This window comes from Geodermatophilus sp. SYSU D00815 (assembly GCF_054050035.1).
Genome location: NZ_JBJGYO010000007.1, coordinates 113,029 through 223,970 on the forward strand (window position 1 = coordinate 113,029; position 110,942 = coordinate 223,970).

Annotated in this window: 113 protein-coding genes, 4 tRNA genes and 2 pseudogenes (2 of these 119 only partly in view); 20 read left to right on the forward strand and 99 right to left on the reverse strand. The window is 73.6% G+C overall.

The window, feature by feature from the left end:
* From ACI78S_RS10625 to ACI78S_RS10655, 7 genes are all read right to left on the reverse strand, one after another.
* Nucleotides 1-1,031, reverse strand: partial view of an NAD(P)H-hydrate dehydratase gene (locus ACI78S_RS10625; protein WP_456972977.1) — the 5' portion only. 424 nt of this gene lie to the left of the window's left edge; 1,031 of the gene's 1,455 nt are visible here — the first part of the coding sequence; it begins with the start codon at nucleotides 1,029-1,031; its stop codon lies off the left edge, out of view.
* Entirely contained in the window at nucleotides 1,028-1,411 is a 384-nt protein-coding gene (locus ACI78S_RS10630) for a holo-ACP synthase (RefSeq protein ID WP_456972979.1), read from the reverse strand. The genes ACI78S_RS10625 and ACI78S_RS10630 overlap by 4 nt, the downstream gene beginning before the upstream one ends.
* A gap of 132 nt (nucleotides 1,412-1,543) precedes the next feature.
* A complete protein-coding gene (gene glmS / locus ACI78S_RS10635; RefSeq protein ID WP_456972981.1) occupies nucleotides 1,544-3,403 on the reverse strand; it encodes a glutamine--fructose-6-phosphate transaminase (isomerizing) in 1,860 nt (619 codons plus the stop codon).
* Between the two features lie 76 nt (nucleotides 3,404-3,479).
* The gene (gene glmM, locus ACI78S_RS10640) at nucleotides 3,480-4,844 is read right to left on the reverse strand and encodes a phosphoglucosamine mutase (RefSeq protein ID WP_456972983.1); all 1,365 of its coding nucleotides are present in this window, start codon (nucleotides 4,842-4,844) and stop codon (nucleotides 3,480-3,482) included.
* Nucleotides 4,845-4,851: 7 nt separating this feature from the next.
* On the reverse strand, nucleotides 4,852-5,271 hold the full coding sequence (gene rpsI / locus ACI78S_RS10645; protein WP_456972985.1) for a 30S ribosomal protein S9: 420 nt from the start codon (nucleotides 5,269-5,271) through the stop codon (nucleotides 4,852-4,854).
* Nucleotides 5,268-5,711 (reverse strand): 50S ribosomal protein L13, encoded by a 444-nt coding sequence (rplM, locus tag ACI78S_RS10650; RefSeq protein WP_456972987.1) that lies wholly within the window; start codon nucleotides 5,709-5,711, stop codon nucleotides 5,268-5,270. The genes rpsI and rplM overlap by 4 nt, the downstream gene beginning before the upstream one ends.
* A gap of 172 nt (nucleotides 5,712-5,883) precedes the next feature.
* Nucleotides 5,884-6,369, reverse strand: a complete 486-nt coding sequence (locus tag ACI78S_RS10655; RefSeq protein ID WP_456972989.1) for a beta-class carbonic anhydrase — start codon at nucleotides 6,367-6,369, stop codon at nucleotides 5,884-5,886.
* Between the two features lie 150 nt (nucleotides 6,370-6,519).
* On the opposite strand from ACI78S_RS10655, the gene moeA reads away from it, so the two are divergent.
* The 3 genes from moeA to ACI78S_RS10670 are packed head-to-tail and all read left to right on the forward strand — an operon-like array spanning nucleotide 6,520 to nucleotide 8,671.
* Nucleotides 6,520-7,713: a molybdopterin molybdotransferase MoeA gene (gene moeA / locus ACI78S_RS10660; protein WP_456972991.1), complete on the forward strand. Its 1,194-nt coding sequence runs from the start codon at nucleotides 6,520-6,522 to the stop codon at nucleotides 7,711-7,713.
* Nucleotides 7,710-8,183 (forward strand): cyclic pyranopterin monophosphate synthase MoaC, encoded by a 474-nt coding sequence (moaC, locus tag ACI78S_RS10665; RefSeq protein WP_456972993.1) that lies wholly within the window; start codon nucleotides 7,710-7,712, stop codon nucleotides 8,181-8,183. The genes moeA and moaC overlap by 4 nt, the downstream gene beginning before the upstream one ends.
* The gene (locus ACI78S_RS10670; RefSeq protein WP_456972995.1) at nucleotides 8,180-8,671 is read left to right on the forward strand and encodes a MogA/MoaB family molybdenum cofactor biosynthesis protein; all 492 of its coding nucleotides are present in this window, start codon (nucleotides 8,180-8,182) and stop codon (nucleotides 8,669-8,671) included. The genes moaC and ACI78S_RS10670 overlap by 4 nt, the downstream gene beginning before the upstream one ends.
* Nucleotides 8,672-8,706: 35 nt before the next feature.
* Here ACI78S_RS10670 and fdhD read toward each other — a convergent pair whose 3' ends face one another.
* On the reverse strand, nucleotides 8,707-9,540 hold the full coding sequence (gene fdhD, locus ACI78S_RS10675) for a formate dehydrogenase accessory sulfurtransferase FdhD (protein ID WP_456972997.1): 834 nt from the start codon (nucleotides 9,538-9,540) through the stop codon (nucleotides 8,707-8,709).
* 43 nt (nucleotides 9,541-9,583) lie between these two features.
* Here fdhD and mobA point away from each other — a divergent pair, with 43 nt between their 5' ends.
* Together mobA and ACI78S_RS10685 are read left to right on the forward strand one after the other, a co-directional pair.
* Nucleotides 9,584-10,189, forward strand: a complete 606-nt coding sequence (mobA, locus tag ACI78S_RS10680) for a molybdenum cofactor guanylyltransferase (RefSeq protein ID WP_456972999.1) — start codon at nucleotides 9,584-9,586, stop codon at nucleotides 10,187-10,189.
* Between the two features lie 9 nt (nucleotides 10,190-10,198).
* Complete coding sequence (locus ACI78S_RS10685) at nucleotides 10,199-10,861, forward strand: SDR family oxidoreductase (protein WP_456973001.1); 663 nt, start codon at nucleotides 10,199-10,201, stop codon at nucleotides 10,859-10,861.
* Here ACI78S_RS10685 and truA read toward each other — a convergent pair.
* The 36 genes from truA to rpsL form a co-directional block, all read right to left on the reverse strand.
* Nucleotides 10,858-11,652, reverse strand: coding sequence for a tRNA pseudouridine(38-40) synthase TruA (gene truA / locus ACI78S_RS10690; protein WP_456973003.1), 795 nt, complete (start codon nucleotides 11,650-11,652; stop codon nucleotides 10,858-10,860). The genes ACI78S_RS10685 and truA overlap by 4 nt on opposite strands.
* Before the next feature lie 121 nt (nucleotides 11,653-11,773).
* Nucleotides 11,774-12,595: a 50S ribosomal protein L17 gene (gene rplQ / locus ACI78S_RS10695; protein ID WP_456973005.1), complete on the reverse strand. Its 822-nt coding sequence runs from the start codon at nucleotides 12,593-12,595 to the stop codon at nucleotides 11,774-11,776.
* A 138-nt stretch (nucleotides 12,596-12,733) separates the two neighbouring features.
* On the reverse strand, nucleotides 12,734-13,810 hold the full coding sequence (locus ACI78S_RS10700; RefSeq protein ID WP_456973007.1) for a DNA-directed RNA polymerase subunit alpha: 1,077 nt from the start codon (nucleotides 13,808-13,810) through the stop codon (nucleotides 12,734-12,736).
* Nucleotides 13,811-13,950: 140 nt separating this feature from the next.
* A complete protein-coding gene (rpsD, locus tag ACI78S_RS10705) occupies nucleotides 13,951-14,577 on the reverse strand; it encodes a 30S ribosomal protein S4 (RefSeq protein ID WP_456973009.1) in 627 nt (208 codons plus the stop codon).
* A 37-nt stretch (nucleotides 14,578-14,614) separates the two neighbouring features.
* Nucleotides 14,615-15,022 carry a 30S ribosomal protein S11 gene (rpsK, locus tag ACI78S_RS10710; protein ID WP_014377968.1) on the reverse strand — a complete coding sequence of 136 codons (408 nt, stop codon included), beginning with the start codon at nucleotides 15,020-15,022 and terminating at the stop codon, nucleotides 14,615-14,617.
* A 98-nt stretch (nucleotides 15,023-15,120) separates the two neighbouring features.
* A complete protein-coding gene (gene rpsM / locus ACI78S_RS10715; protein ID WP_179715462.1) occupies nucleotides 15,121-15,501 on the reverse strand; it encodes a 30S ribosomal protein S13 in 381 nt (126 codons plus the stop codon).
* Nucleotides 15,502-15,516: 15 nt separating this feature from the next.
* Nucleotides 15,517-15,630: a 50S ribosomal protein L36 gene (gene rpmJ, locus ACI78S_RS10720; RefSeq protein ID WP_012950458.1), complete on the reverse strand. Its 114-nt coding sequence runs from the start codon at nucleotides 15,628-15,630 to the stop codon at nucleotides 15,517-15,519.
* A gap of 74 nt (nucleotides 15,631-15,704) precedes the next feature.
* Nucleotides 15,705-15,926: a translation initiation factor IF-1 gene (gene infA, locus ACI78S_RS10725; protein WP_012950459.1), complete on the reverse strand. Its 222-nt coding sequence runs from the start codon at nucleotides 15,924-15,926 to the stop codon at nucleotides 15,705-15,707.
* Nucleotides 15,927-16,171: 245 nt separating this feature from the next.
* On the reverse strand, nucleotides 16,172-16,975 hold the full coding sequence (gene map, locus ACI78S_RS10730) for a type I methionyl aminopeptidase (protein ID WP_456973012.1): 804 nt from the start codon (nucleotides 16,973-16,975) through the stop codon (nucleotides 16,172-16,174).
* Between the two features lie 67 nt (nucleotides 16,976-17,042).
* The gene (locus tag ACI78S_RS10735) at nucleotides 17,043-17,648 is read right to left on the reverse strand and encodes an adenylate kinase (protein ID WP_456973014.1); all 606 of its coding nucleotides are present in this window, start codon (nucleotides 17,646-17,648) and stop codon (nucleotides 17,043-17,045) included.
* Nucleotides 17,648-18,958: a preprotein translocase subunit SecY gene (gene secY / locus ACI78S_RS10740; RefSeq protein ID WP_456973016.1), complete on the reverse strand. Its 1,311-nt coding sequence runs from the start codon at nucleotides 18,956-18,958 to the stop codon at nucleotides 17,648-17,650. The genes ACI78S_RS10735 and secY overlap by 1 nt, the downstream gene beginning before the upstream one ends.
* A gap of 156 nt (nucleotides 18,959-19,114) precedes the next feature.
* Nucleotides 19,115-19,558 carry a 50S ribosomal protein L15 gene (gene rplO / locus ACI78S_RS10745; protein WP_456973018.1) on the reverse strand — a complete coding sequence of 148 codons (444 nt, stop codon included), beginning with the start codon at nucleotides 19,556-19,558 and terminating at the stop codon, nucleotides 19,115-19,117.
* A gap of 13 nt (nucleotides 19,559-19,571) precedes the next feature.
* Complete coding sequence (gene rpmD / locus ACI78S_RS10750; protein WP_456973020.1) at nucleotides 19,572-19,754, reverse strand: 50S ribosomal protein L30; 183 nt, start codon at nucleotides 19,752-19,754, stop codon at nucleotides 19,572-19,574.
* A 1-nt stretch (nucleotide 19,755) separates the two neighbouring features.
* A complete protein-coding gene (gene rpsE, locus ACI78S_RS10755; RefSeq protein WP_456973022.1) occupies nucleotides 19,756-20,370 on the reverse strand; it encodes a 30S ribosomal protein S5 in 615 nt (204 codons plus the stop codon).
* A 34-nt stretch (nucleotides 20,371-20,404) separates the two neighbouring features.
* On the reverse strand, nucleotides 20,405-20,812 hold the full coding sequence (rplR, locus tag ACI78S_RS10760) for a 50S ribosomal protein L18 (RefSeq protein ID WP_456973024.1): 408 nt from the start codon (nucleotides 20,810-20,812) through the stop codon (nucleotides 20,405-20,407).
* Nucleotides 20,812-21,351 carry a 50S ribosomal protein L6 gene (gene rplF / locus ACI78S_RS10765; RefSeq protein ID WP_456973026.1) on the reverse strand — a complete coding sequence of 180 codons (540 nt, stop codon included), beginning with the start codon at nucleotides 21,349-21,351 and terminating at the stop codon, nucleotides 20,812-20,814. Before rplF ends, rplR begins: the two co-directional genes overlap by 1 nt.
* Before the next feature lie 15 nt (nucleotides 21,352-21,366).
* Nucleotides 21,367-21,771, reverse strand: coding sequence for a 30S ribosomal protein S8 (rpsH, locus tag ACI78S_RS10770; RefSeq protein WP_456973028.1), 405 nt, complete (start codon nucleotides 21,769-21,771; stop codon nucleotides 21,367-21,369).
* A 129-nt stretch (nucleotides 21,772-21,900) separates the two neighbouring features.
* Nucleotides 21,901-22,086, reverse strand: coding sequence for a type Z 30S ribosomal protein S14 (locus ACI78S_RS10775; protein WP_113838243.1), 186 nt, complete (start codon nucleotides 22,084-22,086; stop codon nucleotides 21,901-21,903).
* Nucleotides 22,087-22,105: 19 nt separating this feature from the next.
* Nucleotides 22,106-22,690 carry a 50S ribosomal protein L5 gene (gene rplE / locus ACI78S_RS10780; protein ID WP_456973030.1) on the reverse strand — a complete coding sequence of 195 codons (585 nt, stop codon included), beginning with the start codon at nucleotides 22,688-22,690 and terminating at the stop codon, nucleotides 22,106-22,108.
* A 5-nt stretch (nucleotides 22,691-22,695) separates the two neighbouring features.
* On the reverse strand, nucleotides 22,696-23,064 hold the full coding sequence (rplX, locus tag ACI78S_RS10785) for a 50S ribosomal protein L24 (protein ID WP_456973032.1): 369 nt from the start codon (nucleotides 23,062-23,064) through the stop codon (nucleotides 22,696-22,698).
* A 2-nt stretch (nucleotides 23,065-23,066) separates the two neighbouring features.
* Entirely contained in the window at nucleotides 23,067-23,435 is a 369-nt protein-coding gene (gene rplN / locus ACI78S_RS10790) for a 50S ribosomal protein L14 (RefSeq protein ID WP_012950472.1), read from the reverse strand.
* 156 nt (nucleotides 23,436-23,591) lie between these two features.
* On the reverse strand, nucleotides 23,592-23,888 hold the full coding sequence (rpsQ, locus tag ACI78S_RS10795; protein ID WP_456973035.1) for a 30S ribosomal protein S17: 297 nt from the start codon (nucleotides 23,886-23,888) through the stop codon (nucleotides 23,592-23,594).
* Nucleotides 23,885-24,118, reverse strand: a complete 234-nt coding sequence (gene rpmC / locus ACI78S_RS10800; protein WP_325104557.1) for a 50S ribosomal protein L29 — start codon at nucleotides 24,116-24,118, stop codon at nucleotides 23,885-23,887. Before rpmC ends, rpsQ begins: the two co-directional genes overlap by 4 nt.
* Nucleotides 24,118-24,534 carry a 50S ribosomal protein L16 gene (rplP, locus tag ACI78S_RS10805; RefSeq protein ID WP_456973037.1) on the reverse strand — a complete coding sequence of 139 codons (417 nt, stop codon included), beginning with the start codon at nucleotides 24,532-24,534 and terminating at the stop codon, nucleotides 24,118-24,120. The genes rpmC and rplP overlap by 1 nt, the downstream gene beginning before the upstream one ends.
* A gap of 4 nt (nucleotides 24,535-24,538) precedes the next feature.
* Nucleotides 24,539-25,462 carry a 30S ribosomal protein S3 gene (gene rpsC, locus ACI78S_RS10810; RefSeq protein WP_456973040.1) on the reverse strand — a complete coding sequence of 308 codons (924 nt, stop codon included), beginning with the start codon at nucleotides 25,460-25,462 and terminating at the stop codon, nucleotides 24,539-24,541.
* A complete protein-coding gene (gene rplV, locus ACI78S_RS10815) occupies nucleotides 25,462-25,935 on the reverse strand; it encodes a 50S ribosomal protein L22 (protein ID WP_456973042.1) in 474 nt (157 codons plus the stop codon). Before rplV ends, rpsC begins: the two co-directional genes overlap by 1 nt.
* 17 nt (nucleotides 25,936-25,952) lie before the next feature.
* Nucleotides 25,953-26,234: a 30S ribosomal protein S19 gene (gene rpsS, locus ACI78S_RS10820; protein ID WP_089402109.1), complete on the reverse strand. Its 282-nt coding sequence runs from the start codon at nucleotides 26,232-26,234 to the stop codon at nucleotides 25,953-25,955.
* 23 nt (nucleotides 26,235-26,257) lie between these two features.
* A complete protein-coding gene (gene rplB / locus ACI78S_RS10825) occupies nucleotides 26,258-27,091 on the reverse strand; it encodes a 50S ribosomal protein L2 (RefSeq protein ID WP_456973044.1) in 834 nt (277 codons plus the stop codon).
* Between the two features lie 42 nt (nucleotides 27,092-27,133).
* Nucleotides 27,134-27,436 (reverse strand): 50S ribosomal protein L23, encoded by a 303-nt coding sequence (rplW, locus tag ACI78S_RS10830; RefSeq protein WP_456973046.1) that lies wholly within the window; start codon nucleotides 27,434-27,436, stop codon nucleotides 27,134-27,136.
* Entirely contained in the window at nucleotides 27,433-28,407 is a 975-nt protein-coding gene (gene rplD, locus ACI78S_RS10835; protein ID WP_456973048.1) for a 50S ribosomal protein L4, read from the reverse strand. The genes rplW and rplD overlap by 4 nt, the downstream gene beginning before the upstream one ends.
* Nucleotides 28,404-29,066 carry a 50S ribosomal protein L3 gene (rplC, locus tag ACI78S_RS10840; RefSeq protein WP_456973050.1) on the reverse strand — a complete coding sequence of 221 codons (663 nt, stop codon included), beginning with the start codon at nucleotides 29,064-29,066 and terminating at the stop codon, nucleotides 28,404-28,406. Before rplC ends, rplD begins: the two co-directional genes overlap by 4 nt.
* Before the next feature lie 15 nt (nucleotides 29,067-29,081).
* Nucleotides 29,082-29,387: a 30S ribosomal protein S10 gene (gene rpsJ / locus ACI78S_RS10845; protein WP_014742859.1), complete on the reverse strand. Its 306-nt coding sequence runs from the start codon at nucleotides 29,385-29,387 to the stop codon at nucleotides 29,082-29,084.
* 124 nt (nucleotides 29,388-29,511) lie between these two features.
* A complete protein-coding gene (tuf, locus tag ACI78S_RS10850; RefSeq protein ID WP_456973052.1) occupies nucleotides 29,512-30,705 on the reverse strand; it encodes an elongation factor Tu in 1,194 nt (397 codons plus the stop codon).
* A gap of 89 nt (nucleotides 30,706-30,794) precedes the next feature.
* Entirely contained in the window at nucleotides 30,795-32,894 is a 2,100-nt protein-coding gene (gene fusA / locus ACI78S_RS10855; RefSeq protein ID WP_456973054.1) for an elongation factor G, read from the reverse strand.
* Nucleotides 32,895-32,996: 102 nt separating this feature from the next.
* Complete coding sequence (gene rpsG, locus ACI78S_RS10860) at nucleotides 32,997-33,467, reverse strand: 30S ribosomal protein S7 (RefSeq protein WP_456540938.1); 471 nt, start codon at nucleotides 33,465-33,467, stop codon at nucleotides 32,997-32,999.
* Between the two features lies 1 nt (nucleotide 33,468).
* Nucleotides 33,469-33,843: a 30S ribosomal protein S12 gene (gene rpsL, locus ACI78S_RS10865; RefSeq protein ID WP_153359811.1), complete on the reverse strand. Its 375-nt coding sequence runs from the start codon at nucleotides 33,841-33,843 to the stop codon at nucleotides 33,469-33,471.
* Nucleotides 33,844-34,450: 607 nt separating this feature from the next.
* Here rpsL and ACI78S_RS10870 point away from each other — a divergent pair.
* The 4 genes from ACI78S_RS10870 (at nucleotide 34,451) to ACI78S_RS10885 (ending at nucleotide 37,434) form a co-directional block, all read left to right on the forward strand.
* Nucleotides 34,451-35,404, forward strand: coding sequence for a hypothetical protein (locus ACI78S_RS10870; protein ID WP_456973057.1), 954 nt, complete (start codon nucleotides 34,451-34,453; stop codon nucleotides 35,402-35,404).
* A gap of 24 nt (nucleotides 35,405-35,428) precedes the next feature.
* Complete coding sequence (locus ACI78S_RS10875) at nucleotides 35,429-35,647, forward strand: hypothetical protein (protein ID WP_456973059.1); 219 nt, start codon at nucleotides 35,429-35,431, stop codon at nucleotides 35,645-35,647.
* A 78-nt stretch (nucleotides 35,648-35,725) separates the two neighbouring features.
* Complete coding sequence (locus ACI78S_RS10880; RefSeq protein ID WP_456973061.1) at nucleotides 35,726-36,766, forward strand: LLM class F420-dependent oxidoreductase; 1,041 nt, start codon at nucleotides 35,726-35,728, stop codon at nucleotides 36,764-36,766.
* Nucleotides 36,767-36,768: 2 nt separating this feature from the next.
* Nucleotides 36,769-37,434, forward strand: coding sequence for an SIMPL domain-containing protein (locus ACI78S_RS10885; RefSeq protein ID WP_456973063.1), 666 nt, complete (start codon nucleotides 36,769-36,771; stop codon nucleotides 37,432-37,434).
* Nucleotides 37,435-37,639: 205 nt separating this feature from the next.
* Here ACI78S_RS10885 and ACI78S_RS10890 read toward each other — a convergent pair whose 3' ends face one another.
* From ACI78S_RS10890 to ACI78S_RS10990, 21 genes and pseudogenes are all read right to left on the reverse strand, one after another.
* Complete coding sequence (locus ACI78S_RS10890) at nucleotides 37,640-41,542, reverse strand: DNA-directed RNA polymerase subunit beta' (protein WP_456973065.1); 3,903 nt, start codon at nucleotides 41,540-41,542, stop codon at nucleotides 37,640-37,642.
* Between the two features lie 92 nt (nucleotides 41,543-41,634).
* Entirely contained in the window at nucleotides 41,635-45,144 is a 3,510-nt protein-coding gene (gene rpoB, locus ACI78S_RS10895) for a DNA-directed RNA polymerase subunit beta (protein WP_456973067.1), read from the reverse strand.
* Between the two features lie 443 nt (nucleotides 45,145-45,587).
* Complete coding sequence (locus ACI78S_RS10900; protein ID WP_456973069.1) at nucleotides 45,588-46,415, reverse strand: hypothetical protein; 828 nt, start codon at nucleotides 46,413-46,415, stop codon at nucleotides 45,588-45,590.
* A gap of 5 nt (nucleotides 46,416-46,420) precedes the next feature.
* Nucleotides 46,421-47,113: a hypothetical protein gene (locus ACI78S_RS10905; RefSeq protein ID WP_456973071.1), complete on the reverse strand. Its 693-nt coding sequence runs from the start codon at nucleotides 47,111-47,113 to the stop codon at nucleotides 46,421-46,423.
* Between the two features lie 52 nt (nucleotides 47,114-47,165).
* On the reverse strand, nucleotides 47,166-48,437 hold the full coding sequence (locus ACI78S_RS10910) for an MlaD family protein (protein ID WP_456973073.1): 1,272 nt from the start codon (nucleotides 48,435-48,437) through the stop codon (nucleotides 47,166-47,168).
* Nucleotides 48,434-49,681 (reverse strand): MCE family protein, encoded by a 1,248-nt coding sequence (locus tag ACI78S_RS10915; protein ID WP_456973075.1) that lies wholly within the window; start codon nucleotides 49,679-49,681, stop codon nucleotides 48,434-48,436. Before ACI78S_RS10915 ends, ACI78S_RS10910 begins: the two co-directional genes overlap by 4 nt.
* Nucleotides 49,678-50,913: an MCE family protein gene (locus ACI78S_RS10920; RefSeq protein WP_456973236.1), complete on the reverse strand. Its 1,236-nt coding sequence runs from the start codon at nucleotides 50,911-50,913 to the stop codon at nucleotides 49,678-49,680. The genes ACI78S_RS10915 and ACI78S_RS10920 overlap by 4 nt, the downstream gene beginning before the upstream one ends.
* Nucleotides 50,910-51,575 (reverse strand): annotated as a pseudogene (locus ACI78S_RS10925) (MCE family protein); the annotation flags it as partial. The gene ACI78S_RS10920 and the pseudogene ACI78S_RS10925, both read right to left, overlap by 4 nt.
* 202 nt (nucleotides 51,576-51,777) lie before the next feature.
* Nucleotides 51,778-52,059: pseudogene (locus ACI78S_RS10930) on the reverse strand (MlaD family protein); the annotation flags it as partial.
* Entirely contained in the window at nucleotides 52,059-53,111 is a 1,053-nt protein-coding gene (locus ACI78S_RS10935; protein ID WP_456973077.1) for an MCE family protein, read from the reverse strand. The gene ACI78S_RS10935 and the pseudogene ACI78S_RS10930, both read right to left, overlap by 1 nt.
* Complete coding sequence (locus tag ACI78S_RS10940) at nucleotides 53,108-54,487, reverse strand: MCE family protein (RefSeq protein WP_456973079.1); 1,380 nt, start codon at nucleotides 54,485-54,487, stop codon at nucleotides 53,108-53,110. Before ACI78S_RS10940 ends, ACI78S_RS10935 begins: the two co-directional genes overlap by 4 nt.
* A gap of 4 nt (nucleotides 54,488-54,491) precedes the next feature.
* Entirely contained in the window at nucleotides 54,492-55,358 is an 867-nt protein-coding gene (locus ACI78S_RS10945; protein ID WP_456973081.1) for an MlaE family ABC transporter permease, read from the reverse strand.
* A 1-nt stretch (nucleotide 55,359) separates the two neighbouring features.
* Entirely contained in the window at nucleotides 55,360-56,175 is an 816-nt protein-coding gene (locus ACI78S_RS10950; protein WP_456973083.1) for an MlaE family ABC transporter permease, read from the reverse strand.
* Nucleotides 56,172-57,335, reverse strand: coding sequence for an ATP-binding cassette domain-containing protein (locus ACI78S_RS10955; RefSeq protein ID WP_456973085.1), 1,164 nt, complete (start codon nucleotides 57,333-57,335; stop codon nucleotides 56,172-56,174). The genes ACI78S_RS10950 and ACI78S_RS10955 overlap by 4 nt, the downstream gene beginning before the upstream one ends.
* 278 nt (nucleotides 57,336-57,613) lie before the next feature.
* On the reverse strand, nucleotides 57,614-58,012 hold the full coding sequence (rplL, locus tag ACI78S_RS10960) for a 50S ribosomal protein L7/L12 (RefSeq protein WP_456973087.1): 399 nt from the start codon (nucleotides 58,010-58,012) through the stop codon (nucleotides 57,614-57,616).
* Between the two features lie 20 nt (nucleotides 58,013-58,032).
* Nucleotides 58,033-58,656: a 50S ribosomal protein L10 gene (rplJ, locus tag ACI78S_RS10965; protein ID WP_456973089.1), complete on the reverse strand. Its 624-nt coding sequence runs from the start codon at nucleotides 58,654-58,656 to the stop codon at nucleotides 58,033-58,035.
* A gap of 365 nt (nucleotides 58,657-59,021) precedes the next feature.
* Entirely contained in the window at nucleotides 59,022-59,741 is a 720-nt protein-coding gene (gene rplA, locus ACI78S_RS10970; protein WP_456973091.1) for a 50S ribosomal protein L1, read from the reverse strand.
* Between the two features lie 122 nt (nucleotides 59,742-59,863).
* Nucleotides 59,864-60,295, reverse strand: a complete 432-nt coding sequence (rplK, locus tag ACI78S_RS10975; protein ID WP_376870709.1) for a 50S ribosomal protein L11 — start codon at nucleotides 60,293-60,295, stop codon at nucleotides 59,864-59,866.
* Between the two features lie 105 nt (nucleotides 60,296-60,400).
* Entirely contained in the window at nucleotides 60,401-61,297 is an 897-nt protein-coding gene (gene nusG, locus ACI78S_RS10980; RefSeq protein ID WP_456973094.1) for a transcription termination/antitermination protein NusG, read from the reverse strand.
* 45 nt (nucleotides 61,298-61,342) lie between these two features.
* On the reverse strand, nucleotides 61,343-61,879 hold the full coding sequence (gene secE, locus ACI78S_RS10985) for a preprotein translocase subunit SecE (RefSeq protein ID WP_456973096.1): 537 nt from the start codon (nucleotides 61,877-61,879) through the stop codon (nucleotides 61,343-61,345).
* Between the two features lie 64 nt (nucleotides 61,880-61,943).
* A tRNA-Trp gene (locus ACI78S_RS10990) sits at nucleotides 61,944-62,019 on the reverse strand.
* Between the two features lie 205 nt (nucleotides 62,020-62,224).
* Here ACI78S_RS10990 and ACI78S_RS10995 point away from each other — a divergent pair.
* Nucleotides 62,225-63,475 (forward strand): pyridoxal phosphate-dependent aminotransferase, encoded by a 1,251-nt coding sequence (locus tag ACI78S_RS10995; RefSeq protein ID WP_456973098.1) that lies wholly within the window; start codon nucleotides 62,225-62,227, stop codon nucleotides 63,473-63,475.
* Between the two features lie 43 nt (nucleotides 63,476-63,518).
* Here ACI78S_RS10995 and ACI78S_RS11000 read toward each other — a convergent pair whose 3' ends face one another.
* The 8 genes from ACI78S_RS11000 to ACI78S_RS11035 all read right to left on the reverse strand — a co-directional run bounded on the left by ACI78S_RS11000 (nucleotide 63,519) and on the right by ACI78S_RS11035 (nucleotide 69,928).
* On the reverse strand, nucleotides 63,519-64,946 hold the full coding sequence (locus ACI78S_RS11000; protein ID WP_456973100.1) for a peptidase M1: 1,428 nt from the start codon (nucleotides 64,944-64,946) through the stop codon (nucleotides 63,519-63,521).
* Nucleotides 64,943-65,350 carry a MaoC family dehydratase gene (locus tag ACI78S_RS11005; RefSeq protein WP_456973102.1) on the reverse strand — a complete coding sequence of 136 codons (408 nt, stop codon included), beginning with the start codon at nucleotides 65,348-65,350 and terminating at the stop codon, nucleotides 64,943-64,945. Before ACI78S_RS11005 ends, ACI78S_RS11000 begins: the two co-directional genes overlap by 4 nt.
* The gene (locus ACI78S_RS11010; RefSeq protein WP_456973104.1) at nucleotides 65,350-65,793 is read right to left on the reverse strand and encodes an FAS1-like dehydratase domain-containing protein; all 444 of its coding nucleotides are present in this window, start codon (nucleotides 65,791-65,793) and stop codon (nucleotides 65,350-65,352) included. The genes ACI78S_RS11005 and ACI78S_RS11010 overlap by 1 nt, the downstream gene beginning before the upstream one ends.
* A 35-nt stretch (nucleotides 65,794-65,828) precedes the next feature.
* On the reverse strand, nucleotides 65,829-65,993 hold the full coding sequence (gene rpmG / locus ACI78S_RS11015; RefSeq protein ID WP_448626809.1) for a 50S ribosomal protein L33: 165 nt from the start codon (nucleotides 65,991-65,993) through the stop codon (nucleotides 65,829-65,831).
* Between the two features lie 102 nt (nucleotides 65,994-66,095).
* Nucleotides 66,096-66,169: transfer RNA gene (locus ACI78S_RS11020), tRNA-Met, on the reverse strand.
* Between the two features lie 59 nt (nucleotides 66,170-66,228).
* Nucleotides 66,229-66,301, reverse strand: a tRNA-Thr gene (locus tag ACI78S_RS11025).
* Between the two features lie 136 nt (nucleotides 66,302-66,437).
* Nucleotides 66,438-68,984 (reverse strand): putative bifunctional diguanylate cyclase/phosphodiesterase, encoded by a 2,547-nt coding sequence (locus tag ACI78S_RS11030; RefSeq protein WP_456973107.1) that lies wholly within the window; start codon nucleotides 68,982-68,984, stop codon nucleotides 66,438-66,440.
* Between the two features lie 659 nt (nucleotides 68,985-69,643).
* On the reverse strand, nucleotides 69,644-69,928 hold the full coding sequence (locus ACI78S_RS11035) for a hypothetical protein (RefSeq protein WP_456973109.1): 285 nt from the start codon (nucleotides 69,926-69,928) through the stop codon (nucleotides 69,644-69,646).
* Between the two features lie 153 nt (nucleotides 69,929-70,081).
* Between ACI78S_RS11035 and ACI78S_RS11040 the strand changes: the two genes are divergently transcribed.
* Nucleotides 70,082-70,525 carry a pilus assembly protein TadG-related protein gene (locus ACI78S_RS11040; RefSeq protein ID WP_456973111.1) on the forward strand — a complete coding sequence of 148 codons (444 nt, stop codon included), beginning with the start codon at nucleotides 70,082-70,084 and terminating at the stop codon, nucleotides 70,523-70,525.
* A gap of 84 nt (nucleotides 70,526-70,609) precedes the next feature.
* On the opposite strand, the gene ACI78S_RS11045 is transcribed toward ACI78S_RS11040, so the two are convergent.
* Nucleotides 70,610-70,691 (reverse strand) — tRNA-Tyr (locus ACI78S_RS11045).
* Nucleotides 70,692-70,777: 86 nt separating this feature from the next.
* Between ACI78S_RS11045 and ACI78S_RS11050 the strand changes: the two genes are divergently transcribed.
* Nucleotides 70,778-71,269, forward strand: coding sequence for a YajQ family cyclic di-GMP-binding protein (locus ACI78S_RS11050; protein WP_456973113.1), 492 nt, complete (start codon nucleotides 70,778-70,780; stop codon nucleotides 71,267-71,269).
* A gap of 6 nt (nucleotides 71,270-71,275) precedes the next feature.
* Here the strand turns inward: ACI78S_RS11050 and ACI78S_RS11055 are convergent, their stop codons facing one another.
* Both ACI78S_RS11055 and htpX read right to left on the reverse strand, forming a co-directional pair.
* A complete protein-coding gene (locus ACI78S_RS11055; RefSeq protein WP_456973115.1) occupies nucleotides 71,276-71,725 on the reverse strand; it encodes a dihydrofolate reductase family protein in 450 nt (149 codons plus the stop codon).
* Nucleotides 71,726-71,985: 260 nt separating this feature from the next.
* Nucleotides 71,986-72,861, reverse strand: a complete 876-nt coding sequence (gene htpX / locus ACI78S_RS11060) for a zinc metalloprotease HtpX (RefSeq protein ID WP_456973117.1) — start codon at nucleotides 72,859-72,861, stop codon at nucleotides 71,986-71,988.
* A gap of 186 nt (nucleotides 72,862-73,047) precedes the next feature.
* Here htpX and ACI78S_RS11065 point away from each other — a divergent pair, with 186 nt between their 5' ends.
* Together ACI78S_RS11065 and ACI78S_RS11070 are read left to right on the forward strand one after the other, a co-directional pair.
* Nucleotides 73,048-75,072: a 2-oxoacid:acceptor oxidoreductase subunit alpha gene (locus ACI78S_RS11065; protein ID WP_456973119.1), complete on the forward strand. Its 2,025-nt coding sequence runs from the start codon at nucleotides 73,048-73,050 to the stop codon at nucleotides 75,070-75,072.
* On the forward strand, nucleotides 75,069-76,145 hold the full coding sequence (locus tag ACI78S_RS11070; protein ID WP_456973121.1) for a 2-oxoacid:ferredoxin oxidoreductase subunit beta: 1,077 nt from the start codon (nucleotides 75,069-75,071) through the stop codon (nucleotides 76,143-76,145). Before ACI78S_RS11065 ends, ACI78S_RS11070 begins: the two co-directional genes overlap by 4 nt.
* Before the next feature lie 59 nt (nucleotides 76,146-76,204).
* Here ACI78S_RS11070 and ACI78S_RS11075 read toward each other — a convergent pair whose 3' ends face one another.
* On the reverse strand, nucleotides 76,205-77,581 hold the full coding sequence (locus ACI78S_RS11075) for an aminotransferase-like domain-containing protein (RefSeq protein WP_456973123.1): 1,377 nt from the start codon (nucleotides 77,579-77,581) through the stop codon (nucleotides 76,205-76,207).
* A gap of 83 nt (nucleotides 77,582-77,664) precedes the next feature.
* Between ACI78S_RS11075 and ACI78S_RS11080 the strand changes: the two genes are divergently transcribed.
* The gene (locus ACI78S_RS11080; RefSeq protein WP_456973125.1) at nucleotides 77,665-78,342 is read left to right on the forward strand and encodes a pyridoxamine 5'-phosphate oxidase family protein; all 678 of its coding nucleotides are present in this window, start codon (nucleotides 77,665-77,667) and stop codon (nucleotides 78,340-78,342) included.
* A 76-nt stretch (nucleotides 78,343-78,418) separates the two neighbouring features.
* Here the strand turns inward: ACI78S_RS11080 and ACI78S_RS11085 are convergent, their stop codons facing one another.
* The 20 genes from ACI78S_RS11085 to ACI78S_RS11180 form a co-directional block, all read right to left on the reverse strand.
* On the reverse strand, nucleotides 78,419-79,630 hold the full coding sequence (locus tag ACI78S_RS11085; protein WP_456973127.1) for a PQQ-dependent sugar dehydrogenase: 1,212 nt from the start codon (nucleotides 79,628-79,630) through the stop codon (nucleotides 78,419-78,421).
* A 10-nt stretch (nucleotides 79,631-79,640) separates the two neighbouring features.
* Nucleotides 79,641-80,696 (reverse strand): polyprenyl synthetase family protein, encoded by a 1,056-nt coding sequence (locus tag ACI78S_RS11090; protein WP_456973129.1) that lies wholly within the window; start codon nucleotides 80,694-80,696, stop codon nucleotides 79,641-79,643.
* Entirely contained in the window at nucleotides 80,696-82,240 is a 1,545-nt protein-coding gene (gene nuoN / locus ACI78S_RS11095) for an NADH-quinone oxidoreductase subunit NuoN (RefSeq protein WP_456973131.1), read from the reverse strand. The genes ACI78S_RS11090 and nuoN overlap by 1 nt, the downstream gene beginning before the upstream one ends.
* Nucleotides 82,240-83,892 (reverse strand): NADH-quinone oxidoreductase subunit M, encoded by a 1,653-nt coding sequence (locus tag ACI78S_RS11100; protein WP_456973133.1) that lies wholly within the window; start codon nucleotides 83,890-83,892, stop codon nucleotides 82,240-82,242. The genes nuoN and ACI78S_RS11100 overlap by 1 nt, the downstream gene beginning before the upstream one ends.
* A 108-nt stretch (nucleotides 83,893-84,000) precedes the next feature.
* On the reverse strand, nucleotides 84,001-85,905 hold the full coding sequence (gene nuoL / locus ACI78S_RS11105) for an NADH-quinone oxidoreductase subunit L (RefSeq protein ID WP_456973135.1): 1,905 nt from the start codon (nucleotides 85,903-85,905) through the stop codon (nucleotides 84,001-84,003).
* Nucleotides 85,906-85,923: 18 nt separating this feature from the next.
* Nucleotides 85,924-86,223, reverse strand: a complete 300-nt coding sequence (nuoK, locus tag ACI78S_RS11110; protein WP_456973137.1) for an NADH-quinone oxidoreductase subunit NuoK — start codon at nucleotides 86,221-86,223, stop codon at nucleotides 85,924-85,926.
* Entirely contained in the window at nucleotides 86,220-87,089 is an 870-nt protein-coding gene (locus ACI78S_RS11115; RefSeq protein WP_456973139.1) for an NADH-quinone oxidoreductase subunit J, read from the reverse strand. The genes nuoK and ACI78S_RS11115 overlap by 4 nt, the downstream gene beginning before the upstream one ends.
* Nucleotides 87,086-87,706 (reverse strand): NADH-quinone oxidoreductase subunit NuoI, encoded by a 621-nt coding sequence (nuoI, locus tag ACI78S_RS11120; RefSeq protein WP_456973141.1) that lies wholly within the window; start codon nucleotides 87,704-87,706, stop codon nucleotides 87,086-87,088. Before nuoI ends, ACI78S_RS11115 begins: the two co-directional genes overlap by 4 nt.
* A complete protein-coding gene (gene nuoH, locus ACI78S_RS11125) occupies nucleotides 87,699-89,183 on the reverse strand; it encodes an NADH-quinone oxidoreductase subunit NuoH (RefSeq protein WP_456973143.1) in 1,485 nt (494 codons plus the stop codon). The genes nuoI and nuoH overlap by 8 nt, the downstream gene beginning before the upstream one ends.
* The gene (locus ACI78S_RS11130) at nucleotides 89,180-91,651 is read right to left on the reverse strand and encodes an NADH-quinone oxidoreductase subunit G (protein ID WP_456973145.1); all 2,472 of its coding nucleotides are present in this window, start codon (nucleotides 91,649-91,651) and stop codon (nucleotides 89,180-89,182) included. Before ACI78S_RS11130 ends, nuoH begins: the two co-directional genes overlap by 4 nt.
* The gene (gene nuoF, locus ACI78S_RS11135; protein ID WP_456973147.1) at nucleotides 91,651-92,982 is read right to left on the reverse strand and encodes an NADH-quinone oxidoreductase subunit NuoF; all 1,332 of its coding nucleotides are present in this window, start codon (nucleotides 92,980-92,982) and stop codon (nucleotides 91,651-91,653) included. The genes ACI78S_RS11130 and nuoF overlap by 1 nt, the downstream gene beginning before the upstream one ends.
* Nucleotides 92,983-92,986: 4 nt before the next feature.
* Entirely contained in the window at nucleotides 92,987-94,018 is a 1,032-nt protein-coding gene (nuoE, locus tag ACI78S_RS11140; protein WP_456973149.1) for an NADH-quinone oxidoreductase subunit NuoE, read from the reverse strand.
* Between the two features lie 52 nt (nucleotides 94,019-94,070).
* Entirely contained in the window at nucleotides 94,071-95,393 is a 1,323-nt protein-coding gene (locus ACI78S_RS11145) for an NADH-quinone oxidoreductase subunit D (RefSeq protein ID WP_456973151.1), read from the reverse strand.
* 10 nt (nucleotides 95,394-95,403) lie between these two features.
* A complete protein-coding gene (locus ACI78S_RS11150; RefSeq protein WP_456973153.1) occupies nucleotides 95,404-96,144 on the reverse strand; it encodes an NADH-quinone oxidoreductase subunit C in 741 nt (246 codons plus the stop codon).
* Nucleotides 96,141-96,833: a NuoB/complex I 20 kDa subunit family protein gene (locus tag ACI78S_RS11155; protein WP_456973155.1), complete on the reverse strand. Its 693-nt coding sequence runs from the start codon at nucleotides 96,831-96,833 to the stop codon at nucleotides 96,141-96,143. The genes ACI78S_RS11150 and ACI78S_RS11155 overlap by 4 nt, the downstream gene beginning before the upstream one ends.
* A gap of 24 nt (nucleotides 96,834-96,857) precedes the next feature.
* The gene (locus ACI78S_RS11160) at nucleotides 96,858-97,220 is read right to left on the reverse strand and encodes an NADH-quinone oxidoreductase subunit A (RefSeq protein ID WP_456538640.1); all 363 of its coding nucleotides are present in this window, start codon (nucleotides 97,218-97,220) and stop codon (nucleotides 96,858-96,860) included.
* Nucleotides 97,221-97,316: 96 nt separating this feature from the next.
* Complete coding sequence (locus tag ACI78S_RS11165) at nucleotides 97,317-98,576, reverse strand: geranylgeranyl reductase family protein (protein ID WP_456973158.1); 1,260 nt, start codon at nucleotides 98,574-98,576, stop codon at nucleotides 97,317-97,319.
* A gap of 249 nt (nucleotides 98,577-98,825) precedes the next feature.
* Nucleotides 98,826-99,503: a phosphoribosyltransferase gene (locus ACI78S_RS11170; protein WP_456973160.1), complete on the reverse strand. Its 678-nt coding sequence runs from the start codon at nucleotides 99,501-99,503 to the stop codon at nucleotides 98,826-98,828.
* 9 nt (nucleotides 99,504-99,512) lie between these two features.
* Nucleotides 99,513-99,662: a hypothetical protein gene (locus ACI78S_RS11175; protein WP_456973162.1), complete on the reverse strand. Its 150-nt coding sequence runs from the start codon at nucleotides 99,660-99,662 to the stop codon at nucleotides 99,513-99,515.
* 76 nt (nucleotides 99,663-99,738) lie between these two features.
* The gene (locus ACI78S_RS11180) at nucleotides 99,739-100,458 is read right to left on the reverse strand and encodes a demethylmenaquinone methyltransferase (RefSeq protein WP_456973164.1); all 720 of its coding nucleotides are present in this window, start codon (nucleotides 100,456-100,458) and stop codon (nucleotides 99,739-99,741) included.
* Between the two features lie 35 nt (nucleotides 100,459-100,493).
* On the opposite strand from ACI78S_RS11180, the gene ACI78S_RS11185 reads away from it, so the two are divergent.
* Together ACI78S_RS11185 and ACI78S_RS11190 are read left to right on the forward strand one after the other, a co-directional pair.
* On the forward strand, nucleotides 100,494-101,762 hold the full coding sequence (locus ACI78S_RS11185) for an isochorismate synthase (RefSeq protein WP_456973166.1): 1,269 nt from the start codon (nucleotides 100,494-100,496) through the stop codon (nucleotides 101,760-101,762).
* 96 nt (nucleotides 101,763-101,858) lie between these two features.
* Nucleotides 101,859-104,522 carry a putative bifunctional diguanylate cyclase/phosphodiesterase gene (locus ACI78S_RS11190; protein ID WP_456973168.1) on the forward strand — a complete coding sequence of 888 codons (2,664 nt, stop codon included), beginning with the start codon at nucleotides 101,859-101,861 and terminating at the stop codon, nucleotides 104,520-104,522.
* Here the strand turns inward: ACI78S_RS11190 and menD are convergent.
* Both menD and ACI78S_RS11200 read right to left on the reverse strand, forming a co-directional pair.
* Nucleotides 104,519-106,216 carry a 2-succinyl-5-enolpyruvyl-6-hydroxy-3-cyclohexene-1-carboxylic-acid synthase gene (gene menD / locus ACI78S_RS11195; protein ID WP_456973170.1) on the reverse strand — a complete coding sequence of 566 codons (1,698 nt, stop codon included), beginning with the start codon at nucleotides 106,214-106,216 and terminating at the stop codon, nucleotides 104,519-104,521. The genes ACI78S_RS11190 and menD overlap by 4 nt on opposite strands.
* A complete protein-coding gene (locus ACI78S_RS11200; RefSeq protein WP_456973172.1) occupies nucleotides 106,213-107,178 on the reverse strand; it encodes an o-succinylbenzoate synthase in 966 nt (321 codons plus the stop codon). The genes menD and ACI78S_RS11200 overlap by 4 nt, the downstream gene beginning before the upstream one ends.
* Before the next feature lie 61 nt (nucleotides 107,179-107,239).
* Between ACI78S_RS11200 and menE the strand changes: the two genes are divergently transcribed.
* From menE to ACI78S_RS11215, 3 genes are all read left to right on the forward strand, one after another.
* Complete coding sequence (gene menE, locus ACI78S_RS11205; RefSeq protein WP_456973174.1) at nucleotides 107,240-108,373, forward strand: o-succinylbenzoate--CoA ligase; 1,134 nt, start codon at nucleotides 107,240-107,242, stop codon at nucleotides 108,371-108,373.
* Nucleotides 108,373-109,245 carry a 1,4-dihydroxy-2-naphthoate polyprenyltransferase gene (locus ACI78S_RS11210; RefSeq protein ID WP_456973176.1) on the forward strand — a complete coding sequence of 291 codons (873 nt, stop codon included), beginning with the start codon at nucleotides 108,373-108,375 and terminating at the stop codon, nucleotides 109,243-109,245. Before menE ends, ACI78S_RS11210 begins: the two co-directional genes overlap by 1 nt.
* An 83-nt stretch (nucleotides 109,246-109,328) precedes the next feature.
* On the forward strand, nucleotides 109,329-110,942 hold the 5' portion of the coding sequence (locus ACI78S_RS11215; RefSeq protein WP_456973178.1) for an aminotransferase class I/II-fold pyridoxal phosphate-dependent enzyme. It continues 867 nt past the right edge of the window; the window shows 1,614 of its 2,481 coding nt (coding positions 1-1,614); it begins with the start codon at nucleotides 109,329-109,331; its stop codon lies off the right edge, out of view.

The following is a 110,942-nucleotide window of genomic DNA, read 5'->3' on the forward strand; positions in this document are numbered from 1 at the left end:
CTCCGCCCGCGGACCAGCTCGGGCTCCCGCGCGGCCAGGGTGAGCCCGTCGGCGTCCACCAGCACGGGCAGGTCGGTGGCCAGGACCTCGGCGAGCACGCTGCGGGCGGCGTCGTCGGTGCCCGTGCCGGGGCCGACCACCCAGGCCTGCACGCGGCCGGCCTCGGCGGGCCGGCCGGAGGTCACGATCGCCTCCGGCCAGGCGGCGCGGACGCCGTCGGCCGCCGTCCCGGCGTAGCGGACCAGGCCCGGCCGGGTGCGCAGCGCCGCCCCCGTGCACAGCACCCCGGCGCCCGGGTAGGTGCTGGACCCGGCGACGACGCCGACGACGCCCTGCGAGTACTTGTCGTCGTCCGGGGCGGGCGAGCGCAGCCGGGCGGCGACGTCGGCGTCGGTGAGCTGGTGGGCGCGGGCCGGCGGCAGGTCGAGGCCGATGTCGACGAGGTGGACGGCGCCGGCGTACCCGCGACCCGCGCCGACGACCAGGCCGGTCTTCACCGCGCCGAACGTGACCGTGTGCTGGGCGGGGAACGTCGCGCCGGGCACCGCGCCGGTGTCGGCGTCGACGCCGCTGGGGACGTCGACGGCGACCATCAGCCCGGGGCCGGTGGCGGCCCGCTCGACCAGGGCGGCGGCGGCCGGGCGCAGGCCCCCCGTCCCGCCGATGCCGACGATGCCGTCGAGGACGAGGTCGGCGCGGTCGAGGCCGGCGCCGCCGCCGGTGACCACGCGCCCGCCGGCCCGGCGCAGCGCGGCCAGCCCGGCGGGGTGCGCCCTGTCCGGCGCGAGCAGGACGGCGGTGACGCGGGCGCCGCGGCCGGCGAGCGCGGCGCCGGCTAAGAGGGCGTCCCCGCCGTTGTCGCCGGCGCCCACGAGGGCGCTCACGCGGACGCCGTAGGCGCGGCCGAGCAGCCGCAGGCACACCGTGGCCAGGCCGGTCGCCGCGCGCTGCATGAGCGCGCCCTCGGGGGTGGCGGCGAGCACCGGCTCCTCCGCCGCGCGCACCTCCGCGACCGTGTGCAGGCCGATCACGCGCGGCCGCCCAGGCCTTCGGCGACGACCACCGCCGAGGCGATGCCGCCGTCGTGGCTGAGCGAGACGTGCCAGGAGGTGACGCCGAGCTGCGCGGCGCGGCCGGCGACCGTGCCGCGGATCTCGAGGTGCGGCCGGCCGTGCTCGCCGACGGTCACCTCGGCGTCGTGCCAGTGCAGGTCGCCGGGCGCGCCGAGCGCCTTGGCGACCGCCTCCTTGGCGGCGAACCGGGCGGCCAGGGACTCGCCGGTGCGCGGCGTGCCCGAGGGCGTGCGCTGCTCGGCGTCGGTGAACAGCCGGTCGCGCAGCCCCGGCGTGCGGGTGAGGGACTCCGCGAAGCGCTGCACGGGCACGACGTCGATGCCCACCCCGATGATCACGCGCCCAGTCTGCCGCGACCGTGCGGCGGCCGCTCCACCGTCCTCCCGCACCGCAGCGGCTCCTCCCTCGTGCCGCAGCGTGAGGGAGGAGCCGCCGGGATCAGGTGAGCTGATCGTGGCCGCGAGGCCGCGTCACTCGACGGTGACCGACTTGGCCAGGTTGCGGGGCTGGTCGACGTCGAAGCCGCGGGTGTCGGCGATCTCGCAGGCCAGGATCTGCAGCGGCACGGTGGTCACCACGGGGGCGAGCAGGGTCGGCGTCCGCGGCACCCGGATGACGTGGTCGGCGTAGGGGACGACGTCCTCGTCGCCCTGCTCGGCGATCACGATGGTGCGCGCCCCGCGGGCCCGGACCTCCTGGATGTTGCTGACGGTCTTGCCGTGCAGCGGGCTCAGCGGCGAGGGGACGACGACGAAGACCGGGGTGCCCTGGTCGATGACGGCGATCGGCCCGTGCTTGAGCTCGCCGGCGGCGAAGCCCTCGGCGTGGATGTAGGCCAGCTCCTTGAGCTTGAGCGCGCCCTCCAGGGCCACGGGGAAGCTGACGTGCCGGCCGAGGAAGAGGATCGTGCCGCACTCGGCGAGCGAGCGGGCCAGCTCGCGCACCGGCTCCATGCCCTCGAGCACCTCGGCGACGGCGTCGGGCAGCCGGCGCAGCTGCTCCACGACCGAGCCGACCTCGTCGGCGTACTTGGTGCCGCGCACCTGGGCCAGGAACAGCCCCACCAGGTAGCAGGCGACGAGCTGGGTGAGGAAGCCCTTGGTCGAGGCGACCGCCACCTCCGGCCCGGCGTGGGTGTAGAGGACGGCGTCGGACTCGCGCGGGATGGTGGACCCGTTGGCGTTGCAGATCGCCAGCACGCGGGCCTTCTGGTCCTTGGCGTGCCGCAGCGCCATCAGGGTGTCCATGGTCTCGCCGGACTGGCTGATGACCACCACCAGGGTGGAGCGGTCGAGCACCGGGTCGCGGTAGCGGAACTCGCTGGCCAGCTCGACCTCGACCGGCAGGCGGGTCCAGTGCTCGATGGCGTACTTGGCGATCATGCCGGCGTGGTAGGCCGTGCCGCAGGCGACGACGAAGACCTTGTCGACGTCGCGGAGGTCCTGGTCGGTCAGGCGGACCTCGTCGAGCACCAGCTCGCCGTGCTCGCCGAGCCGGCCGAGCAGGGTGTCGGCGATCGCCCGCGGCTGCTCGGCGATCTCCTTGAGCATGAACCAGTCGTAGCCGCCCTTCTCGGCGGCCGCGGCGTCCCAGTCGACCGTGTAGGCCGTGGGCTCGACCGGGTTGCCGGCGAAGTCGGTGACCGTGGCCCCCCGGGTGCGGTGGATCTCCACGACCTGGTCCTGGCCGAGCTCGAGGGCGTCGCGGGTGTGCGCGATGAACGCGGCGACGTCGGAGCCGAGGAAGTACTCGTCCTCGCCGATGCCGACCACCAGCGGGCTGTTGCGCCGGGACGCGACCAGGGTGTCGGGCTCGTCGGCGTGCGTGGCGACCAGCGTGAAGGCACCCTCCAGCCGGCGGCTCACGACCCGCATCGCCTCGACGAGCCGGCCGGGCCCCTCGGGGAGGTCCCGGTACGCGGCGGCCAGCAGGTGGGCGACCACCTCGGTGTCGGTCTCGGAGGCGAACTCCACCCCGGCGGCCTCGCACTCGGCGCGCAGCACGGCGAAGTTCTCGATGATCCCGTTGTGGATCACCGCGACCGCGCCGTCGGCGGACCGGTGGGGGTGTGCGTTGCGGTCGGTCGGCCCGCCGTGCGTCGCCCACCGGGTGTGGCCGATGCCGATGGTCGCCTTCGGCAGCGGGTGCTCGGCGAGCACCTTCTCCAGGTTGGCCAGCTTGCCGGCCTTCTTGGCCGACGCCAGCTCACCGTCCCCGGTCCGGACGGCGACGCCCGCCGAGTCGTACCCCCGGTACTCCAGCCGGCGCAGGCCCTCCAGGACGACGTCCAGGGCGTCCTGCGGGCCGACGTAACCCACGATCCCGCACATTTCACCGAGGGTACCGGCGTCGGCAGCCAGGGCCGGCTATCCGGCGGAGTGGTCTCCCCCGCAGGGGGTGCTGCCGTCAGTCCACGGAGGCGACGACGTCGGCCAGCCGGCGGGCGACCGCGTCGGCCACCTCCTGGGTCGGCGCCTCGACCATCACGCGGACGAGCTGCTCGGTGCCCGACGGGCGCAGCAGGACCCGGCCGTCGTCGCCCAGCTCCGCCTCCGCCGCGTTCACCGCGCCGGCGACGGCGTCGCTCTCGGCGACGGCGAGCCGGTCGCGCACGGGGACGTTGATCAGCACCTGCGGCAGCCGCTGCACGACCGCGGCCAGCTCGGCCAGGGACGTGCCGGTCGCCGCCACCCGCGACATCAGCGACAGCGCGGTGAGCAGCCCGTCGCCGGTGGTGGCGTGGTCGAGGAAGACGAGGTGGCCGCTCTGCTCCCCGCCGAGGGAGAGGTCACCGGCGCGGAGGGCCTCGAGCACGTACCGGTCGCCGACGGCGGTCGTGCGCACGGCGATGCCGGCGTCGCGCATGGTGTGGTGGAAGCCGAGGTTGCTCATCACGGTGGCGACGACGGTGTCCTGCTTGAGCGTGCCGCGCTCCTTGAGCGCCAGCGCGCACACGGCGAGGATGGCGTCGCCGTCGACCACGTCGCCGGAGGCGGTGACGGCCAGGCAGCGGTCGGCGTCGCCGTCGTGGGCGATGCCCAGGTCGGCGCCGTGGGCGCGGACCGCCTCGGTCAGCGGCCCGAGGTGGGTCGAGCCGATGCCGTCGTTGATGTTCCAGCCGTCGGGCTCGCAGCCGATGGTGTGCACGGTCGCGCCGGCGCGGCGGTACACCTCCGGCGCGATCGCGGCAGCGGCGCCGTGCGCGCCGTCGACGACCAGCCGCAGCCCGGCGAGCGGCTGCTCCAGGGTCGACAGCAGGTGCTCGGCGTAGTCCTCGCCCGCGCGCGGCAGCGGCCGCACCCGCCCGATCGCCGCGCCGGTGGGGCGCCGCCCGTCCTCGGACAGGTCGGCCGCCCGGCGCCGCGGCGTGGTGATCACGCGCTCGATCTCGGCCTCGACGTCGTCGGGCAGCTTGTGCCCGCCGCGGCTGAACAGCTTGATGCCGTTGTCCGGCATGGGGTTGTGGCTGGCGGAGATCATCACGCCGAGGTCGGCGTCGTGCCGGCCGGTGAGGAACGCCAGCGCCGGGGTGGGCACGACGCCGGCCAGCCGCACGTCGGCGCCGGCGCTGGTCAGCCCCGCGACGACGGCGGCCTCGAGCATCTCCCCGCTCGCCCGCGGGTCACGGCCGACGACCGCGACGGGACGTGACGTCCCGTCGCGGTCGGCCAGCACACCCGCGGCCGCGCGGGCCACCGAGAGGGCCAGTTCCGGGGTGAGGTCGGCGTTGGCCAGACCGCGCACCCCGTCGGTCCCGAAGAGGCGACCCACGAAGCGGTCAGCGCTTCGAGTACTGAGGCGCCTTGCGGGCCTTCTTCAGGCCGTACTTCTTGCGCTCCTTGACCCGGGCGTCGCGGGTCAGGAAGCCGGCCTTCTTGAGGGCCGGGCGGTCCTCGGCCTCGATCTCGATGAGGGCCCGGGCGATCGCCAGGCGCAGCGCGCCGGCCTGGCCGGTCACGCCGCCGCCCTTGAGGATGCCGACGACGTCGTACTGCTCGGCCTTCTCCAGGGTGACGAACGGCTCACGGATGAGCTGCTGGTGCACCTTGTTCGGGAAGTACTCCTCGAGCGTGCGGCCGTTGAGGGTGAACTTGCCGGTGCCCGGCAGCAGCCGCACGCGGACGACCGCCTCCTTGCGCCGCCCGACGGTCTGGACGGGACGCCCCTCGGCGTCGGTCAGGGTCAGGGCGCTGGTCACTGGGCCACCTGCTTGATCTCGTAGGGCTGGGGCTGCTGGGCGGCGTGCGGGTGCTCGGGCCCGGCGTACACCTTCAGCTTCTTGATCATCTGCCGGCCGAGGCTGTTGTGCGGCAGCATCCCCTTGACGGCGCGCTCGATGACGCGGTCGGGGTGCGTGCGCAGCTGGTCGCCCACGTTGATGGTCTTCAGACCGCCCGGGTGGCCGGAGTGCCGGTAGGCGTTCTTGGTCTCCCGCTTCGTGCCGGTGAGGGCGACCTTGCCGGCGTTGACGATGACGACGAAGTCGCCGACGTCCACGTGCGGGGCGTACTGGGGCTTGTGCTTGCCGCGCAGCAGCTGCGCGGTCTGGCTGGCCAGTCGACCGAGCACCACGTCGGTGGCGTCGATGACGTGCCAGGCCCGGCCGACCTCGCCGGGCTTGGGGGTGTACGTGCGCACGGGCTCGTCACCTTTCGTCTGTCTTGTGGGAGGCCGGTGGGTTCGCCTCGCCGAGCACGGGAGACGGTGCCGCGCGCGCGGGCACCAGCCGACCCGCACGCCGATCGGCCACGATACCAGCCCGGCGGTCACCGCCGCCGGGCCCGCGGGGAGCCCAGGACCGACCGGGCGCTCAGCCGACCTCGGCCAGCTTGCCCGTGTCGACGTCGTAGACGGTCCCCCGGACCTCGCGGGAGACCAGGTACGGGCTCTCCCGGATCAGCCGCATCGACTCGCGGACGTCCTCGACGGGGTCGCGGAACGCGCGCACCGCCCACGGCGGCCGGCGGCCGGTGGCCTGCTCCACCTGGTCGGCGAAGGAGGTGTCGTCGGTGGCCTGCAGGCCGCACCGGGTGTGGTGGACGAGCAGGATCTCGCGGGTGCCCAGCACGTGCTGGGACACCGTCAGGGAGCGGATGACGTCCTCGGTGATCACCCCGCCGGCGTTGCGGATGACGTGCGCGTCGCCGACCTCCAGCCCCAGCATCTGGAACAGCGGCATGCGGGAGTCCATGCAGGCCACCACCGCGACCCTGCGGGCCGGCCGGACGTCCTTGGAGCCCGGGAACCGCTGGGCCCACTGGTCGTTGGCCGCCAGCATCCGGTCGATCTCCGACATCGGCACCTCCGTCGCTCGTCCTGGCCGCACCCTAGCCAGGGGCCCCGGGCGCCGCGGAACCGGCGGACCGCCCGCCGCGGCACCGCCGGGTGGGAGCTCCGCCCTCACCCGGCGGCAGGCGGAGCCGCCGGTCTCGGCCAGGATGGGCGGGTGCGCACGGTCGAGGAACACCAGGCGGTGGTGGCCGCCCTGCTGACGCCGCTGCCGGAGGAGGACGTCGACCTCGCGGCGGCGCACGGCCGGGTGCTCGCCCGCGACGTGCCCGCCGCCGTCGGCCTGCCGGGCTTCGACAACTCGGCGATGGACGGCTACGCCGCCCGCTCCGCCGAGCTCCGGGAGCTCCCCGCCCGCCTGCCGGTGGCCGACGACATCCCCGCCGGCCGCACCGACGTCCGCCCGCTCGCACCGGGCACCGTGCAGCGGATCATGACCGGCGCCCCGCTGCCGGCCGGCGCCGACGTCGTCGTCCCCGTCGAGCTCACCGACCGCGGCACCGACGTCGTGGAGATCCGCGAGGCGCCGGCCCGCGGCACGCACCTGCGCACCGCCGGGGAGGACATCGCGGCGGGCGCCGTCGCCCTGGCCGCGGGCACCCCGCTGGGCGCGGCCCAGCTCGGCCTGGCCGCCGCGGTGGGGGTCACGACCCTGCCGGTGCGGCGCCGTCCGCGGGTGCTCGTGCTCTCCACCGGCAGCGAGCTGGTCGAGCCGGGGCGACCGCTGCTGCCCGGGCAGATCTACGAGTCCAACTCGCGGCTGCTGGTGGCCGCGGTCGAGGACGCCGGCGGCGCGGCCCGGCGGCTGCACTTCGTGCCCGACGACGTCGACCAGTTCCTCGCCGCGCTGCGGGCCGAGCTCGACGGGGCCGACCTGCTGCTCACCAGCGGCGGGGTGAGCGCGGGCGCCTACGAGGTGGTCAAGGACGCGCTGGCGGGCCTGGGCACGGTGGAGTTCGTCAAGGTCGCGATGCAGCCGGGCGGCCCGCAGGGCGCCGGCACGGTCGACGGCGTCCCGATCGTCACCCTGCCGGGCAACCCGGTGAGCTCGTTCGTGTCGTTCGAGGTGTTCGTCCGGCCGGCGCTGCGCCGGGCGCTCGGGCACGCGCTGCCCGACCGGCTGCGCGCGCCCGCCCGGCTCACCGCCCCGCTGCGTTCCCCCGAGGGCAAGCGCCAGTTCCTCCGCGGCCGCTACGACGCCGGCCGCGTCTCGCAGGTGGGCGGTCCCGGCTCGCACCTGGTCGCGCACCTGGCCCGGGCCAACTGCCTCGTCGTGGTCCCCGAGGACGTCACCGAGCTGCCCGAGGGCGCGGAGGTCGACGTCGTCCTGATCGAAGGAGCCCTCCAGTGAGCGATGCCCGCCTGACGCACGTCGACGAGACCGGCGCCGCCCGGATGGTCGACGTCTCGCAGAAGGCCGTCACCACCCGGGTGGCGACGGCGGCCGGCCGGGTGCTGGTCAGCCCCGAGGTGGTGGCGCTGCTGCGCGGCGAGGGCGTGCCGAAGGGGGACGCCGTGGCCGTGGCGCGGATCGCCGGCATCGCCGGGGCCAAGCGGACGCCGGACCTGGTGCCGCTGTGCCACCCCATCGCCCTGCACGGGGTCACCGTCGACCTCGAGGTCACCGACGACGGCGTGGAGATCACCGCGACCGCGCGCACCGCCGACCGCACCGGCGTGGAGATGGAGGCCCTCACCTCGGTCGCCGTCGCCGGGCTGACGATGATCGACATGGTCAAGGCGGTCGACCCGCGGGCGACGATCACCGACGTCCGGCTGCTGGCGAAGAGCGGCGGCAAGAGCGGGGAGTGGCGGCGGTGAGCGAGCTGCCGGCCGACGCGCGGGCGCTGGTGCTGACCGCGTCCAACCGGGCCTACGCCGGCGTCTACGAGGACCGCAGCGGGCAGGCGCTGGCCGCCGGGCTGCGGGAGCTCGGCTTCGACGTGGAGGGCCCGCACGTGCGCCCGGACGACGTCGGCGAGCTCGAGGCGGTGCTGCGCGCGGCGGTGGACGCCGGCTTCGACGTCGTCCTCACCACCGGGGGCACGGGGCTCTCCCCCACCGACGTCACCCCCGAGGCCACGCGCCAGGTGATCGAGCGCGAGGCGCCGGGCCTGGCCGAGGCCGTGCGGCGGTACGGGGCCGAGGAGGTGCCCACGTCGGTGCTCTCCCGCGGCATCGCCGGCACCGCCGGGCGGACGCTCGTCGTCAACCTGCCGGGTTCGACCGGCGGGGTGGCGGACGGCCTCGCCGTCCTCGGCCCGCTGCTCCCCCACGTCGTCAGCCAGCTGCGCGGCGGCGACCACTAGGCGGAGGTCGACGTCGTCCCGGACCGGCGGGCTGGTCAGCTCTCCGGCAGCACGATCCGCTCGGGCCGGCTGTAGACGTTGCAGCCGTCGCCGCGGAGGAACCCGACCAGGGTGATGCCGGCGTCGGCGGCCAGCTCCACGGCCAGCGACGACGGCGCCGACACCGCGGCCAGCACCGGGACGCCGGCCATCGCCGCCTTCTGGGTCAGCTCGAAGCTCGCCCGGCCGCTGACCATCAGCACGTGCCCGGCCAGCGGCAGCCGGCCCGCGCGGACGGCGTCCCCGACGACCTTGTCGACGGCGTTGTGCCGGCCGACGTCCTCGCGCAGCGCCACCAGCTCACCGGACGCGGTGAACAGGCCGGCGGCGTGCAGCCCGCCGGTCTTGTCGAAGACCTGCTGGGCCGCCCGCAGCCGGTCGGGCAGCGCGAGCAGCGCCTCCAGCGGCAGCCGGAGGGGGTCGGCGGTGATGTCGAACGCCGTCCTCGTCCGGATCGCGTCGATGCTGGCCTTGCCGCACACCCCGCACGAGCTGGACGTGTAGAAGTTGCGGTCCAGGGCGGTGTCGGGCGCGGTCACGCCCGGGGCGAGGTCGACGTCGACGACGTTGTAGGTGTTGCGCCCCTCCGCGTCGACCGAGTTGCAGTAGCGCAGGCCGGCGATGTCGTCGGCGGAGCGGATGACCGCCTCGGTGGCCAGGAACCCGTGGACGAGGTCGAAGTCGTCCCCCGGAGTGCGCATGGTGACCGCCAGCGGGGAGCCGCCGAGCCGGATCTCCAGCGGCTCCTCCGCGGCGACGGTGTCGGGCCGGGTGCCGTGCGTCGCCCCGCGGATCCGCAGCACCGGCGTGCGGCTGGTGACTCGTCCCACGGGGAGGAACGGTACCCACGAGCCAGGCCTTACCGTGCGGGTCATGACCGCGCCCGTCCCGCTGCCGCCGTACGCGGCGGTGGTCCTCGCGGGCGGGCGCGCGGCCCGGCTCGGCGGGCAGGCCAAGCCGCAGCTGGAGGTCGGGGGGCGGCCGATGCTCGCCACCGTGCTCGCCGCGGTCGCCGACGCCGACCCGCGGATCGTCGTCGGCCCGCCGCAGCCGGTCCCGCGGGGCGTCGTCGTGGTGCGCGAGGACCCGCCGCGCGGCGGTCCGGTGGCGGCGCTGCGCGCCGGGCTCGCCGTGGTGCCCACCGACGTCGTCGCCGTCCTCGCCGGTGACCTGCCGTTCCTCACGGCGGGGCTGGTGCGGTCCCTGCGCGAGCGGCTGACCGGCGACGGCGTGCTGGTCGTCGACGACACCGGCCAGGACCAGCTGCTGCTGGGCGTCTGGCGGACGGCGGTGCTGCGCGGCGCGGTGGCCGGGGTCTCGGGCCCGACCTCGATGCGCAAGGTGCTCGCCCCGCTCGCGGTGCGCCGGTTCCGGCCGGCGGTGGAACCGGGGGTGCCGCCGCCGTGGACCGACTGCGACACCCCGGCCGACCTGGCCCGCGCCCGCGAGGCGGTCGCCCGGCTGCGCCGCCGGGGGTAGAACCGCGGTATGCGCGTCGTCGTCGCCGGGGCCCACGGGCAGGTCGCCCGCCGCCTCGGCCGCCTCCTGTCCGCCCGCGGCGACACCGTCGTGGGGATCGTCCGCAACCCCGAGCACCGCGCCGACCTCGAGTCCGATGGCGTCGAGCCGGTCGTGCTCGACCTCGAGCGCGCCGCCGTCGACGACGTCGCCGCGGTGGTGCAGGGTGCCGACGCGGTGGTCTTCGCCGCCGGGGCGGGGCCGGGCAGCGGGGAGGCGCGCAAGCACACCGTCGACCACGCCGCGGCGGTGCTGCTGGCCGACGCCGCCGAGCGCGCCGGCGTCCGCCCCTACGTGCTCGTGTCGTCGATGGGCGTGGAGCAGGCGAGGAAGGGCACCCCGGCCGGCATGGACCCGGTGTTCGCCGTCTACCTGCAGGCCAAGCTGCGCGCGGAGGACGAGATCCTGCCGCGCCCCGGGCTGGACACGGTGATCGTGCGGCCCGGGCGGCTCACCGACGAGCCGGGCACCGGCCGGGTCACCCTGGCCCACGGCGTCGGGTACGGCGAGATCCCGCGGGACGACGTCGCCGCCGTGCTCGCCGAGGTCCTGCGCAGCGGTGCGGGCAACGACGTCGTGGAACTGGTCGGCGGGGACACCCCGATCCCCGAGGCCGTCGCCGCGCTGCCCTAGCCGCGCCGGGCGCGGGTGACCTCGGCGCGGGCCGCGAGCATGTCGTCGGGCGGGTAGTCGACCCGGACCAGGGTGAGCCCGCCGGGCGGGGCCACCGGCACCTCGTCGGCCCGCCGCCCGCGCGCCAGCAGACCGGCCGCCCACTGCACCGGGCGCCGCCCCTCCCCCACGACCAGCAGCGCGCCGACCAGGCTGCGCACCATCGAGTGGCAGAAGGCGTCGGCGGAGGCGTGCACCTGCACCACGTCGCCGTCGCGCACCACGTCGAGGGCGAGCAGGGTGCGGACGGTGGAGGCCCCCTCGCGGCGGCGGCAGAAGGCGGCGAAGTCGTGCTCGCCGAGCAGCAGGGCGGCGGCGCGGGCCATCGCGGCGTGGTCGAGCGGGCGCGGCCGGCCGACCGTGTCGGCCCGGCGCAGCGGCGGCGGCCCGCCGGGCGCGTCGGTGAGCCGGTAGGTGTAGTGCCGGGCCAGGGCCGCGAAGCGCGCGTCGAAGTCGGGGTGGGCCTCGGTCACCGCGGGGACGGCGATGTCCGGCGGCAGCAGGCCCCTCAGCCGGCGCACGAGCGTGGTCCGCTGCTCGGCCCAGGCCGCCGGGGGCACGTCGGTGGAGGCGACCTGGCCGGTGGCGTGCACGCCGGCGTCGGTGCGGCCGGCGACGGTCAGCGCGACCGGCGTGCGCAGCGCCGTGGCGAGGGCCTGCTCCAGCTCCCCCTGCACGGTCCGCCGCCCCGGCTGGCGGGCCCAGCCGTGCAGCGCCGTCCCGTCGTAGGAGATGTCGAGGCGCAGCCGCACCCGGCCGAGCCGGGTCGGGGACGGGAGCCCCTCCCCGCCGTCCTCCGGGGCACCGACGCGGACGAGCCCGCTCCCTGTACGGGGAGCGGGCTCGTCGGAGTCGTGCGAGGTGATCAGCGGATCACCGGGGGTCGGGCGCGGACTCCCCGCCCGGGGCGTGCGTGCCGGCCGTGGCGGCGTCGCCGAGCTCGGCGGCCTCCACCTCGGCCGCGGCCGCGGCGGCCACCTCGGGCGAGACGTTGTCGCTGTCGACGACGGCGAGGTTCTGCGCCGACGGCTCGGCCTCGACGTCGCCGTCGTCCTGCCGCTCGCCGTCGGGGTTGAAGACGTCGGCGACGACCTCCTGCGCCTCCTCGTCCACCTCCCCGCCGATCACGGCCGGGGACGTGTCGCCGCCGGGGCCGGTGGACGAGCCGTTGGGCTGGGCGGGAGAGGACTCGGTGTCGGTGACCGGGGCCTCGTCGGCGTCGGCGGTCTCGACCGCGTCGGCGGTGACCTCACCGGACGCGGCGGCCGCGCCGGCGCCGGAGGCGAACCGGGTGCCGCGGGCGCGCTCGGCCTCGCCGACCGCCTGCTGCGCCACGGTCAGGGCCTCGACCAGCTCGATGACCGCCATGGGCGCGTTGTCGCCCTTGCGGTTGCCCACCTTGGTGATGCGGGTGTAGCCGCCCGCGCGGTTCTCGTAGCGCGGCCCGATCTCGGCGAACAGGTGGTGGACGACGTCCTTGTCGCGGATGACGGTCATCACCTGCCGCCGGGCGTGCAGGTCCCCGCGCTTGGCGAAGGTCACCAGCTTCTCGGCGAACGGACGCAGCCGCTTCGCCTTCGCCTCGGTGGTGGTGATCCGCCCGTGCTCGAACAGCGACGTGGCCAGGTTGGCCAGCATCAGCCGCTCGTGCGAGGGGGACCCGCCGAGACGGGGGCCCTTGGTGGGGGTGGGCATGGTCGGTCTCTCCTCAGGCGGCCGGGCGGATCGGTGCCGGGCTGCGGTCCGTGGCGGTGCGTAAGTCGCTGTTCAGTGTGGCGGTCCGGGAGACCGGTCCGGGCGGCGGGGTCACCCCCGCCGCCCGGACGCGCAGCGTCAGAGCTGCTCGGTCTCCTGGTACGCGGTCTCGTCGTACTGGGCGTCACCGTAGGCGGTGCCGTAGTCGGCGGCGCCGTGGTACGCGTCGGTCTCGTAGCCCTCGTCGTAGCTCTCGACCGAGGTCGGGATGAACCCGGGCGGGCTGTCCTTGAGCGCGAGACCCATGGCCGCGAGCTTCATCTTGACCTCGTCGATGGACTTGGCCCCGAAGTTGCGGATGTCGAGCAGGTCGGCCTCGGAGCGGGTGACGAGCTCACCGACGGTGTGCACGCCCTCGCGCTTGAGGCAGTTGTAGGACCGGACGGTGAGGTCCATGTCCTCGATCGGCATCGAGAAGTTCGCGATGTCCGCCGCCTCGGCCGGGCTCGGCCCCACCTCGATGCCCTCGGCGTCGATGTTCAGCTCGCGGAGCAGGCCGAACAGCTCGACCAGCGTGGAGCCGGCGCTGGCGATCGCGTCGCGCGGGGCGATCGACGGCTTGGTCTCGACGTCGACGACCAGGCGGTCGAAGTCGGTCCGCTGCTCGACACGGGTGGCCTCGACGGCGTAGGTCACCTTCAGCACCGGCGAGTAGATCGAGTCGACGGGGATGCGGCCGATCTCCTGGCCGGGCTGCTTGTTCTGCGGCGCCGGCACGTAGCCGCGGCCCCGCTCGACGACCAGCTCGATCTCCAGGCGGCCCTTGCCGTTGAGGGTCGCGATGTGCAGGTCGGGGTTGTGCACCTCGACACCGGCGGGCGGCGCGATGTCGGCCGCGGTGACCTCGCCCGGGCCCTGCTTGCGCAGGTACATGGTCACCGGCTCGTCGGAGTCGGAGCTGACGACCAGGCCCTTGAGGTTGAGGATGATCTCGGTGACGTCCTCCTTGACGCCCGGCACGGTGGTGAACTCGTGCAGGGTGCCCTCGATGCGGATGCTCGTGACCGCGGCACCGGGGATCGAGGACAGGAGGGTGCGCCGCAGGGAGTTGCCGAGGGTGTAACCGAAGCCCGGCTCGAGCGGCTCGATGACGAACCGCGAGCGCTGCTCGGAGAGGGTCTCCTCGGTCAGCGTCGGACGCTGTGCGATGAGCATGGGGATGCTTCTCCTTCAGGTCCTCCGGCGCCCGCCATATGACGCCGTGAGGGGGTGGTGCTGGCTCCGCCGGGCATCTGTCCGCCCGCCGGAGCCGGCCTGGTGCAGGGACCGGGGTCCCTGCACCAGGCGGCGAGCTCCTACTTGGAGTAGAGCTCGACGATCAGCTGCTCCTGGACCGGGGTGTCGATGACCTGCCGGGCCGGGATGCTGTGCACGAGGACGCGCAGCTGGCTGCTGATGACCTCCAGCCACGGCGGCACCGGGCGCTCGCCGGCGCGGGCCTGGGCGATCTGGAAGGGCACCATCGCCTTGGACTTCTCGGCCACCTCGATGATGTCGTTCTCGCTCACGCGGTACGACGGGATGTCGACCTTGCGGCCGTTCACCCGGATGTGGCCGTGGCGGACCAGCTGGCGGGCCATGTCGCGGGACTCGGCGAAGCCGGCCCGGTAGACCACGTTGTCCAGCCGCGACTCGAGGATCTGCAGCAGGACCTCACCGGTCTTGCCGGTCTTGCGGTTGGCCTCTTCGTAGTAACCGCGGAACTGCTTCTCCAGCACGCCGTAGATGCGGCGGGCCTTCTGCTTCTCGCGCAGCTGCAGCAGGTACTCGCTGTCCTTGCTGCGGCCCCGCCCGTGCTCACCCGGCGGGTAGGGCCGGATCTCGATCGGGCACTTCGGGGACTCGCACTTGCTGCCCTTGAGGAACAGCTTCATCTTCTCGCGACGGCACATGCGGCAGTCGGCGCCGGCGTAACGGGCCACTTTCGATCTCTCCTCGTTCTGTCTCGTCAGTGGCCGGTCAGACCCGGCGGCGCTTCTTCGGGCGGCAGCCGTTGTGCGGCTGCGGGGTGACGTCCTGGATCTGGCCCACCTCGAGGCCGGTGGCCTGCAGCGAGCGGATCGCGGTCTCCCGACCCGAGCCCGGGCCCTTGACGAAGACGTCGACCTTGCGCATGCCGTGCTCCTGCGCCTTGCGGGCGGCGTTCTCGGCGGCCATCTGCGCGGCGAACGGCGTGGACTTGCGCGAGCCCTTGAAGCCGACGTGGCCGGCGGAGGCCCAGCTGATCACGTTCCCGTTGGGGTCGGTGATCGACACGATCGTGTTGTTGAACGTGCTCTTGATGTGCGCGGCGCCGTGGGCGACGTTCTTCTTCTCCTTGCGGCGGACCTTCTTGGCGCCGGCCGCAGCGCGAGCCCTGGGAGGCATGAGTCTTTTCCGTGTCCTTCTGACGTATGGCCAAGAACAGCACGCCGCGCGCGGTCGCTCCCGCCCTCCCGGGTCGCTGCGACCGCGCGCGCGGCGGCTTACTTCTTGCCGGCCTTCTTCTTGCCGGCGATGGTCTTGCGCGGGCCCTTGCTCGAGCGCGCGTTGGTGCGGGTGCGCTGACCGTGGACCGGCAGGCCCCGGCGGTGGCGCAGCCCCTGGTAGCAGCCGATCTCGACCTTGCGGCGGATGTCGGCGGCCACCTCGCGGCGGAGGTCACCCTCGACGCGGAAGTGCTCGTCGATGTAGTCGCGGAGCTTCAGCAGGTCCTCGTCGCCGAGGTCCTTGACGCGCAGGTCCGGGCTGACGCCGGTCGCGGCCAGGGTCTCCTTGGCGTGGGCCTTGCCGATGCCGTAGATGTAGGTGAGCGCGATCTCCATCCGCTTCTCGCGGGGCAGGTCGACGCCGGCCAGTCGTGCCATGTTTCAGGTACTCCCTCAGCCCTGGCGCTGCTTGTGCCGGGCGTTGTCGCAGATGACCATGACCCGGCCGTGCCGGCGGATCACCTTGCACTTGTCGCAGATCTTCTTCACCGACGGCTGGACCTTCACCGGTGCCGCCCCTCATTCCTCATGCTCGTTCGCCGACTCGCGCTGCTGACGGGTGCAGCCGCGCGGTGCGGCGGTTACTTGTACCGGTAGACGATGCGACCGCGGGTCAGGTCGTAGGGCGAGAGCTCCACGACCACGCGGTCCTCGGGCAGGATGCGGATGTAGTGCTGGCGCATCTTGCCGCTGATGTGGGCGAGCACCCGGTGCCCGTTCTGCAGCTCGACCCGGAACATCGCGTTGGGCAGCGGCTCGACGACGCGACCCTCGACCTCGATGGCCCCGTCCTTCTTCGCCATGCCCGACACGGCCTCCCTGACTCGGTGTGCGCCCACGCCGGAACCCGGTGCGGACGCTCGGTGGTTGCAGAACTGGTGGTGCCTGACGTCCTCGCAGAGGGCGCCCTGCGTCACGCGGCCACAGCACGACGACAGGACGGCGCGAACGCCACAGGCCACTGTACCCCGGCGTGGCGTCCCCCTCCAACCCGGGCCGGTGTGACGGACACCGGCCCCGGCCAGGGGGCTCGCTCAGCGCCGGACGCTCAATGGCGGACGGTGATGCCGAAGGGGGCGAGCCCCGCGGCGCCGCCGTCCTCGGCGGTGAGGACCCACGGGCCCTCGGGGGTGATCGCCACCGTGTGCTCGAAGTGGGCGGCGCGGGAGCCGTCCTTGGTGACGACCGTCCAGCCGTCGTCGAGCTCGGCGGTCGCCGGGTCCCCCACGGTGACCATCGGCTCGATGGCCAGCACGAGCCCCGGCACGAGCTTGGGGCCGCGGCCCGCCCGCCCGTAGTTGAGCACGTGCGGGTCCTGGTGCATCTCGGTGCCGATGCCGTGCCCGCCGTAGTGGTCGACGATGCCGTACGGGTGCGCCTCGGCGGTGATCACCTGCTCGACGGCGTGGCTGATGTCGGTGAGCCGGCCCCCGGCGACGGCCCGCGCCAGCCCCGCCCACATCGAGCGCTCCGTGACGTCGAGCAGCGCGGCGTCCTCGGCCGACGCCTCCCCCACGGTCACCGTGATGGCCGAGTCGCTGTGCCAGCCCTCGAGGATGGCGCCGCAGTCGATGGAGATGTTGTCGCCCTCGACGAGCCGGCGCTGGGGGTTCGGGATGCCGTGGACGATCTCGTCGTTGATGGACGTGCAGATCGTGCCCGTGAAGCCGTGGTAGCCGAGGAAGTTCGGCACGGCCCCGTGGGAGCGGATGTAGTCCTCGGCGACGCCGTCGAGCTCCTTGGTGCTGACGCCGGGACGGACGGCGGCCCTGACGGCCTGGAGCGCTCCGTGGGTGATCAGCCCGGAGGCACGCATGAGCTCGATCTCGTGCGGCGTCTTGATCTGGATCATGCGTCCACTCCACTTCGCCAGCCGCGGGATCCGGGCCAGGATCTGCCTACCCATTCCCGCGCTGCCCTCAGTCTGCGTGCGGCTGCTGGCCGTCCGGCCGGCCGAGCGCGGCCATCGCACGCGCGGTGACCTCCTCGATCTCGCCCATGGCGTCGATCCGGGAGAGCAGCCCTTCCGCCTCGTAGAACCCCGACAGCGGCGCCGTCTGTTCCCGGTACACCTCGAGCCGGTGGCGGACCGTCTCGGGCTTGTCGTCGTCGCGCTGCACCCACTGGCCGTCGACGAGCATGCGCCGGCCGGACAGCCGGCGGACCAGCTCCTCCTCGTCGACGACGAGCTCGAGCACGCGGTCGAGGGCCCCGCCGAGCTCCGCCAGGGAGGTGCGCAGCTGCTCGGCCTGGGGGATGGTCCGGGGGAAGCCGTCGAGCAGGAACCCGGCCTTGGCGTCGGGTTCGGCGAGCCGGTCGCTGACCATGGCCACCGTGATCTCGTCCGGGACGAGGTCGCCGGCGTCCATGAACACCTTGGCCTGCTGGCCCAGCTCGGTCCTGCCGCTGACGTTGGCGCGGAAGATGTCGCCGGTCGAGATCGCCGGGACGCCGAGCTGACCGGCGATGATCTGCGCCTGCGTGCCCTTGCCGGCCCCCGGCGGCCCGAGCAGGACGACGCGCACTACTTCAGGAACCCTTCGTAGTTGCGCTGGTTGAGTTGCGTCTCGATCTGCTTCACCGTCTCCAACCCCACTCCGACCATGATGAGCACCGCGGTCCCGCCGAACGGGAAGTTCTGGTTCTGCCCCTGCTGCGTGATGGACAGGAAGAAGTTCGGCAACACTGCCACGAGCCCGAGGTAGATCGAACCGGGGAGGGTGATCCGGGAGAGCACGTACTGCAGGTACTCGGCCGTGGGACGGCCGGGACGGATGCCGGGGATGAAGCCGCCGTAGCGCTTCATGTCGTCGGCCCGTTCCTCCGGGTTGAAGGTGATCGACACGTAGAAGTACGTGAAGAACACGATCAGCCCGAAGTACAGGGCGATGTGCACGGGGCTGCTCTGGTCGATGACGTACGTCTCGAAGAACTGCCGGACCGGGCCGGTCTCGTCGCCCTGCAGCTGCGTGATGAGCTGCGGCAGGTAGAGCAGCGACGACGCGAAGATGACCGGGATGACGCCGGCCTGGTTGACCTTCAGCGGCAGGTAGGTGGACGTGCCGCCGTACATCCGCCGGCCGACCATCCGCTTGGCGTACTGGACAGGGATGCGCCGCTGCGCCTGCTCGACGTAGACGACGGCACCGATGATCAGCAGCGCGAGCAGGCAGATCAGCGTGAAGACGAGCACGCCGCGGGTCTGCAGGATCGAGCCGCCCTCGGCCGGGATGCGCGCGGCGATCGACGTGAAGATCAGCACGGACATGCCGTTGCCGATCCCCTTCTCGGTGAGCAGCTCGCCCAGCCACATGATCACGGCGGTGCCGGCGGTCAGGGCGATCACCAGCACGACCGTCGTCCAGACCGAGTCGTCGGGGATGATCTCCTGCTGGCACTCGGGGAAGAGCTGACCGCTGCGGGCCAGCGCGATGATGCCGGTGCTCTGCAGGATCGCCAGCGCGATCGTGAGGTAGCGGGTGTACTGGGTCAGCTTCTGCTGACCCGACTGCCCTTCCTTCTTCAGCTGCTCGAACCGCGGGATCACCACCACCAGCAGCTGGATGATGATGCTCGCCGTGATGTACGGCATGATCCCGAGCGCGAACACCGACAGGCGCAGCAGCGCGCCGCCGGAGAAGAGGTTGACCAGCGAGTAGACGTCGCGCTGGGCGCCCTGGCTGGCCGCGTCGAGGCAGCTGTTGATGGCGGCGACCGAGACGCCGGGGCCGGGCACGCTGGCGCCCAGGCGGTAGACGGCGATGATCGCCAGGGAGAACAACAGCTTGCGCCGGAGGTCTGGCGTCCGGAACGCCGCGGCGAACGCCTGCAGCACGTGCCCTCCCCTGGTCGGTCGATCGAGATTAGCAATTGAAGGACCCTGCCCCCCTCACCGCTCGCGAGCTCGCGGCGAGCCTCTGGACGGGGCCGGGGGGGAGTCCGGGCAGCAGACGACCCCGGGGCGGGAGGTCCGCCCCGGGGTCATCGCGGTTCAGATGCGGGTGACGCTGCCCCCGGCAGCGGCGATCTTCTCCGCGGCGGACGAGGAGAACGCGTGCGCGTGCACGTGCACCTCGATGCCGCCCAGCTCACCGGTGCCGAGCACCTTGACCGGCTGGCCGCGGCGGACCGCGCCGGCCTCGGCCAGGCTGTCGGGGTTGATCGAGCCGCCCTGCGGGAAGAGCGCCGCAATCCGGTCGAGGTTGACGACCTGGAAGACGACCTTGTTCGGGTTCTTGAACCCGGACAGCTTCGGCAGCCGCATGTGCAGCGGCGTCTGGCCACCCTCGAAGCGGGCGGAGACGTTGCTCCGCGCGCCGGTGCCCTTCGTGCCGCGACCGGCGGTCTTGCCCTTGGAGCCCTCACCGCGACCCACACGGGTCTTCGGGGTGTGGGCGCCCGGGGCCGGACGCAGGTGGTGGACCTTGAGAGTCATGTCGGTTCCCTGCTCAGCTGATCTCTTCGACGGTGACCAGGTGGGGCACCGTGGCGACCATCCCGCGGATCTCGGGACGGTCCTCCTGCACGACCGAGTCGTTGATCCGCTTCAGGCCCAGGGACCGCAGCGTCTGCCGCTGGTTGGGCTTGGTGCCGATCGCCGACCGGATCTGGGTGACCTTGATCTGCGCCATCTCAGACCCCCTGGCCCGCCCGCGCCCGCAGCATGGCCGCCGGAGCGACGTCCTCGAGGGGCAGCCCGCGGCGGGCCGCGATCTCCTCGGGGCGCACGAGGTCCTTCAGCGCCTGCATGGTCGCGTGCACGATGTTGATCGGGTTCGACGAACCCAGGCTCTTGGAGAGCACGTCGTGGATGCCGGCGCACTCCAGGACGGCGCGCACCGGACCACCGGCGATGACCCCGGTACCGGGGCTGGCCGGCTTGAGCAGCACGACACCGGCCGCCGCCTCACCCTGCACGGGGTGCGGGATGGTGCTGGCGATCCGGGGCACCTTGTAGAAGTGCTTCTTGGCCTCCTCGACGCCCTTGGCGATGGCCGCGGGCACCTCCTTGGCCTTGCCGTAGCCGACGCCCACGGTGCCGTCGCCGTCGCCCACGACCACCAGCGCGGTGAAGCTGAACCGCCGACCGCCCTTGACGACCTTGGACACGCGGTTGATGGCCACCACGCGCTCGATGTAGTTGCTCTTCTCGGCGGGAGCGCCCCCCTGGCCCCGCCCGCCGTCACGACGGTCGCGGCGGTCGTTACCGCCGCCGGCGCCGCCGCCGCGTCGCTGTGGTCCTGGCATCAGACGTCCCTCTCGATCTGCTCGCTCGTGTTCATCAGAAGTCCAGACCGCCCTCGCGGGCACCGTCGGCCAGGGCGGCGATCCGCCCGGCGTACCGGTTGCCGCCGCGGTCGAAGACGACGGCGGTGATGCCGGCGGCCTTGGCCCGCTCGGCCACCAGCGCGCCCACCTGGCGGGCGTGGGCGGACTTGTCGCCCTCGGTGCCGCGGATGCTGGCGTCCAGCGTCGAGGCGCTGACCAGCGTGCGGCCGACGGTGTCGTCGACGACCTGCACGTGGATGTGCCGCGAGCTGCGGTTGACCACCAGGCGCGGGCGCTCCGGCGTGCCGGAGACCCGCTTGCGCAGCCGGGTGTGGCGGCGCAGCCGCGAGACGCGGCGCGCGGTGCTGACGTCGGTGCCGACGGGCTTGTGCACCCGCGCGGTCTTCTCTGCCTGAGCCATCACTTACCCGTCTTCCCGACCTTGCGCTTCACGACCTCGCCCTGGTACCGCACACCCTTGCCCTTGTAGGGGTCGGGCTTGCGGAGCTTGCGGATCTTGGCCGCGACCTCGCCGACCTGCTGCTTGTCGATGCCCTCGACCCGGAAGCGGGTGGGGGCCTCGACCGTGAAGGTGATGCCCTCGGGGGCCTTCACCGGCACCGGGTGGCTGTAGCCCAGCGCGAACTCCAGGTCCGTGCCGCGGGCCTGGACGCGGTAACCCACGCCAACGATCTCCAGGGTCTTGCTGTAGCCCTGGGTGACGCCGGTGATCATGTTGGCGATGAGCGTGCGCGACAGGCCGTGCAGAGCCCGGCTGTTCCGCTCGTCGTCCGGCCGCTTGACCAGGAGGGTGCCGTCCTCACCGCGCTCGACGGTGATCGGGGCCGCGACGGTGTGCGAGAGCGAGCCCTTGGGGCCCTTCACGCTGACCGTGCGGCCGTCGATGGCGACGTCCACACCACCGGGCACCGGAATCGGCAGTCGTCCGATCCGTGACATCTTCGCTCGCTCCTCTTACCAGACGTAGGCGAGGACTTCCCCGCCCACGCCCTTCTTGGTCGCCTGCTTGTCGGTCAGCAGCCCGCTCGAGGTGGAGATGATCGCCACCCCGAGGCCGCCCAGGACCTTGGGCAGGGAGTTCGACTTGGCGTAGACCCGCAGACCGGGCTTGGAGACCCGCCGGACGCCGGCGATGCTCCGCTCACGGTTGGGGCCGTACTTCAGGTCGACGACGAGCTCCTTGCGGACGGTGCCGTCCACCTCGACCTCGTTGACCTTCCAGCCGGCGATGTAGCCCTCCTGCTGGAGGATCTCGGCGATGTGGGTCTTCAGCTTCGACGACGGCATGGTCGCGGAGTCGTGGTACGCGGCGTTGGCGTTGCGCAGCCGCGTCAGCATGTCCGCGATCGGGTCGGTCATCGTCATGACGGTGTGGTGCCTCTCTCGCCGCGGTTCCTCTGGCGCTCGGTCACGGAGACTTGGCGCCGGGCCTCTCGGCGATCGTCGAAGGTGCTCGTCCCTCCCGGGACGAGACCATCGGGGGGTGGGTTACCAGGAACTCTTGCTGACGCCGGGGAGCTCCCCGGCGTGGGCCATCTCCCGCAGGCAGATCCGGCACAGGCCGAACTTGCGGAAGACCGCGTGCGGACGCCCGCACCGCTGGCAGCGGGTGTAGCCGCGGACCGCGAACTTGGGCTTGCGGGCCGCCTTGTTGATCAGAGCCTTCTTGGCCATCGGTATCTCCTGCCCCGGCTCAGCGGGTGGTCGTGACGACGGGCTGGCCGGCGAAGGGGAAGCCGAGCAGGCGGAGCAGCTCGCGACCCTCGTCGTCGGTCGTGGCGGTGGTGACCAGCGTGATGTCCATGCCGCGCGGCCGGTCGATCTTGTCCACGTCGATCTCGCGGAACATCGACTGCTCGGTCAGCCCGAACGTGTAGTTGCCGTGGCCGTCGAACTGCTTGGCGTTGAGGCCGCGGAAGTCGCGGATGCGCGGCAGGGCGAGCGACAGCAGGCGGTCGAGGAACTCCCACATGCGGTCGCCGCGCAGGGTGACCTTGGCGCCGATCGGCATGCCCTCGCGCAGCTTGAACTGCGCGATGGACTTGCGGGCGCGGACGACGGCCGGCTTCTGGCCGGTGATGGCGGTGAGGTCGCGGACCGCGCCGTCCATCAGCTTCGCGTCCCGGGTGGCCTCGCCGACGCCCATGTTGACGACGATCTTGGTCAGCCGCGGGATCTGCATGACGTTGGCGTAGCCGAACTCCGACTGCAGCGCCGGCACGATCTCCGCGCGGTAGCGCTCGAGCAGCCGGGGCAGCTCACGGGTGGGGGCAGTCATTGTCCTCAGAGGTCCTTACCGGTGCGCCGCGAGACCCGGACCTTGCGGCCTTCCTCGTCGATGCGGTAGCCGACCCGGGTCGGCTTGTCCTCGGAGTCGATCACCATCACGTTGCTCACGTGGATGGGCGCCTCCTGCGTGACGATCCCGCCCTGCTGGGCACCGCGCTGGCTGGTGCTGATGCGCGTGTGCTTCTTGATCCGGCCGACGCCCTCGACGAGCACCTTCTGGATCTGGGGGTAGGCGGCGATGACGCGACCCTTGGCGCCCCGGTCCTTGCCGGAGAGCACCAGGACGGTGTCGCCCTTCTTCACCTTCATGGACGGCGCCTTCGCGCGGCTGGTCGCCGCCTTCTGCTTCTTCGTGACGGCCATGGTCACAACACCTCCGGGGCGAGCGAGATGATCCGCATGAAGCGCTTGTCGCGCAGTTCGCGGCCGACCGGGCCGAAGATGCGGGTGCCGCGCGGGTCACCGCTGTCGCGGATGATCACCGCGGCGTTCTCGTCGAATCGGATGTAGGAACCGTCCGGACGACGCCGCTCCTTCACCGTGCGGACGACGACCGCCTTGACGACGTCCCCCCGCTTCACACCGGCACCGGGCAGCGCGTCCTTCACGGTGGCGACGATGACGTCGCCGATGCCCGCGTAGCGTCGCCCGGAACCGCCGAGCACCCGGATGCAGAGGATCTCCTTTGCTCCGGTGTTGTCGGCGACTCGCAGCCGCGACTCCTGCTGGATCACGTCCCTACTCCTATGTCTTCGTGCTTCTGCTGTGGCGCGGGTCGGGGTGCGACGTCACGCTCTTGTCACGCGCAGACGGCCGGGGGCGTACCGCCCGGCCGTCGGGTCCGTGGAAGGCCGGCCCGAGGTGGGCCGACCGTCCACGGTACCTGGTGCTTACTTGGCCTTCTCGAGGACCTCGACCAGCCGCCACCGCTTGGTGGCCGACAGCGGCCGGGTCTCCATGATCTGCACGCGGTCGCCGACGCCCGCCACGTTCTGCTCGTCGTGGGCCTTCAGCTTGCTCGTGCGCCGGATGACCTTGCCGTAGAGGCCGTGCTTCACGCGGTCCTCGACCTCGACGACGATGGTCTTCTCCATCTTGTCGCTGACCACGAGGCCCTCCCGGACCTTGCGGTAGCCACGGCCGGCCAGGCCGGGGCCCGTCGCGACGGACTCGTTGACCTCGCTCATGCGACACCCTCGTTCGGGGCGACCGACAGGCCCAGCTCGCGCTCGCGCATGATCGTGTAGATCCGGGCGATGTCGCGGCGGACCGTCTGCAGTCGCCGGTTGTTGTCCAGCTGGCCGGTGGCCACCTGGAAGCGCAGGTTGAACAGCTCTTCCTTCGACTCGCGCAGCTTGGTGGCCAGCTCGTCGGCCGAGAGCTCACGCAGCTCCGGAGCGGTCAGACCGGCAGCCATCACACCTCTCCTTCACGCGTGATGAAGCGGGCCTTCATCGGGAGCTTGTGGATCGCGCGGCGCATGGCCTCGCGGGCCACGGCCTCCGGCACGCCCGACAGCTCGAACATGACCCGACCGGGCTTGACGTTGGCGACCCACCACTCCGGCGAGCCCTTGCCGGAACCCATGCGGGTCTCGGCCGGCTTCTTGGTGAGCGGGCGGTCCGGGTAGATGGTGATCCAGACCTTGCCGCCACGGCGGATGTGCCGGGTCATGGCGATACGGGCGGACTCGATCTGCCGGTTCGTCACGTACGCCGGCTCCAGGGCCTGGATGGCGTACTCACCGAAGTTGATCGAGGTGCCCCCCTTCGCCGCCCCGGAGCGGCTCGGGTGGTGCTGCTTGCGGTGCTTGACCCGCCGAGGGATCAGCATGGGATCAGGCCTCCGTGTTCCCGGCACCGGCCGACTCGGCGGCAGCGGTACCCTCGGCGCCGGCGGCCTCGCCGACGCTCTGCGCGGGCGCGACGTCGCCGGACGTGGCGGCGACGGCGCTGGTGGTGTCGACCTCGGGCGCGGCCGGGGCCTCGGGAGCGGTGGACTCCGCCGCGGCGCGGCCGGCCTCGGTGCCGCCGGCGGTGGTGCCGGACGAGCCCGAACGACGCGGGCGCTGCGAGCGCTCGCGGCGCTGCTGCCGGGCGGCCAGGGCCTCGAGGGCCTCGCGCTCGGCGCGGGAGCCGCTCACGTCGCCCTTGTAGATCCAGACCTTGACGCCGATGCGGCCGAAGGTGGTCCGGGCCTCGTAGAGGCCGTAGTCGATGTTCGCGCGCAGCGTGTGCAGCGGCACACGGCCCTCGCGGTAGAACTCCGACCGGCTCATCTCCGTGCCGCCGAGGCGGCCGGAGCACTGCACCCGGATGCCCTTGACCTGCGGGCTGCGCTGCGCGGACTGCATCGCCTTGCGCATGGCGCGGCGGAAGCTGACGCGGCTGGACAGCTGCTCGGCCACGGCCTGGGCCACGAGCTGGGCGTCGGCCTCGGGGTTCTTCACCTCGAGGATGTTGAGCTGCACCTGCTTGCCGGTGAGCTTCTCCAGCTCACCGCGGATCCGGTCGGCCTCCGCGCCGCGGCGGCCGATGACGATGCCCGGCCGGGCGGTGTGGATGTCGACGCGGACGCGGTCACGGGTGCGCTCGATCTCCACCTTGGAGATGCCGGCCCGCTCCATGCCCTTGCTCATGAGCTTGCGGATGGCCACGTCTTCCTTGACGTAGTCCTTGTACAGCTTGTCGGCGTACCACCGGGACTTGTAGTCGGTGGTGATGCCGAGTCGGAACCCGTGCGGGTTGACCTTCTGACCCACTATCGGGTCCCTCCCCTCGTGTTGCTCCTACGACCGGCCTGCTGCGTGGCCGGGCCGGACTGGCCGGTGTCCCGCCGCGCCTTGCGCGACTTGGACGCCAGCTCCGGGCTCACGGTCACCTCGCTCACCTCGACGGTGATGTGGCTGGTCCGCTTGTTGATGCGGTACGCGCGGCCCTGCGCACGCGGACGGATCCGCTTCATGGTGGGGCCCTCGTCCACGTACGCCGCGCTGACCACCAGGGCCTGCGGGTCGAGCTGCAGGTTGTGCTCGGCGTTGGCCACCGCGCTGGCGACGACCTTGGCCACCGGCTCGCTGGCGGCCTGGGGCGCGAAGCGCAGCAGCGCGAGCGCCTCGTCGGCGGGCAGGTAGCGGATGAGGTCCACCACCCGGCGGGCCTTCATCGGGGTCACGCGGACGAACCGGGCCGTGGCCCGGGCGACCGGCGCGTCCTGTCCCAACTGGGAAGTCATCGTGATCTCTCTCTACCTCAGCCGCGCCGCGACCGACGGTCGTCCTTGACGTGCCCACGGAACGTGCGCGTGGGCGCGAACTCGCCGAGCTTGTGCCCGACCATCGCCTCGGTCACGAACACCGGGACGTGCTTGCGTCCGTCGTGCACGGCGATCGTGTGCCCGAGCATGTCCGGGATGATCGTCGAGCGCCGCGACCAGGTGCGGATGACGGTCTTGGTGCCCTTCTCGTTCTGCGCGTCCACCTTCTTGAGCAGGTGGTCGTCGACGAACGGGCCCTTCTTCAGGCTGCGTGGCATGTCTGTCGGACTCCTCTACCCGCTCAGCGCTTCTTGTTGGCGCGCCGGCGGCGCACGATCATGGCGTCGGAGGCCTTGCGCTTGCGCGTGCGGCCCTCCGGCTTGCCCTTCGGGTTGACCGGGTGGCGACCACCGGAGGTCTTCCCCTCACCACCGCCGTGCGGGTGGTCGACCGGGTTCATGGCCACACCGCGGACGGTCGGGCGCTTGCCCTTCCACCGCATGCGGCCGGCCTTCCCCCAGTTGATGTTCGACTGCTCGGCGTTGCCCACCTCGCCGACGGTGGCGCGGCAGCGCACGTCGACGTTGCGGATCTCACCCGACGGCATGCGCAGCTGCGCCAGCCGGCCCTCACGGGCGACGAGCTGGACGCTGGTCCCGGCCGAGCGGGCGATCTTCGCCCCGCCGCCCGGACGCAGCTCGATGGCATGAACAACGGTGCCGACGGGGATGTTCCGCAGCGGCAGGTTGTTGCCCGGCTTGATGTCGGCCGAGGGCCCGCACTCGACGACGTCGCCCTGCTTGAGCCGGGCGGGCGCCAGGATGTAGCGCTTCTCGCCGTCGGCGTAGTGCAGCAGCGCGATCCGCGAGGTGCGGTTCGGGTCGTACTCGATGTGCGCGACCTTGGCCGGCACGCCGTCCTTGTCGGCCCGGCGGAAGTCGATCACCCGGTAGGCGCGCTTGTGCCCGCCGCCCTGGTGCCGCGCGGTCACCTTGCCGTGGACGTTGCGCCCACCGCGGCCGTGCAGCGGCCGGACCAGCGACTTCTCGGGGTGGTCGCGGGTGACCTCGGCGAAGTCGGCGACGCTCGAGCCACGCCGGCCCGGCGTCGTCGGCTTGTACTTGCGGATAGCCATTACTGGATCCCTTGTGTCCTTCGTCCCTGGTCCGCTCGGGCGTCAGGCGCCCGGGCCGCCGAAGATCTCGATGCGGTCGCCCGGCGCGAGCGACACGATGGCGCGCTTGGTGTCCTTGCGCTTGCCCATCCGGTTGCCGCGGCTGCGCTTGCGCTTGCCCTGACGGTTGACCGTGTTCACGCCGAGGACCTTCACGTTGAAGACCTGCTCCACGGCGATCTTGATCTGCGTCTTGTTCGCCTCGGGGAGGACGAGGAACGTGTACTGGTTCTCGTCCAGGAGGCCGTAGCTCTTCTCGGAGATGACCGGGGCGAGCAGGACGTCCCGGTGGTCGCGGACGCTCATGCCTTCTCCTCGGTGCTCGCGTCGTCGTCGTTCTGCGCCGCCGAGGTGGTCCTGTCCTCGGTGGGGGCGGTGGCGTCGGCGCCGGCGTTGGCGGCCTCGGCCTGCTCGGCCGGAGCCGCGGCGGCCTCCTCGGCGGTGGCCGGGGCCGGGTCCGCCTTCGGCTGCGCCTTCTTCGCCGCGGCCTTCTTCGCCGGGGCCGGCTCGGCCGGCGTCTCGCCGAGGTCGAGGTCGGTGGTGCCCTCGCCCTCGATCGAGGGGATCGCGCCCGGGATGTGCGGCGTGGTCAGGTCTGGCTTGTCGACGCCGGCGCCCGTGCCCGTGGCCGGGCCCGCGACGAACTCGGCGAGGGCGGTCTCGGTGAAGACCACGTCGTCGGCGTTGAGCACGTCGTAGGTGTTCAGCTGGCCGGCCTCGAGCAGGTGCACCCGGGGCTCGTTGCGCAGGCTGACCCAGTTCAGGACGTCGTCGCGGTCGAGGACGACCAGCACCTTCCGGGCCTCGGTGACCGCGTTCAGCGTGGCGAGGGCGGCCTTGGTCTTCGGGGCGTCCCCGTCGACGAAGGTGGTCACCACGTGCACCCGGCCCTCGCGGGCCCGGTCGGAGAGGGCACCGCGCAGGGCGGCGGCCTTCATCTTCTTGGGCGTCCGCTGGCTGTAGTCGCGCGGCTGCGGGCCGTGGACGGTGCCACCACCGGCGAACTGCGGCGCGCGGATCGAGCCCTGGCGGGCGCGGCCGGTGCCCTTCTGCCGGTACGGCTTGGTGCCACCGCCGCTGACCTGGCCACGCGTCTTGGTCGCGTGGGTGCCCTGGCGGGCGGCCGCCAGCTGGGCCACGACCACCTGGTGCATCAGCGCGACGCTGGCGGTCGTGTCGAACAGGTCACCGGGCAGCGTCGCGGTGCCGGCGGTCTCCCCCGCCGGCGTGCGGACGTCGACCGTGCGGTCGGTCCGGGTCCGGGTTGCGCTGGTCACTTCTCACTCCCCACGGGGCCGCCCTTGACGGCCGAACGGACGAGCACCAGGCCGCCCTTCGGACCGGGGATGGCGCCCTTGATCAGCAGCAGACCGCGCTCGGTGTCCACCTTGTGGACGTTGAGCGACAACGTCGTGGTCCTCACCGCGCCCATGCGGCCGGCCATGCGCAGGCCCTTGAACACGCGGCCCGGGGTGGACGCGCCACCGATGGAGCCGGGCGAGCGGTGCTTGCGCTGCGTGCCGTGCGCGGCGCCGAGGCCGCGGAAGCCGTGGCGCTTCATGACACCGGCGGTTCCCTTGCCCTTGCTGGTGCCGATGACGTCGACCTTGGCCACGCCGTCGAACACCTCGGCGGTCAGCTCCTGGCCGACCTCGTAGGTGGAGGCGTCCTCGGTGCGCAGCTCAACGAGGTGCCGGCGCGGCGTGACGCCCGCCTTCGCGAAGTGCCCGCCCTCGGGCTTGTTGACCTTGCGCGGGTCGATCTCACCGAACCCGAGCTGGACGGCCGAGTAGCCGTCGCGCTCGGGGGTGCGCACCTGGGTGACCACGCACGGCCCGGCCTTGACGACGGTCACCGGCACGATGCGGTTGTTCTCGTCGAAGACCTGGGTCATGCCCAGCTTCTCCCCGAGCAGGCCGCGGAATGTGCTCGCCATGTCTGCTTGAAGCCCTTACTGGATGTTGACGTCGACCGAGGCCGGCAGGTCGATGCGCATGAGCGCGTCCACCGTCTTCGGGGTCGGGTCGAGGATGTCGATGAGCCGCTTGTGCGTGCGCATCTCGAAGTGCTCGCGCGAGTCCTTGTACTTGTGCGGCGAGCGGATGACGCAGTACACGTTCTTCTCCGTCGGCAGCGGCACCGGGCCGACGACGCGCGCACCGGTCTTGGTCACCGTGTCGACGATGCGCCGCGCCGAGGCGTCGATCGCCTCGTGGTCGTAGGCCTTCAGCCGGATGCGGATCTTCTGTCCCGCCATCGCTGTTCTTCGCTCCTGCCGATCGGTATGTGTCTAGCTGGGGTGGGTCCGGGTGGACCGGCTGGGTCCGGACGGACCCGGGAGACGGGCGGCGGCCCGGTGGCCGCCGCCCGTCTGCGGGGTGCTACTTGATGATCTTCGTGACGCGACCGGCGCCGACGGTGCGGCCACCCTCACGGATGGCGAACCGCAGGCCCTCCTCCATGGCGATCGGCTGGATGAGCTCGACCGTCATCTCGGTGTTGTCGCCCGGCATGACCATCTCGGTGCCGGCGGGGAGCGTCACGACGCCCGTCACGTCCGTGGTCCGGAAGTAGAACTGCGGACGGTAGTTGTTGAAGAACGGCGTGTGCCGGCCACCCTCGTCCTTCGAGAGGATGTAGACCGAGCCCTCGAAGTTGGTGTGCGGGGTGATCGAACCCGGCTTCACCACGACCTGGCCGCGCTCGACGTCCTCGCGCTTGATGCCGCGGAGCAGGAGGCCGACGTTGTCACCGGCCTGGCCCTGGTCGAGCAGCTTGCGGAACATCTCGACACCGGTGACGGTGGTCTTGGTCGACGACGAGCGGATGCCGACGATCTCGACCTCCTCGTTCACCTTGATGATGCCGCGCTCGACGCGACCGGTGACGACGGTGCCACGACCGGTGATCGTGAAGACGTCCTCGACGGGCATGAGGAACGGCTTGTCGATCTCGCGCTGCGGCTCCGGAATCGCCGTGTCGACGGCGTTCATGAGCTCCATGAGCTTGTCGGCCCACTCGGGGTCGCCCTCGAGGGCCTTCAGCGCCGAGACGCGGACCACGGGGACGTCGTCGCCCGGGAACTCGTACTCGGACAGCAGCTCGCGGACCTCCAGCTCGACGAGCTCGAGGATCTCCTCGTCGTCGACCATGTCGGCCTTGTTCAGCGCCACGACGATGTAGGGGACGCCGACCTGGCGGGCCAGGAGGACGTGCTCCTTGGTCTGCGGCATCGGGCCGTCGGTCGCCGCGACCACCAGGATGGCGCCGTCCATCTGCGCCGCACCGGTGATCATGTTCTTGATGTAGTCGGCGTGACCGGGGCAGTCGACGTGCGCGTAGTGCCGGTTCTCGGTCTGGTACTCGACGTGCGCGATCGAGATCGTGATGCCGCGGGCCTTCTCCTCGGGCGCCTTGTCGATCTGGTCGAAGGCCGACACGGCGTTGAGGTCGGGGTACTTGTCGTGCAGCACCTTGGTGATCGCGGCAGTCAGCGTGGTCTTGCCGTGGTCGATGTGCCCGATGGTGCCGATGTTGACGTGCGGCTTGGTCCGCTCGAACTTGGCCTTGGCCACTGGGTTCCTCTCCTCGTGGTGACGCAGGTGGTGCGTGCTCTAGGGGTGGGCGGTGCTCGGGGGCCGGCGGGGGTCCCCCGCCGGCCGGGTTACTCGCCGGTGGCCTTGGCGATGATCTCCTTGGCCACGTTCTGCGGGACCTCGGCGTACGAGTCGAACACCATGGTGTAGCTCGCCCGCCCCTGGGTGCGGCTGCGCAGGTCGCCCACGTAGCCGAACATCTCCGAGAGCGGGACCAGGGCCCGGACGACGCGGGCGCCGGAGCGCTCCTCCATCGCCTGGATGATCCCGCGCCGGGAGTTCAGGTCGCCGATGACGTCACCCATGTAGTCCTCGGGCGTGACGACCTCGACGGCCATGAGCGGCTCGAGCAGGGCCGGGTCGGCCTTGCGCGCGGCCTCCTTGAAGACCATCGAGCCAGCGATCTTGAAGGCCATCTCCGACGAGTCGACCTCGTGGTACTGGCCGTCGACCAGGGTGGCCTTGATGCCGACCACGGGGTAGCCGGCGAGGATGCCGTACTGCATGGCGTCCTGGATGCCCTGGTCGACCGAGGGGATGTACTCCTTCGGCACGCGGCCACCGGTGACGGCGTTCTCGAACTCGTAGGTCGCCGAGTCGCCGCTGATGGGCAGCGGCTCGAGGGTGACCTGCACCTTCGCGAACTGGCCGGAGCCACCGGTCTGCTTCTTGTGCGTGTAGTCGTACTTCTCGACCCGCTTGCGGATGGTCTCGCGGTAGGCCACCTGCGGCTTGCCGACGTTGGCCTCGACCTTGAACTCGCGACGCATGCGGTCGACGAGGATCTCCAGGTGGAGCTCGCCCATGCCGGAGATGACCGTCTGACCGGTCTCCTCGTCCTGGTGGACGCGGAAGGTCGGGTCCTCCTCGGCCAGCTTCTGGATGGCCGTGGACAGCTTCTCCTGGTCGGCCTTGGTCTTCGGCTCGATCGCCACGTCGATGACCGGGTTGGGGAAGGTCATCGACTCGAGGATCACCGGGTGCTGCGGGTCGGACAGCGTGTCACCGGTCGTCGTCTGCTTGAGGCCGACGACGGCGACGATCTGGCCGGCGCCCACGCCCTCGCGCTCCTCGCGCTTGTTGGCGTGCATCTGGTAGATCTTGCCGATCCGCTCCTTGCGGTCCTTGGTGCTGTTGAGCACCGGGGACCCGGAGGCGACCTTGCCCGAGTAGACGCGGACGTAGGTCAGCTTGCCGAGGTGCTGGTCGGTCTGGATCTTGAAGGCCAGCGCGGAGAACGGCTCGCTCTCGTCGGCGTGCCGCACGACCTCGGTCTCGCCGTCGAGCGCGGTGCCGACGATCGACTCGATGTCCAGCGGGCTGGGCAGGTAGTCGACCACCGCGTCGAGCAGGGGCTGGACGCCCTTGTTCTTGAACGCGGTGCCGGTGAGCACCGGGTTGACCTGGCCGGCGATAGTCGCCTTGCGGATGGCGGCCTTCAGCGTCTCGACGGAGATCTCCTCGCCGCCGAGGTAGGCCTCCATGAGGGCGTCGTCGGTGTCGGCGACGGCCTCGAGCAGCTTCTCCCGGTACTCCGCCGCCTGGTCGGCGAGCTCGGCCGGGATCTCCTCGACCGAGTAGTCCTCGCCCATCTGCGTCTCGCCGCGCCAGGTGAGGGCGCGCATCCCGACCAGGTCGACGACGCCGATGAAGTCGGCCTCGGCGCCGATCGGCAGCTGCAGCACCAGCGGGTTGGCGCCGAGCCGCTCGACCATCATGTCCACGCAGCGGAAGAAGTCGGCACCGGTGCGGTCGAGCTTGTTGACGAAGCACATCCGCGGGACGCCGTACTTCTCGGCCTGCCGCCACACCTGCTCGGTCTGCGGCTCCACGCCGGCGACGCCGTCGTACACGGCCACCGCACCGTCGAGCACCCGCAGCGACCGCTCCACCTCGACGGTGAAGTCCACGTGCCCGGGGGTGTCGATGATGTTGATGTCGTGGCCGTTCCAGGAGCACTTCGTCGCGGCCGACGTGATCGTGATGCCGCGCTCCTGCTCCTGCTCCATCCAGTCCATCGTGGCCGCGCCGTCGTGGACCTCACCGATCTTGTAGTTGATACCGGTGTAGAAGAGGATGCGCTCGGTCGTCGTGGTCTTGCCGGCGTCGATGTGCGCCATGATCCCGATGTTGCGGGTCTTGGCGAGCTGGGCCTTGGTGTCGGCCATGTCCTTACTCCTCTTGCTGTCAGTCCACGTGCGGGGTGTCCGTGCGCGGGTGCCGGGGGTGTCCCGGCGCTCCCGCGGTCAGCGGGCGCCGCTGGACCTGCGTCACCAGCGGTAGTGCGCGAAGGCCTTGTTCGACTCGGCCATCTTGTGGGTGTCCTCGCGGCGCTTGACCGCCGCACCCAGACCGTTGCTCGCGTCGAGCAGCTCGTTCATCAGGCGCTCGGTCATCGTCTTCTCCCGGCGGGCCCGGCTGTACTGGATCAGCCAGCGCAGACCGAGGGTGGTGCTCCGGGAGGCGCGGACCTCGACCGGCACCTGGTAGGTCGCACCACCGACGCGGCGGCTGCGGACCTCGAGGGCCGGCTTGACGTTGTCCAGCGCCCGCTTGAGCGTGACGACCGGGTCCGTGTCGGTCTTCGCCCGGCAGCCCTCGAGGGCGCCGTAGACGATCGACTCGGCGACCGAGCGCTTGCCGTCGACCAGCACCTTGTTGATCAGCTGGGTGACCAGCGGCGACTGGTAGACCGGGTCGGCGACCAGCGGACGGCGCGGCGCGGGGCCCTTGCGCGGCATGTCAGCTCTTCTCCTTCTTCGCGCCGTACCGGCTGCGAGCCTGCTTGCGGTTGCGGACGCCCTGCGTGTCCAGCGAACCGCGGATGATCTTGTAGCGGACGCCCGGCAGGTCCTTCACACGGCCGCCGCGCACGAGCACCATCGAGTGCTCCTGCAGGTTGTGGCCGACGCCCGGGATGTAGGCGGTCACCTCGATGCCGCTGGTGAGACGGACGCGAGCGACCTTGCGCAGCGCCGAGTTCGGCTTCTTCGGCGTCGTGGTGTAGACGCGGGTGCACACGCCGCGGCGCTGAGGGGAACCCTTCAACGCCGGGGTCTTGGTCTTCTCGACCTTGTCCTCGCGGCCCTTGCGGACCAGCTGCTGGATCGTGGGCATGGGTGGCCTGGATCTCCTGCCTGCGCTGGGTGGTGCTCTAGGAACTACTGCTCTGGATGTCGTGCCGTGCTGGTGGTGCGTGCTGGTGGTGCTCTGGCGGTGCCGGCCCTGCTCGGGTCGTGACCGGGACCAGCCCGCCCGGCACCGTCCGGTCCACGCGGTCGGGCGTGTCACCCTTCCCCGGAACCGGCCGCTGTCGACGGACCGGATCGGTCGCCCCTCGCGACTCGGCGCCGCCTCCCCGGCCTCGACCGGGGGGACCCCGGTGTCCGGGAGGACACCCAGGCGCACCGCGAACGGGAGCAGGCCCAGGGCACCCTGGGCACGGCTGACCACGATACCCGCGCCGGAGAAGCCGGTGCAAACCGGGTCCCCATGTCGACCTGGACCCGTGCCCGCACCCGCCGCGGCGGGATCTCACCGGGGTAACGGGGGCGTCCCCGGAAGGCTTCCCGGGTGTGCGGTACGTCTCCCGGGCCGCGACGACAGTACCCCGGTCGCGCGTCCGCGGGACCGGCCCGCCGCGCCGGACCGCGGGCGCGCGCGACTGTCGGTCCCCCGCCGTAGCGTCCCGTGTGTCCGATCCCGTTCCGGCACCGGAGGTCCCGTGCTCCTCGACTCGGCCCGCGAGCTCAAGGCTCGCGTCCTCGCCGGCGTGCGCGCCGTCCCGGTGGCGCGGGAGGTCGGCGGGACGGCGGCGCCGCGGGTGGCCGTGGGGCTCGTCCCGGAGGGCAAGGGCCGCGCGCGGCTGGCCGTGCGGCTCGGCTCGTCCGCCGACCGGGAGCTCCTCCCGGACCTCGGCCCCGCGGCGGCCACCGAGCTCGAGCTGCGCGTGATCGGCCCGGTGCGCGCCCTCTCCTCCCCCACGCCCGACCGGCTCCGGCAGCGGGTGCGGCCGGTGCGCCCGGGCCTCTCGGTCGGGCACCCCTCCGTCACAGCGGGAACGCTGGGTGGGTTCGTGCGGCTCGACGGCCGGCTCGCGGTGCTGTCCAACAACCACGTGCTCGCCGCGAGCGACGCCGCCGCGGTGGGTGACCCGGTCCTGCAGCCCGGTCCCGCTGACGGCGGCTCGGACACCGACCGGATCGCGACGCTCACGGCCTTCCGCCGGTTCACCGAGGAGCCGAACCTCGTCGACGCCGCCGTCGCCGTGCTCGACGACGGCGTGGCGGCGGAGCCGGGGGCCCTGCCCGGCGGCCCGCTGGACGGCCCGGTGGCGGCGAGCGCCGGCATCGACCCCGACGAGCTGGTCGAGAAGGTCGGGCGGACGACGGGGCACACCCGCGGCCGGGTCTCCGCGGTGGAGGTCGACGGGGTCGCCGTCCAGTACGACCAGGTCGTCCACGTCTTCGACGACCAGGTCGAGGTGGAGGGGCTGACCGGCGCCTTCAGCGCGGGCGGCGACAGCGGCTCGGTGATCTGGCGCAGCGGCGACCGGGCTCCGCTGGCGCTGCTCTTCGCCGGCAGCGAGCAGGGCGGCAGCGCCGGGGGTGGCGTCACCTTCGCCAACCCCCTGGCCACGGTGCTCGACCTGTTCGGGGTGGAGTGGGTGTCGTCCTGACCCGTTGAGGGGCACCATGGGCTGGTGAGCCCCGACCGAGCCACCGCGCGCGCGGCCAAGAGCGCCCTCGCGCAGCGGCTGTCCGCCGAGCCGGGTGTCGTGGGGATCGGCCTGGCCCGCGGGGCGGGTGGCTACGTGCTCAAGGTGAACCTGGCCGACGCCGCGGCGGCCGGCCGGGTCCCCGGCGTCGTGGACGGCGTCCGGGTGGTCACCGAGGTGGTCGGGGCCGTCCGACCGCTCTGAGAAGGGGCCCCTGCCCCCACCGCTCGCGGGCTCGCGGCGGGTCCCTGCGGGGGGCCACCGGGCGGGTAGCCTGCGCGAATGCGCATCGGCATCCAGGCCAGCTACGCCGGGGGTTTCCGGCAGACGGCTGAGGAGATCCGCGATCTGGAGGCCGCGGGGCTCGACGTCGCACTGGTCTCGGAGGTCTACACCTTCGACGCGGTCAGCCAGCTGGGCTACCTGGCGGCGGTCACCGAGCGGGTGCAGCTGATGAGCGCCATCTTCCCGATCTACAGCCGCACGCCGGCCCTGACGGCGATGACCGCGGCGGGGCTGGACTTCGTGAGCGACGGCCGGTTCATCCTCGGGCTGGGTGCCTCCGGGCCGCAGGTGATCGAGGGTTGGCACGGCCTCCCCTACGACGCGCCGCTGCAGCGCACCCGCGAGGTCGTGGAGATCTGCCGGCAGGTGTGGCGGCGCGAGCGGCTGGAGCACCACGGCAGGAAGTACGACATCCCCCTCCCGGCGGAGCGGGGGACGGGGCTGGGCAAGCCGCTCAAGCTCATCAACCGCCCGGTGCGGGAGCGCATCCCCGTCATGCTGGCCGCGATCGGCCCCAAGAACGTCGAGCTCGCGGCCGAGATCGCCGAGGCCTGGCAGCCCATCTGGTTCCACCCCGAACGGGCGGCGGACATGTGGGGCGAGTCCCTCGCCGCCGGCAGGGCCAAGCGGGACCCCGCGCTCGGCGAGCTCGACATCGTCGTCGGCGTGCCGGTGGCCGTGGGCGAGGACGTGGACGCGCTGCACGACGCCGTCCGGCCGCACCTGGCGCTCTACGTCGGCGGCATGGGCGCTCGGGGCAAGAACTTCTACAACGACCTCGCGGTGCGCTACGGGTACGAGGCCGAGGCGCGGGAGGTCCAGGACCTCTACCTGTCCGGCAAGAAGGACCAGGCCGCCGCGGCGCTGCCCGAGGAGCTGGTGCGGGCGGTGTCGCTGATCGGGCCGGAGTCCTACGTCGCCGAGCGGGTCGCCGCGCTGGCCGAGGCGGGCGTCACCACGCTGAGCCTGCAGCCGCTGGACGACAGCCCCGGAGGCCGGCTGCGGACGGTGGAGACCATGCGCCGCATCGCCGGCTGACCGTGAGCACGCCGGCCGCCCCCACCGTCGCCGTCCGGGGGTCGTGGAGCGGGGAGGTCCCGCCCGAGCTGGCCCGCGTGCGGATCGCCGTCGGCGCCCGCTCCGGTGACCGCGCGCAGGCGCTGCGCGACCTCACCCGCCGGATCGACGAGGTCCGGACGGCGCTGGGCGGTTACGGCGCGGCCGTCGAGTCGGTCGAGGCCGGCACGCTGTGGGTGCGGCCGCAGGTCAAGGACGGCCGCCCGCGGGAGCGGGTCACCGGCTATCTCGCCGGCGCCCAGCTGACCGCGGTGGTGGTCGACTTCGCCGTCCTGGGGGACCTGCTGCTGCGGCTGGCCGACCGCGACATGCTCGCCCTCGAGGGCCCGTTCTGGGAGCTTCGCCCGGACAGCAACGCGTACCGGCGAGCGCGCACGGAGGCCGTCCGGGACGCGCGGCGGCGGGCCGAGGAGTACGCCGCCGCCGTCGGGGCGCGGCTGACCGGCCTGGTGGAGCTGGCGGACGAGGGCGTGTCCGGCCACGAGGGCCTCGCCGTGGCTCCGGCGATGTTCGGCCGGGCAGCGCACGACAGCGTCGCCGACGAGGTGCGCTTCGAGGTGGAGCCGGTGCCCCAGCGGGTGCACGCCTCCGTCCAGGCCCGCTTCACCTGCACCCAGCCCGCCCTCTGACGTCCTCCCCCACCGCGACGACTCCTCCCTCGTGCCGCACCGCCAGGGAGGAGGGGCCACGACCAGGTGACCTGATCGTGGCCCCGGCACGCGGAAGGGCCCCGCAGCCGGACGGCTGCGGGGCCCTTCTCGTGAGGTGCTGGAACGGCGCCCCCTGCAGGGTCCCGCTACGAACTCGTGAGCAGCGGGGGGCAGGAGGTGTTTCTCAGCCGCGCCAGTCGTACTCCTCCAGGCGCACGGCCTCGCCGCTGCCCTGGCCGAAGACGTCGGGGCTGTAGTACTGCCCGTCGTCGTAGCCGGCCATCGTGTAGACCGCGGCGCGGGCCTCCTCGGTCGGCTCGACCGTGATGTTCCGGTAGCGGCTGATGCCCGTACCCGCCGGGATCAGCTTGCCGATGATCACGTTCTCCTTGAGGCCGAGCAGGCTGTCGCTCTTGCCCTGGATCGCGGCGTCGGTGAGCACCTTGGTCGTCTCCTGGAAGGAGGCGGCCGACAGCCACGACTCGGTCGCGAGCGAGGCCTTGGTGATGCCCATCAGGACCGGACGGGCCGAGGCCGGCTCGCCGCCCTCGGCGACGACGCGGCGGTTCTCGGTCTCGAACAGCGTCCGCTCGACCAGCGCACCGGGCAGGAACTCCGTCGCACCCGAGTCGATGATGGTCACCCGCTTGAGCATCTGCCGGATGATCACCTCGATGTGCTTGTCGTGGATCGACACGCCCTGGCTGCGGTAGACCTCCTGGACCTCGCGGACCAGGTGCAGCTGCACCTCGCGCGGGCCCATGATCCGCAGCACCTCGTGCGGGTCCACCGCACCCTCGGTGAGCTGCTCGCCGACCTCGACGTGGGAACCGTCCTCGACCCGCAGCCGCGACCGGCGCGACAGCTTGTCGTAGACGACCTCGTCGGAGCCGTCGTCCGGGGTGATGGTCAGCTTGCGGAACTGCTCGCCGTCCTCGATCCGGACCGTGCCGGCCAGCTCGGCGATCGGGGCCTTGCCCTTGGGGACGCGGGCCTCGAAGAGCTCCACCACACGCGGCAGGCCGTGGGTGATGTCCTCACCCGCGACACCACCGGTGTGGAAGGTGCGCATCGTCAGCTGGGTGCCGGGCTCACCGATCGACTGGGCGGCGATGATGCCGACCGCCTCGCCCACGTCGACCAGCTTGCCGGTCGCGAGCGACCGGCCGTAGCAGGTGGCGCAGGTGCCCAGCAGCGACTCGCAGGTGAGCACGCAGCGGACCTTGACCTCGGCGATACCGGCGTCGATCAGCTGACCGATGAGGACGTCGCCCAGGTCCTGGCCGGCCTGCGCGACGACGGTCCCGTCCTCGGCCAGCACGTCGGCGGCCAGCGAGCGGGCGTACACGCCGGTGGCCACGTGCGGGTCGCGGACCAGCTGGCCGTCGACGACCGTCGCGATCGGCATGACGACGCCGCGCTCGGTGCCGCAGTCCTCCTCGCGGATGATGACGTCCTGGGAGACGTCGACCAGCCGGCGGGTGAGGTACCCGGAGTCGGCGGTCCGCAGTGCGGTGTCGGCCAGACCCTTGCGGGCACCGTGCGTGGAGATGAAGTACTCCAGCACGGACAGACCCTCCCGGAAGTTGGCCTTGATCGGCCGCGGGATGATCTCGCCCTTCGGGTTCGCCACCAGGCCGCGCATGCCGGCGATCTGGCTGATCTGCATCATGTTGCCCCGGGCGCCCGAGTTGACCATGACCCAGACCGGGTTGGTGGTCGGGAAGTTGTCCACCATCGCCTGGCTGACCTCGGCCCGCGCGCGGGTCCAGATCTCGATGAGCTCCCCACGACGCTCGGCGTCGGTGATGACGCCGCGCTCGTACTGGCGCTCGATCTTGCGCGCCTCCTCCTCGTGCCGGTCGAGGATCTCCTGCTTGGCCGGCGGGGTGACGACGTCGTCGATCGCGATCGTGACGCCGGCCCGGGTGGCCCAGTGGAAGCCGGCCGACTTGAGGGCGTCCAGCGTCGCCGCCACGTGCACCTTCGGGTAGCGCTCGGCGAGGTCGTTGACGATCGCCCCGAGCTCCTTCTTCGGCACCTGGTAGTTGACGAAGCGGTAGTCCTCGGGCAGGGCCTCGTTGAACAGCACGCGGCCCAGGCTGGTCTCGACCATGGCCGGGGCACCCGGCGTCCAGTCCTCCGGCTGCTGCCACGGCTCGTTCACGCCGTTGTCGACGCCGTAGACCTCGTCGAGGCGGATGTAGGCCCGCTCCTGCAGACCCAGGACGCCCTTGTCGTAGGCCATGACCGCCTCGGACGTGGACGAGAACGCCGCCGGGGAACCACCGTCGGCCTCGTGCCGGCTCGGCACCAGGGTCGTCAGGTGGTACAGGCCCAGCACCATGTCCTGGGTCGGCGCGGTGATCGGACGACCGTCGGCCGGGCTCAGGATGTTGTTGCTCGACAGCATGAGGATGCGGGCCTCGGCCTGCGCCTCCGCCGACAGCGGCAGGTGCACGGCCATCTGGTCACCGTCGAAGTCCGCGTTGAACGCGGTGCAGACGAGCGGGTGGATCTGGATGGCCTTGCCCTCGACCAGCTGCGGCTCGAAGGCCTGGATGCCGAGGCGGTGCAGCGTCGGCGCCCGGTTGAGCAGCACCGGGTGCTCGGTGATGACCTCCTCCAGGACGTCCCAGACGACGGGACGGGCGCGCTCCACCATCCGCTTGGCGGACTTGATGTTCTGCGCGTGGTTGAGGTCGACCAGCCGCTTCATGACGAACGGCTTGAACAGCTCCAGCGCCATCTGCTTGGGCAGACCGCACTGGTGCAGCTTCAGCTGCGGGCCGACGACGATGACCGAGCGGCCGGAGTAGTCGACGCGCTTGCCGAGCAGGTTCTGCCGGAACCGGCCCTGCTTGCCCTTGAGCAGGTCGGACAGCGACTTCAGCGGACGGTTGCCCGGCCCGGTGACCGGACGACCGCGCCGACCGTTGTCGAACAGCGCGTCCACGGACTCCTGGAGCATCCGCTTCTCGTTGTTCACGATGATCTCGGGCGCGCCGAGGTCCAGGAGCCGCTTGAGCCGGTTGTTCCGGTTGATGACGCGGCGGTACAGGTCGTTCATGTCGCTGGTGGCGAAGCGGCCACCGTCGAGCTGCACCATCGGGCGCAGGTCCGGCGGGATGACCGGCACGCAGTCCAGCACCATGCCCATGGGCGAGTTGCGGGTCTGCTGGAACGCCGCGACGACCTTGAGCCGCTTCAGGGCCCGCAGCTTGCGCTGGCCCTTGCCGGTGCGGATCGTCTCGCGCAGCGAGGCGGCCTCGGCGTCGAGGTCGAAGTCGGCCAGCAGCTTCTGCAGGGCCGCGGCACCCATGCCGCCCTCGAAGTACTCGCCGAAGCGGTCGCGCAGCTCGCGGTAGAGGCCCTCGTCGGCGATGAGCTGCTTGACCTCGAGCTTGCGGAAGGTGTCCATCACCTCTTCGAGGCGGTCGATCTCCCGCTGCGCCCGGTCGCGGATCTGGCGCATCTCGCGCTCGCCGCCCTCGCGCACCTTGCGGCGCACGTCGGACTTGGCACCTTCGGCCTCGAGCTCGGCCAGGTCGGCCTCCAGCTTCTGCTGGCGGGCCTCGACGTCGGCGTCGCGACGGTTCTCGAGGGTGGCCTTCTCCGCGCTGATCTCGGCCTCGACGGTGGGCAGGTCGCGGTGGCGCGCCTCCTCGTCGACCGAGGTGATCAGGTACGCGGCGAAGTAGATGATCTTCTCGAGGTCCTTGGGCGCCAGGTCGAGCAGGTAGCCCAGGCGCGAGGGGACGCCCTTGAAGAACCAGATGTGGGTGACCGGCGCGGCCAGCTCGATGTGGCCCATCCGCTCACGGCGCACCTTGGCGCGGGTGACCTCGACACCGCAGCGCTCGCAGATGATGCCCTTGAAGCGGACGCGCTTGTACTTGCCGCAGTAGCACTCCCAGTCCCGGGTGGGACCGAAGATCTTCTCGCAGAAGAGGCCGTCCTTCTCCGGACGGAGGGTGCGGTAGTTGATGGTCTCCGGCTTCTTCACCTCACCGTGCGACCACTGGCGGATGTCCTCGCCGGTGGCCAGCCCGATGCGGAGCTCGTCGAAGAAGTTGACGTCGAGCAAAGTGGTGACCCCTTCCAGGGGCTAGTTCTCTGTCCTGACCAAGTGGGGTGGCCGGCCGGCCCCGGGAGCCCGGGGCCGGCCGGCGGGACGGTTTAGACGTCCTCGACGCTCGACGGCTCGCGGCGGGAGAGGTCGATGCCCAGCTCCTCCGCGGCCCGGAAGACCTCGTCGTCGGTGTCGCGCAGCTCGATCGCCTGCCCGTCGCCGGAGAGCACCTCGACGTTGAGGCACAGCGACTGCAGCTCCTTGAGCAACACCTTGAACGACTCCGGGATGCCCGGCTCGGGGATGTTCTCGCCCTTGACGATCGCCTCGTAGACCTTGACGCGGCCGAGGATGTCGTCGGACTTGATGGTCAGCAGCTCCTGCAGCGCGTACGCCGCGCCGTAGGCCTGCATCGCCCAGCACTCCATCTCGCCGAACCGCTGGCCACCGAACTGCGCCTTACCACCCAGCGGCTGCTGCGTGATCATCGAGTAGGGGCCGGTCGACCGGGCGTGGATCTTGTCGTCGACCAGGTGCAGCAGCTTGAGGATGTAGACGTAGCCCACCGAGATCGGCTCCGGGAACGGCTCGCCGGAGCGGCCGTCGAAGAGCCGGGCCTTGCCGGTCGGGGCGACCATGCGGTTGCCGTCGCGGTTCGGGATCGTCGACTCGAGGAGGCCGACGATCTCGTCCTCCTTGGCGCCGTCGAACACCGGGGTCGCGGTCCGCGTGCCCGGCTCGGCCGAGCGCGCCGACGCGGGCAGGTTGGCCGCCCACTCGGGGTCGCCGTCGATCTGCCAGCCGGACTTGGCCACCCACCCGAGGTGGGTCTCCAGCACCTGGCCGACGTTCATCCGGCCCGGGACGCCGAGCGGGTTGAGCACGATGTCGACCGGGGTGCCGTCCTCGAGGAACGGCATGTCCTCGACCGGCAGGATCTTCGCGATGACGCCCTTGTTGCCGTGGCGGCCGGCGAGCTTGTCACCGTCGGAGATCTTGCGCATCTGGGCGACGTAGACCCGGATGAGCTCGTTGACGCCGGCGGGCAGCTCGTCGCCGTCCTCGCGGGAGAACACGCGGACGCCGATGACCTTGCCGGACTCACCGTGCTTGACCTTCAGCGACGTGTCGCGGACCTCGCGGGCCTTCTCGCCGAAGATCGCGCGGAGCAGCCGCTCCTCGGGGGTCAGCTCGGTCTCGCCCTTGGGCGTGACCTTGCCGACGAGGATGTCGCCGGGGACGACCTCGGCACCGATGCGGATGATGCCGCGCTCGTCGAGGTCGGCGAGGACCTCCTCGGAGACGTTCGGGATGTCCCGGGTGATCTCCTCGGCGCCGAGCTTGGTGTCGCGCGCGTCGACCTCGAACTCCTCGATGTGGATCGAGGACAGGACGTCGTCCTGCACGAGGCGCTGCGACAGGATGATCGCGTCCTCGTAGTTGTGGCCCTCCCACGGCATGAAGGCGACGAGCAGGTTCTTGCCCAGCGCCATCTCGCCCTGGTCGGTGCACGGCCCGTCGGCGATGACCTGGCCGACCTCGACCCGCTGCCCCTCGTCGACGATCGGGGTCTGGTTGATCGAGGTGCCCTGGTTCGAGCGGCGGAACTTCAGCAGCCGGTAGGTCTGCCGGGTGCCGTCGTCGGCCATGACGGTGACGTAGTCGGCGGTGGAGTCCTCGACCACACCGGCCTTCTCGGCCACCACGACGTCGCCGGCGTCGACCGCGGCGCGCAGCTCCATGCCGGTGCCCACGAGCGGGGCCTCCGAGCGGAGCAGCGGCACGGCCTGGCGCTGCATGTTCGCGCCCATGAGCGCGCGGTTGGCGTCGTCGTGCTCGAGGAACGGGATCATCGCCGTCGCGACCGAGGTCATCTGCCGCGGCGAGACGTCCATGTAGTCGACGTTCTCCGGGGAGAGGTAGTCGACCTCGCCGCCCTTGGTGCGGACCAGGACGCGGTCCTCGGCGAAGCGGCCCTGGGCGTCGAGCGGCGAGTTGGCCTGGGCGACGACGAAGCGGTCCTCCTCGTCGGCGGTCAGGTAGTCGATCTGGTCGGTGACGACGCCGTTCTCGACCCGGCGGTACGGGGTCTCGATGAAGCCGAAGGCGTTGACCCGGCCGTAGGCCGACAGCGAGCCGATCAGGCCGATGTTCGGGCCTTCCGGGGTCTCGATCGGGCACATCCGGCCGTAGTGGCTCGGGTGCACGTCGCGGACCTCCATGCCGGCCCGCTCACGGGACAGACCACCGGGGCCCAGCGCCGACAGGCGGCGCTTGTGGGTCAGGCCCGCGAGGGGGTTGGTCTGGTCCATGAACTGCGACAGCTGGCTGGTGCCGAAGAACTCCTTGATGGAGGCGACGACCGGCCGGATGTTGATCAGGGTCTGCGGCGTGATCGCCTCGACGTCCTGGGTCGTCATCCGCTCGCGGACGACGCGCTCCATGCGGGAAAGGCCGACCCGGATCTGGTTCTGGATCAGCTCGCCGACGGTGCGCAGGCGGCGGTTGCCGAAGTGGTCGATGTCGTCGACGTCGTGGTCCGGCTCGCCGGCGTGCAGCCGGACGACGTACTCGATCGTGGCGACGATGTCGTCCTCGGTGAGCACCGCGGTGCCCTGCGGCACCTCGAGACCGAGCTTCTTGTTCACCTTGTAGCGGCCGACCTTCGCCAGGTCGTAGCGCTTGGCGTTGAAGAAGAGGTTCTCCAGCAGGGCCTGCGCGCTCTCCCGCGTCGGCGGCTCACCCGGCCGCAGCTTGCGGTAGATGTCGAGCAGCGCCTCGTCCTGCCCGGCGATGTGGTCCTTCTCCAGGGTGGCCAGGACGGTGGGCGACCACTGGAAGTGCTCGCGGATGCGGTCCTCGGTCCAGCCGAGGGCCTTGAGCAGCACGGTGACCGGCTGGCGGCGCTTGCGGTCGATGCGGACGCCGACGGTGTCGCGCTTGTCGACGTCGAACTCCAGCCACGCACCGCGGCTGGGGATCACCTTGGCGCTGAAGACGTCCTTGTCCGACGTCTTGTCCAGGGCCTTGTCGAAGTAGACGCCCGGGCTGCGGACGAGCTGCGAGACGACGACGCGCTCGGTCCCGTTGATGACGAACGTGCCCTTGTTCGTCATGATCGGGAAGTCACCCATGAACACCGTCTGGCTCTTGATCTCGCCGGTGGTGTTGTTCATGAACTCGGCGGTGACGAACAGCGGCGCCGCGTAGGTCATGTCCTTGTCCTTGCACTCCTCGAGCGACGCCTTGACGTCCTCGAAGCGCGGGTTGGAGAAGGACAGCGACATCGAGCCGCTGAAGTCCTCGATCGGGCTGATCTCCTCGAGGATCTCGGCGAGGCCGCCGACGGCGGTCTCCTGCTCCTCCGGCGAGAGGGTGGCCCGCCACGCCTCGTTGCCGACGAGCCAGTCGAACGACGCGGTCTGCAGCGCCAGCAGATCGGGCACCTCGAGGGGCTCGTTGATCTTGGCGAAGGAGACGCGGAGCGGGGCGCCGGGGATCTTCTGGGCGTCGGCGCCGCCGGTGCGGGGGCCGTCCTGCGGCTCCTGCGGGGTGGTGCGGGTGGTACCGGACTCGGTGGTGCTGGCGGAAATGCTGGTGGGGCGAGAGCCTGCCAAGATGCGTCCTTCCAAGGACTCACGACGTGCGGCCGGTGGGTGCGGGGTTTCGTCCTGGGTCGAAAGTCGGTAACGGCTGGCTGTCCACTGGTTCCGGCCCGGCGCGCGGTCCAGCTCGGTCGACCCGGGTGACCGGGACCGCTCCCGGGCACCCCTGGTGACCCGTCTCGGCGGGCAGGCAGTCAGGGGGCAGCGCAACAGGAGACCCTACCCCTGCTCGCGTGCGCTGTCCACGTCGGGGGGCTGGTTCGCGACCAGCGCCACACCCGGGTGGCAGGCGGACCGGACCGAGCAGGGGTCGTCGGGGCCGTTGCGGGAGCCATGATGCCAAATCCCGGGCCGCAGCGGCACTGCCACGCCAGGACGATCCCGTCCTTCTCCCGCCCCGCCCGCCCGGCACGGGCCCGCGGACGGGTCCGGCCCGAGCTCGCGCGGGTCCGGTCTCAGACCCCCGTGAGCACCGTGATCTGGTCGATCTTCCACCCGCCGTCGAGCTCGACGACGTGCACCTGGATGGTCTGGGTGCACGACGACGCGCCCTCGGGTGTCAGGCGGCAGCCCGAGCCCTCGGGCGCCGGCTCGCCGCCCGTGGTGACCGACTCGGTGACGTAGTCGCCGAAGACCACCAGCGTCGCCGCGTCCTGGGCGTCGTCGACCTGCTGCAGCGCGACGTCGGACACCTCGAGGCGGGTCGTCGCCGACACCTGCTCGGCGGACTCGACGATGCCGCCCTGCGTCAGGTCCTGCTCGTACTGGTCGCGCAGGTCGCCGGTGAGGACGTCGAGCTTGGCCGCCACGCTGCCCTCGGGGTCGCGGTAGTCGAAGGCGTACAGCGCCTCCACGGCCTCCCGGGTGGCGGCGAAGACGTCGGGGTCGACGTACGGGGGGTCGCTGCGCTGCCAGTACAGGTAGCCCGCTCCCCCGCCGGCGAGCAGGCACAGGAGGGCGAGGGTCAGCGCGAGACCGCGGCCGCGGCGCCGGCGGGCCGGCTGCTCGGCGACCGCGGCGGCGCGGGCGGTGCGGCGCGCGGCCGCGGTCGCGCCCGGGCGCGCCGTCCCCGCCGCCGTCGCGGCCCCCGGCTTCGCCGCGGCACCCGCCGGGCGACCCGGCCGCGGCGCGGGCACCGCGCGGGCGGTCCGCTCGGCCGCCGTGGCCGGCTCCTCCCGGTCGCGCCGGCTGCCCGCGACCCGCGGGCGCGGGCTCGGCCGGGCGGCTGCGCCGGGACGCGGGCGCGGGGTGGGACGGGGGCGCTCGTCGCGCTCGTCGGCCACGCCGCTCACCGCCCCGTGATCCCGGAGAGCAGCCAGCGGCCGTCGACCCTGGTCAGCTCCGCCTCGATCTCGTACCGCACCACCTGCGCCTGCTCCGAGGCGTTGTTCTTCTGGGTCGCCTGGAGGAACAGCACGACGGTCCCCCGCTCGGCGTCGGCCCGCGTCACCCCGGCGCCGACCACCTCCGTGCTCACCACCACCTGCGCGTCGGTGAACTGCCGGCGGCCGGAGTCGAGCAGCTCGACCGACTCCTCGCGCAGGTCGCCGGTGGTGACCCGCCGGGCCTCCTCGATGTCGTCGTCGAGGGTGACGTGGTCGAAGGAGGTGAGGTCGACCACGGCGGAGCGGGCGGCCTGCAGCACCTCGACGTAGTCGTCGGTGGTGACCGGGGAGCGCTCCGGCCGGGTGGTCCACAGCCACGCGGCCGCGCCCAGGAGCAGCACGAGCAGGACGGCCAGGACGGGCACCAGCGGCACGGAGGGCCGGGCCGGCCGGCGCGCCCCGGCCTCGTCGTCGTCCGCCGTCACCCTGTCGCGGGCTCCCCGCCGGCGCCGCCGCCGGGGCTCCGGTGCCGCGTCGTCGGCGGCGACCTCCCCGGCCTGCTCGGCCTCCGGCGTCCGCTCCGCCGGCTCCGCGGGGAACGCCTCGTCCCCCGGGAGCTCCTCGGTCAGCGCGCGGCCGCGCGTCTCGCTCGTCACCCGTGCTCCCCTCCACTCCGTCCGTCCGTGCAGCCCGCCGCGGCCACGGCGCTCACCCGCTCGAGCGGGCGAACGGGGTGGCCGACAGGATGCCTCCGAGCACCTCGTCGACGACCGCGGTCACCGCCTCGCCGCCGGCCGCGAAGCCGCCCTGGGGGCCCGGCGAGCCGACGCCCCCGCTGCGCCCGATGTTCTGCTCGCCGCGGATGTTCGAGCCCGACTCGTCCACGCCGTCGCCCGGTTCGGGGTCGGCGCCGTCGACCACGTCGCAGGCCACGTCCCCGGTGTCCACGCCGGCCACGGCGCCCGGGCTCGGGGTCGAGCCCGTGGAGACGTAGCCGCTGGTGCACGCCCGCGGGTCGTCGAGGTTGAGGACGAGCCCGAAGTGGGCGCGCATCGTGCCGCCGTCGTTGCGCACGACGGTGAAGCCGCCGGAGACGACGTCGGGGTAGGTCACCAGCATCTGCTCGACGCCGTCGAGCCGCGGGATCGTGACGCCGTTGAGGACGTCGAGGTTGCGCACCAGCGAGCCGAGACCGGGCCCGGCGTGCTCGACCAGCTGCCGCAGGGCGTCGCCGGCGTCGGGGGCGTCCACCACGAGGCCGCGCAGGTCGGGGTCGAGGTCGACGAGCGTCTCGGAGACCAGCCGCAGGTCGGCCGCCCACTGCTGGATCGCCGAGCGGCCGGCGTTCTGGGTGTCGAGCACCGTCCGGCCGTCGGTGATCAGCCGCAGCGTCTGCGGCAGGGACTCCTCGGCGCGGGTCAGCAGCAGGTCGCCGTTGTCGATCAGCCGCCCCAGGTCGTCGCCGGCGCCCTCGAAGGCCCGGCCGAGCTCGTCGACCACGATCCGCAGGTTCTCGACGTCGAGGGAGGTGACCAGCTCGTCCACGTCCAGCAGCAGCTGCTCCACGGGGATCGGGATCGCGGTGCGCTCGACCGGGATCACCGCGCCGTCCTCGAGGAACGGACCCTCGTCGTCGTCCGGGCGCAGGTCGACGTACTGCTCCCCCACCGCGCTGCGGTTGGCGACCACCGCCGCCGTGTCGGCCGGGATGCGCTCCGCTTCCGGGTCGATGGTGAGCGTCACCCGCACGCCGTCGTCGGTGAGCCGCATGTCGGTCACCCGGCCCACGGAGACGCCCCGGTAGGTGACCTCGGCGTTGACGAAGACGCCCCCCGAGTCGGCGAAGTCGGCGTGCACGTCGTAGCCGCTGCCCAGCACCACGCGGTCGAGGCCCACGTAGGTGAACCCCAGGTAGGCCGTGCCGAGCACGGCGAGGGTCGCGAACGCGACCAGCTTGAGCCTCGTCCTCCGCGGGATCACGGCGTGCCTCCCGGGAGGAGCGGCAGCCCGGGCAGGCCGGTCGGCCCGGGGAGGTCCCCGACGACCTCCCCGAGGTCGGTCGGCAGGCCCGGCAGGGCGAGCACGGTCGTCGTGGTGGTCGGGCCGCCCTGGTTGGCCGGCGGGGTGCCGGCCTGGCCGCAGGTGTCGCCGAGCAGCTCCTGCGGCTGGACCTCCAGCGCGCCGGTCACCGGGTCGACGACGTAGCGGCAGAGGACCTCGCGCAGGTCGAGGTTCAGCGTGGCGGTCATGTTGGTGAACAGGCCGTAGCCCCCGGTGCGCGAGTCGGGCCGGTACTGCAGGCCCGAAAGCGAGCTGGCCGGGAACGGGTAGGTCAGCAGCAGGTCCAGCGAGCCGGTCAGGTCCGAGCCGGCCGCGGCCAGCTGGCTGAGGATCGGCTGCAGCAGCTCGAGGTCGCGGACGGTGGCCTGCCCGGCCTCGGTGATGATCCGGGTGCCGACGTCGCCCAGCCGGTCGAGGCCCTGCAGCATCGAGACGAGCAGGTCCTCCTGCTGGTCGAGCACGTCGAGGCCGGGGCCGATGGTGTCCAGCGCGGTCTCGATCGTGCCGGTGCGCTCGGCCAGGGTGGCGGCGAGCGCGTCGACGCTGTCCAGCGCCCGGTCGATCTCCTCGCGCTGCTCGTCCAGCCCGCCGATGAAGACGTCGAGCTGGTCGAGGGTGGCCGCGAGCTCGTCCTCGCGGCCCTGCATCGCCTCGCCCAGCTCGCGGGTGATGGTCTGCAGCTGGGCCAGCCCGCCGCCGTTGAGCACCAGCGACAGGGCGCCGAGCAGCTCCTCGACCTCGACGTTGCGGTCGGTCCGGTCGAGGGTGATCAGCGAGCCGTCCTCGAGCCGCCCCCGCGCCGGCTCGCCGCCGGGCGCGGCCAGCTCGACGTACTTCTCCCCCAGCAGCGAGGACTGCTGGATCATCGCCACGGCGTTCGCCGGCAGGTCGACGTCGCCGTCGACCAGGACGGTCACCAGCGCGGTCCAGTCGTCGGAGAGCTCGATCCCGGTGACCCGGCCGACCGGGACGTCGGCCACCCGGACGCCGGACTGCGGCACCAGGTCGAGGACGTCGGCGAACTGGATCTGCACGGTGTACGGCTCGTCGCCGACGTCGGCGCCGCCGGGCAGGTCGAAGGAGTACGCGCCGCGGAAGCCGCAGCCGGAGAGCAGCACGAGCCCGGCCGCGAGGGCGCCGACCCGGCGCACCGCCGGGCTCACCGCGCACCCCCCACCAGCGGCAGGCCGGGCAGCGTGCCGCCGGTGCCGGCGCCGGTCCCCCCGCCGGAGATCCCGGTCAGCAGCTCCTGCAGGTCGGAGATGCCGTTGCCGTCGAGGTCGTCGAGCAGGCCGTCGGCGTCCGCGTCCCCGGAGAGCAGCCGCGCGCAGATCCGGTCGACCGGCGGCAGGGCCAGCAGCGCGGTGACGTCGTCCAGGTCGACCCCGGCCAGCTGCAGCCGGCCGGTCTGGGCCAGCACCTGGCAGACCAGGAGGTCGGCGTTCGTGGCGCCCAGCGAGTTGTCGCGGGTGTCGAGCGTGCCGAGGTCGGGGTTGTACGCGTGCGCCAGGTTGCCCAGCGCGGCGGGCGCGACGTCGAGCACCTCGGCCAGCGCCTCGCGCTGCTGCACGAGGGTCAGCGTCACGTCGGCCAGCCGGTTGACGTTCGTGGCGAGCAGCGACGTGTTCTGCTGCACGAACGCGGCCACCTGCCCCAGGGCCTGGCCGAGCAGCCGGACGGCGGCGGCGAGGTCCTCCCGCTCACCGGCGAGCTGCCGGGCCACCGCGGCCAGGTCGTCGTTGAACTGCCGCACCTGGCCGTCGACGGTGGCCAGCGCGGTGGTGAAGGTCTGCAGGGCGTCCAGGGAGCCGAACAGGTCGTCGCGGTTCTCGGCGAGGGTCCGCACCGCCTGCGAGAAGCCGGCCACCGTGCGGTTGAGCGCCTCGCCGTTGCCGTCGAGGTTCGCCGCGCCCGTGTCGACCAGGTCCGACAGCGCGCCGTCCGCGTTCGCCCCCGTGGGTCCGAGCGCCACCGACAGGTCGTCGAGCGCGCCGTAGACGGCGTCGAGCTCGACGGGGACCGCCGTCCGCTCGAGGGGGACGACCGCGCCGTCCTGCATCGTCGCGCCGCCGGTGTGCACCGGCGCGAGCTGCACGTACCGGTCGGAGACCAGCGAGGGCGCCAGCACCGCGGCGCCGGCGTCGGCCGGGACGTCGTGGTCGTCGTCGATCTCCATGTCCACGCGGACGCGGTCGCCCATGGGGACGACGGCGGTGATCGTGCCGACCGGGATGCCGAGGACCCGCACGTCCGAGCCCTCGTAGAGGCCGACCGCCGCGGTGAAGTACGCCGTCACGCGGTACGTGCCGGCCGGCCGCAGGACGCTGGACCCGATGGCCAGGAGCAGGACGGCGGTGGCCACGAGGGCGACACCGCGCTGCAGGGCGCCGGTCATCCGCCGCCCCCCGTGCCGCAGCCGACGGGCAGCGGGGTCCGGGCCGCGCCGCCGCAGGCGACCGAGCCCAGCACCCCCGGGAGCAGGTTCTCGACGAAGCTGTCGAACCAGCGCCCGTTGCCCAGGGTGTTGGTGAAGACGCGGACGAACGGGGCGAGCTCGGCCACCGTCTCGCCCAGCGCCGCGCGGTTGCGGGACAGGATGTCGGTGACCGTCGACAGCTGCTGCAGGGCCGGGGTGAGCGCCTCGCGGTTGTCGGCGACCAGCCCGGAGAGCTGGGTGGCCAGCTGCTGGGTGGTGGTGAGGATCGAGTCGATCAGCCGCCGGCGCTCCTGCACCTCCTGGAGGAGGACGTTGGAGTCGACGATCAGCCGGGTGAACTCGCCGTTGCGGTCGGCGAGCACCTGGGTCACCTGCCGCGTGGCGGTGAGCAGGTCGCGCAGCTGCTGGTCGCGGGAGGCGATCGTGTCCGACAGCCGGGCGAGGCCCTCCAGGGAGGTGCGGACCTCGTCGGGGGTGTCGGCGAACGTCTCCGAGAGCACCTCGAAGGAGCGGGCGAGCTGGCCGGTGTCGATCTGGTCGATCGTCGTGGACAGGTCGGCGAAGGCCTCGACGACGTCGTACGGCGAGGCGGTCCGCTCCAGCGGGATCGGCTGGTCGGGGTCGAGCTCGGCGGGGGGGGGGGGGGGGGGGGGGGGGGGGGGGGGGGGGCGCCCGGGGGGGGGGGGGGGGGGGGGGGGGGGGGGGGGGGGGGGGGGGGGGGGGGGGGGGGGGGGGGGGGGGGGGGGCCGCCCCCCCCCCCCCCAGCGCCAGGTACTTGGCCCCCAGCACGGTCTCGATCTTGATGGCCGCCTCGGAGGCGTCGCCGACGAGGGTGTCCCGCACCCGGAACGCCACCGCCACCGCGCCGTCGTCCAGGGACAGGCTCTCGACCTGCCCGACCTTGACGCCGGCGACCCGCACCGGGTCGTCGGGCTGCAGCCCGGCGGCCTCCGAGAACCGGGCGGTGTAGACGGTCCCGCCGCCGATGAGCGGCAGCGACCGCGCGTTGAACGCCAGCAGCACCAGGGCGGCGATCACGGTCAGGCTGATCGCGCCGACGACCACGGGGTCGCGGTCGCGGAAGGGCTTGGACTGCCGGGCCATCAGCCGCACCCCGCCTCGCCGTTGCCCAGCCCACCGGCCGGCACGGTGATGCCGTCGGTCGTGCTGGGGCCGCTGCCGGGCAGGACGACGAAGCCCGAGGCCCCGCAGACGAAGAAGTTGAACCAGCTGCCGTTGATGGCGGTCCTGGTGATCAGGTCGATCTTGGTGGGCGCCAGCTGCAGGAAGCCCTCCAGCACGTCGCCGGTGTCGGCCACGTTGCCCGCCAGCACGCCCAGCTGCTCGATGTCGGCGGCCAGCGGCGGCCGGGCCTGCTCGAGCAGGCCGCTGGTGGTGGCCGCGAGGGTGTCGACGGTCCGCAGCGAGTCGAAGATCGCGTCCTTGTCCGCCGCCAGGCCGGTGACGAACTGCTGCAGGCTGACGATCAGGTCGCCGAGCTGCTGGTCGCGCGCGGCGACGCTGCTCATGACCGTGGTCAGGTTGTCGATGACGCTGCCGATCACCGCGTCCTTGTCGGCCAGGGACGACGACAGCGACGCGATGTGGCCGAGCAGGCTCTCCACGGTGCCGCCCTCGCCCTGGAACACCTGGATGATCTCGAACGACAGCCGGTTCACGTCGGCCGGCGAGAGCGCCTGGAACAGCGGCTGGAACCCGCCGAACAGCGTGGTGAGGTCCAGCGCGGGCGAGGTGCGGTCCAGCGGGATGACCTCCCCCTCCCGGAGGGTGCGCCCGGCCGAGCCCTCCCCCTCGGTGAGCGCCACGTACCGCTGGCCCACCAGGTTGCGGTAGCGGATCGTGGCCTCGACGGCGGCCGGCAGCGGCACGTCGCGGGAGACCTCGAGCTCCACCTCGGCGACGGGGGTGCCGGCCCCCTCCGCGAGCCCGATGCCGGTGACCTGACCCACCCGCACGCCGGCGATGCGCACCTCGTCGCCCTCGACCAGCCCGGCGACGTCGGTGAACTGCGCCCGGTAGGGGACCTGCTCCCCGTAGCCCTCGTTCGTGATCGTGGTGATCAGCACGTAGCTGGCCAGGACGGTCACGAGCGCGAAGGCGGCCAGCTTGGTCAGCGGCCCCGCGAGGCTCCTCACCGGAACACCACCTCCGTCCCGCGCAGCAGCGGCGCCAGCTGGGAGGCGGACAGGTCGGAGACGTCGTCGGGGGCGACGCCGGTCTGGTAGCCGAGGATGCTCTTCACGAAGTCCAGTTCCGCGGTGGTCCCGGCCAGGCCCACCCCGGCCGACTCCCCCGCCGTCGGGTTGGGCTCGCCGGCGCCGGCCGGGACGTCGTCGGGACCGGTGCCGCCCAGGCACCGCGGGTTGCCGGAGACCGGGTTGTCGGTCGAGTCGACGCCGTCCGCGGGCGGGTCCGGGCAGTAGTACTCGCCCCGCGCCGCGGCGGCGACGAGCGCGTCGATGTCGTCCAGCCCCTGGCAGTCCGGGCCGGACCGGTCGTCGTAGGACGGCTGGTCGCCGGGCACGTACGGGTTGCGCGGCGGCAGGACCACCGAGATGTTCAGGTTCAGCGCCGGGTCGCCGTCCCCGCCGAAGGCCTCGGTGATCATCGGGTTGAACCGGGTCAGGCCGTCCAGCAGGCACGGGTAGACCGGGGAGTACTCGGCGAGGACGCCCAGCACCGGCAGCGAGGTCTCGGCCAGCGAGATGAGGTTGCGCTCGTTGGCCTCGAGGAACTGCGCCGCGGTCACCGACGAGCTCCCGACGACGGTGAACGTGCGCCGCAGCTGCTCGGCCTGGTCGACGATCGTCGTGGTGGTGACGGCCAGGTCGTCCAGGACGGCGAGCAGGTCCTCGGCCGCGCCCTCGTAGGTGTCGGCGACGTCGGCGATCCCGGAGATGTCGGCCTGCAGGTCCGGCAGCACGGTGGTGAGCCGGCCGACGTAGCTGCCGACGTCCGCCAGGTTCGCGCCGAGCGCGTCGCCCCGGCCGCGCAGCGCGTCGGCCACGGCGCCGAGCGTGTACGACAGCCGCTGCGGCGGCACCGCCCGCAGCAGCGGCAGCAGGTCGTCGATCACCCGCTGCAGCTCGATGGCGTTCTCGGTGCGGTCCTGCCCGATGACGGCGCCGTCGGCCAGCGGCTCCCCCGACGGGTCCTCCGGCGGCACCAGGCTGACGAACCGCTCGCCGAACAGCGTCTTGGGCAGCACCCGCGCGGTCACGTCGGCCGGGATCCGCGCCAGGTGCTCGGGGTCGATCGCCAGCTCGATCGTGGCGCCGTCGAGGTCGGCGCGGACCTCGCGCACCTCGCCGACGCGCACACCCCGGACCTTGACGTCGGAGGCCTCCTGCAGCTGGTTGCCGGCGGTGTCGGTGCGCAGGGTCACCGTGGCGACGTCGGTGAAGGCCTTCTGGTACTGCGCCACCGCCAGCCCGAGCAGGGCCACCAGGACGAGCAGGAACGCCACGCCCTGCAGCCGGCGCCGGACCGTCGTTGCCCGGGACGAGGTCATGCGCTCACCCCGCGATCCGCACGGTCGTGGTGGAGCCCCAGATGGCCAGCGACAGGAACAGGTCGATCACGTTCACCGCGACGATCGAGAACCGCACCGCGCGACCGACCGCCAGGCCCACGCCCGCGGGACCGCCGCTGGCCCGGTAGCCGTAGTAGCAGTGCGTCAGGATGATCACGACGGCGAAGACGAGCACCTTGACGAACGACCACAGCACGTCCTGCGGCGGCAGGAACAGGTTGAAGTAGTGGTCGTAGGTCCCCGCCGACTGCCCGTAGGCCTGGGTCGCGATGGTCCGGGTGGCGAAGTAGCTGGTGAGCAGGCCCAGCACGTACAGCGGGACGACGGCGACGAAGCCGGCGATGATCCGCGTCGTCACCAGGAACGGCAGCGACGGCACGCCCATGACCTCGAGGGCGTCGATCTCCTCGTTGATCCGCATGGCGCCGATCTGCGCGGTGAACCCGCAGCCGACCGTCGCCGAGAGCGCCAGGCCGGCGACCAGCGGGGCGATCTCGCGGGTGTTGAAGTACGCGGAGAGGAAGCCGGTGAAGGCCGAGGTGCCGAGCTGGTCGAGGGCGGCGTAGCCCTGCAGGCCGACCTCGGTGCCGGTGAAGAACGACAGGAAGGCGATGACGCCGACGGTGCCGCCGATGACCGCGAGCGCGCCGGTGCCGAAGGTGACCTCGGCCAGCAGCCGCACCGTCTCCTTCTTGTACCGGCGCAGGGTCCGCGGCGTCCACGCCAGCGCCCGGCCGTAGAAGCCGAGCTGGTCGCCCAGGTCGTCCAGGACCTGCAGCGGCTTGCGGCCGACGCGGCGCAGCCTGCGGAACCGGAGGCGGATGCGGTCCGCCGGTGAGAGCAGCGCCATGTCACTGCCCCTTCGGCGGGACGAGCTGGAAGTAGATCGCCGTGATCACGAAGTTCACCGCGAACAGCAGCAGGAACGTGATGACGACGGACTGGTTCACCGCGTCGCCGACGCCCTTGGGCCCGCCGCCGGCCCGCAGCCCCTTGTGCGAGGCGACGATCGCCGCGATCAGGCCGAAGACCAGCGCCTTGATCTCGCCGGACCAGAAGTCGGCGACCTGCGCGAGCGCGCTGAACGACGCCAGGTAGGCCCCGGGCGTGCCGCCCTGCAGGATGACGTTGAAGAAGTAGCCCCCGGCGACGCCGACCACGCTGACCAGCCCGTTGAGCAGGACGGCGACGACCATCGCCGCGAGCACCCGGGGGACGACGAGGCGCTGGATCGGGCTGATGCCCAGCACCTCCATGGCGTCGATCTCGTCGCGGATCTTGCGCGCGCCGAGGTCGGCGCAGATGGCCGAGCCGCCGGCGCCGGCGATGAGCAGCGCGGTGACGATCGGGCTCGCCTCGCGCAGCACGGCCAGCACCGACGCCGACCCGGTGAACGACTGCGCGCCGAGCTGGCGGGTCAGCGAGCCCAGCTGCAGGGCGATGACGGCGCCGAAGGGGATGGCCACCAGCGCCGTCGGCAGGATGGTCACGCTCGCGACGAACCAGGTCTGCTGCACGAACTCGCGGAACTGGAACGGCCGCCGCGGCAGCGCCCGGAGGACGTCGAGGGCGAAGGCGAACAGGTTGCCGCTGGCCGCCAGCGGCCGGGTCGGCGAGAACCTGCCGTCGAGGAGGCCGGGGGCCTCGCGCTCGCCGCCGGCCGTCATCCCTCGCCCCGCGAGCCGGCCCACCAGGGACGACGCGCGCCCGCGCCGGCGGGCTCCCCGACCGGGTCGGTCGGCGGCGGGGCGTCGGGCTCGGGGGCCCAGTGCCGGCCGCGCGGTCCGGGGGTGGGCCGGGAGGTGCCGGCGCCGGCGGGGGCGAGCAGGTCCTCGGGCAGCGAGGCGCGGATCGCCTCGGCGGTGGCCGGGTCGAACTGGTGAAGCATGCGGGCGACCCGTTCCTGGCGGCGCCGCTGCGCCGCCCGCTCGGGCAGCCCCGGGGAGGGGGCCAGCTGCGGCGGGACGGCGTCCCCGCCGGAGGCGCCCTTGGGGCCGACGCCGTCGTGCCGGTCGCCGCCGCGGGCCTCCAGCGCCGCCATCTCGGCGGCGACCTGGGCGACGTCCTTCTCCTCGCTCATGCCGATCGGGCCCTCGCGCCGGCCGTTGAGGAACTGGCGGACGACGGGTTCCCGGCTGGTGAGCAGCTGCTCGCGCGGGCCGAACATGACCAGGTTGCGGCGGAACAGCAGGCCCAGGTTGTCGGGCACCGTCCGCGCGGTGCCGATGTCGTGGGTGACGATGAGGAAGGTGGCGTCGATCTGCGCGTTGAGGTCGACGATCAGCTGGTTGAGGTAGGCGACGCGGACCGGGTCGAGGCCGGAGTCGGGCTCGTCGAACAGCACGATCTCGGGGTCGAGGACCAGGGCGCGGGCCAGGCCGGCGCGCTTGCGCATGCCACCGGAGATCTCACCGGGCAGCTTCCCCTCGGCGCCCTGGAGACCGACCATCTCCATCTTCTCGAGGACGATGCCGCGGATCTCCGACTCGCCCTTGCGCGTGTGCTCGCGCAGCGGGAAGGCGATGTTGTCGAACAGGTCCATCGACCCGAACAGCGCGCCGTCCTGGAACAGGACGCCGAAGAGCTTGCGGATCTCGTACAGGTCGCGCTCGGGAGCGCGCACGATGTCGACGCCGTCGATGGTGATCGAGCCCTGCTCCGGCTTGAGCAGGCCGACCAGCGACTTGAGGAACACCGACTTGCCCGTGCCGGAGGGCCCCAGCAGCACCGAGATCTCGCCGGGGGGCAGGGTGAGCGTGACGTCGGTCCAGATGTTCTGGCTGCCGAACGACTTGGTCAGCCCCTGGACCTCGACCGCGACGCCCACGTACGACCTCCCCCGCTCCTGGCGCCGCCTCGGCGCTGCTGACCTCTACCGGTCAGCAACGACGGCCCGTCGTCGGGGTTACGCACGTCACGCTGCGATCCGGGACGGTCACCCGGACGGGCGACGCGCCCGGGAACGCCGCAGGGGCCGCCCTCCACGTGGAGGACGGCCCCTGGGGACTGGGTGGTGCTACCCGGCGACGGACGCGACGGGATGGAACGGCCCCGGCGCAGGGACCCGGCCCGAGCGGAGCGAGGGCTGGGGGGCGCCGGGGTCCTTCACTTGACGGTGACGCTGGCGCCGGCGCCCTCGAGGGCGGCCTTGGCCTTCTCGGCGACGTCCTTGGCGACCTTCTCCAGGACCGGCTTCGGCGCGCCGTCGACCAGGTCCTTGGCCTCCTTGAGGCCGAGCGAGGTCAGGCCGCGCACCTCCTTGATGACCTGGATCTTCTTGTCACCGGCGCTCTCGAGGATGACGTCGAACTCGTCCTGCTCCTCGGCAGCGGCGGCACCGGCGTCGCCACCGCCGCCACCGGCGGCCGGGGCGGCCGCGACGGCGACCGGAGCAGCGGCGGTGACCTCGAAGGTCTCCTCGAACTGCTTCACGAAGTCGGACAGCTCGAGCAGCGTCATCTCCTTGAACGCGTCGAGCAGCTCCGCGGTGGACAGCTTGGCCATGGTTCTCTCCTTCTCGGGGGTCAGTCGGTGCTGGCCGGCGCTGAGGTCTCAGCGTCGGCGGCAGCGGTGTCGGGGGTGGTGTCAGCAGCGGTGTCGGCGGCGGGGGCCTCGTCGCCGGCGGCAGGGCCCTCGGCGGGCTTCTTCTCCTGCAGCGCGGCGGCCAGGCGGGCGACCTGCGACAGCGGGGCCTGGAACAGGCCGGCGGCCTTGCTCAGGTTGCCCTTCATCGCGCCGGCCAGCTTGGCCAGCAGGACCTCGCGCGGCTCGACGTCGGCCAGGCGGGTGACCTCACCGGCGTCGACGGTGCGGCCGTCGACCACACCGCCCTTGACCACCAACAGCGGGTTCGCCCGGGCGAAGTCGCGGATGGCCTTGGCGGCGCTGACCGGGTCGCCCTCGATGAAGGCGATCGCGGTCGGGCCGTTGAGCAGCGGGCCGAGGTCGGCGAAGCCGACCTCCTCCGCCGCCCGCTTCGTCAGGGTGTTCTTGACGACGGCGTAGCTGCTGCCCTCACCGAGGGAACGACGCAGCTGGGTCAGCTGCGCCACGGTCAGCCCGCGGTACTCGGTGAGCACGGCCGCGCTGGACTTCTGGAACCGCTCGGTGATCTCGTCGATCACGGCGGCCTTCGCCTGCGTGGGCATGGGCCTCCTCTCGTCTGTCGGGCGACCTCTGGCACCGACGACGGGAGCGATCGACCGACCCCGGGAAAGACGAACGCCCCGGCGCAGGCGCACGGGGCGAGGGACGCGGCGCGCACGGCACCACGTCGGTCGAACCGTCCTCCTGCGCGGGCCGCCCGGGATCCGGGACCTTCGATCGCACGCGCAGCGTGCGACGACCAGCGGTCTTGGGGGGAACGTCGACAAGGGTACACGCCCGCCAGGGCGGCCTGCCGCGGCCCCTGACCGGCCGCCGGGATCGCGTGATCTCGGCGCAGCGGGCGCTGCCTGCACGCGGAAGGGCCCCGCGGCGCGGGTGCGCTGCGGGGCCCTTCGGGGACTCCGGCTCAGGCCGAGGCCTCGTCCACCGTCAGGTTGCGGGTGCGGTTGGGGTCCACCGGGATGCCGGGGCCCATGGTGGTGGAGAAGGTGACCTTCTTCAGGTACCGACCCTTGGCGGCGGCCGGCTTCGCCCGCAGCACCTCGTCGAGGGCGGCGGCGTAGTTCTCGACCAGCTTGGTCCGGTCGAACGACGTCTTGCCGATCACCAGGTGCAGGTTGGCCTGCTTGTCGACGCGGAAGTTGATCTTCCCGCCCTTGATGTCGGTGACGGCCTTGGCCACGTCGGGGGTCACCGTGCCGGTCTTCGGGTTCGGCATGAGGCCGCGCGGGCCGAGGATGCGGGCGATCCGGCCGACCTTGGCCATCTGGTCGGGGGTCGCGATCGCGGCGTCGAAGTCCAGGAAGCCGCCCTGGATGCGCTCGATCAGGTCGTCCGAGCCGACGACGTCGGCGCCGGCGGCCTCGGCCTCGGCGGCCTTGTCACCGGTCGCGAAGACGATGACGCGGGCGGTCTTGCCGGTGCCGTGCGGCAGGTTCACCGTGCCGCGGACCATCTGGTCGGCCTTGCGCGGGTCCACGCCGAGCCGCATGGCCACCTCGACGGTGGCGTCGTAGCTCGTCGGCGAGGTCTCCTTGGCCAGGGTGACCGCCTGCAGCGGGGTGTACAGGTTCTCCCGGTCGACCTTCTTGGCCGCCTCGAGGAACTTCTTGCCGTGCTTCGCCATGGTGGTGCTCCTCCATCCGGCTCCCGCCCTCGGGCGGGAGCACGGGTCGTGTGGTCGTGCGGGCCTGGCGCGGCCCTCCCACGATTGCTGGAACCGGAGCGGGTGCTCCGGGGGTGCAACGCTCAGCCGGTGACCGTGATGCCCATCGACCGGGCGGTACCGGCGATGATCTTCTCGGCCTGGTCGAGGTCGTTGGCGTTGAGGTCGGCCATCTTGGTCTGCGCGATCTCGCGGACCTGGTCACGGGTGACCGTGGCGACCTTGGTCTTGTGCGGCTCGCCGGAGCCCTTCTCCACGCCCGCGGCCTTGAGCAGCATGCGCGCGGCCGGCGGGGTCTTGGTGACGAAGGTGAACGAGCGGTCCTCGAAGACCGAGATCTCGACCGGGATGACGTTGCCGCGCTGCGACTCGGTCGCGGCGTTGTACGCCTTGCAGAACTCCATGATGTTGACGCCGTGCTGGCCCAGCGCCGGACCCACGGGCGGCGCGGGGGTGGCCGCGCCGGCGTTGATCTGGAGCTTGATGACCGCGGTCAACCGCTTCCTGGGGGGCATGACTTCCTTCTTCTTCTGACTGGCTGGATGTGCCTGGTCCGGGCTGGAAGGCCTCGGTGCGGGGGCCCGCCCCGCGCGGGGCGTGGGGCGGGGGGCACCGAGGTCCTACAACTTCGAGACCTGGTTGAACGAGAGCTCGACCGGCGTCTCCCGGCCGAAGATGGAGACGAGCACCTGCAGCTTCTGCTGCTCGGCGTTGATCTCGTTGATCGTGGCGGGCAGGGTCGCGAACGGCCCGTCCATCACGGTGACCGACTCGCCGACCTCGAAGTCGACGACGGCGGTGGCGGTGCCCGAGGGTGCGGCCCCGCCGGTCGTGGCGGCCTCCGGCGTCTTCGCCGCCTGCGGGGCGACGGCCGGCGCCAGGATCTTCACGACCTCGTCGATGGTCAGCGGCGAGGGCTTGGAGGTGGCGCCGACGAAGCCGGTGACGCCCGGGGTGTTGCGGACCGCGCCCCACGACTCGTCGTTGAGCTCCATGCGGACCAGCAGGTAGCCGGGCAGGACCTTGCGGTTGACCTGCGCGCGCTTGCCGTTCTTGATCTCGGTGACCTCCTCGGTGGGCACCTCGATCTGGTAGATGTAGTCCTCGACGTCCAGCGACTGGATGCGCGCCTCGAGGTTGGTCTTCACCTTGTTCTCGTAGCCGGCGTAGGAGTGCACGACGTACCAGTCGCCCGGCAGCATCCGCAGCTTCTTGCGCATGGCCTCGGCCGGGTCGGTCTCCTCGTCCTCGACCGCGTCGGCGTCCGACGACGGCGCCGGCGCGGCCAGCGGGTCGGTGACCAGGCTCTCGGGGTCGCCGCCCTCCACCTCCGGGGTCACGTCGGCGACCTCCGTGGCGGTGTCCAGGTCGGCGGTGTCGGTGGAGCCCTCGGCGGAGCCGGGCTCGCCGGCGTCGGTCTCGACGTCCACGGACCCGCGCACGTCGAACCGCGCGTCGTCGAGGTCGGTGCCCGGGACGGCGCTGTCGGTCTCGAAGGGCTCGCGGGGATCGGTCACGGCAGTTCTTCTTCCTTGTCTGCTACGGGCGTCGGGGCCGGCTGCTCAGCCGAAGACGGCGAGCACGCCCTGGGCGAACAGGAGGTCCAGGCCCGCCACCAGCGCGACGATGAACGCCACGAAGATGATGACGACGGTCGTGTAGGTGATCAGCTCGCGGCGGCCGGGCCAGATCACCTTGCGCAGCTCGGCGACCACCTCGCGCAGGAACCGGCGCAGGCTGCGCTTCTGCCGCGCCTCGCCGGCGCGGGCCTTCTCGGCGGCCGCACGCGGCCGGGTCCCCGCACCGGCCCGCGCGGCCGGCCGCGACGGGGTGCGCTCGCGCGCCGCCCGGCGGGTGCGGGGCGCCGCCTCGTCGTCCTCGTCGTCGTCACCGGCGGTGATCCGGCCGCGCCGGCGGCGCGTGGGGGCGACGACCTTGTCCTCGTCCTCCGCGGCCTCGGCGGCCACCTCGTCCTCGGCGGCCTCCAGCTCGGCGGCGTCCTCGACCCCGGGAGCCTCGGCGTCGAGCTGCTCGTCGGTCAGCTCGGCGTCGGAGCCCGTGCGCGCCTCGTCGTCGCGTCCCGGCTTCTCGTCGCTCACTGCGCCTCGCTCGCCTCGTGGTGGTGGCCGCCCCGGCGGAGAGACCGTCTGTCGCGTGTGGTGCTGGCAGGGGTGACAGGACTTGAACCTGCAGCCTGCGGTTTTGGAGACCGCTGCTCTGCCAATTGAGCTACACCCCTCTGGCGACCCCCGCCGGGGCCGCCCGGGACCGCGCACCTCGCCACGGCAGCGCCGGGCCCGCGGAAGTGGATCCGGGGCACGCCGGTGGCGGGGTCAACTGCCCCAGGGCTGCCAGTGTACGGGACCGGGCGGGGCGACAGCCAACCTCCGTCCGGGCCCGGTACTCGCGGGCGGGGCGGGGGTGGTCTTTGACACGATGAGCGCATGACCGCCGTCTCCTCCTCGGAGCCCGCCCTGTCCCAGCTGCCGCCCGCGCAGCGCCGTGTCTCCCGCCGCATCGCCGCCATCACCGAGTCGGCGACCCTGGCGGTCGACGCCAAGGCGAAGGCGCTCAAGGCGGCCGGCAAGCCGGTCATCGGCTTCGGCGCCGGCGAGCCGGACTTCCCGACGCCCGACTACATCGTCGAGGCCGCCGTCGCCGCCTGCCGCCAGCCGGCCATGCACCGGTACACCCCCGCGGGCGGCCTGCCGGCGCTCAAGGAGGCCATCGTCGCCAAGACGGCTCGCGACTCGGGCCTGTCGACCACCCCGGCGAACGTGCTGGTCACCAACGGCGGCAAGCAGGCCGTCTACGAGGCGTTCGCCACGATGCTCGACCCGGGCGACGAGGTGCTCCTGCCCGCGCCGTACTGGACCACCTACCCGGAGGCGATCCGGCTGGCCGGCGGCGTGCCGGTGCCGGTGGTCGCCGACGAGCAGAGCGGCTACCTGGTGTCGGCCGCCCAGCTGGAGGCGGCCCGCACGCCGCGCACCAAGGCGCTGCTGTTCTGCTCGCCGTCGAACCCCACCGGCGCCGTCTACCCGGCCGAGCAGGTCGAGGAGATCGGTCGCTGGGCCCTGGAGGCGGGGCTGTGGGTGCTCACCGACGAGATCTACGAGCACCTCACCTACGACGGGGTGACGGCGCCGTCGATGCCGGTCGTCGTCCCCGAGCTGGCCGACCGCTGCGTCGTCGTCAACGGCGTGGCCAAGACCTACGCGATGACCGGCTGGCGCGTCGGCTGGGTCATCGGCCCCGCGGACGTGGTCAAGGCGGCCACCAACCTGCAGTCCCACGCCACGAGCAACGTGGCCAACGTCTCCCAGGCCGCCGCGGTGGCCGCCCTCACCGGCGACCTGTCGGCGGTGGCGACGATGCGGGAGGCGTTCGACCGCCGCCGGCGGACCATCGTCTCGATGCTCCGCGAGATCCCCGGCGTCGCCTGCCCGGAGCCGCAGGGCGCGTTCTACGTCTACCCGTCGGTGAAGGGGCTGCTCGGCCGCGACATCGGCGGCCGCACGGCGCAGGACACCGTCGAGCTGGCCGAGATCGTCCTCGAGCGGGCCGAGGTCGCGGTCGTGCCCGGCGAGGCGTTCGGCACGCCGGGCTACCTGCGGCTGTCCTACGCCCTCGGCGACGACGACCTCGTCGAGGGCGTCGGCCGGCTACAGCGCCTCCTGGGGGCGGCCGGCTGAGGCCCCGCCGTCCGGCCGCGCTGCGGGGCAGCGGGCCCGGCGCTCAGCGGGTCAGGGACTCCTTGCGCACCGCGCCGGCCTCCAGCAGCACGGCCAGCGCGTCGGGCGCCTGGGCGAACGCGGCCGCGACGTCGGCCGGGGTGGCGATCGTCCAGGCGTTCGCGTCGACGTAGCAGCGCATCGCCGCGTCGAACGCCTCCGCGCCGGCGGCCTCACGGGCCGCCAGCAGCGCGGCGCCGCCCTTGCCGTAGACGGTCGAGAAGTACGCGTCGTCGTCGCCGAACTCGTCCATCGACGCGCCCACCTCGCCGGGCAGCCGCAGCGCGCGGTCCACCGCGCCCTCGTCGACCGACGCGCCGACCGACTCGGCGTACGTGGCGAACGCCTCGTCGAGCCACGGGTCGCGGAACTGCGAGTCGCCGACCATCCCGTAGAACCACATGTGCCCCACCTCGTGCACGAGCACGTCCCGGTTGGGCGCGGCCATGAGGATGCTGCTCGGGTACTCGATGCCGCCGCCGTAGGAGGGCAGCAGCGGCACGGTGAGCGTTTCGTAGGGGAACGGGCCGAACCTGCCCGCGAGGTCGGTGACCGCCTGCACCGTCCAGTCGGCCAGCTGCCCCGGCTCGAGGTCGCCACCCGGCAGCACGCCGACGGTGACGCGGGTACCGCCCTCGGTCGTGCGCTCCTCGGTGGTGAAGTCCCCGACGGCGACGCTGACGTCGCGGGCGACGGGCTCGGCGGAGGTCCAGGTGCGCCGGCCGCCCTCGGGCGCCGACGGCTCGGCCTGGTCGCCGGTCATGAGCACGGTGAGCGCCTCGGGCACCGACACGCTGATCGTGGTGTCGGCGACGGGGCTGCTCGCCGTCTCGCCCTGCAGCTCCACGAACGGGTCCTCGGCCCACCCGACGCCCGGTTCCCACGCCAGCAGCGGGAAGCCGCTGGCCCACCAGGAGAGGCCGTCGTCGGTGCCGAACCGGTCGAACTCGCCCTCGCCGAGCCGCAGCGTGAAGTCCAGCTCCACCTCGGTGGAGTCGCCCGCGGCCAGCTCGTCGCCGAGCGTGACCTCGTAGAGGCCGCCGGGGTCGGCGGCCTCGGCGGCGACGTAGCGCCCCCGGTCGACGTCGTCGCCGCGCACCTCGTCGACGGTGAGCCGGTTGCCGGCCGCGGACGACGGCGGCGCGTTGGGCACCAGCCGGAAGACGAGCCGGTCGGTGTCGAGGTCGGGCGTGAAGGTGACGGTCTCCGTGCCGGTGACCGTCGTCCCGTCGTCGGAGAGCCGGAAGTCGAGGTCGACCACCGGGCGGTCGGGATCGGGCTCGGCGCGCTGGGCGGGGCAGGTGAACCCCTGGTCCGCCGGCGCACCGCTCCCCGGCGCCGCCGCGGGGGCCGGCATGCCGTCGACGAACGACGTGCAGCCGGGCAGCACCAGCAGGGCGGCCAGGGCCGCCCCGCCGCGCAGCCACCTCACGGGAGGTGGACGACGGCCCGGGCGAGGGAGAGGACCTTCTCGCCGGCGCTGGTGACGGTCAGGTCGACCCGGTAGCGGTCGTCGTCGAGCACGGCGGCGACCCTGCCACGGACCGTGACCGTCGTGCCGGTGTCGTCGTCCGGGACGACGACGGGCCGGCCGAACCGGACGTGGTAGTCGACCAGCGCGGCCGGGTCGCCGGCCCACGAGGTGACCGCGCGGCCGGCGAGCGCCATGGTGAGCATCCCGTGGGCGATGACGTCGGGCAGGCCCACGGAGGTGGCCACGCGCTGGTTCCAGTGGATGGGGTTGAAGTCCCCGGAGGCGCCGGCGTAGCGGACGAGGTCTGCGCGGGTGACGGGGTAGGTCTGCTCGGGCAGCTCGGTGCCCACCTCGAGGTCCATCACGCCCCCCGGGCGACCAGCATCGAGGTGGCCGTGCAGACGGCCTCGCCGTCCTCGGTGGCCAGCTCGACGCGGGTGGTCAGCAGGTCATTCCCCGCCACGTGCCGCACGGCTTCGATGCTCGTCCGTGCCACCAGCCGGTCACCGGCCCGGATCGGGCGGTGGTGGGTGAACTTCTGCTCGCCGTGCACCACCCGGCTGTAGTCGAGGGCGACGTCGGGGTCGTCGAGCACGCTGGTGGCCGCCTCGAGGCTGACCACGATGGCGAAGGTGGGCGGCGCGACGACGTCGGGGTGCCCGGCCGCCCGCGCGGCCCCGGCGTCGCGGAAGACGGGGTCGGGGTCACCGATCGCGGCGGCGAACTCGGCGATCTTGGCCCGGCCGACCTCGTAGACGGCGGAGGGCGGGTAGCTGCGCCCGACCAACCCTGGGTCCAGCGCCATGCTCCCGCCCTCCCGCGTCCCGGCGAGACCGCGCGTCAGCGGGTCTCGCGGTGGACCGTGTGCTTGCGGTCGTGCGGGCAGTACTTCTTCAGCTCGAGCCGGTCGGGGTCGTTGCGCCGGTTCTTGCGGGTGATGTAGTTGCGGTTCTTGCACTCCTGGCAGGCCAGGGTGATCTTCGGACGGATGTCGGTGGCTGCCACGGTGTGCTCCTAGCCTTGTCGGTCGGGCGCGCCCCCCGGGCGGCCCGCGTGCCGGCGGGGTTGCCGACACGACGACGGACCCCCGAGGGGGTCCGTGGGGAGTAGCGGTGACCGGATTTGAACCGGTGACACAGCGATTATGAGCCGCTTGCTCTGCCAGGCTGAGCTACACCGCCGGGACGACCGCGCGGCCCGGTCTCGCGACAGGACCGGTCGGTCACTTCTCGATCTTACGAGCCCCTTTACGGAATCGAACCGTAGACCTTCTCCTTACCATGGAGACGCTCTGCCGACTGAGCTAAAGGGGCGTGCTCGGCTGCGTCGGAGACTCTACCAAGCCGCTCTCGGCGACCTGCGAACCCCCTCGGACCGCGCGGTTCGACTGTAACAGCCGCTCCGTCGACGCCCGCCCGGCGGCCTGCCCCGGGTGCGGCGGACGGGTCGTCAGGTGCGGACGAACAGCCGCCGGTGGGTGGCACCCGGCGCGGCGGACCGCACGCCGGTGCGGGCGAGCAGCCAGCTCTCCAGCCGCTCGTCGGGCAGCGGCCGGCTGACCAGGAAGCCCTGCAGCTTGTCGCAGCCCATCTCGGCCAGCAGGTTGCGGGTCAGCTCGTCCTCCACGCCCTCGGCGACGACGCGCAGGCCGAGGTTGTGCGCCAGCTCGATGATCGAGCGGGCGATGAACGACTCCCCCTGGCTGGTCGACATCCCCAGCACGAAGGACTTGTCGATCTTCACCTCGTCGATCGGCAGCTGGCGCAGCTGGGACAGCGAGGAGTAGCCGGTCCCGAAGTCGTCCATCGACAGCCGCAGGCCCAGGGCGTGCAGGTCGGTCAGCACGGAGCTGTTGCGCACCGTGTCGTCGATGACGCTGCCCTCGGTGAGCTCCAGGGTGAGCAGCTCCCCCGGGACGCCGTGCCGGCGCAGCGCCCGCCGCACGCGGTCGACGAGGTCGGGCTCGGTGAGGCAGCGGGCGGAGAGGTTCACCGCCACCGACAGCGCGATGTCCTGGTCGAGCCAGCGGCGGCAGCGGGCCAGCGCCAGGTCGAGCACGTGGTCGGTCAGCGGCCCGATCCGGCCGATCTGCTCGGCCAGGTGGATGAAGTCGTCCGGCGGGATGGCCCCGTAGCGCGGGTGCGCCCAGCGGACCAGCGTCTCGACCGAGACGATGTCCGACGTCCGGGCGTCGATGATCGGCTGGAAGACGACGGAGATGTGCCCGTCGGCCATGGCCTGCTCGATCTCGGTGCCCAGCTGCAGGCGGCGCAGGCTCTGCTGGTCGAGGACCGGGTGGTAGCTGGCCACGCCGCTGGAGCCCGACGCGGCCAGCAGCGCGACGTCCGCCCGCTGCATGAGCGTGCCGGAGTCGGCCCCGTGCACCGGGGCGGCGGCCACGCCGATGCTCAGCGTGATCTCCAGGTCCAGGCCGGCCACGCGGGCCCGGGTCGAGGTGGCCTCCCGCAGCCGGCGGGCGGCGCGCTCGGTGGCGGCCAGCGACAGGCCCGGCAGCAGGACGGCGAACCGGTCGCCCTCCATGCGGGCCAGCAGCGCCTGCGGCGGCGCGTGCTCCCGCAGCAGGCCCGCGGTGACCAGCAGCAGCTCGTCGCTGGCGGCGTGGCCGAGCGTGTCGGTGACCTCGGTGTAGTTGTCGAGGGCGGCGAGGATGAGCCCGGCGCGCGCGGCCACCGGGTCGGCCGCCAGCAGCGCGTCGATCTCCGCCGCCAGCCGCTGCCGGTTCGGCAGCCCGGTCAGCCGGTCGTGGTCGGCGTCGTAGCGGATCTGGGTCAGCAGCTGCTGCTGGCGGATCGCCGCGTTGACGTGCGTGAGCATGCTCTCGAGGGCGGCGCGGTCGCCCTCGCCGAAGTTGACGACGTCGCTGCGCCGGTCGCAGACCTCGAGGTAGCCCGGCTCGCCCGCGGCGGTCACCACGGCGGCGCCGATGAGGTCGGAGGCGCCGCGGCGGGCCAGCGCGGCGGCCTCCTGCGCGTCGGCGCGCGCGAGCGAGGCGTGCACCGGCCCCTCGGCCGCCGCCTCCACGGCCCGGCGGCGGAACAGGTCGTCGGGGTCGCCGGGCCCGTCGTACCAGACCGCGCCGTCCTCGGCGGCGACCACCAGCCGCGGCTCCTCGTCGAGGTACGGGGGCAGCCAGAGGGCCACCCGCTCGGCGTTGAGCAGGTCTCGGACGGCGAGGACGATCTGGCGGGCGCCGTCCTCGTCGGCCGGGATCTGCTCGACCCGGCGCGCGAAGTCGTACACCCGCTCGAGGCGGTCGCCCTCCCTGGTCACCTGGGCGAAGCGGCGGTAGAGGAGCGCCAGCGCGGCGACGAGCGGCGTGATGAGCAGCCACGCCCACGCGGTGGCGTCGAGCAGCACGAGGAGGGCCAGCCCGACGACGACGGCGATCGGGCTGACGACCACGACGGGTACGAACAGGCTGGCCCACAGCGGCCGCCCCGGGTACCCCTGCGTCAGGGTGATGGCCCCCGCGATCAGCAGGGCGCCGACGACGTTGGCCGTGAAGATGGCGAGGACGTAGGAGAACCAGGTCCCCGGGGTCAGCAGCCCACCGACGGGGAGCAGGGTGAGCACCGACACCGCGACGCAGACCTCGAGCACCGCGATCGCCATGTTGAAGACGACCTTCGGCCGCGCGTAGCCCTGGATGACCAGGACGCAGCCCATGCCGAGGGCCCGGGCGATCGCCGTCTCGCTGCCGCCCACGGCCACCAGCGACATGACCAGCGCCAGCTCGCTCGCCGACCAGAAGAAGGTCTGCCGGCGGAACTCGAAGTGGACGTTGATGGACTCGGCGGCCACGATGCCCACGACCACACCCGCGAACGGCAGCAGGTCGAAGTGGAAGGGCTCGTGCGCGAGCACGACGCCGAAGGCGATGACCGCCGCGACGGAGACGAGGAGGGCCGCCGTCCAGGGACTGTGCAGCGCCGGCGACCACGAGCGCGCGCGGCTGTCCTTGTCGGGCACTGACACCTGCATTCCCCGGGGAAGATGAGCGGCGCCGAGGCTAACAGCGAGCAGGTCAGCCATGGGCCGGTTTCGCCGCCACCCCTCCCGAAAGGGGCAGGTCAGACGCGGGCCGGCGCGCCCGGCTCGTCAGCGGGCCCGGGACGGCGGGGCCGGCGACGAGCCGGGCGGGGTGGGAGGGCTAGCGGGCCGAGGTGCGGCCCCACTTGCCGCCGCGACCCCACTTGCCGCCACGACCCCACTTCCCGCCACGGATCGAACCGGTTGCACGCTGCATGACGCCTCCTCAGGCATGAACGACTGCTTTGGTGCGGCAGTCACCCACGCGCGGGGGCAGAGCGTCGTTCGGTACGGACCGCGCCGGAGACATTGCTTCCCGTCACCCGTTCGGGCAAGCACCGTTGATCACGCCCGCGTGCCGGCGTGTCGCGTCGCCACGTTGAGTGACTGAAGACAGACATGGAGTCACCGGTACGGGGGAACGCGGGCGGGCGGGACCGACCCCCGCCGCTGCTGCATACCCGGGCCGGCGGGCCGCGCACGTGCGGAGAGCCCCGATGTCGTCGGCGCCGGCCTCCGGGCGCCCCGCTCAGACGCCGCGGCGAGGTGGGACCGGGCGGCCGGGTCGCCGGGCGGCGGGTCGAGGGGCACCGGGACGGGCTCGGTCACCGCGGCGCCGCCCGCCCCGGCACCGGCAGCAGCGACCCGTCCAGCCCGAGCCACGAGTCGGTGACCGCGGCGACGGCGCCGGCCAGCCGGCGCAGCTCACCCGCCACGGCCGTCCCCGCCGTGCGGTGCGCCTCGAGGAACGCCTCCACGGCGGCGGCCAGCGGCCCGGCGGGCACCGGGGCGGGGGCCAGCCGGGCGGCCACGTCGTCGGCCTCGTCCCCTTGGGCGCGCAACGCGTCGGCGAGCGCGTAGAGCTGCTCGGGCGGCACCTCGATCGTCATGCGGCGGAGTGTGGCCGCGCCGTCGGTCGCGCTGCTGCCGCCGTCCACAGGGCGGCAGGCCCCCGACCACGCGCGCGGCCGGGACATCCCCACCGTCCACAACCGCTGTCCACAGATTGTGGACAGCGACCGGTGATCATCTACGCTGCGCGCGTGCCAACGGACGGGGTGGTACCGGAACGGCGGGGCGAGCGCGGCTCGAGCCTGCCGTTCGTGCTCGTCTGCTGGACGGTGGCCGCGCTCATGGCGTTCGGCGCCGTCGCCGCGTCCGACGCCTTCCTCGAGCAGCAGGAGGTGCAGGCCGTCTGCGACGGCGCCGCGCTGGCCGCCGCCGACCAGGCCGACGAGGCCGCGGTCTACGCCTCCGGCGTGGGGGCGCAGCTCCCGCTCAGCCGGGCCACCGCGCAGGCCGCCGTCGCCGACCAGCTCGCCGACGGCGGCGCGCGGCTGGACGCCTGGTCGGCCGAGACCGACGGCGTCGAGGTGACCGTGCGCTGCACCCGGTACGCGGAGATCGCGTTCGGCTGGCTGTTCCTCGGCGGGCAGCCGCTGGAGCGGACCGCCGTCGCCAGCGCCCGGGCGCCGACCGTGCCCTGAGAACGGCCGTGCTTCGAAAAGGGCCGCGCTCCGAGAGGCGACGGCCCCCGACCGGGACCGGTCGGGGGCCGTCGTACCGAGGCGTGGCGGGTGAAGGATTCGAACCTTCGTAGGCTGAGCCGACGGATTTACAGTCCGCTCCCTTTGGCCACTCGGGCAACCCGCCGTGCGGTGGTACCGGAGCAGCGTACAAGAACGGTGGACGGCGACCTCGGGGTGTCCGGGGCGCCTCCCCAGAGCGGAGGAGAAGCCATGGCCGACTCGTCCTTCGACGTGGTGAGCAAGGTCGACCGCCAGGAGGTGGACAACGCGCTCAACCAGGCCGCCAAGGAGCTGGCGCAGCGGTTCGACTTCCGGGGCACCAACGCCAGCATCGCCTGGTCCGGCGAGGAGGCCGTCGTGCTGCAGGCCGACACCGAGGAGCGGGTCACCGCCGCGCTCGACGTGTTCAAGGACAAGCTGGTCAAGCGGAAGATCTCGCTGAAGTCCCTCGACGCCGGCGAGCCGCAGTCCTCCGGCAAGTCGTACAAGATCAGCGCGCGGATCAAGCAGGGCATCGAGTCCGACGTCGCCAAGAAGATCGCCAAGATCATCCGCGACGAGGGCCCGAAGGGCGTCCAGGCCCAGATCCAGGGCGACCAGCTGCGCGTGAGCGGCAAGAAGCGGGACGACCTGCAGGCGGTCCAGCAGCTGCTCCGCGGCAAGGACCTCGACGTCGCCCTGCAGTTCGACAACTACCGCTGACGGCGCTCAGCCGCCCGGCCCGTTCCCGGCGCCGGGCGGCGCGTCGAGCACCGTGGGGACGTACTCGAGCAGCTGCAGCCTGCCGTCGAAGGTGCGGTGGTCGACCAGCTCGAGGGCGACGTCGGGGTAGCCGTCGTAGACCCGGTCGGTGCCGGTGGCGCCGGTGATGACGGGGAAGACGACGACCCGGTAGCGGTCGACCAGGCCGGCCCGCAGGAGCGACCGGCTCAGCGCGATGCTGCCGAGAGTGCGCATCGGACGGGGGCCGTCCTGCTTCATGGCCCGCACGGTCTCGACCGCGTCGCCGTCGACCAGCTCGGTGTTGGCCCACGACAGCGGCGCCCGCAGGGTGGAGGAGAAGACCACCTTGGGCTGCGCGGTCAGCTCCGCGATGCCGGTCTCGCCGGGCGTCCGCTCGGCGAACCCCGACATGAGCCGGTAGGTCGTCGCCCCCATGAGGGCGGTGTGCTCCTCCTGCTCGTCGAGCTAGCCCAGGTACTCCGGCCCTTCCATGCCCCAGAAGCCGGGCCAGCCCTCGGCCGCACCGTAGCCGTCCAGGGAGGTGATGAAGTCCACCATCAGCTCGGGCACCGGATCCCCTCCTGCCGGTCCGCGGCCGGGGTGCTCCGGCCGCTCGCGTCGGAGGGTTGACGCCGAGCGACCGCGGAAGTCATCGGTGGCGGCGGGACGCCACCGGTGCGAGACGTGCGACGGCGTCAGAGCCGGCCCTGCTCGCGGGCGATCTGCTCGAGCCGGGCGATCCGCTGCGCCATCGGCGGGTGCGTCGAGAACAGCGAGGCCAGCCCCTGCCCGCGGAACGGGTTGGCGATCATCAGGTGGCTCTGGGTCACCAGCCGGTCGTCCTGCGGCAGCGGCCGCGCCGCCGCGCCGCGCTCGATCTTGCGCAGCGCGCTCGCCAGCGCCAGCGGGTCGGAGCTGAGCCGCGCGCCGGAGGCGTCCGCCTGGTACTCGCGGCTGCGGCTGACCGCCATCTGCACCACGCCCGCCGCGATCGGGCCGAGCAGGACCAGCAGCAGGCTGCCCAGGGCGTTGCCGCCGTCGCGCTCGTCGGACCGGCCGCCGAACAGCGAGGCGAACATCGCCATGTGGGCCAGGTACGTGATGACGGTCGCCATGGCGCCGGCCACGGAGCTGATCAGGATGTCGCGGTTGTAGACGTGGGACAGCTCGTGGGCGAGGACGGCGCGCAGCTCGCGGCGGTCGAGGAGCTCGAGGATCCCCTGGGTGCAGCAGACGGCGGCGTTGCGCGGGTTGCGGCCGGTGGCGAAGGCGTTGGGCTGCGCGGCCGGGCTGACGTATAGGCGCGGCACGGGCTGGCGGGCCTCGGTGGCCAGCTCGCGGACCATGGCGTAGAGCTGCGGCGCCTGCGTCTCGGTGACCGGGAAGGCGCGCATGGCCCGCAGCGCCAGCTTGTCGGAGTTGAAGTACGCGAACCCGTTGACCGCCAGGGCGATGACGAGTGCGATGAACAGGCCGCCCCGGCCACCGATCAGGGCTCCGGCGGCGAGGATGAGGGCACCCATGAGCCCCAGGAGCAGGGCGGTCTTGAGTCCGTTGTTCCAGCGCTGCACGTCGGGATCAACGCCATCCCCGGAACCGCCGTTCCCGGTGGGAATGGCGCCGTCCCCCCGACGGGTTGGCCATGGGGACGACGGCGCCCGGCCCGCCGGACGGGCGCTCGCGGTCGCGGCGTGTCCGGTTGCACACCCGGGTGCGGACACACGCACGTAACCTCGGCCGGTGGAGGTGGACCAGAGATGACTGGCAGCAACGCGCCCGACGCTCCGGCGACGGCGGTGGGCCCGGCGAACGGCTCCGCGAACGGCTCGGCGGCCGGGGCTGCCCCCGGCGGCCTGGTGAAGAGCGTGGTCAGCCTCGACCGCGTGGTCATCCGGCTGGCCGGCGACTCCGGCGACGGCATGCAGCTGACCGGCAACCGGTTCACCAGCGAGACGGCGTCCTTCGGCAACGACCTGTCGACGCTGCCCAACTTCCCCGCCGAGATCCGCGCGCCGACGGGGACCCTGCCCGGCGTCAGCTCCTTCCAGCTGCACTTCGCCGACCACGACATCATGACGCCGGGCGACGCCCCCGACGTCCTCGTCGCGATGAACCCCGCGGCGCTCAAGGCGAACCTCTCCGACCTGCCCGGCGGCGGGCTGCTCATCGTCGACTCCGACGAGTTCACCCCGCGCAACCTGGCGAAGGTCGGCTACGCCACCAACCCGCTCGAGGACGGCTCGCTGGAGGGCTGGCAGCTGTTCAGCGTGCCGCTGACGAGCATGACGCTCGACGCGCTCGCCGACTCCGGCCTGGGCAAGAAGGAGGCCGAGCGGAGCAAGAACATGTTCACGCTCGGCCTGCTGTCGTGGATGTACCACCGGCCGACCGAGGGCACGATCCGCTTCCTCGAGCGGCAGTTCCGCCGCAAGCCCGAGATCGCCGCGGCCAACATCGCCGCGTTCCGCGCCGGCTACAACTACGGCGAGACCACGGAGGCCTTCGCCGTCTCCTACGAGGTCAAGCCGGCGCCGATGGCGCCGGGGACCTATCGCAACATCTCCGGCAACCAGGCGCTGGCGTACGGCATCGTCGCGGCCGGGCAGCGCTCCGGGCTGCCGGTGTTCCTCGGCGCCTACCCGATCACCCCGGCGTCGGACATCCTCCACGAGCTGTCCCGGCACAAGTCCTTCGGCGTCCGCACGTTCCAGGCCGAGGACGAGATCGCCGGTGTCTCCGCCGCGATCGGCGCGTCGTTCGGCGGCGCGCTGGGCGTCACCACGACCTCCGGCCCCGGCATCTCGCTGAAGTCCGAGGCGATCGGCCTGGCCGTGATGCTCGAGCTGCCGCTGGTCGTCGTCGACGTCCAGCGCGGCGGGCCCTCGACGGGCCTGCCGACCAAGACCGAGCAGTCGGACCTGCTGCAGGCGATGTTCGGCCGCAACGGCGAGGCGCCGCTGCCGGTGATCGCCCCGCGGTCGCCCGGCGACTGCTTCGACGCCGCGCTCGAGGCGGCGCGCATCGCGCTGGCCTACCGCACCCCGGTGATGCTGCTGTCCGACGGCTACCTGGCCAACGGCGCCGAGCCGTGGGCCGTCCCGGACGTCGAGTCGCTGCCCGACCTGCGGGTGGAGTTCGCCACCGAGCCCAACGGCGAGGACGGCGAGTTCCTCCCCTACCTGCGCGACCCGGAGACGCTGGCCCGGGCCTGGGCCATCCCCGGCACGGCCGGCCTGCAGCACCGCGTCGGCGGGCTGGAGAAGGCCGACCGCACCGGCAACATCTCCTACGACCCGGACAACCACGACTTCATGACCCGGACCCGGCAGGCCAAGGTCGACGGCATCGCGGCCACCATCCCGCCGACCGACGTCGACGACCCCGACGGCCGCGCGCGGGTCGCCGTCATCGGCTGGGGCTCGACCTACGGGCCGATCGGCGCGGCGTGCCGCCAGGTCCGCAAGTCCGGCCGGTCGATCGCGCAGATCCACCTGCGCCACATCAACCCGATGCCCGCCGACCTCGGCGAGGTGCTCGCCCGCTACGACCGGGTCATCTGCCCGGAGATGAACCTCGGGCAGCTGGCGACGCTGCTGCGGGCGCGCTACCTCGTCGACGTCGAGAGCCACACCCAGGTGCGCGGCCTGCCCTTCCGCGCGGCCGAGCTCGCCGCCGTCCTCCAGGGCGCGATCGACTCGACCACCGCACCGGCGCCCGCCCGGGCGGCTGCCCTCGAGCCCACCACCGGACGGGCCACGGCCCTCAACGGAGGCACGAAGTGACCACCATCGACCTCGGCATGCCGGGGACCGACCCCATCACGGCCGCGACCACCGTCGGCGAGAAGCAGACCGAGCTCAAGGCCAAGGACCTCAAGACCGACCAGGAGGTCCGCTGGTGCCCCGGGTGCGGTGACTACGTCATCCTCAACGCGGTCCAGAGCTTCCTGCCCAGCCTGGGCATCGCCCGTGAGGACATGGTCATCGTCTCGGGCATCGGGTGCTCCTCGCGGTTCCCGTACTACATGAACACCTACGGGATGCACTCCATCCACGGGCGGGCGCCGGCGATCGCCACCGGCCTGGCGGCCTCGCGGCCCGACCTGTCGGTGTGGGTGGTGACCGGCGACGGCGACGCGCTGTCGATCGGCGGCAACCACCTGATCCACACGCTGCGCCGCAACGTGAACCTGAAGATCCTGCTGTTCAACAACCGGATCTACGGGCTCACCAAGGGCCAGTACTCCCCCACCTCCGAGGTGGGCAAGGTGACCAAGTCGACCCCGATGGGCTCGCTGGACCACCCGTTCAACCCGGTGTCGCTGGCCCTGGGCGCCGACGCCACCTTCGTCGGCCGGGCGATGGACTCCGACCGCAAGGGCCTCACCGAGGTGCTGCGCCAGGCGGCCGAGCACCAGGGCACCGCGCTGGTCGAGATCTACCAGAACTGCAACATCTTCAACGACGGCGCGTTCGACCTGCTCAAGGACCCCACGACCGGCAAGCAGTGGACGATCCCGCTGGTGCACGGCGAGCCGCTGGTGTTCGGCCCGGACGGCGCCTCGTGCGTGGTCCGCGACGAGTTCGGCGGGCTGCGGATCGCCGAGACCAGCCAGGTCGCCCCCGGCGACATCGTCGTCCACGACGCCACCCGGCAGGACCCCTCGTACGCGTTCGCGCTGTCCCGGCTCTCGGGCCAGGACCTGCGCTACACCCCGATGGGCGTCTTCCGCGCCGTCCAGCGGCCGACGTACGACCGGATGATGGCCGAGCAGGTCGAGCAGGCCCGGGCCGGCGAGCCGGCCGACCTGGGCGCGCTGCTGGCCGGCAGCGACACCTGGACGATCCCCGCCTGAGGAAGGACCCCCTGCAGGGCCCCCCGTCCGTACCCGCGGCAGGGGCCCGGCAGGGGGCCTCACGCGTCGGCCAGGACCTCGGTCAGCACGGGTAGCGCCGCGGACAGCTGCGCGCGGGTCGGTGCCGCGAAGCCGGTGACCAGCCCGGCGGGCGGGCCGAGCTGCGCGCCGGCGGTCCGGTACCGGGCCAGCCCGTCCAGCGCCAGCCCGCGGGCGCGGGCCGCGGCCACGACGGCGTCCTCGGCGGCCCGGTCGGGCAGCGGGACGAACACGTGGGCCCCGGCCGGGTCCCCCTCGGCCCGGCGTCCCGCGGCCGCGACGGCGGCGAGCACGGCCGCCCGCCGCCCGGCCAGCTCCCGGCGGACCCGCCGCAGGTGCCGGGCCAGGTCGCCGGACGCGGCCAGCGCGGCGAACACCCGCTGGCCGGCCCGTGCCGGCCGGGTGCCGGTGGCCGTGCGCCGGGCCACCAGCTCGCGGCGCAGCGCCGCCGGTGCCACCAGCCAGCCGACCCCCAGGGTGGGGCTGACGATCTTGCTGGTCGTGCCCAGGTGGACGACGACGTCGGGCCCGAGCGCGGCGAGCAGGGGCAGCGGTGCCACGTCGTAGCGCAGCTCCCCGTCGTAGTCGTCCTCGAGCACCCACCAGCCCTCCGCGCGGGCCCGCTCCACCAGGGCCAGCCGGCGGGCCGCCGACATCCGCCGGCCGAGCGGGAACTGGTGCGCCGGCGTGCAGTAGACGGCGGCCAGCCCCGGCGGCACGGCGTCCACCACCAGCCCGTCGCCGTCCACCGGGACCGGGACCACCGTCGCCCCGGCGGCGGCCAGGGCGGCGGCCACGCGCTGGTACCCGGGGCTCTCCACCCCCACCCGGCTGCCCGGGGGCAGCAGCCGCGCGACCTCGGCCGCCGCGGCGGAGGTGCCCCCGGTGGCGAGCAGGTCGGCGGCCGCGGCCCCCACGCCCCGGTGCCGCAGCAGGTGGTCCGCGACCGCGGCGAGGAACGCCGGGTCGCCGGCCGGCTCGGGCTCGCCGTCCGGCGGGAGGTCGCCGGCGGCGCGCCAGGCCCGGCGCCAGGCCGCCCGGTCCAGCACCTCCAGGCACGGGGACCCGGCCCGCAGGTCGACCAGCCGGGGTCCCGGCTCGGCGAGCGCCGCGCCGACCGGGACCGCGGGGTGCCGCTCCGCCGCCGGACCGCCCACGACGAAGGTGCCCACCCCGCGCCGCCCGTCGGCCCAGCCCTCCGCCAGCAGCTGGTCGTAGGCGGCCGCGGTCACCGTGCGGCTGACCCGCAGCGCGCTCGCGAGCTGCCGGGTCGACGGCAGCCGGTCGCCGCGGCGCAGGGTGCCGGCGGCCGCGGCGACGCGCAGGGCATCGGCCAGCTGCACCGCCAGCGGCCTGCCGGCCTCGCGGTCGAGCACGACCGGTGGGATCTCGACCACCGGAACCTCCTGGGTGGTGGACTGCTGGAATCGCGCGGAAGTGGCCGTTGGAGGATGCCACGCTCCCCGGCAGGCTCGGTCGCATGAACTCCTCGGCGCCGCTCTCCCCCACCCCGCGCAGCACCGTCCGGCGGGGTTCCCGGCGTGCGCGCACCGACCGAGCCGACCTGTACGCCGTGCTCGACGCCGGGCTGGTCGGCCACCTCGGGATCGTGCTCGGCGGCGCACCGGTGGTGCTGCCCACCGGCTTCGGGCGGCGCGGGGACACGCTCTACCTGCACGGCTCCACCGGTGCCGCCACGCTGCGGGCCGCGACCGCCGGCGCCCCGGTCTGCTTCACCGTCACCCACCTCGACGGCGTGGTCTACGCCCGCTCGGCGTTCCACCACTCGGTCAACTACCGCTGCGCCGTCGTCCACGGCACCGCCCGGTCGGTCACCGACCCCGCCGAGAAGGTGCTCGGGCTCGAGGCGATCACCGAGCACCTGGCGCCCGGCTCGTGGACGGCGACCCGCCTGCCCGACCGCAAGGAGCTCGCCGCCACCGCGGTGCTCGCCCTCGACCTGGCCGAGGCGAGCGTGAAGGTGCGCACCGGCCCGCCCGTCGACGACGAGCGCGACCTGCCCGCCCCCGGCGCGGGCGACCCGGTGTGGGCCGGCGTCCTGCCGGTGCGCACCCTGCTCGGCGAGCCGGAGCCCTGCCCCCTGCTCCCGGCCGGCACCCCGGTCCCCGCGCGGGTGCGCGACCGCCGGCTGCCCTGAGGCGTGCCCTCGGCCCCCGCGCACCGGCGCGGTCCCCGCTTCGTCCGGCTCCCGGGCCGAGGAGCGCCGACCGGCGTCAGCCCCTCGGCGTGACCCGCAACAGCTGGTCCCGGCCGTCGCCGTTGTCGGTCGTGACGTACAGCGCGCCGTCCTCGCCCTGCTGCACCGTGCGGATCCGCCCGAAGGAGTCCTCCAGCTCGGCCAGCCGGAACTGCTCGACCAGCGTGGTGCCGTCCTCGGAGAGCCGCAGTGCGAGCACCCCGGTGTCCCGGAGGACGGCGACCAGCAGCAGGCCGTCGTAGGCACCCCACTGCGCCCCGTCGAGGAAGGTGCCCCCGCAGGTGGCGATGGTGGGGTCGCCGGAGGACCACAGCGCGGGCACGGCGCCGGGGATGGCCGGGTCGGTCATCGGGACGCTCTCGTCGTAGGCGCCGGGGCCGGGGTCCCAGCCGTAGTTGGCGCCCGCCGCGAGAAGGTTCACCTCGTCGTCGCGCCGGGTGCCCTGCTCGACGGCGTAGACCTGCCCGGTGCCGGGCCGGACGGCGAGGCCCTGCACGTTGCGGTGCCCGTAGGTCCACAGGTACGGCTCGGCGCCGCTGCCGGCGAACGGGTTGCCCTCGGCCGGTGCGCCCGTGGCGGCGTCGATGCGCAGCACCTTGCCGGCGAGGCTGGTCCGGTCCTGGGCGTTGGTGCCGACGGCGTTGTCCCCCGTGCTCACCAGGAGCGCGCCGGTGGGGTCGACGCGCAACCGGCAGCCGCCGTGCCGGCCCGAGGAGCTGTTGACCGGGATGCCGCCCAGCAGCGGGTCGGCGACCCGGGTGGCGGTGGTCCACGCCGGGTCGACGGTCCAGGCGATCACCGCGATGTCCGGTGCCTCGCCGGCCTGCCGCCCCTGGCAGCTGTAGAACCGCCGGTTCGCGGCGAAGGCCGGGTCGAGCACCAGGCCCATCTGCCCGGTCTCGCCGCGCGCGAACAGGTCGTCGAGGTCGGCGGTGAGCTCCCGCGCGGTGCCGTCGGGCAGCACCGCGGTGAAGCCGCCGCCGCGCTCCCCCACCAGGAGCGTCCCGTCCGGCGCCTGCGCGACGTCCCAGGGGTGGTCCAGCCCGTCGGCGACGACGGCGACGTCGAGCGGCGGCGCGGTGGGCGGCGGCTGGCTGACCGGGGGCTGCGGCTGCGTCGTGCCGGTGGCCGCGCCGTCCGACGGCCCCGCGTCGGCGGTGCACCCGGCGAGCAGCAGCGCGGCCGCCAGGCACGACCCCGCCGCGAGCCTGCGAGCGGTCGGGGGCACCGGTGCCTGCTCAGCTGGTGCGGGTCACGACGTAGTCGCAGAGGGCCGAGAGCGCCTCGCGGACGTCGCCCTCGGGGACCGCGGTCAGCCGGTCGCGGGCGCGGTCGGCGTACTCGCGCAGCACGTCGGTGGCGCGGGCCAGCGCGGCGGAGGAGCGCAGCAGCTCCAGCGCCTCGGCGAGGTCCTCGGCGCCGACCGGTCCGGCCACGAGCTGCCGCAGCCGGGCCTCGGCCGGGTCGTCGCCGGCCAGCGCGATCAGCACGGGGAGGGTGGCGACGCCCTCGCGCAGGTCGGTGCCGGGCGCCTTCCCGGACGCGCCGTCGGCGCTGACGATGTCGAGCAGGTCGTCGCTGAGCTGGAAGGCCACCCCGACCTCCTCGCCGAAGGCGGTCAGCGCGGCCACCAGCTGCTCGTCGACCCCCGCGAAGGAGGCACCGAAGCGCGCCGAGGTGGCCACCAGCGAACCGGTCTTGTCGGAGAGCACCTCGAGGTAGTGGGCGATCGGGTCCTCACCCGGCTGCGGGCCCACGGTCTCCCGCAGCTGGCCGCTGACCAGCCGCTCGTAGGTGCGGGCCTGGACGCGCACCGCCTCGGGACCCAAGTCGGCGAGCAGGTCGGAGGCGCGGGCGAAGAGCAGGTCGCCGGTGAGGATCGCGATGCTGTTGCCCCAGCGGCTGTTGGCGCTGGGCGCCCCGCGGCGCACGGCGGCCTCGTCCATGACGTCGTCGTGGTACAGCGTCGCCAGGTGGGTCAGCTCGCAGACGACGGCGGCCCGCTCGACCTCGGGGGCGCGCGGGTCCCCGAGCTGCGCGGCCAGCAGGGCCAGCATCGGCCGGAACCGCTTGCCACCGGCGGCCATGAGGTGCCCCGCCGCCTCCCGGATGACCGGGTGCTCGCTGCCGACGGCGGCGGAGAGGGCGGCCTCGACCCCGGCGAGACCCGCGGCGAGGGACTCGCCCAGGCCCCCGTCGGGCAGCCAGGGGCCGATGGTCGACGCCGGCGTCGAGATCCGGTGCCGCCCCTCGGTGGGGACGCCGCGGTCGACGGCGGTGCGGGCTCCGGTCATCAACCGACGAAGATAGCCGCCCGATCCGCCAGGTCGAGGACCGACCCCGGCACGATCCCCAGGACGAGGGTGGCCGTGGCGGTGATCGCGAGGACGATCGTGGTCGGCAGGCCGGGCACGCCGACCGTCGGCCCGTCGGCCGCGGGCGGCGAGAAGTACATGAGCACGATCACCCGCAGGTAGAAGAACGCGGCCACCGCGCTGGCCAGCAGGGCCACCACGGCCAGCGGCCAGGCGCCGGCCTCGATGGCGGCCCGGAACACCGCGAACTTGCCGGTGAAGCCGCTGGTCAGCGGGATGCCGGCGAGCGCCAGCAGGAACAGGCTCATCACCGCGGCGGTCAGCGGCGAGCGCTGCGCCAGCCCGGCCCACTGCGACAGGTGGCCGGCCTCCCCGTCGCCGTCGCGGACCAGGGTGAGGACGGCGAACGCGCCGAGCGTGGTCACGCCGTAGGTGAGCAGGTAGAAGATCGTCGCCGCCAGGCCCGAGCCCTCGGCGCCCGCGCCCAGGCCGAGCACGCCGGTGAGGATGAACCCGGCGTGCGCGATCGAGGAGTAGGCCAGCATCCGCTTGAGGTCGGTCTGGGTGAGGCCGAGCACGGCGCCGACGACCATCGAGACGATGGCGACGCCGTAGACGATCGGGCGCCAGGTCCACTCCGCGGTGCCGAAGGCGACGTAGAGCACCCGCAGGATCGCCCCGAACGCGGCGACCTTCGTGCAGGCGGCCATGAAGGCGGTCACCGGCGTCGGGGCGCCCTGGTAGACGTCCGGCGTCCAGGTGTGGAACGGCGCGACGCTGGCCTTGAACAGCAGGCCGACGACGAGCAGGGCGAGGCCGAGGGACAGCAGGATGCCGGTGTCGGCGGTGCCGGCCTCGCGGATCTCCGAGAGCCGCACGCTGCCGGTGGCGCCGTAGACCAGCGCCAGGCCGTACAGGAAGAAGCCGGAGGCGAACGCGCCGAGCAGGAAGTACTTGACCGACGCCTCCTGCGACAGCAGCCGCCGGCGGCGGGCCAGGCCGCACATCAGGTACAGCGGCAGGCTCAGCACCTCGAGCGCGACGAACATGACCAGCAGGTCGTTCGCGGTGACGAACAGCATCATGCCGCCGAGGGCGAACGTGGCCAGGGGGTACACCTCGGTCTGCACCCGCTGCGCGGTCAGCAGCTCCCGGTCGCGGGGGCTGCCGGCCGGCACGGCGGCCATCGCGACGAACGCCGACCGGGCCGGGTCCAGCGACCGCTCGGCGAACAGCAGCACCGACAGGGCGCCGAGGGCGGTGAGCGTGGCCTGCAGGAACAGCCCGGCGCCGTCGACGGCGAGCGCCGTCCCGGCGGTGACCCGGTCCTCGCCCCGGGCGAGCAGCAGCGTGGCGACCAGGCCGCCGACGGTGCCGACCAGCGCGACCCCCACCTGGACGGGGTGCCGCCTCTCGCGGGGCGCGAACGCCTCGACCAGCACGCCGACGCAGGCGGCGCCGAACACGAACAGCAGGGGGGCGAGCGCCGCCAGGGAGATCGACGGCGCGGAGATCTCGGGCATCAGTCCCCCTGCTCGGAGGTGGCGTCGGTGGTCTGCGGGGTGATGCCGTCGGGAGCGCCGACGTCCTCCATGGTGGCGCTCACCGCCGGGCGGATCAGGTCGATCAGCGGCTGCGGGTAGACGCCCAGCGCGATGACCAGCGCGATCAGCGGGGTGACGACGGCGATCTCGCGCCGGCCGAGGTCGGCGACCCGCAGCCGGGCGCCGGCCGGGGCGGGCGCGGTCAGCGTCGCCGTCGCACCGCCGCCGTGCACCGGCTCGGCCGGCGGCTCGCCGCCGGCACCCCCCGTGCCGGGCCCCGGCTCGAGGAGCAGGCCCCGCGGCGGGCCGTGCATGGTCCGCTGGTACATCAGCAGGATGTAGAGCGCGGCCAGGATGATCCCGGTGGTCGCGATGATCGTGTACACCGGCCGCGTCGGGAACGAGCCGATCAGCGTGAGGAACTCGCTGACGAAGCTGTTGGTGCCGGGCAGCGCCAGCGAGGCGAGGCCGGCGATGAGGAAGCTGCCGGCCAGCAGGGGCGCGAAGCGGGCCACGCCGCCGTAGTCGGAGATCTGCCGGGAGCCGCCGCGGGCGATGAGCATGCCCACCACGAGGAACAGCAGCCCGGTCGAGATGCCGTGGTTGACCATGTACAGCACCGCGCCGGTGCCGGCCTCGGTGGTGAAGGCGAAGATGCCGAGCGCGATGAAGCCGAAGTGCGAGATCGAGGTGTAGGACACCAGACGCTTCATGTCGCTCTGCCCCATGGCCAGCAGCGCCGCGTAGAGGATGCCGGCGACGGCCAGCGCCAGGATCCAGGGCGCGAAGTCGCGGGAGGCGTCGGGGAAGAGCGGCAGGCAGTAGCGCAGGAAACCGAACGTGCCGACCTTGTCCAGGACGCCGACCAGCAGCACCGCGCCGCCGATGGGCGCCTCGGCACCGGAGTCGGGCAGCCACGTGTGGAACGGCACCAGCGGGGCCTTGATCGCGAAGGCGACGAAGAAGCCGAGGAAGAGCAGCTTCTGCAGGCCCGGGTCGATGGAGATCTGCCGCAGCACGTCGAAGGCGAAGGTGCCCTCGCCCAGCTCGTTGACGCCGGCCACGTAGAGCCCGATCACCGCGGCGAGCATGACCAGGCCGCCGACGAGGCTGTAGAGGAAGAACTTGACCGCCGCGTACTGCCGCCGGGGGCCGCCGAAGCTCCCGATCAGGAAGTACATCGGGACCAGCATCGCCTCGAAGAAGACGTAGAAGAGGAAGACGTCGGTGGCGGCGAAGACGCCGACCATCATCGACTCGAGCAGCAGCAGCCAGGCGAAGAAGGTGCGCATCGAGCGCGTGCCCGGCGCGGTGTCGCGCCACGAGGCGAGGACGACCAGCGGCACCAGCACGCCGATCAGCAGCAGCATCACCAGCGCGATGCCGTCGACACCGAGGGCGAAGTCGACGCCGAAGCCGGGGATCCACGAGACCGACGTCATCAGCTGGAACCGGTCGCCGTCGGGGTCGAACGAGACCGTGGCCAGCACCGCCAGCAGCAGGACGACGAGGCCGGTGCCCAGCGCGACCTGCTTGGCCGTCTCCTCGCGGTCCTTGGGCAGCGCCGCGACCGCGGCCGCGGCCACCGCCGGCACCGCGATCATGAGCACGAGCCAGGGGAAGTCAGCCACGGTGCGTGCCCTTCTCGGAGGTCGGGTTGCTCAATGCCGTTCGTCCGCTCCCGCGGGACGCTCCGCTCCTCGCTCGTCCCTCGCTGCGATGCTCACGTCCCTGTCCGCTCATCCGGCCGTCACCGCCAGCAGGGCCCCGGCGACGACGACCGCGCCGCCGAGCATCCCCATGGCGTAGGTGCGGACGAAGCCGGTCTGCGCCCGGCCGAGCCGGGAGGAGGAGCCGCCGAGGGTGGCGGCCAGGCCGTTGACCGCGCCGTCGACGCCGCGGTTGTCGAGGAAGACCAGCGCGCGGGTCAGCCACTGGCCGGGGCGCATGAACAGCGACTCGTTGACGGTGTCGGCGTACAGCGCGTTGCGGGCGGCGCGGGTGACCGGCGAGACGCGCGTCGGCGCGGTGACCGGCACCTCGCGGCGGCCGACGAACAGCCAGGCGAGCGCCACGCCGAGCAGCGAGACGGCGGTGACGACGATCCCGATGGTCAGCGGCGCGATGACGTGCTCGGCCTCCTCCTGCTCGAAGACCGGCGCCATCCAGTCGGCCAGCGGGAAGGCCGTGACCAGGAGGAAGCCGGCGGCCACCGAGCCCACGGCGAGCACGATCATCGGCACCGTCATGACCGACGGCGACTCGTGCGGGTGCACGTCCTCCTCCCACCGCGGCCGGCCGAAGAAGGTCATCAGCATCAGCCGGGTCATGTAGAAGGCGGTCAGCCCGGCACCGAGGACGGCGATGCCGCCCAGCACGTAGCCGAGGGTGTCGCCCCGGTCGAAGGTCGCCTCGATGATCGCGTCCTTCGTGAAGTAGCCCGAGAACGGGATGATCCCGATGAGGGCGAGGTAGCCCAGCCCGAACGTGCCGAAGGTGATCGGCAGCCGCTTCCACAGCCCGCCGAAGCGGCGCATGTCGACCGAGTCGTTCATGGCGTGCATGACCGACCCGGCGCCGAGGAAGAGCCCGGCCTTGAAGAAGCCGTGCGCGTACAGGTGCGCCAGGCCCGCCACGTAGCCGGCCGGGCCGAGGCCGACGGCCAGGAACATGTAGCCGATCTGGCTGACCGTGGAGTAGGCCAGCACCTTCTTGATGTCGTCGTAGGCGCAGCCGGCGATCGCGCCGATCAGCAGGGTCAGCGCCCCGACGCACAGGACGACGGTGCGCGCGGTCGGCGTCTGGTCGTAGATCGGCGCCGAGCGGGCGATGAGGTAGACGCCGGCGGTGACCATGGTCGCGGCGTGGATGAGCGCCGAGACCGGGGTGGGGCCCTCCATGGCGTCGGGCAGCCAGGCCTGCAGCGGGAACTGGCCGGACTTGCCGCAGGCGCCGAGCAGGAGCAGCAGGCCGAGGGCGGTGGCCGTGCCGCCGGCCAGCAGCCCGGCGTCGCCCAGCACGCCCTCGAACGACGTCGTCCCCAGCTGGGCGAACATCAGGAAGATCGCCAGCGCCAGCCCGACGTCGCCGACGCGGTTCATGATGAACGCCTTCTTCGCCGCCGTGGCCGCGGCCGGGCGGGTGTACCAGAAGGCGATGAGCAGGTAGGACGCGAGACCCACGCCCTCCCAGCCGACGTAGAGGGCCAGGTAGCTGTCGCCGAGGACGAGCAGCAGCATCGCCGCGACGAACAGGTTGAGGTAGGCGAAGAACCGCCGCCGTCCCTCGTCGTGGGCCATGTAGCCGATCGAGTACACGTGGATCAGCGAGCCCACGCCGGTGATCAGCAGCACGAACGCCATCGACAGCGGGTCGAGCAGCAGCCCCAGCTGGATGTCGAGCGAGCCGGCGGAGATGAAGGTGAACAGGTCGACGCCGGCCGAGCGCTCGTCCAGGCCGGCCACCTGGAACGTGCACAGCAGGCCGAGCACGAACGCGGCGCCCACCGTGGCGGTGCCGAGCAGGTGGCCCCAGCGGTCGGTGCGCCGGCCGCCCAGCAGCAGCACCGCGGCGCCGGCGAGCGGCAGCGCGATCAGCAGCCAGGAGGCGGCGAGCAGCCCGGTGGCGGGCAGCGCTTCAGGCACGGCGCATCTCCATCACGCTCAGTACTTCAGGAGGTTGGCGTCGTCGACCGAGGCGGAGCGCCGCGTCCGGTAGATCGACATGATGATCGCGAGGCCGACGACGACCTCGCAGGCGGCGACCACCATCACGAAGAAGGCGATGATCTGGCCGTCGACGGTGCCGGTAGCGCGGGCGAAGGTGACCAGCGTCAGGTTGACCGAGTTGAGCATCAGCTCGACGCACATGAAGACGACGATCGCGTTGCGCCGGACCAGGACGCCGACGGCGCCGATGGTGAACAGGATCGCCGCGAGCACCAGGTAGTGCGAGACGCTCATCGGTCCCCTCCCGGGTTGCCGGGGCCGGTGCCGCCGGGGACGCCGCTGGGCGAGCCCTCGAGGGTGCCGAGGGCGTCGTCGGGGCTGCCGAGCTGCCGCCGGCCGGTGGGCCGCGGCAGCTGCTCGATGTCCTGCGGCTCGACACCGGTGGCGAAGCTGTCCTCGGCGTAGCGGCCGTCGGGCAGCAGGCCGGGGACGGCGACCGAGTTGCCGCGGGCCATCACACCCGGGCCGGGCAGGGTCTGCGGCCGCGGGTTGTCGAGGAAGCGGGCCTTCGACAGCTCCTTCTGGCTGCGGCGGCTGCCGGGCTCGCGCTCGATGTGGGCGAGCACCATCGCGCCGACCGCGGCGGTGATCAGCAGCGCGCTGGTCACCTCGAAGGCGAGCAGGTAGTCGGTGAACAGCAGCGCGGCGATCGCCTCGATGTTGCTCACGTCCCCGCCCTGGACGGCGTCGAGGCCGGTGGCCGCGGTGTCGCGGGTGGCCTCGGCGATGCCGGCCCCCACCAGCCCGGCGAACCCGATGCCCAGCACCGTGGCCGCCACCCGCTGCCCGCGCAGGGTCTCCACCACCGAGTCGGAGGAGTCGCGGCCCACCAGCATGAGCACGAACAGGAACAGGATCATGATCGCGCCGGTGTAGACGATGATCTGCACCGCGCCGAGGAACGGCGCCTCCTGGACGACGTAGAAGACGCCCAGGCAGAGCATCGTCACGACCAGGAACAGCGCGGAGTGCACGGCGTTGCGGGCGAACACCATGCCCAGCGCCCCGAGCAGCGCGAGCGGGCCGAGGACCCAGAAGACGACGGCCTCGCCGTCCCCGAGCTGGACGGAGGTGTCGGCGGCGGCGGCGAGGACGCTCATACCTTCTCCTCCACGACCGGCTCGCCGGCCGAGCCCGCCTGCGGCTCGCGCAGGTAGTAGTCCTTCTCGTCGTCGCCGAGCCGCATCGGGTGCGGCGGCGCCTCCATGCCCGGCAGCAGCGGCGCCATGAGCTGGTCCTTGGTGTAGATCAGGTCCTGGCGGTTGTCGTCGGCCAGCTCGAAGTCGTTGCTCATGGTCAGCGAGCGGGTCGGGCAGGCCTCGATGCACAGGCCGCAGAAGATGCAGCGCAGGTAGTTGATCTGGTAGACGCGCCCGTACCGCTCACCGGGCGAGTAGCGCTCGTCCTCGGTGTTGTCGCCGCCCTCGACGTAGATGGCGTCGGCCGGGCAGGCCCACGCGCACAGCTCGCAGCCGACGCACTTCTCCAGCCCGTCGGGGTGCCGGTTGAGCACGTGGCGACCGTGGTAGCGCGGCTTGGTCACCTTGGGCTCGAACGGGTACTGCTCCGTCGTCACCTTCTTGAAGATCTGCGCGAAGGTCAGCCCGAAGCCCTGCCCGGCGGCCGGCAGCACGCTGCCGCGCACCGCCGGCTTGCCGTCGCGGGGCCGGCGGGCGATCTCGCCGTCCCCGCGCCGTGCGGGGGTGTTCTCACTCATCGTCGCCCTCCTCGGCGGCGGGGGTGCCGCGCCGGCCGGTGCTCACGACGGCACCGTCCGGGCGGGCGGTCGCCCCGACCGGCTCGCGGCTGCGCAGCCGCGGCGACGGCGGGACGACGAGGTCCATCGGCGGGACGGGGAAGCCGCCCTCGGAGCGGCTGGGCCCGCTGGGCCGGCGGCGCGGCCCGGTCGGGGGCAGCACCTGGGGCTCGGGGTCGGGCTCGGTGACGTGCACGGATCCGGCCGCCGCGGCGGCGGCCATCTTCCGGGCGCCGGCGTTGCTGACCCGCCCCGCGACCAGCAGGCCCAGCAGCACGAGGACCGCGATGGGGACGCCGACGTAGAGCGCCACCTCGCCGGTCTCGAGGTCGGCCTCGCGGGAGATCGTGCGGATCGCCGCCACCGCGAGGATCCACACCAGCGCGACCGGGACCAGGACCTTCCAGCCGAAGCGCATGAACTGGTCGTAGCGCAGCCGCGGCAGGGTGCCCCGCAGCCAGATGAAGACGAACAGCGCGGCGGCGACCTTGAGGAAGAACCACAGCATCGGCCACCAGCCGGTGTTGGCGCCGTCCCAGATCGAGATCGGCCACGGCGCCCGCCAGCCGCCGAGGAACAGCGTCGCGGCCAGCGCCGAGACGGTGACCATGTTGATGTACTCGGCGAGGAAGAACAGCGCGAACTTCAGCGACGAGTACTCGGTGTGGAAGCCGCCGACCAGCTCGCTCTCGGCCTCGGGGAGGTCGAACGGCGCGCGGTTGGTCTCGCCCACGACGGCGATGCAGTAGATGACGAACGAGACCGGCAGCAGCACGGCGAACCAGCTGGGGCCGGTGATCGAGGCGCCGAAGAAGTCCAGCTCGTTGCCGTCGGCCTGCGCCGCGACGATCTCCGACGTCGACATCGTGCCGGCGTAGAGGAACACCGCGACGATCGACAGCCCCATGGCGATCTCGTAGCTGACCATCTGCGCCGCGCTGCGCAGCCCGCCGAGCAGCGGGTAGGTCGAGCCGGAGGCCCAGCCGGCCAGCACGATGCCGTAGACGCCCATCGCCGAGCAGGCGAGGACGACGAGCACGCCGATGGGGGCGTCGGTGAGCTGCAGCGGGGTGCGCTCGCCGAAGATGCTCACCGTCGGCCCGAGCGGGATCACCGAGAAGGCCAGGAACGCCGGGACGGCGGAGATCACCGGCGCCAGGAAGTAGACCGGCTTGTCGGCCAGCGCCGGCATGATGTCTTCCTTGAACGCCAGCTTCAGCCCGTCGGCGAGGCTCTGCAGGTAGCCGCGCGGCCCGACCCGGTTCGGGCCGATCCGCTGCTGCATGCGGGCGACGACCTTGCGCTCGAAGACGATGGCGAACAGCGTCATCAGCACCAGGACCACGAAGATCCCGACGATCTTGATGAGCACGATCCACCAGACGTCGTGCCCGAAGTCCTCCAGCGTGGGCTGGTCGGCCGCTGCCAGCACGTTCATGCCGCGCCTCCTGCGCTGAGCTTCACGACGCCGCCCGGGCCGGTGCCGAGCTGCGCGCGCACCTCGCTGCCGGGCGAGCGCATCGGCAGCCACACCACCCGGTCGGGCATGTCGGTGATCCGCACCGGCAGGCTGATCGAGCCCCGCGCCCCGGTGACGGTGAGCCGGTCGCCGTCGGCCAGGCCGAGCCGGCGGGCGGCGTCCTTGCCGAGCCGGGCCACCGGCGGGCGCGCGGTGCCGGCGAGGTGGGGCTCGTCGCGCTGCAGCGTGCCGACGTCGAGCAGCTGCCGCCACGAGGCCAGCAGCGCCTCGTCCTCGGCGAGCTCCACACCGGACGGCGCCACCGGCACCGGGCCGGCGGCCTCGCCGCTGCGCGCGGCGCCCAGCGCGGCCAGCTCGGCGCGGGCCACCTCCACGGTGGGCAGGCCGAGGAAGGCGCCCAGCTCGTCGGCCAGCCCGTGCAGCACGCGGCCGTCGGTCAGCTGGCCGGTGCCGTGCAGGGTGGCGTCGAAGGGGCGGGCGCGGCCCTCCCAGTCGAGGTAGGTGCCGGCCTTCTCCGGGGCCGCGGCCACCGGCAGGACGACGTCGGCGACCTCGGTGACCGCGCTGGGGAACATCTCCAGGCTGACCACGAACCCCGCGGCGCGCAGCGCCTCGGCGGCCAGCGCCGGGTCGGGCAGGTCGGCGGGGTCGACGCCGCCGACGAGCAGGCCGGCGAGCTCGCCGTCGCGGACGGCGGTGAGGATGCCGGTGAGGTCGCGGCCCGGGGTGGCCGGCATCTCGGCCGGGTCGACGCCCCAGCGGGCGGCGACGTCGGCGCGGGCGACCGGGTCGGCGACGCTGCGCCCACCGGGCAGCAGGGTCGGCAGCGCGCCGGCCTCCACCGCGCCCCGCTCCCCCGCGCGGCGCGGCACCCAGCCGACGCGGGCGCCGGTGGCCCGGGCCAGCCCGGCGACGGCGGCGAACCCGCCGGGGACCTCGGCCAGCCGCTCGCCAACGAGCACGACCGCCCCCGGCTGCCGCAGCGCCTCGACCGCCGCGCCGCCCCACGAGCCGTCGGCGAGGGCGCCCAGCGAGCGGGCCTCCTGCCCGGGCAGCGTGGCGAGCACGGTCGCCTGCAGCTTCTCGGCGGCGCGGGTGGTGAACGGCGCCAGGTCGAAGACGGCGAGCGTGCCCTTGCGGACCTGCTTGCGCAGCCGGAGGAAGACGATCGGCGACTCCTCCTCGGGCTCGAACGCCACGAGCAGGACGGCGGGCGCGGCCGCGAGGTCGTCGTAGGTGACCCCGCCGGTCCACGGCCCGGTGCCGGCGATCTCGGCCTCGAGGAAGGCCAGCTCCTCGGGCGAGTGCGCGCGGGCGCGGGCGTCGACGTCGTTGGTGTGCAGCGCGAGGCGGGCGAACTTCGCGTAGGCGTAGGCGTCCTCGAGGGTGAGCCGGCCGCCGGGCAGCACGCCGACGCCGCCGGTGGCCCGCGCCTGCGCCAGCCCCTCGGCCGCCGCGGCCCACGCCTCCGGCCAGGAGGCGGGCTCGAGCACGCCGTCGCGCCGCACCAGCGGGGTGGTCAGCCGCTCGTTGGCGGTGGCGTAGCGGAACGCGTAGCGCCCCTTGTCGCAGTTCCACTCCTCGTTGACCGCCGGGTCCTCACCGGCCAGCCGGCGCTGCACCTTGCCGCGCCGGTAGTCGGTGCGCTGCGCGCAGCCGGAGGCGCAGTGCTCGCAGACGCTGTCCTCGCTGCGCAGGTCGAACGGGCGGGCGCGGAACCGGTAGGCGGCGCTGGTGAGCGCGCCGACCGGGCAGATCTGCGTGGTGTTGCCGGAGAAGTAGGACTCGAAGGGCTCGTCCTCGTAGATCGCGACCTGCTGCAGCGCGCCGCGCTCGAACAGCTCGATGAACGGGTCGCCGGCCACCTGGTCGGAGAACCGGGTGCACCGCGCGCACAGCACGCAGCGCTCCCGGTCGAGCAGGACCTGCGAGCTGATCGGCAGCGGCTTGGGGTAGGTGCGCTTGACGTCGACGAACCGGCTCTCGGTGCGGCCGTTGCTCATCGCCTGGTTCTGCAGCGGGCACTCGCCGCCCTTGTCGCACACCGGGCAGTCGAGCGGGTGGTTGATGAGCAGCAGCTCCATCGTCCCCTGCTGCGCCTTGTCGGCGACCGGGCTGGACAGCTGGGTCTTCACGACCATGCCCTCGGTCACCGGCATGGTGCAGGAGGCGACCGGCTTGCGCTGGCCCTCCACCTCCACCAGGCACTGACGGCAGGCGCCCACCGGCTCGAGCAGCGGGTGGTCGCAGAACCGCGGGATCTGCACGCCGATCATCTCGGCGGCCCGGATGATCAGCGTCCCCTTCGGGACGGCGACCTCGAACCCGTCGATGGTGCAGTGCACGGCGTCCGGCGGGGTGTGCGGACCGGGCACGCCGGGTGGCACCGCGGGCGCCGGCACGGGCGCTGTCGGCTGGACGGTCATCAGGCGGCTCCGACCTTGACGGGCTCGATCGGGAGCGAGCGGCCCAGGCGGGCCTGCTCCTCCGGGGGCAGCAGGGCGACGTAGTCGTCGCGGAAGTACTTCAGCGAGCTGGCGATGCAGCTGGTGGCGCCGTCACCGAGGGCGCAGAAGGAGCGGCCGAGGATGTTGTCGCAGGTGTCGGTCAGCAGGTCGAGGTCGGCCGCCGTCCCCCTGCCGTGCACCAGCCGCTCGAGGATCTGCACCAGCCAGTAGGTCCCCTCGCGGCAGGGGGTGCACTTGCCGCAGCTCTCGTGCGCGTAGAACTCGGTGAACCGCAGCGTCGCCTCGACGATCGAGTCGGTCTCGTCGAAGACCATGAGCGCGGTGGTGCCGAGCATGGAGCCCGCGGCGGCGACCGAGTCGAAGTCGAGCGGGACGTCGAGGTGCTCGGCGGTGAAGTACGGCGTCGAGGAGCCGCCCGGCGTCCAGAACTTCAGCTCGTGGCCGGGGCGGACGCCGCCGGCCATCTCCAGCAGTTCCCGCATGGTGGTGCCCATCGGGGCCTCGTACTGGCCCGGGCGGACGACGCGGCCGGACAGCGAGTAGATCTTCGGTCCGGGCGACCGCTCCGGGCCGAACTCCTTGAACCAGTCGGCGCCGCCTCGGACGATGAACGGCACGCTGGCCAGCGTCTCCACGTTGTTGATCACCGTCGGGGCGCCGTAGAGACCGGCGACCGCGGGGAACGGCGGCTTGAGCCGGGGCTGGCCGCGGTAGCCCTCGAGCGAGTCGAGCAGCGCGGTCTCCTCGCCGCAGATGTAGGCGCCCGCGCCGGCGTGCACCACCAGCTCGAGGTCGTAGCCCGAGCCGAGGATCTCGCGGCCGAGGTACCCGGCCTCGTAGGCCTCGCGCACGGCGTTGGAGAGCCGCCGGTGGGCGTGCACGGCCTCGCCGCGCACGTAGATGGCGGCGAAGTGCGAGCGGATGGCGTACGCCGCGATGATCACGCCCTCGACGAGCGAGTGCGGGTCGGCCATCATCAGCGGCAGGTCCTTGCAGGTGCCCGGCTCGCCCTCGTCGGCGTTGACCACGAGGTACTTGGGCATCGCCGCGGGCCCGGTCGGGGTCTCCCCCGGCTTGGGCTGCGGGATGAAGCTCCACTTCATCCCCGTGGGGAAGCCGGCGCCGCCGCGGCCGCGCAGACCGGAGTCCTTGACCACGGTCACGAGCTCGTCGGGCGTCATCGTCAGCGCCTTGCGCAGCCCGACGTAGCCGTCGAGGGACTCGTAGGTCGACAGCCGCCAGGACCTGTCGGCGTCCCAGCGGGAGGTGAGGACGGGGGCGAGTGGCATCGCGTCAGGCCTCCTTCTGCGGGCCCTGGCCGGAGGTGCCGGGCTCGGTGCCTGCGGGGGTCTCGGTGCCGGTCCGCGCCCGCTCGTCGGACGTGCGGCGGCGGCCGTACTCGGCCCCCTGGTCGGGGTGGGTCTGCGCGGCGCCGGCGCGCTCGGCGGGGTTGTCGGCCGCGGCGACGCGGGCGTCGGCGGCCTCCTTCTCCGGCGTCTCCCCGGTGCCGCCACCGGGGCGGGTGGCCGCCCGCGGCTCCCCGACCAGCCGCTCCCGGCGGTCCTCCGGCTTCTCCGCGCCGGGCAGGAACGGCGCCGCCTCGCCGCGCTCGGCGGCCAGCCGGACGCCGACCAGGGTCGGGCCGTACTCGCCGGGGGCGTCGACCGCGGCGTCGCGCGCGGTGTCGTCGTACTGCGAGAAGCCGGCCAGCTGCCGGGAGATGCCGCGGAAGTCGGTCAGCGGGGCGCCGCGGGTGGGGTGCGGCTTCTCGCCCCGGCGCAGCGCGGCGACGAGCGCGCGGGCGCTCTCGACGTCCTGCTGGTCGTAGAACTCGTAGTCGACGGTGACCACGGGCGCGTAGTCGCAGGCGGCGAGGCACTCGGCGTGCTCGAGGGTGATCGAGCCGTCGGCGGCGGTCTCGTCGTGGTGGACGCCGAGGTCCTGGCACAGCGCGTCGAAGATGCGCTGGCCGCCGAGTACGGCGCACAGCGTGTTGGTGCAGACGCTGACCAGGTGCCGGCCGGTCGGGCGGCGCTTGTACATCGTGTAGAAGGTCGCGACCGCGCCGACCTCGGCCTTGGTGAGGCCCAGCTGGTCGGCGCAGAACGCCACGCCCTCGGGCGAGACGTAGCCCTGGTAGCTCTGCACCAGGTGCAGCATCGGCAGCAGCGCCGACCGCGGCACCGGGTAGCGGGCCACGATCTCGGCGGCCTCGGCGACCGCGCGCTCGGGGATGGGCGGCAGGTCGGCCGGCGCCGGCTCGACGGGGCTCGAGTCGAAGCCGGTGACCGCGGTGGCCTCCGGGGAACCGGGGAGCGCGCTCATCGGGCTGCACCTCCGCCCAGGCTCCGCGGGCGCACGCACGTGGCGTCGGTCATCAACGGTCCACTCCCCCCATGACGGGGTCGATCGAGGCGATCGCGGCGATGACGTCGGCGAGCATGCCGCCCTCGCTCATCGCCGCGGTGGCCTGCAGGTTGACGAAGCTGGGCTCGCGCACGTGCACCCGCCACGGGCGGGTGCTGCCGTCGCTGACCACGTGGTAGCCGAGCTCGCCGCGGGGCGACTCGATCGGCACGTAGACCTGCCCGGCCGGCACCCGGAAGCCCTCGGTCACCAGCTTGAAGTGGTGGATCAGGGCCTCCATCGACTGGCCCATGATGTGCCGGACGTGGTCGAGCGAGTTGCCCATGCCGTCGGCGCCCAGCGAGAGCTGGGCGGGCCAGGCGATCTTCCGGTCCTCGACCATGACCGGGCCGGGCTCGAGCCGGTCGAGCGCCTGCTCGATCAGCTTCAGCGACTCGCTGATCTCGGCCACGCGCACCAGGTAGCGGCCCCACGCGTCGGAGGTGTCGGCGGTCGGCACCTCGAAGTCGTAGGTCTCGTAGCCGAGGTACGGCTCGACCTTGCGCAGGTCCCACGGCAGGCCCGCGGCGCGCAGGATCGGGCCGGTGATGCCGAGCGCGACGCAGCCGGTGACGTCGAGGTAGCCGACGTCCTTCAGGCGGCGCTGCCAGATGGGCTGGCCGGTGAGCAGCTTGTGCAGGCCGGCGACCCGCTCCGGGAAGATCCGCAGGAACTCCCTGATGGAGCCCTCGGCGCTCTCCGGGAGGTCCTGCGCCAGGCCGCCGGGGCGGATGTAGGCGTGGTTCATCCGCAGGCCGGTGATCTCCTCGAGCAGGTCGAGGACGATCTCGCGCTCGCGGAAGCCGTTGGTCATGCCGGTGAGCGCCCCGAGCTCCATGCCGCCGGTGGCCAGCGCGACCAGGTGCGAGGCGATCCGGTTGAGCTCCATGACCAGGACCCGGATCGTCTGCGCGCGCGGCGGGGCCTCGATGCCGAGCAGCTTCTCGACGGCCAGGCAGTAGGCGGCCTCGTTGAACAGCGGGGACAGGTAGTCCATCCGCGTGACGAACGTCGTCCCCTGGGTCCAGTTGCGGTACTCGACGTTCTTCTCGATGCCGGTGTGCAGGTAGCCGATGACCACCCGGGCCTTGGTGACGGTCTCGCCCTCGAGGTCGAGCACCAGGCGCAGCACGCCGTGGGTGGACGGGTGCTGGGGACCCAGGTTGACGACGAGCCGCTCGTTCTCGTGCGGGTCGGCGCCGAGGGTGGCGTCCCAGTCCCCGCCGGTGACGGTGTAGACGCGGCCCTCGGTGGTCTCCCGGGAGCCGGCGTACGGGTCGGAGGTGGTGGTCATCTGCTGCCCCTCACCGGTAGGCGCGACGGGTGTCGGGAGGCGGGATGGTGGCGCCCTTGTACTCGACCGGGACGCCACCGAGCGGGTAGTCCTTGCGCTGGGGGTGGCCGTCCCAGTCGTCGGGCATGAGGATCCGGGTCAGCGCCGGGTGGCCGTCGAAGACGACGCCGAACATGTCGAACGTCTCGCGCTCGTGCCAGTCCGCCGTCGGGTAGACCGCGGTGACCGACGGCACGTGCGGGTCCTCGGCGGTCACCGCGACCTCGAGCCGGATGCGGCGCCGGTAGGTCATCGAGGTCAGGTGGTAGACGACGTGCAGCCGGGGCCGGTCGGGCGTGGTCACCGGGCCGCCGCTGTCGAGGTAGTCGACGCCGGAGACGCTGGAGAGCAGCTCGAAGCGCAGCGCCTCGTCGTCCCGCAGCGCCGAGACCAGGGTGAGCAGGTGCTCGCGGGCCACGAAGTAGGTGATCTCGCCGCGGTCGACGAGCACCCGCTGCACGGCGGCGTCGTACGTGGCCGGGCCGACGGCCTCGATCAGGGCGTCGGTGACCTCGTCGAAGTAGCCGCCGTAGGGCCGGTCGGTGGAGTGCAGGGCGACGGCACCGCCGGGCTCGACGCGGACCAGCCCGCCGAAGCCGGAGGTGTCGCCGCTGCCGCTGACGCCGAAGGCGCCCTTGCGGAAGCCGCCGCTCGGGGCGCTCGCGCCCTGCGCGGCCTCGTCGCGGCCGCTGCGGTCACCGGGGCCGGTCACCGCCAGGCCTTCCCCATGCCGGTCGGCCGCTCCTCGGGCAGCAGGACGGCGTTGCCGTTGCGCTGCTCGAGCATGAACTGGCCGGTGCGCCCCTCGGCCGCGGCCGCCTCGTACGCCCGGCGCAGCTCCTTGTCGGCACGCACGGTGGAGGGCATCTCGACGAGCAGGTCCTTGCCCGTGCCCTCCTCCTGCTCGCGGGCCAGCTGCCGGGCCCGCTTGGGGCCGAGCGGCTCGTTCATGATCTTGTGGTGCAGCTTGAGGATCGCGTCGGTGAGCATCTCCGGCCGCGGCGGGCAGCCGGGCAGGTACATGTCCACCGGGACGATGTGGTCGACGCCCTGCACGATCGCGTAGTTGTTGAACATGCCGCCGGAGCTGGCGCAGACGCCCATGGCGAGCACCCAGCGCGGCTCGGGCATCTGGTCGTAGATCTGCCGCAGGACCGGCGCCATCTTCTGGCTCACCCGCCCGGCCACGATCATCAGGTCGGCCTGCCGCGGCGAGGCGCGGAAGACCTCCATGCCGAACCGGGCCAGGTCGTAGCGGCCGGCGCCGGTGGCCATCATCTCGATCGCGCAGCAGGCCAGGCCGAAGGTGGCCGGCCACAGCGAGGACTTGCGCGTCCAGTTCACGAGCTTCTCGACGGTCGTCAGCAGGACGCCGCCGGGGAGCTTCTCCTCGAGACCCATCGTGATGCCCTTCCGGTGACCCAGTCAGTCCCAGTCCAGCCCGCCGCGACGCCAGACGTAGGCGTAGGCGAGGAACACGGTGGCGATGAAGACGACCATCTCGACCAGCCCGAACAGCCCGAGGGCGTCGTTGGCGACCGCCCAGGGGTAGAGGAAGACGATCTCGATGTCGAAGACGATGAACAGCATCGCCGTGAGGTAGTAGCGGACCGGGAACCGGCCGCCGTTGAGCGGCTGGTCGACCGGCTCGATGCCGCACTCGTAGGCCTCGAGCTTCGCGCGGTTGAACCGCCGCGGCCCCACGAAGGGCGCGACGGTCACCGAGAACAGCGCGAACGCCGCGGCCAGCGCGAAGAGCCCGACGATCGGGACGTAGGTCGAGAGCATCAGCGGCACCCTACGGTGAGGTCGATCACGTCTCGGTATCCGGCCCGGTTAGGACGCAGCGTGTCGACATGTTGGCGCACTGTCAGATCGACCACGTCAGACCGCCGGGGCCAGCCGGTGCAGGAAGGCGAGCGCGCGGTCGACGCCGTCGCCGTGCCGCCCGTCGCTCAGGTTGCCCATGAGCCGCAGCGCGCCGCGGACCAGCGCCGGCCGCTTGAGGCCGTGCGCGGTGGCGAAGCGGACCAGGTCGGGGCGGGCCAGCAGGGCGAGGAATCCCATGCCCAGCCGGTGGTGAGAGCCGTACTCGGCGCGCAGCCGCTCGGGGTAGCGGCGCAGCACCGCCTCGCGCGCCGGACCGGCGGGGCGGGCGAGCGCGGCGGCGGCGGTCTCGGCCGCCGCCCGGCCGGTCTCCATCGCGTAGCTGATGCCCTCGCCGTTGAACGGGTTCACCGTGCCGGCGGCGTCCCCGGCCAGCAGCAGCCCGCGGGTGTACGCCGGGCCGCGGTTGAGCGCCATCGGCAGCCCGGCCCCGCGCACCGGCGTGACCGCGTGCTCCTCACCCAGCTGCCACTCGGGCGGCAGGCTGCCGAGCCACCGGCGGAGGACCGCCCGGTGGTCGGCCTCCCCCGACCGCCGGGTGTCGAGCAGGCCGAAGCCGACGTTCGCCGTCCCGTCGCCCATGCCGAAGGACCAGCCGTACCCGGGCATCGAGTCGGCGTCCGGGCCGTCGGCGGTGAGGTCGAAGGAGATGTCGAGGTAGTCGTCGTGCGTGCGCGGCGTCGCGACGTACCGGCGGACGGCGACGCCGAGCGGGCGGTCCTCGCGGCGGACCAGGCCCAGCGACTTGGCCAGCCGGCCGGACAGGCCCTCGGCGGAGACCACCAGGGGGGCGCGCCACTCGGCCGGCTCCTTCCCGGGGCCGACCTGCGCGCGCACCCCGGCCACCCGGCCGGCGTCGTCGAGCAGCGGCTCGGTGACCGTGACCTCGTGGTGCACCCGGGCGCCGGCCGCGGCCGCGTGCGCGGCCAGCATCGCGTCGAGGTCGCGGCGGGGGCGGACGAGGCCGTAGCCCGGCCAGCGGTCGAGCCGCGGCCAGTCCACCTCGACCACCTGACCGCCGCCGAAGACGCGCAGCCCCTTGTGCCGCACCCAGCCGGCCGCGGGCGAGGTGTCGATGCCCATCTCGTCGAGGGCCTTGACCCCGCGCGGGGTGAGGCCGTCGCCGCAGACCTTCTCGCGGGGGAACAGCGACTTCTCGAGGACGACGACGTCGAGACCGGCGGTGGCCAGCGTCCAGGCCGCCGAGGAGCCCGCCGGGCCCGCGCCGACGACGACCACGTCGGCGTGCTGCGGCACGCGTCGGTCCGTCGGCACGGCGACCCCTCTCGGCTCCCGAGGCTCCTGTCGACTTTGTGAAAAGGTTCACAAAGTCCGCAGTCCCGAGTCTAGGCCGACCTGTGTCGAAGATGACAGCGGCCCCCGGGAACCGTTACCGCACGGTGCCGCGCCCGACGTCCGCCGGAGGCCGCCGCCACCGCCGTCCGCGCTGGTGGGAGGGGGTGCCGGCGGCGGGATCGGTGCCGGGCACCGGGGGCTCGCGCCAGCTCATCCCCCGACCGCGGGGCGGCGGCCGGCCAGCGCGGCCACGACCTCCGCGTCGCTCGTGGCGGCGAAGTCGTCGTAGCCCTGCCCGACCGCGGAGAAGCCCTCGGGCGCCCACAGGCAGACCACGTCGTCGACCAGGGGGCGCAGGTCGGCGCAGGTGTGCGGGGAGCCGACCGGGACGGCGACCACCACCCGGGCCGGCGCGGACCGCCGGACGGCGGCGACCGCGGCGCGCATGGTCGCGCCGGTGGCCAGCCCGTCGTCGACCAGGACGGCGGTGCGGCCGGCGAGCGGCAGGGGCGCCCGGCCGTCGCGGTAGGCGGCCTCCCGGCGGCGCAGCTCGGCGAGCTCGCGTTCGCGCACGGCCGCGAAGGCGGCGGGGTCGACCGGCACCCGGGCCAGCACCGCCTCGGTGCGGACCGACTCCACCGCGTCGCCGGCGGCGGCGATGGCACCCATGGCGAGCTCCGGCTGCCACGGCAGGCCCAGCTTGCGGACGACGACCACGTCCAGCGGCGCGCCGAGCGCGGCGGCGACCTCCGCGGCCACGACCACCCCTCCCCGGGGCAGCCCGAGCACCACGGCGTCCGCCGGGGCCCCCGGCCGCTCGGCCAGGGCGGCCCCGAGCGCGCGGCCGGCCGCGCGCCGGTCGGCGAAGGGCTTGCGCTCCCGCGCCACGGCGCGGTCTCAGACGGGCTGCGGCCCCGAGGGCGGCGGGGCGATCGGGTCGGCCGGGTCGGGCACGGGGGTGGGCGGCGCGGGCTCCGGCGGCGGCAGCGGGTCGATCGGCGTCGGCGGCTGCGGCACCGGCGACGGGTCCGGCGGCGGCATCGTCATGGTCAGACGCTACGGGAAGGACCCCTTTCTCCCCACCCCTCGCACGCCCGGGGCCGGACCGCGGGCGGGAGGGACCTCAGCGCTTCCTGGCCCGGTGCAGGGCCACGATCCCGCCGGTGAGGTCGCGCCAGGCGACGTCGGCCCAGCCGGCGGCCTGCAGCCGGGCGGCGAGGGCCGGCTGGTCGGGCCAGGCGCGGATCGACTCGGCCAGGTAGACGTAGGCGTCGGGGTTGCTGCTGACCGCCCGCGCGATCCGCGGCAGCGCCCGCATCAGGTACTCGAGGTACACCGTGCGGAACGGCGCCCACGTGGGGCTGGAGAACTCGCAGACGACCAGCGTGCCGCCGGGCCGGGTGACCCGGAGGAACTCCCGCAGCGCGGCGTCGGGGTCGGCGACGTTGCGCAGGCCGAAGGAGATGACGACGCCGTCGACGCTCTCGTCGGCCAGGGGCAGCGCCATCGCGTCGCCGGCCACCTTGGGCACCGGCCGGGCCGCCCCGGCCCGCAGCATCCCCTGCGAGAAGTCCAGCGCGATCGCGCTGGCCCCGCCGGCCGCCAGCTCCACGGTCGAGACCGCGGTGCCGGCGGCGACGTCGAGCACCACCTGCCCGGGGCGCGGGTCCAGCGCCGCGCGGGTCGCCCGCCGCCAGGCCGCGTCGCGGCCGCCCGAGAGCACCGTGTTGGTGACGTCGTAGCGCCGCGCGACGCGGTCGAACATGGCCGCGACCTCGGCCGGCCGCTTGTCCAGCCCCGCCCGGAGACCGCTCGTGCGCGCGTCCTCTCGCCGGTCTCCCACGGCGGCGACGCTACCCGTGCTCCTAGTCTGGACCCGTGACCGCGGCCGCCGTGACCTCGCCGGAGGCCGCGCGCGCGTTCGCCTCCACCCGGCTCGAGGGCTCGCCGGCGCTGCTCGACGCGCTGCCGTCCGAGAGGGCGCTGTCGTGGGTGCGCCACGGCGAGGGGCTGGTCGGCTGGGGCGAGGCCGCGCGCCTGGAGGTGAGCGGCCCGGGCGCGCTGGCCGAGGCGGCTCGGTGGTGGGCCGCGTACACCGCCGGCGCGGTGGTCGACGACCGGATCGGCGTCCCCGGTTCGGGCCCGGTCCTGTTCAGCAGCATCGCGTTCGACCCGGTCGGCGGGACGTCGGTGTTCGTCGTCCCCGAGGTGGTCGTCGGCCGGCGGGGCGGCGTCGCCTGGGTGACCACGGCCGAGGGCGCCGACCCGCGCCGCGCGCTGGCCGCCGCCGTCCGGTCCTCGACCGACGACGGCGACCCGGGCCGGCTGCGCTATGCCGACGGCGTGCTGGACCCGGTGCGGTGGAGCGCCGCGGTCGCCGCCGCGGTCGAGCGGATCACCGCCGGCGACCTGGCCAAGGTGGTGCTCGCCCGCGACCTGCTGGTCACCTCCGACGTCCCGCTCGACCCGCGCCGGCTGCTGCGCCGGCTCGCCGCGCGCTTCCCCGGCTGCTGGACCTTCGCCGTCGACGGGCTGCTCGGCGCCACCCCCGAGCTGCTGCTGCGGCGCACCGGCCGCGAGCTCTCGGCGCGCGTGCTGGCCGGCACCGCGCCGCGCGGCGCCGGGGACGACGACGCGCGGCTGGCCGCGCAGCTGCTGACCTCGGCCAAGGACCGCGCCGAGCACGCGTTCGCGGTGCGGTCGCTGGTCGAGGCGCTGCAGCCCTACTGCACCACCCTGTCGGCGCCCGCGGAGCCGGAGCTGCTCACCCTCGCCAACGTGCGCCACCTGGCCACCGACGTGCGGGGGGTGCAGCGGCGCAGCAGCCGGGCGGGGCTGCTCGAGCTGATCGGCGCCGTGCACCCCACCGCGGCCGTCGGCGGCGCGCCGACCGCCGAGGCGGTCGCGCTCATCGGTGAGCTGGAGGGCATGGACCGCGGCCGCTACGCCGGGCCGGTGGGCTGGCTCGACGCCCGCGGGGACGGCGAGTTCGGGCTGGCGCTGCGCTGCGCCGAGATCTCCGCCGACGACCCGTGCAACGCCCGGCTGTTCGCCGGCTGCGGCGTCGTCGCCGGCTCCGACCCGGCCGCCGAGCTGGCCGAGACCCAGGCGAAGTTCGCCGCCTTCCGCGCCGCGCTGGAGGGCTGACCCGGCGGCCCGGGCCGGCCTCGGCGCCCCCGGCCGATCTCACCCGTGAGGGGCGGTCCGCTCCAGGCCGGCGGTTTCCGCACCGATCACGTTCCGGTGACCGCCCCGAGCTCCGCAGGAGGGACCGACCGCCTGCGGTCGGCCGCGCCCCGCAGCGTGCTCGTGCTCGCCGTGCTGCTCCTGCTGGCGACCGTCGCGCTCAGCCCGCGCTCCGTCGCCGGCGGCGTCGCCGCCCTCACCGTCGCGGTCGGCGCGGCGGCGGCCGCCTGGGTCGGCGTGCGCCGGCGGGCGCTGCGCCGCGGGCGCGTGCCGTGGACCGCGCTGACCCTCACCTCCGCGGCGCTCGCCGACGTGGTGGCGCAGGGCGTCGAGTGGGGCACCGGCACCCCACCCGGCGTCTCCGTCGCCGACCTGCTGCGGGTGGCCGGGTACGGCACCCTCGCCGCGATGGCGCTGGGCGGCACCGTCGGCGGTCGCCGCCGGCAGGGCGCGGCCCTCCACGCGCTGCTCGACGGCTGCGCCGCCCTCGCGGTCGCCCTGCTGGTCGTGCACCGCAGCGGCGCCGCCGAGGCGCTCGCCGCATGCGGGCTCGGCGGCCTGGACCGCGCGCTGTTGCTCGGCTACCCCGTGCTCGGCGCCGTGCTCGTGGGCCTCGTGGCGTGGCGGGTCGTGCTCGACGGGCGGATCCGGGTGGCGGCGCTGCTCGGGTTCCTGGGGTCGGGCTGCTGGCTGGCCGCCGACGTCGGGCGGCTGGCCATGGTCACCTCCGGCGTCGACAGCGGCCTGCCGCGGACGGCCCACCTGGCCGGCATGGTCCTGCTGGCGGCCGTGCCGTGGGTCCGGTCCACCCCGGTCCCCGACCAGTCGCGGCGCGCCCTCGGCCACGGCGGCTGGCGGCTGGCGCTGAGCACCGTGCCCTTCACGGTGCCGGCGACCCTGGAGGTCCTCGACTGGGTCCGCGGTGAGCGGATCGACCCGCTGCCCTACCTGTGCACCTACGGCGTCCTGCTCGCGCTCGGCACGGTCCGCACCCGCTCCCTGGCCCTCGACGGGAAGCGCGCCTGGGCGGCCGTGCGCTCGCAGGCGCGGCGGTTCGAGGCCCTCGCCCTCAACACCTCCGACGCCGTCGTCGTCGTCGACCGGGACGGCCGGCTGACGGCGGACTCGGCGTCCCTCGGCCAGCTCCTGGGGCGGCCGGCCGTGGCCGGGGACGACTTCCCCGGCCTGCTGTCGGCACTCGGCGTGGTGCCGGTCGCCGCGCACACCGTGCTGGACCGGACCCGCCGCCGCCCGGGCACCGCCGTCGAGCTGGAGCTCGAGGGCCGCACCGACGACGGCCGGCCGCTGTGGCTCGGCGGCCGCGCCGTCGACCTGTCCGACGACCCGGACGTCGCCGGGGTCGTGGTGAGCGTCTACGACATCACGCGGCGCAAGCTGGCCGAGCGGGAGCTGGCGCACCAGGCCTTCCACGACGGCCTCACCGGCCTGGCCAACCGCCGGCTCTTCCTCGACCGGGCAGAGCAGGCGCTGCGGCGGGCCGGGCGCACCGGCGGCGCCCCGGTGGTGCTCTGCCTCGACCTCGACGGCTTCAAGGACGTCAACGACAGCCTCGGCCACCAGGCCGGCGACGACCTGCTGCGGGCGGTCGCCGCGCGGCTGCAGCAGGTGGTGCGCGCCGGCGACACCGTGGCCCGCCTCGGCGGCGACGAGTTCGCGGTCCTGCTGGAGGACACCCCCAGCGGCCCGGCGGACGCCGAGGCGATGGCCGACCGGCTCCTCGCGCTGCTGGCCCGGCCCGTGGACCTCGACGGCTCGTCGGTCTCGGTGGGCACCAGCATCGGGCTGGTCGTCGCCGAGCCCGACGCCACCCCCGACAGCCTGCTCCGGGACGGCGACATCGCGATGTACCGCGCCAAGGCCGCGGGGCGCCGGCAGTGGGTCGCCTTCACGCCGGGCATGCGCACCGCCGAGCTGGAGCGGATCGAGCTGGAGCGCGAGCTCGCCGGCGCCCTCGACGGCGGCCAGCTCTCGCTGGCCTACCAGCCGGTGATCGACCTGGCCACCGACCGGGTCGTCGGCTTCGAGGCGCTGCTGCGCTGGTGCTCGCCCACGCTGGGTCCCGTCGGCCCCGACCGGTTCGTCCCCGTCGCCGAGGGCTCCGGGCTGATCGTGCCGATCGGCCGCTGGGTGCTCGCCGAGGCGGCGCGGACGGCGGCGCGCTGGCAGCGCGCCCACGGCACCGGGCTCACCATGGCGGTCAACGTGTCCGCCCGGCAGCTCGCCGACGAAGCGTTCCTCGGCGACGTGGAACGCGTCCTGGTCGACAGCGGCGTGGCCCCGGGCACGCTCGTGCTCGAGGTCACCGAGACCGCGCTGATCGCCGACCCCGAGGCCGTGGGGCGGCAGCTGGCCGAGCTGCGCCGGATGGGCCTGCGCATCGCGCTCGACGACTTCGGCACCGGCTACTCGTCGCTGAGCTGGCTGCGCGCCTTCCCGGTGGACGTGCTCAAGATCGACCGGTCCTTCGTCGGGCTGCTCAGCGGCCCGGGGCAGGACGCGGCGATCGTGCACGGGCTGGTCCAGCTGGGGCACGGCCTGCGGCTCGAGGTCGTCGCCGAGGGCGTCGAGCACGAGGAGCAGCGCGACCTGCTGCGCGCCGAGGGGTGCGACCTCGCGCAGGGCTGGCTCTTCTCCGCCGCCCTGCCGGCCGCGGAGGCCGAGCGGCTCCTGGCCGGGGCGGCGGCCGGGGCCCCGGCCTAGACCTCCAGGGCGCGCGCGGCCTCCGCGCGCAGGTCGCGGGCCAGCCGCGCCTCCGCGTGCTGGTCGGTGCGGACGACGACGACCCGGGGTCCGCCGTCGGCCAGCGCCGCCGCCAGCTGCTCGGGCTCGCTCACGGAGGTGGCCGCCCAGCCCAGCGCGCGGGCGACGTCGACCAGGTCGCGGCCGTGCGGGGTGCCGAACACCCGGCGGTAGTCGGCCGCGTGGCGGTCCTCGCCCGGCTCGAGCTGGGCGAAGATGCCACCGCCGTCGTTGTCGGCCACGACGAGCGTGAGGTCGGGCAGCCGCTCGCCGTCCCCGGCGAGCAGGCCGGTCAGGTCGTGCAGGAAGGTGAGGTCGCCGACCAGGGCGAACGCGGGGCCGTCGTGCGCGGCCGCGGCGCCGAGGGCGGTGGAGACCGTGCCGTCGATGCCGGCCACCCCGCGGTTGGCCAGCACGGTGAGCTCGCCGCGCGGGACGGCGAGCCGGTCGACGTCGCGGACCGGCGTCGAGGACCCCAGCACCAGCAGGGCACCGGCCGGCAGCGCGGCGACGACGTCGCGGGCGAGCCGGGCGGCGCTCAGCCCCGGGGCGTCGTCGAGGACGGCGTCGACCGCGGCCCCGACGTCGGCGGCCGCCGCGCACCACGCCGCCAGCCACCCCTCGGCCAGCGCCTCGGCCGGCGGGTCGACCGCGGTGCCGAGGGAGACCAGCTCGCTGCTGCGCGGCGCGTCCGCCCAGCGGGGGCTGGCCGCCACCGTCTCGACCCGCACCGCGGGGTCGGCCAGCAGCGCCGAGACCGGCCGCGAGAGCGTCGGCCGGCCGACGACGAGCACCCGCTCGGGCCGGTGCTCGCGCAGCCACCCCGGGACGCCGAGCACGAGCGGTCCGCAGCGCACCACCCCCGCCGCGCCCCACGCGCCGCTGCTCGGCTCGGCCACGACCGGCCAGCCGCGCTCGTCGGCGAGCACCGCGGCGGCGTGCCCGAGGGCGTCGGGCGCGTCGCCGGCGATCACGAGGGTGCGCGGCACCCCGGACGGCGCGGAGCGCACGGCCACCGGCGCCGGGGCGGCCTCGGTCCACGGCCGGCCGTCGGCGCGCCCGGCCCAGGGGGCCGCCGGCTCGGCGGGCGGCTCCTCCTCCGGCAGCAGCGGCTCGCGGAACGGCAGGTTGAGGTGCACCGGCCCCGGCTCGGCCGACAGCGCCCCGCCCGCGATCAGCAGCGCCCTGGCCACCAGCGAGCGCCAGTACCGGTTCTGCGCCTGCTCCCGGCCCGCCTCCGGCACGCCGACGTCGGCCGCCCAGCGCACCGCCCCGCCGTACAGCCCCGGCTGGTCGATGGTCTGGTTGGCGCCGGTGGAGCGCAGCTCCGGCGGGCGGTCGGCGGTCAGCGCCAGCAGCGGCACCCCGCTCGCGTCGGCCTCCAGCACGGCGGCGTGCAGGTGCGCCGTCGCCGTCCCCGACGTCGTCAGCACCGGCACCGGCCGGCCCGACCGCTTGGCCAGGCCGAGGGCGAGGAACGCCGCCGTCCGCTCGTCGATGCGCACGTGCAGCCGCAACCGGCCGGCCCGCTCGGCCGCGGCGAGGGCGAGCGCCACCGGCGCCGAGCGCGAGCCGGGCGCCAGCACGGCGTCGGTGACGCCGCCGCGCACCAGCTCGTCGACGAGGACCCGCGCGAGGGCGGTGGAGGGGTTCACGCGGCGCGCACCGCGTCGAGGCGGGCCTGCCAGCGGGCCCCGGTCTCCGGGTCGGCCGCGACCGCGGGCAGCCGGTCGGGCTCCGGGCGGGTGACCGGCAGCGCGCCGTCCACCGGGAGCAGCGGTGCGCTGGTGACGTCCTCGGTGAACAGCGCGACGGTGGCCAGCCCGCAGGCGAAGGGCAGCTCCGGCAGCGCCGCGGCCAGCGCGACGCCGGCGGCGATGCCCACCGACGACTCCAGGGCGCTCGACACCACGCACGGCAGGCCGTGCGCCTCGGCCACCCGCAGCGCGGCGCGCACCCCGCCCAGCGGCTGCGCCTTGAGGACGACGACGTCGCACGCCTCCCGCAGGTCGACCGCGAGCGGGTCGGCCGAGCGGCGCACCACCTCGTCGGCGGCCACGCGGACGTCGACCCGCCGGCGCAGCGCCGCGAGCTCGTCGAGGGTCGCGCACGGCTGCTCGGCGTACTCCAGCCCGACCCGGTCGAGCTCGCGGAGGCGGCGGACCGCGGTGTCGACGTCCCACGCCGCGTTGGCGTCCACGCGGATCCCGCCGGCCGGGCCGAGCGCGTCGCGGACCGCCTCCACGCGGGCCAGGTCGTCGGCCGCGGTCTGCCCGGGCTCGGCGACCTTCACCTTGGCCGCGCGGCAGCCGGAGGCGGCGACGAGCGCGTGCGCCCGCTCGGGCCCGACGGCCGGCACGGTGACGTTCACCGGGACGGCGTCGCGCACCGGGTCGGGCCAGCCGTGCACCGCGGCCTCCTCGGCGGCGGCCCACCAGCGGCGGCTCTCGGCGACGTCGTAGTCCCAGAACGGGGAGAACTCCCCCCAGCCGGCCGGGCCGTGCACCAGCACGCCGTCGCGGACGTCGATGCCGCGGAACCGCGCGCGCAACGGGACGCGGTAGACCTGCACCGGCAGCGCGCCGGCGTCCGGGCTGCCGGCGGCCGGGGCGGTCACGCGGAACAGCGTAGTTCGGCAGGGCCGCAGCCCAGCCCGGCAGGGACGTAGCCTGGCGCCCGTGGCCCGGCAGCTCACCCTCCTGCGAGCGCCCGGCCGCTCCGAGGCCGAGGTGCTCGGCGTCGTCGAGCCCGCGGTGCGCGCCTGCCTGGCCGGATCCGCGCCCCTCGCCGTCCTCCCGGCCGGGCCGCCCGCGGCCGTCGCGGCCGCGCGCGCCGTGCTCCGCCCGGACGAGCCGCTGGAGCCCGGCGCCGACCTCGTCGTCGTGACCTCCGGGTCCACCGGCGGTGGGCGGGGGGTCCTGCTGCCGGCGGCGGCGCTGACCGCCTCGGCCACCGCCGCCCTGGAGCGGCTCGGCGGCCCCGGGGCGTGGCTGCTGGCGCTGCCGGTGTCGGCGATCGCCGGGCTGCAGGTCCTCTGCCGCGGCGTCGTCGCCGGCCGCCGGCCCACCGTGCTGGGCGACGGCGAGCCGCTGGCGGCGGCCGCCGCGCGGATGCCCGCCGGCCGCCGCTACACCGCGCTGGTGCCGACCCAGCTGCGCCGCTACCTGCACGAGGAGCCCGCGGCGCTGGCGGGGTTCGACGCCGTCCTGGTCGGGGGCGCGGCGACCGACCCGGCGCTGCTCGACCGGGCGCGCGCCGCCGGGGTCGCCGTCGTGACGACCTACGGCATGACAGAGACCGCCGGCGGCTGCGTGTACGACGGCGTCCCGCTCGACGGCGTGCGCGTGCGGGTGGCCGACGGCGTGGAGATCGCCGGGCCGACGCTGGCCCTCGGCTACCGGTCGGACCCGGCGGCGACCGCCGAGGCGTTCACCGGCGGCTGGTTCCGCACCCGCGACGCCGGGTCGGTGGACGCCGACGGCCGGCTGACGGTGCACGGCCGGCTGGACGACGTGGTGATCACCGGCGGGGTCAACGTGGTGCCGCAGGCGGTGGAGGCGGCGCTGCGCGAGCACGCCGCCGTCGCCGACGCCGTCGTCTTCGGCCGGCCAGACGCGGAGTGGGGGCAGCGCGTGGTCGCCGCGGTCGTCCCGGCGCCGGGGGCGGGGCCGACGCTGGCCGCGCTGCGCGCGTGGGTCGCCGACCGGCTCGGCGCGCCCGCCGCCCCGCGGGAGCTGCACACGATAGCCGCGGTCCCGCTGCTGCACACCGGCAAGCCGGACCGCCGCGGCGTCGCGGAAGAGCTGCGCTGATGGCCACCCCCGCGCAGTGGCTGGCCGGCGCCCGGCCGCGGACCCTGCCCGCCGCGGTCGCCCCGGTCCTGGTCGGCACCGGGGTCGCGGCGGCGCTCGACGGGTTCCGGCTCGTCCCGGCGCTGCTCGCGCTGGTGGTCGCGCTGGCGCTGCAGGTGGCGGTCAACTACGCCAACGACTACTCCGACGGCACCCGCGGCACCGACGCCGACCGGGTCGGGCCGATGCGGCTGGTCGGCTCCGGCGCGGCGACGCCGCGGCAGGTGCTGCTGGCCGCGCTGCTGGCGTTCGCGGTCGCCGCGGTGGCGGGGCTGGTGCTCGCGGCGCTGTCGAGCTGGTGGCTGGTCGCGGTCGGCGCGGTGTGCATCCTCGCCGCCTGGACCTACACGGGCGGCCCGCTCCCCTACGGCTACCGGGCGCTCGGCGAGGTCTTCGTCTTCGTCTTCTTCGGGCTGGTCGCCGTCGTGGGGACGACGTTCGTGCAGACCCGGTCGCTGGACGGGCTGGCGTTCGCCGCCGCCGTCCCGGTGGGGCTGACCATCGTCGCGATCCTCGTGGTCAACAACCTGCGCGACATCGAGGGGGACGCCGCCGCCGGCAAGCGCACGCTCGCCGTCGTCGTCGGCGACCGCGCGACCCGGCTGGGGTACGTAGGGTTGCTGGCGGCAACTTTCGTCGTCGTCGTCCTGATCGGGCTGGCGCGCCCGTGGGCGCTGATCGCGCTGCTGGCCGTCCCACTCGCCGTCCGACCTGCGCGGACGGTGCTCGGCGGGGGTCGCGGTCCGGCGCTCATCGGCGCCCTGCAGGGCACCGGGCTGGTCACGCTGGCGACAGGAGTGCTGCTCGGAGGGGGTCTGGCGGTCACCGGATGAGGTGAAAGTCGCGGAAGATTCACCGGGGAGGCCCCGCTCCAGCCGTAGGGAGTCTAGAAGCAGGCGCGACGTAGGGGGATCCGGTGGCCACTGCTGAGGACGTGCTCAACGCCGTCGACGAGGTCGTCTCCGACGGCGTGCGGCGAGGACTGCTGCTCAACCACGTCGAGGACGGCTCCCTCGACGGCCGGCACGTGACCATCGACGGGCGCCGGATGGTCAACTTCGGTTCCTGCTCCTACCTGGGCCTGGAGATGCACCCCGCGCTCAAGGCCGGCGTGCACGAGGCGGTCGAGCGCTACGGCACGCAGTTCTCCTCCTCGCGCGTCTACGCCTCCGCGCCGCTGTACCGCGAGGTGGAGGAGACGCTGGCCGGGCTCTTCGGCCGCGGGGTCATCGTCACGCCGTCCACCAGCATGGGGCACCTGGCCACGCTGCCGACGCTGATCGGCGGGCGCGACGTCCTGCTGCTCGACCACCAGGTGCACAACTCGGTGCAGACGGCGGCCAAGCTGGTGGCCGCCGGCGGGGCGAAGGTGGAGCTGGTCCCGCACAGCGACCTGCGCACGCTGGAGAAGCGGCTGGAGGCCTACCGGCGGACGCACCGGCGGGTCTGGTACGCCGCCGACGGGCTGTACTCGATGTACGCCGACCTCATGCCGACGGCGGAGCTCGACGAGCTCGCGGCCCGGTACGAGAACCTCTGGCTCTACGTCGACGACGCCCACGCGGTCTCGTGGACCGGCCGGCACGGCCGGGGGCACGCCCTCGAGCACCTGGCCCCCGAGACCCTCTCCCGCACCGTCGTGGCGGCGTCGCTGAACAAGTCGTTCGCGGCGTCCGGCGGGGCGATCACCTTCCCCGACGAGGCCACCCGCGGGCGGGTGCTCCGGGTGGGCGGACCGCTGATCTTCTCCGGGCCGGTGCAGCCGCCCATGCTCGGGGCGATCCTCGCCTCGGCCCGGCTGCACCTCGGCCCCGAGGTCGCCGAGCGGCAGGCCCTGCTGCTCGACCGCGTCCGGCTGTTCAACCGGCTCGCCGCGGAGGCCGGCCTGCCGGTCGTGTCGGAGTCGGAGACGCCGATCCGCTGCGTGGGCGCCGGGGTCTCGTCGGTCGCCTACCGGCTGGTGGAGCGGCTGCGCTCGGCCGGGTTCCACGTCAACACCGCCTCGTTCCCGGCGGTGCCGGCCAAGCGCAGCGGCGCCCGGCTGACGATCACCGCCCACCACACCGAGGACGACGTCGCCGGCATGGTCGCCGCGCTGGCCGAGCACCTGCCGGCCGCGATCACCGACGAGGGCGCCTCGGTGGACGACCTGCACCGCGCCTTCGCCCGGCAGCTGCGCGGCCGCAGGGTGCTGGGCGCGGAGAAGGCGCCGGGCCGGCCGCGCACGCAGCCGTCGCTGCGCCTGGAGCACCACCGCTCCATCACCGCGGTGGACGCCGCGGAGTGGGACCGGCTGCTCGGCGGCCGGGGCGCCTTCTCCGCCGCGGCGCTGCGGACCCTCGAGTCGGTGTTCGACACCGGCGGCACCGGGGCGGCCGGCCAGACCGAGGACGCGTGGGACTTCCACTACTTCGTCGTCCGCGACGACGACGGCGCGCCCGTGGCGGCCACCTTCTTCACGACGGCCCTGTGGAAGGACGACATGCTGTCCTCCGCCGCGGTCTCCCGCGAGATCGAGCGGCGGCGCATC

What these genes read in the sequence shown, in the direction of transcription:
- glmS (WP_456972981.1), bottom strand. Translation starts at nt 3,403, where the DNA reads ATGTGCGGGATCGTGGGTTACGTCGGCCCGCAGGACGCCCTGGACGTC.
- ACI78S_RS10655 (WP_456972989.1), bottom strand. Translation starts at nt 6,369, where the DNA reads ATGTCGGAGATCGACCGGATGCTGGCGGCCAACGACCAGTGGGCCCAG.
- mobA (WP_456972999.1), top strand. Translation starts at nt 9,584, where the DNA reads ATGACCGCGCCCGTCCCGCTGCCGCCGTACGCGGCGGTGGTCCTCGCG.
- ACI78S_RS10685 (WP_456973001.1), top strand. Translation starts at nt 10,199, where the DNA reads ATGCGCGTCGTCGTCGCCGGGGCCCACGGGCAGGTCGCCCGCCGCCTC.
- rplQ (WP_456973005.1), bottom strand. Translation starts at nt 12,595, where the DNA reads ATGCCCACCCCCACCAAGGGCCCCCGTCTCGGCGGGTCCCCCTCGCAC.
- ACI78S_RS10700 (WP_456973007.1), bottom strand. Translation starts at nt 13,810, where the DNA reads ATGCTCATCGCACAGCGTCCGACGCTGACCGAGGAGACCCTCTCCGAG.
- rpsK (WP_014377968.1), bottom strand. Translation starts at nt 15,022, where the DNA reads ATGCCTCCCAGGGCTCGCGCTGCGGCCGGCGCCAAGAAGGTCCGCCGC.
- rpsM (WP_179715462.1), bottom strand. Translation starts at nt 15,501, where the DNA reads ATGGCACGACTGGCCGGCGTCGACCTGCCCCGCGAGAAGCGGATGGAG.
- infA (WP_012950459.1), bottom strand. Translation starts at nt 15,926, where the DNA reads ATGGCGAAGAAGGACGGGGCCATCGAGGTCGAGGGTCGCGTCGTCGAG.
- map (WP_456973012.1), bottom strand. Translation starts at nt 16,975, where the DNA reads ATGATCCAGATCAAGACGCCGCACGAGATCGAGCTCATGCGTGCCTCC.
- rplO (WP_456973018.1), bottom strand. Translation starts at nt 19,558, where the DNA reads ATGACTCTCAAGGTCCACCACCTGCGTCCGGCCCCGGGCGCCCACACC.
- rpmD (WP_456973020.1), bottom strand. Translation starts at nt 19,754, where the DNA reads ATGGCGCAGATCAAGGTCACCCAGATCCGGTCGGCGATCGGCACCAAG.
- rpsE (WP_456973022.1), bottom strand. Translation starts at nt 20,370, where the DNA reads ATGCCAGGACCACAGCGACGCGGCGGCGGCGCCGGCGGCGGTAACGAC.
- rplR (WP_456973024.1), bottom strand. Translation starts at nt 20,812, where the DNA reads ATGGCTCAGGCAGAGAAGACCGCGCGGGTGCACAAGCCCGTCGGCACC.
- rplF (WP_456973026.1), bottom strand. Translation starts at nt 21,351, where the DNA reads ATGTCACGGATCGGACGACTGCCGATTCCGGTGCCCGGTGGTGTGGAC.
- rpsH (WP_456973028.1), bottom strand. Translation starts at nt 21,771, where the DNA reads ATGACCGACCCGATCGCGGACATGCTGACGCGGCTGCGCAACGCCAAC.
- ACI78S_RS10775 (WP_113838243.1), bottom strand. Translation starts at nt 22,086, where the DNA reads ATGGCCAAGAAGGCTCTGATCAACAAGGCGGCCCGCAAGCCCAAGTTC.
- rplE (WP_456973030.1), bottom strand. Translation starts at nt 22,690, where the DNA reads ATGACTGCCCCCACCCGTGAGCTGCCCCGGCTGCTCGAGCGCTACCGC.
- rplX (WP_456973032.1), bottom strand. Translation starts at nt 23,064, where the DNA reads ATGGCCGTCACGAAGAAGCAGAAGGCGGCGACCAGCCGCGCGAAGGCG.
- rpsQ (WP_456973035.1), bottom strand. Translation starts at nt 23,888, where the DNA reads ATGAGCGAGGTCAACGAGTCCGTCGCGACGGGCCCCGGCCTGGCCGGC.
- rpmC (WP_325104557.1), bottom strand. Translation starts at nt 24,118, where the DNA reads ATGGCTGCCGGTCTGACCGCTCCGGAGCTGCGTGAGCTCTCGGCCGAC.
- rplP (WP_456973037.1), bottom strand. Translation starts at nt 24,534, where the DNA reads ATGCTGATCCCTCGGCGGGTCAAGCACCGCAAGCAGCACCACCCGAGC.
- rplV (WP_456973042.1), bottom strand. Translation starts at nt 25,935, where the DNA reads ATGACTTCCCAGTTGGGACAGGACGCGCCGGTCGCCCGGGCCACGGCC.
- rpsS (WP_089402109.1), bottom strand. Translation starts at nt 26,234, where the DNA reads ATGCCACGCAGCCTGAAGAAGGGCCCGTTCGTCGACGACCACCTGCTC.
- rplB (WP_456973044.1), bottom strand. Translation starts at nt 27,091, where the DNA reads ATGGCTATCCGCAAGTACAAGCCGACGACGCCGGGCCGGCGTGGCTCG.
- rplW (WP_456973046.1), bottom strand. Translation starts at nt 27,436, where the DNA reads ATGAGCGTCCGCGACCACCGGGACGTCCTGCTCGCCCCGGTCATCTCC.
- rplC (WP_456973050.1), bottom strand. Translation starts at nt 29,066, where the DNA reads ATGGCGAGCACATTCCGCGGCCTGCTCGGGGAGAAGCTGGGCATGACC.
- rpsJ (WP_014742859.1), bottom strand. Translation starts at nt 29,387, where the DNA reads ATGGCGGGACAGAAGATCCGCATCCGGCTGAAGGCCTACGACCACGAG.
- fusA (WP_456973054.1), bottom strand. Translation starts at nt 32,894, where the DNA reads ATGGCCGACACCAAGGCCCAGCTCGCCAAGACCCGCAACATCGGGATC.
- rpsG (WP_456540938.1), bottom strand. Translation starts at nt 33,467, where the DNA reads ATGCCGCGCAAGGGCCCCGCGCCGCGCCGTCCGCTGGTCGCCGACCCG.
- rpsL (WP_153359811.1), bottom strand. Translation starts at nt 33,843, where the DNA reads ATGCCCACGATCCAGCAGCTGGTCCGCAAGGGCCGCGAGGACAAGGTC.
- ACI78S_RS10880 (WP_456973061.1), top strand. Translation starts at nt 35,726, where the DNA reads ATGCGCATCGGCATCCAGGCCAGCTACGCCGGGGGTTTCCGGCAGACG.
- ACI78S_RS10920 (WP_456973236.1), bottom strand. Translation starts at nt 50,913, where the DNA reads ATGACCGGCGCCCTGCAGCGCGGTGTCGCCCTCGTGGCCACCGCCGTC.
- ACI78S_RS10940 (WP_456973079.1), bottom strand. Translation starts at nt 54,487, where the DNA reads ATGACCTCGTCCCGGGCAACGACGGTCCGGCGCCGGCTGCAGGGCGTG.
- ACI78S_RS10945 (WP_456973081.1), bottom strand. Translation starts at nt 55,358, where the DNA reads ATGGCGCTGCTCTCACCGGCGGACCGCATCCGCCTCCGGTTCCGCAGG.
- ACI78S_RS10950 (WP_456973083.1), bottom strand. Translation starts at nt 56,175, where the DNA reads ATGACGGCCGGCGGCGAGCGCGAGGCCCCCGGCCTCCTCGACGGCAGG.
- rplL (WP_456973087.1), bottom strand. Translation starts at nt 58,012, where the DNA reads ATGGCCAAGCTGTCCACCGCGGAGCTGCTCGACGCGTTCAAGGAGATG.
- rplJ (WP_456973089.1), bottom strand. Translation starts at nt 58,656, where the DNA reads ATGCCCACGCAGGCGAAGGCCGCCGTGATCGACGAGATCACCGAGCGG.
- rplA (WP_456973091.1), bottom strand. Translation starts at nt 59,741, where the DNA reads ATGGCGAAGCACGGCAAGAAGTTCCTCGAGGCGGCCAAGAAGGTCGAC.
- rplK (WP_376870709.1), bottom strand. Translation starts at nt 60,295, where the DNA reads ATGCCCCCCAGGAAGCGGTTGACCGCGGTCATCAAGCTCCAGATCAAC.
- ACI78S_RS10995 (WP_456973098.1), top strand. Translation starts at nt 62,225, where the DNA reads ATGACCGCCGTCTCCTCCTCGGAGCCCGCCCTGTCCCAGCTGCCGCCC.
- ACI78S_RS11005 (WP_456973102.1), bottom strand. Translation starts at nt 65,350, where the DNA reads ATGGACCTCGAGGTGGGCACCGAGCTGCCCGAGCAGACCTACCCCGTC.
- ACI78S_RS11010 (WP_456973104.1), bottom strand. Translation starts at nt 65,793, where the DNA reads ATGGCGCTGGACCCAGGGTTGGTCGGGCGCAGCTACCCGCCCTCCGCC.
- ACI78S_RS11035 (WP_456973109.1), bottom strand. Translation starts at nt 69,928, where the DNA reads ATGACGATCGAGGTGCCGCCCGAGCAGCTCTACGCGCTCGCCGACGCG.
- ACI78S_RS11050 (WP_456973113.1), top strand. Translation starts at nt 70,778, where the DNA reads ATGGCCGACTCGTCCTTCGACGTGGTGAGCAAGGTCGACCGCCAGGAG.
- ACI78S_RS11055 (WP_456973115.1), bottom strand. Translation starts at nt 71,725, where the DNA reads ATGGGGGCGACGACCTACCGGCTCATGTCGGGGTTCGCCGAGCGGACG.
- ACI78S_RS11065 (WP_456973119.1), top strand. Translation starts at nt 73,048, where the DNA reads ATGACTGGCAGCAACGCGCCCGACGCTCCGGCGACGGCGGTGGGCCCG.
- ACI78S_RS11080 (WP_456973125.1), top strand. Translation starts at nt 77,665, where the DNA reads ATGAACTCCTCGGCGCCGCTCTCCCCCACCCCGCGCAGCACCGTCCGG.
- ACI78S_RS11090 (WP_456973129.1), bottom strand. Translation starts at nt 80,696, where the DNA reads ATGACCGGAGCCCGCACCGCCGTCGACCGCGGCGTCCCCACCGAGGGG.
- nuoN (WP_456973131.1), bottom strand. Translation starts at nt 82,240, where the DNA reads ATGCCCGAGATCTCCGCGCCGTCGATCTCCCTGGCGGCGCTCGCCCCC.
- nuoK (WP_456973137.1), bottom strand. Translation starts at nt 86,223, where the DNA reads ATGAGCGTCTCGCACTACCTGGTGCTCGCGGCGATCCTGTTCACCATC.
- ACI78S_RS11115 (WP_456973139.1), bottom strand. Translation starts at nt 87,089, where the DNA reads ATGAGCGTCCTCGCCGCCGCCGCCGACACCTCCGTCCAGCTCGGGGAC.
- nuoI (WP_456973141.1), bottom strand. Translation starts at nt 87,706, where the DNA reads ATGAGTGAGAACACCCCCGCACGGCGCGGGGACGGCGAGATCGCCCGC.
- nuoH (WP_456973143.1), bottom strand. Translation starts at nt 89,183, where the DNA reads ATGAACGTGCTGGCAGCGGCCGACCAGCCCACGCTGGAGGACTTCGGG.
- ACI78S_RS11130 (WP_456973145.1), bottom strand. Translation starts at nt 91,651, where the DNA reads ATGACCGTCCAGCCGACAGCGCCCGTGCCGGCGCCCGCGGTGCCACCC.
- nuoF (WP_456973147.1), bottom strand. Translation starts at nt 92,982, where the DNA reads ATGCCACTCGCCCCCGTCCTCACCTCCCGCTGGGACGCCGACAGGTCC.
- nuoE (WP_456973149.1), bottom strand. Translation starts at nt 94,018, where the DNA reads ATGAGCGCGCTCCCCGGTTCCCCGGAGGCCACCGCGGTCACCGGCTTC.
- ACI78S_RS11145 (WP_456973151.1), bottom strand. Translation starts at nt 95,393, where the DNA reads ATGACCACCACCTCCGACCCGTACGCCGGCTCCCGGGAGACCACCGAG.
- ACI78S_RS11155 (WP_456973155.1), bottom strand. Translation starts at nt 96,833, where the DNA reads ATGGGTCTCGAGGAGAAGCTCCCCGGCGGCGTCCTGCTGACGACCGTC.
- ACI78S_RS11160 (WP_456538640.1), bottom strand. Translation starts at nt 97,220, where the DNA reads ATGCTCTCGACCTACGTCCCGATCGTCGGGCTCTTCGCGCTGGCCGCG.
- ACI78S_RS11175 (WP_456973162.1), bottom strand. Translation starts at nt 99,662, where the DNA reads ATGACGATGCCGCCGCCGGACCCGTCGCCGGTGCCGCAGCCGCCGACG.
- ACI78S_RS11210 (WP_456973176.1), top strand. Translation starts at nt 108,373, where the DNA reads ATGGCCACCCCCGCGCAGTGGCTGGCCGGCGCCCGGCCGCGGACCCTG.